At 51.7% G+C, this 115,343-nt stretch carries 106 protein-coding genes, 4 pseudogenes and 1 other annotated feature (2 of these 111 only partly in view); of the genes and pseudogenes, 33 read left to right on the plus strand and 77 right to left on the minus strand.

All coding sequences use genetic code 11. The features are described 5' to 3' along the window. Both NYE74_RS26015 and NYE74_RS26020 read right to left on the minus strand, forming a co-directional pair. Positions 1 to 404, minus strand: partial view of an RNA polymerase sigma factor gene (locus NYE74_RS26015; RefSeq protein WP_326045387.1) — the 5' portion only. The gene continues 175 nt to the left of window position 1, outside the view; the window shows 404 of its 579 coding nt (coding positions 1–404); its start codon is at positions 402 to 404; its stop codon lies off the left edge, out of view. 201 nt (positions 405 to 605) lie between these two features. Then, entirely contained in the window at positions 606 to 1,685 is a 1,080-nt protein-coding gene (locus NYE74_RS26020) for a GIY-YIG nuclease family protein (RefSeq protein WP_340926556.1), read from the minus strand. Positions 1,686 to 1,939: 254 nt separating this feature from the next. Here NYE74_RS26020 and fdhD point away from each other — a divergent pair, with 254 nt between their 5' ends. From fdhD to hydG, 3 genes are all read left to right on the plus strand, one after another. Continuing rightward, the gene (gene fdhD / locus NYE74_RS26025; RefSeq protein WP_326045385.1) at positions 1,940 to 2,758 is read left to right on the plus strand and encodes a formate dehydrogenase accessory sulfurtransferase FdhD; all 819 of its coding nucleotides are present in this window, start codon (positions 1,940 to 1,942) and stop codon (positions 2,756 to 2,758) included. 396 nt (positions 2,759 to 3,154) lie between these two features. After that, complete coding sequence (gene hydE, locus NYE74_RS26030; RefSeq protein ID WP_082208080.1) at positions 3,155 to 4,186, plus strand: [FeFe] hydrogenase H-cluster radical SAM maturase HydE; 1,032 nt, start codon at positions 3,155 to 3,157, stop codon at positions 4,184 to 4,186. A gap of 53 nt (positions 4,187 to 4,239) precedes the next feature. Next, positions 4,240 to 5,655 carry a [FeFe] hydrogenase H-cluster radical SAM maturase HydG gene (gene hydG / locus NYE74_RS26035; RefSeq protein WP_036624456.1) on the plus strand — a complete coding sequence of 472 codons (1,416 nt, stop codon included), beginning with the start codon at positions 4,240 to 4,242 and terminating at the stop codon, positions 5,653 to 5,655. A 615-nt stretch (positions 5,656 to 6,270) separates the two neighbouring features. Here the strand turns inward: hydG and NYE74_RS26040 are convergent. The 9 genes from NYE74_RS26040 to NYE74_RS26080 all read right to left on the minus strand — a co-directional run bounded on the left by NYE74_RS26040 (position 6,271) and on the right by NYE74_RS26080 (position 18,084). After that, positions 6,271 to 7,218 carry an IS110 family transposase gene (locus tag NYE74_RS26040; protein ID WP_249732660.1) on the minus strand — a complete coding sequence of 316 codons (948 nt, stop codon included), beginning with the start codon at positions 7,216 to 7,218 and terminating at the stop codon, positions 6,271 to 6,273. 559 nt (positions 7,219 to 7,777) lie between these two features. Next, positions 7,778 to 8,359, minus strand: a complete 582-nt coding sequence (locus NYE74_RS26045) for a 4Fe-4S dicluster domain-containing protein (RefSeq protein ID WP_341005279.1) — start codon at positions 8,357 to 8,359, stop codon at positions 7,778 to 7,780. Next, positions 8,356 to 9,840 (minus strand): [FeFe] hydrogenase, group A, encoded by a 1,485-nt coding sequence (locus NYE74_RS26050; RefSeq protein WP_082207872.1) that lies wholly within the window; start codon positions 9,838 to 9,840, stop codon positions 8,356 to 8,358. Before NYE74_RS26050 ends, NYE74_RS26045 begins: the two co-directional genes overlap by 4 nt. A 42-nt stretch (positions 9,841 to 9,882) precedes the next feature. Then, positions 9,883 to 10,581 (minus strand): 4Fe-4S dicluster domain-containing protein, encoded by a 699-nt coding sequence (locus NYE74_RS26055; protein ID WP_341005280.1) that lies wholly within the window; start codon positions 10,579 to 10,581, stop codon positions 9,883 to 9,885. An 80-nt stretch (positions 10,582 to 10,661) separates the two neighbouring features. Then, positions 10,662 to 12,797 carry a formate dehydrogenase subunit alpha gene (gene fdhF, locus NYE74_RS26060; RefSeq protein WP_036624461.1) on the minus strand — a complete coding sequence of 712 codons (2,136 nt, stop codon included), beginning with the start codon at positions 12,795 to 12,797 and terminating at the stop codon, positions 10,662 to 10,664. 147 nt (positions 12,798 to 12,944) lie between these two features. Continuing rightward, on the minus strand, positions 12,945 to 13,298 hold the full coding sequence (locus tag NYE74_RS26065; RefSeq protein WP_036624464.1) for a Na-translocating system protein MpsC family protein: 354 nt from the start codon (positions 13,296 to 13,298) through the stop codon (positions 12,945 to 12,947). 252 nt (positions 13,299 to 13,550) lie between these two features. Then, a complete protein-coding gene (locus NYE74_RS26070; RefSeq protein ID WP_082207874.1) occupies positions 13,551 to 15,848 on the minus strand; it encodes a glycosyl hydrolase family 18 protein in 2,298 nt (765 codons plus the stop codon). A 378-nt stretch (positions 15,849 to 16,226) separates the two neighbouring features. Next, positions 16,227 to 16,775 (minus strand): CueP family metal-binding protein, encoded by a 549-nt coding sequence (locus tag NYE74_RS26075; RefSeq protein WP_036624466.1) that lies wholly within the window; start codon positions 16,773 to 16,775, stop codon positions 16,227 to 16,229. A gap of 136 nt (positions 16,776 to 16,911) precedes the next feature. Continuing rightward, positions 16,912 to 18,084, minus strand: coding sequence for a hypothetical protein (locus NYE74_RS26080; RefSeq protein WP_174719586.1), 1,173 nt, complete (start codon positions 18,082 to 18,084; stop codon positions 16,912 to 16,914). 263 nt (positions 18,085 to 18,347) lie between these two features. On the opposite strand from NYE74_RS26080, the gene NYE74_RS26085 reads away from it, so the two are divergent. The 4 genes from NYE74_RS26085 to NYE74_RS26100 all read left to right on the plus strand — a co-directional run bounded on the left by NYE74_RS26085 (position 18,348) and on the right by NYE74_RS26100 (position 23,294). After that, positions 18,348 to 19,181 (plus strand): PRD domain-containing protein, encoded by an 834-nt coding sequence (locus NYE74_RS26085; RefSeq protein WP_036624468.1) that lies wholly within the window; start codon positions 18,348 to 18,350, stop codon positions 19,179 to 19,181. Positions 19,182 to 19,414: 233 nt separating this feature from the next. Continuing rightward, a complete protein-coding gene (locus NYE74_RS26090; RefSeq protein ID WP_341005281.1) occupies positions 19,415 to 21,307 on the plus strand; it encodes a beta-glucoside-specific PTS transporter subunit IIABC in 1,893 nt (630 codons plus the stop codon). A gap of 18 nt (positions 21,308 to 21,325) precedes the next feature. Next, complete coding sequence (locus tag NYE74_RS26095) at positions 21,326 to 22,798, plus strand: glycoside hydrolase family 1 protein (RefSeq protein WP_124331645.1); 1,473 nt, start codon at positions 21,326 to 21,328, stop codon at positions 22,796 to 22,798. A gap of 148 nt (positions 22,799 to 22,946) precedes the next feature. Continuing rightward, a complete protein-coding gene (locus tag NYE74_RS26100) occupies positions 22,947 to 23,294 on the plus strand; it encodes a helix-turn-helix domain-containing protein (RefSeq protein WP_036624470.1) in 348 nt (115 codons plus the stop codon). A gap of 83 nt (positions 23,295 to 23,377) precedes the next feature. Here NYE74_RS26100 and NYE74_RS26105 read toward each other — a convergent pair. Continuing rightward, a pseudogene (locus tag NYE74_RS26105) lies at positions 23,378 to 23,575 on the minus strand (ABC transporter substrate-binding protein); the annotation flags it as partial. Here NYE74_RS26105 and NYE74_RS26110 point away from each other — a divergent pair. Continuing rightward, positions 23,526 to 23,960 (plus strand): hypothetical protein, encoded by a 435-nt coding sequence (locus tag NYE74_RS26110; protein ID WP_174719585.1) that lies wholly within the window; start codon positions 23,526 to 23,528, stop codon positions 23,958 to 23,960. The pseudogene NYE74_RS26105 and the gene NYE74_RS26110 sit on opposite strands and share 50 nt — an antisense overlap. A 325-nt stretch (positions 23,961 to 24,285) precedes the next feature. Next, positions 24,286 to 25,200 (plus strand): transposase, encoded by a 915-nt coding sequence (locus tag NYE74_RS26115; RefSeq protein ID WP_051985601.1) that lies wholly within the window; start codon positions 24,286 to 24,288, stop codon positions 25,198 to 25,200. A 398-nt stretch (positions 25,201 to 25,598) separates the two neighbouring features. On the opposite strand, the gene NYE74_RS26120 is transcribed toward NYE74_RS26115, so the two are convergent. The 3 genes from NYE74_RS26120 to NYE74_RS26130 all read right to left on the minus strand — a co-directional run bounded on the left by NYE74_RS26120 (position 25,599) and on the right by NYE74_RS26130 (position 28,599). Beyond that, positions 25,599 to 26,588, minus strand: coding sequence for an AI-2E family transporter (locus NYE74_RS26120; RefSeq protein ID WP_115311295.1), 990 nt, complete (start codon positions 26,586 to 26,588; stop codon positions 25,599 to 25,601). A gap of 143 nt (positions 26,589 to 26,731) precedes the next feature. Next, a complete protein-coding gene (locus tag NYE74_RS26125; RefSeq protein WP_341005282.1) occupies positions 26,732 to 27,382 on the minus strand; it encodes a response regulator transcription factor in 651 nt (216 codons plus the stop codon). Then, positions 27,379 to 28,599 carry a sensor histidine kinase gene (locus tag NYE74_RS26130; RefSeq protein WP_051985602.1) on the minus strand — a complete coding sequence of 407 codons (1,221 nt, stop codon included), beginning with the start codon at positions 28,597 to 28,599 and terminating at the stop codon, positions 27,379 to 27,381. The genes NYE74_RS26125 and NYE74_RS26130 overlap by 4 nt, the downstream gene beginning before the upstream one ends. Positions 28,600 to 28,782: 183 nt before the next feature. Here NYE74_RS26130 and NYE74_RS26135 point away from each other — a divergent pair, with 183 nt between their 5' ends. Beyond that, positions 28,783 to 29,535 (plus strand): DeoR/GlpR family DNA-binding transcription regulator, encoded by a 753-nt coding sequence (locus tag NYE74_RS26135; RefSeq protein WP_341005283.1) that lies wholly within the window; start codon positions 28,783 to 28,785, stop codon positions 29,533 to 29,535. 88 nt (positions 29,536 to 29,623) lie between these two features. Here NYE74_RS26135 and iolD read toward each other — a convergent pair whose 3' ends face one another. Together iolD and iolB are read right to left on the minus strand one after the other, a co-directional pair. Then, positions 29,624 to 31,537, minus strand: coding sequence for a 3D-(3,5/4)-trihydroxycyclohexane-1,2-dione acylhydrolase (decyclizing) (gene iolD / locus NYE74_RS26140; RefSeq protein WP_036624481.1), 1,914 nt, complete (start codon positions 31,535 to 31,537; stop codon positions 29,624 to 29,626). A 32-nt stretch (positions 31,538 to 31,569) separates the two neighbouring features. Further along, a complete protein-coding gene (gene iolB, locus NYE74_RS26145; protein WP_036624484.1) occupies positions 31,570 to 32,388 on the minus strand; it encodes a 5-deoxy-glucuronate isomerase in 819 nt (272 codons plus the stop codon). A 113-nt stretch (positions 32,389 to 32,501) separates the two neighbouring features. On the opposite strand from iolB, the gene NYE74_RS26150 reads away from it, so the two are divergent. Continuing rightward, complete coding sequence (locus NYE74_RS26150) at positions 32,502 to 32,891, plus strand: tautomerase family protein (protein ID WP_036624486.1); 390 nt, start codon at positions 32,502 to 32,504, stop codon at positions 32,889 to 32,891. 115 nt (positions 32,892 to 33,006) lie between these two features. On the opposite strand, the gene NYE74_RS26155 is transcribed toward NYE74_RS26150, so the two are convergent. From NYE74_RS26155 to iolA, 14 genes and pseudogenes are all read right to left on the minus strand, one after another. Then, complete coding sequence (locus tag NYE74_RS26155) at positions 33,007 to 33,873, minus strand: sugar phosphate isomerase/epimerase family protein (protein ID WP_036624488.1); 867 nt, start codon at positions 33,871 to 33,873, stop codon at positions 33,007 to 33,009. Positions 33,874 to 33,933: 60 nt separating this feature from the next. Continuing rightward, a complete protein-coding gene (locus NYE74_RS26160; RefSeq protein ID WP_341005284.1) occupies positions 33,934 to 34,803 on the minus strand; it encodes a sugar phosphate isomerase/epimerase family protein in 870 nt (289 codons plus the stop codon). Positions 34,804 to 34,911: 108 nt separating this feature from the next. Next, entirely contained in the window at positions 34,912 to 35,805 is an 894-nt protein-coding gene (gene iolE / locus NYE74_RS26165) for a myo-inosose-2 dehydratase (protein ID WP_341005285.1), read from the minus strand. 166 nt (positions 35,806 to 35,971) lie between these two features. After that, positions 35,972 to 36,679: an AraC family transcriptional regulator gene (locus tag NYE74_RS26170; protein ID WP_164815258.1), complete on the minus strand. Its 708-nt coding sequence runs from the start codon at positions 36,677 to 36,679 to the stop codon at positions 35,972 to 35,974. 183 nt (positions 36,680 to 36,862) lie between these two features. Further along, the gene (locus tag NYE74_RS26175) at positions 36,863 to 37,885 is read right to left on the minus strand and encodes a Gfo/Idh/MocA family protein (RefSeq protein ID WP_036624492.1); all 1,023 of its coding nucleotides are present in this window, start codon (positions 37,883 to 37,885) and stop codon (positions 36,863 to 36,865) included. Between the two features lie 47 nt (positions 37,886 to 37,932). Further along, positions 37,933 to 39,261 (minus strand): MFS transporter, encoded by a 1,329-nt coding sequence (locus NYE74_RS26180; protein WP_213509883.1) that lies wholly within the window; start codon positions 39,259 to 39,261, stop codon positions 37,933 to 37,935. Between the two features lie 358 nt (positions 39,262 to 39,619). Beyond that, positions 39,620 to 40,450, minus strand: a complete 831-nt coding sequence (gene glpX, locus NYE74_RS26185) for a class II fructose-bisphosphatase (RefSeq protein ID WP_316560705.1) — start codon at positions 40,448 to 40,450, stop codon at positions 39,620 to 39,622. A gap of 37 nt (positions 40,451 to 40,487) precedes the next feature. After that, on the minus strand, positions 40,488 to 41,285 hold the full coding sequence (locus tag NYE74_RS26190) for a pyruvate, water dikinase regulatory protein (protein WP_316560704.1): 798 nt from the start codon (positions 41,283 to 41,285) through the stop codon (positions 40,488 to 40,490). Between the two features lie 27 nt (positions 41,286 to 41,312). After that, positions 41,313 to 41,954 carry a helix-turn-helix transcriptional regulator gene (locus tag NYE74_RS26195; RefSeq protein WP_036624503.1) on the minus strand — a complete coding sequence of 214 codons (642 nt, stop codon included), beginning with the start codon at positions 41,952 to 41,954 and terminating at the stop codon, positions 41,313 to 41,315. 191 nt (positions 41,955 to 42,145) lie between these two features. Then, complete coding sequence (locus NYE74_RS26200) at positions 42,146 to 42,916, minus strand: inositol monophosphatase family protein (RefSeq protein WP_036624506.1); 771 nt, start codon at positions 42,914 to 42,916, stop codon at positions 42,146 to 42,148. A 19-nt stretch (positions 42,917 to 42,935) separates the two neighbouring features. Next, positions 42,936 to 44,272: pseudogene (locus NYE74_RS26205) on the minus strand (gluconate:H+ symporter). A 59-nt stretch (positions 44,273 to 44,331) separates the two neighbouring features. Beyond that, on the minus strand, positions 44,332 to 45,309 hold the full coding sequence (gene iolC, locus NYE74_RS26210; protein ID WP_316560702.1) for a 5-dehydro-2-deoxygluconokinase: 978 nt from the start codon (positions 45,307 to 45,309) through the stop codon (positions 44,332 to 44,334). Positions 45,310 to 45,419: 110 nt separating this feature from the next. After that, complete coding sequence (gene fba / locus NYE74_RS26215) at positions 45,420 to 46,280, minus strand: class II fructose-1,6-bisphosphate aldolase (RefSeq protein ID WP_316560701.1); 861 nt, start codon at positions 46,278 to 46,280, stop codon at positions 45,420 to 45,422. A 36-nt stretch (positions 46,281 to 46,316) separates the two neighbouring features. Continuing rightward, complete coding sequence (iolA, locus tag NYE74_RS26220; protein ID WP_155620464.1) at positions 46,317 to 47,789, minus strand: methylmalonate-semialdehyde dehydrogenase; 1,473 nt, start codon at positions 47,787 to 47,789, stop codon at positions 46,317 to 46,319. 381 nt (positions 47,790 to 48,170) lie between these two features. On the opposite strand from iolA, the gene NYE74_RS26225 reads away from it, so the two are divergent. After that, positions 48,171 to 49,088 carry an Rpn family recombination-promoting nuclease/putative transposase gene (locus NYE74_RS26225; RefSeq protein ID WP_394373448.1) on the plus strand — a complete coding sequence of 306 codons (918 nt, stop codon included), beginning with the start codon at positions 48,171 to 48,173 and terminating at the stop codon, positions 49,086 to 49,088. A gap of 128 nt (positions 49,089 to 49,216) precedes the next feature. Here NYE74_RS26225 and NYE74_RS26230 read toward each other — a convergent pair whose 3' ends face one another. Beyond that, a complete protein-coding gene (locus tag NYE74_RS26230; RefSeq protein WP_036624514.1) occupies positions 49,217 to 49,435 on the minus strand; it encodes a hypothetical protein in 219 nt (72 codons plus the stop codon). A 467-nt stretch (positions 49,436 to 49,902) separates the two neighbouring features. Between NYE74_RS26230 and NYE74_RS26235 the strand changes: the two genes are divergently transcribed. From NYE74_RS26235 to rbsB, 3 genes are read left to right on the plus strand one after another with little or no spacing between them, the layout of a single operon-like run. Further along, entirely contained in the window at positions 49,903 to 51,390 is a 1,488-nt protein-coding gene (locus NYE74_RS26235) for a sugar ABC transporter ATP-binding protein (RefSeq protein WP_036624515.1), read from the plus strand. Next, the gene (locus NYE74_RS26240; RefSeq protein ID WP_036624518.1) at positions 51,387 to 52,313 is read left to right on the plus strand and encodes an ABC transporter permease subunit; all 927 of its coding nucleotides are present in this window, start codon (positions 51,387 to 51,389) and stop codon (positions 52,311 to 52,313) included. Before NYE74_RS26235 ends, NYE74_RS26240 begins: the two co-directional genes overlap by 4 nt. Positions 52,314 to 52,325: 12 nt before the next feature. Then, positions 52,326 to 53,252 (plus strand): ribose ABC transporter substrate-binding protein RbsB, encoded by a 927-nt coding sequence (gene rbsB / locus NYE74_RS26245; protein WP_124331652.1) that lies wholly within the window; start codon positions 52,326 to 52,328, stop codon positions 53,250 to 53,252. A gap of 341 nt (positions 53,253 to 53,593) precedes the next feature. On the opposite strand, the gene NYE74_RS26250 is transcribed toward rbsB, so the two are convergent. The 10 genes from NYE74_RS26250 to NYE74_RS26295 all read right to left on the minus strand — a co-directional run bounded on the left by NYE74_RS26250 (position 53,594) and on the right by NYE74_RS26295 (position 62,327). Then, positions 53,594 to 54,802 carry an MFS transporter gene (locus tag NYE74_RS26250; protein WP_341005286.1) on the minus strand — a complete coding sequence of 403 codons (1,209 nt, stop codon included), beginning with the start codon at positions 54,800 to 54,802 and terminating at the stop codon, positions 53,594 to 53,596. A 147-nt stretch (positions 54,803 to 54,949) separates the two neighbouring features. Continuing rightward, a complete protein-coding gene (locus NYE74_RS26255) occupies positions 54,950 to 55,534 on the minus strand; it encodes a TetR/AcrR family transcriptional regulator (protein ID WP_036624523.1) in 585 nt (194 codons plus the stop codon). 106 nt (positions 55,535 to 55,640) lie between these two features. Further along, entirely contained in the window at positions 55,641 to 56,054 is a 414-nt protein-coding gene (locus tag NYE74_RS26260; RefSeq protein WP_036624525.1) for a hypothetical protein, read from the minus strand. A gap of 36 nt (positions 56,055 to 56,090) precedes the next feature. Continuing rightward, entirely contained in the window at positions 56,091 to 56,921 is an 831-nt protein-coding gene (locus tag NYE74_RS26265; RefSeq protein ID WP_036624527.1) for a sugar phosphate isomerase/epimerase family protein, read from the minus strand. A 31-nt stretch (positions 56,922 to 56,952) separates the two neighbouring features. Continuing rightward, a complete protein-coding gene (locus tag NYE74_RS26270; RefSeq protein WP_036624528.1) occupies positions 56,953 to 57,381 on the minus strand; it encodes a secondary thiamine-phosphate synthase enzyme YjbQ in 429 nt (142 codons plus the stop codon). Then, complete coding sequence (locus NYE74_RS26275) at positions 57,369 to 58,250, minus strand: amidohydrolase family protein (RefSeq protein WP_255310158.1); 882 nt, start codon at positions 58,248 to 58,250, stop codon at positions 57,369 to 57,371. The genes NYE74_RS26270 and NYE74_RS26275 overlap by 13 nt, the downstream gene beginning before the upstream one ends. Positions 58,251 to 58,272: 22 nt before the next feature. Next, positions 58,273 to 59,055: a fructoselysine 6-kinase gene (gene frlD / locus NYE74_RS26280; protein WP_036628520.1), complete on the minus strand. Its 783-nt coding sequence runs from the start codon at positions 59,053 to 59,055 to the stop codon at positions 58,273 to 58,275. 29 nt (positions 59,056 to 59,084) lie between these two features. Further along, positions 59,085 to 60,401 carry an anaerobic C4-dicarboxylate transporter family protein gene (locus tag NYE74_RS26285; RefSeq protein ID WP_124331656.1) on the minus strand — a complete coding sequence of 439 codons (1,317 nt, stop codon included), beginning with the start codon at positions 60,399 to 60,401 and terminating at the stop codon, positions 59,085 to 59,087. Between the two features lie 82 nt (positions 60,402 to 60,483). After that, positions 60,484 to 61,353 (minus strand): fructoselysine 6-kinase, encoded by an 870-nt coding sequence (locus NYE74_RS26290; protein WP_240752526.1) that lies wholly within the window; start codon positions 61,351 to 61,353, stop codon positions 60,484 to 60,486. After that, positions 61,353 to 62,327, minus strand: coding sequence for an SIS domain-containing protein (locus NYE74_RS26295; protein ID WP_240752524.1), 975 nt, complete (start codon positions 62,325 to 62,327; stop codon positions 61,353 to 61,355). The genes NYE74_RS26290 and NYE74_RS26295 overlap by 1 nt, the downstream gene beginning before the upstream one ends. Before the next feature lie 275 nt (positions 62,328 to 62,602). Between NYE74_RS26295 and NYE74_RS26300 the strand changes: the two genes are divergently transcribed. Next, the gene (locus tag NYE74_RS26300; protein WP_036624540.1) at positions 62,603 to 63,313 is read left to right on the plus strand and encodes a GntR family transcriptional regulator; all 711 of its coding nucleotides are present in this window, start codon (positions 62,603 to 62,605) and stop codon (positions 63,311 to 63,313) included. A gap of 3 nt (positions 63,314 to 63,316) precedes the next feature. Here the strand turns inward: NYE74_RS26300 and NYE74_RS26305 are convergent, their stop codons facing one another. The 8 genes and pseudogenes from NYE74_RS26305 to NYE74_RS33410 all read right to left on the minus strand — a co-directional run. After that, complete coding sequence (locus NYE74_RS26305) at positions 63,317 to 64,315, minus strand: hypothetical protein (protein WP_124331657.1); 999 nt, start codon at positions 64,313 to 64,315, stop codon at positions 63,317 to 63,319. A gap of 18 nt (positions 64,316 to 64,333) precedes the next feature. After that, entirely contained in the window at positions 64,334 to 65,404 is a 1,071-nt protein-coding gene (locus NYE74_RS26310) for a hypothetical protein (RefSeq protein WP_155620469.1), read from the minus strand. Further along, entirely contained in the window at positions 65,379 to 65,969 is a 591-nt protein-coding gene (locus NYE74_RS26315) for an RNA polymerase sigma factor (protein ID WP_036624547.1), read from the minus strand. The genes NYE74_RS26310 and NYE74_RS26315 overlap by 26 nt, the downstream gene beginning before the upstream one ends. Before the next feature lie 120 nt (positions 65,970 to 66,089). Then, the gene (locus NYE74_RS26320; RefSeq protein ID WP_124331659.1) at positions 66,090 to 67,439 is read right to left on the minus strand and encodes an ABC transporter substrate-binding protein; all 1,350 of its coding nucleotides are present in this window, start codon (positions 67,437 to 67,439) and stop codon (positions 66,090 to 66,092) included. A gap of 37 nt (positions 67,440 to 67,476) precedes the next feature. Next, positions 67,477 to 69,114: a M56 family metallopeptidase gene (locus NYE74_RS26325; RefSeq protein WP_341005287.1), complete on the minus strand. Its 1,638-nt coding sequence runs from the start codon at positions 69,112 to 69,114 to the stop codon at positions 67,477 to 67,479. Positions 69,115 to 69,123: 9 nt separating this feature from the next. Further along, positions 69,124 to 69,495, minus strand: a complete 372-nt coding sequence (locus NYE74_RS26330; RefSeq protein WP_036624552.1) for a BlaI/MecI/CopY family transcriptional regulator — start codon at positions 69,493 to 69,495, stop codon at positions 69,124 to 69,126. A 181-nt stretch (positions 69,496 to 69,676) separates the two neighbouring features. Next, complete coding sequence (locus tag NYE74_RS26335) at positions 69,677 to 70,498, minus strand: hypothetical protein (protein WP_036624554.1); 822 nt, start codon at positions 70,496 to 70,498, stop codon at positions 69,677 to 69,679. A gap of 137 nt (positions 70,499 to 70,635) precedes the next feature. Further along, positions 70,636 to 70,865 (minus strand): annotated as a pseudogene (locus NYE74_RS33410) (IS4 family transposase); the annotation flags it as partial. Positions 70,866 to 71,116: 251 nt separating this feature from the next. Here NYE74_RS33410 and NYE74_RS26340 point away from each other — a divergent pair. Both NYE74_RS26340 and NYE74_RS26345 read left to right on the plus strand, forming a co-directional pair. Next, positions 71,117 to 72,031, plus strand: a complete 915-nt coding sequence (locus NYE74_RS26340) for a transposase (RefSeq protein WP_051985607.1) — start codon at positions 71,117 to 71,119, stop codon at positions 72,029 to 72,031. Between the two features lie 346 nt (positions 72,032 to 72,377). Next, positions 72,378 to 73,118, plus strand: coding sequence for a hypothetical protein (locus NYE74_RS26345; RefSeq protein WP_240752518.1), 741 nt, complete (start codon positions 72,378 to 72,380; stop codon positions 73,116 to 73,118). Between the two features lie 50 nt (positions 73,119 to 73,168). On the opposite strand, the pseudogene NYE74_RS26350 reads toward NYE74_RS26345, so the two are convergent. Further along, positions 73,169 to 73,649 (minus strand): annotated as a pseudogene (locus NYE74_RS26350) (MOSC domain-containing protein). Positions 73,650 to 73,739: 90 nt separating this feature from the next. Here NYE74_RS26350 and NYE74_RS26355 point away from each other — a divergent pair. Further along, positions 73,740 to 74,633, plus strand: a complete 894-nt coding sequence (locus NYE74_RS26355) for a LysR family transcriptional regulator (RefSeq protein ID WP_155620473.1) — start codon at positions 73,740 to 73,742, stop codon at positions 74,631 to 74,633. 202 nt (positions 74,634 to 74,835) lie between these two features. After that, positions 74,836 to 75,759, plus strand: coding sequence for a S66 peptidase family protein (locus tag NYE74_RS26360; RefSeq protein ID WP_036624563.1), 924 nt, complete (start codon positions 74,836 to 74,838; stop codon positions 75,757 to 75,759). Between the two features lie 828 nt (positions 75,760 to 76,587). On the opposite strand, the gene NYE74_RS26365 is transcribed toward NYE74_RS26360, so the two are convergent. Further along, positions 76,588 to 77,271, minus strand: a complete 684-nt coding sequence (locus NYE74_RS26365; RefSeq protein ID WP_036624564.1) for an MOSC domain-containing protein — start codon at positions 77,269 to 77,271, stop codon at positions 76,588 to 76,590. A 49-nt stretch (positions 77,272 to 77,320) separates the two neighbouring features. On the opposite strand from NYE74_RS26365, the gene NYE74_RS26370 reads away from it, so the two are divergent. Beyond that, a complete protein-coding gene (locus NYE74_RS26370) occupies positions 77,321 to 77,545 on the plus strand; it encodes a LysR family transcriptional regulator substrate-binding protein (RefSeq protein ID WP_371861062.1) in 225 nt (74 codons plus the stop codon). A gap of 35 nt (positions 77,546 to 77,580) precedes the next feature. Here the strand turns inward: NYE74_RS26370 and hemL are convergent, their stop codons facing one another. Continuing rightward, on the minus strand, positions 77,581 to 78,891 hold the full coding sequence (hemL, locus tag NYE74_RS26375) for a glutamate-1-semialdehyde 2,1-aminomutase (RefSeq protein ID WP_270620252.1): 1,311 nt from the start codon (positions 78,889 to 78,891) through the stop codon (positions 77,581 to 77,583). A gap of 175 nt (positions 78,892 to 79,066) precedes the next feature. Here hemL and NYE74_RS26380 point away from each other — a divergent pair, with 175 nt between their 5' ends. Continuing rightward, positions 79,067 to 79,702, plus strand: a complete 636-nt coding sequence (locus NYE74_RS26380) for an ATP-binding cassette domain-containing protein (RefSeq protein WP_270620253.1) — start codon at positions 79,067 to 79,069, stop codon at positions 79,700 to 79,702. Positions 79,703 to 79,937: 235 nt separating this feature from the next. Here NYE74_RS26380 and NYE74_RS26385 read toward each other — a convergent pair whose 3' ends face one another. Genes NYE74_RS26385 through NYE74_RS26400 form a run of 4 tightly spaced genes read right to left on the minus strand, consistent with a single transcriptional unit; the run spans position 79,938 to position 83,338 of the window. Continuing rightward, positions 79,938 to 80,381 (minus strand): nuclear transport factor 2 family protein, encoded by a 444-nt coding sequence (locus tag NYE74_RS26385; protein WP_036624569.1) that lies wholly within the window; start codon positions 80,379 to 80,381, stop codon positions 79,938 to 79,940. 11 nt (positions 80,382 to 80,392) lie between these two features. Then, positions 80,393 to 80,911, minus strand: a complete 519-nt coding sequence (locus NYE74_RS26390; RefSeq protein ID WP_051985608.1) for a hypothetical protein — start codon at positions 80,909 to 80,911, stop codon at positions 80,393 to 80,395. Next, the gene (locus tag NYE74_RS26395; RefSeq protein ID WP_316561603.1) at positions 80,901 to 82,661 is read right to left on the minus strand and encodes a sensor histidine kinase; all 1,761 of its coding nucleotides are present in this window, start codon (positions 82,659 to 82,661) and stop codon (positions 80,901 to 80,903) included. Before NYE74_RS26395 ends, NYE74_RS26390 begins: the two co-directional genes overlap by 11 nt. Then, positions 82,658 to 83,338, minus strand: a complete 681-nt coding sequence (locus NYE74_RS26400) for a response regulator transcription factor (RefSeq protein ID WP_124331664.1) — start codon at positions 83,336 to 83,338, stop codon at positions 82,658 to 82,660. Before NYE74_RS26400 ends, NYE74_RS26395 begins: the two co-directional genes overlap by 4 nt. Positions 83,339 to 83,600: 262 nt before the next feature. On the opposite strand from NYE74_RS26400, the gene NYE74_RS26405 reads away from it, so the two are divergent. Next, positions 83,601 to 84,173 carry a TetR/AcrR family transcriptional regulator gene (locus NYE74_RS26405; RefSeq protein WP_341005288.1) on the plus strand — a complete coding sequence of 191 codons (573 nt, stop codon included), beginning with the start codon at positions 83,601 to 83,603 and terminating at the stop codon, positions 84,171 to 84,173. A gap of 51 nt (positions 84,174 to 84,224) precedes the next feature. On the opposite strand, the gene tyrS is transcribed toward NYE74_RS26405, so the two are convergent. Together tyrS and NYE74_RS26415 are read right to left on the minus strand one after the other, a co-directional pair. After that, positions 84,225 to 85,484, minus strand: coding sequence for a tyrosine--tRNA ligase (tyrS, locus tag NYE74_RS26410; RefSeq protein ID WP_124331666.1), 1,260 nt, complete (start codon positions 85,482 to 85,484; stop codon positions 84,225 to 84,227). 48 nt (positions 85,485 to 85,532) lie between these two features. Further along, positions 85,533 to 85,742 (minus strand) — a binding site (T-box leader). A gap of 175 nt (positions 85,743 to 85,917) precedes the next feature. Continuing rightward, positions 85,918 to 86,433: an isoprenylcysteine carboxylmethyltransferase family protein gene (locus NYE74_RS26415; protein WP_316561602.1), complete on the minus strand. Its 516-nt coding sequence runs from the start codon at positions 86,431 to 86,433 to the stop codon at positions 85,918 to 85,920. 609 nt (positions 86,434 to 87,042) lie between these two features. Between NYE74_RS26415 and NYE74_RS26420 the strand changes: the two genes are divergently transcribed. From NYE74_RS26420 to NYE74_RS26435, 4 genes are all read left to right on the plus strand, one after another. Beyond that, complete coding sequence (locus tag NYE74_RS26420; protein ID WP_316561601.1) at positions 87,043 to 87,603, plus strand: glycerol-3-phosphate responsive antiterminator; 561 nt, start codon at positions 87,043 to 87,045, stop codon at positions 87,601 to 87,603. Positions 87,604 to 87,773: 170 nt separating this feature from the next. After that, on the plus strand, positions 87,774 to 88,586 hold the full coding sequence (locus NYE74_RS26425; protein ID WP_036624582.1) for an MIP/aquaporin family protein: 813 nt from the start codon (positions 87,774 to 87,776) through the stop codon (positions 88,584 to 88,586). 234 nt (positions 88,587 to 88,820) lie between these two features. Continuing rightward, positions 88,821 to 90,311, plus strand: a complete 1,491-nt coding sequence (gene glpK / locus NYE74_RS26430; protein WP_036624584.1) for a glycerol kinase GlpK — start codon at positions 88,821 to 88,823, stop codon at positions 90,309 to 90,311. A gap of 194 nt (positions 90,312 to 90,505) precedes the next feature. Further along, a complete protein-coding gene (locus NYE74_RS26435; RefSeq protein WP_036624586.1) occupies positions 90,506 to 92,182 on the plus strand; it encodes a glycerol-3-phosphate dehydrogenase/oxidase in 1,677 nt (558 codons plus the stop codon). Positions 92,183 to 92,246: 64 nt separating this feature from the next. Here the strand turns inward: NYE74_RS26435 and NYE74_RS26440 are convergent, their stop codons facing one another. From NYE74_RS26440 to NYE74_RS26480, 9 genes are all read right to left on the minus strand, one after another. After that, on the minus strand, positions 92,247 to 92,816 hold the full coding sequence (locus NYE74_RS26440; RefSeq protein WP_124331669.1) for a manganese catalase family protein: 570 nt from the start codon (positions 92,814 to 92,816) through the stop codon (positions 92,247 to 92,249). 329 nt (positions 92,817 to 93,145) lie between these two features. Further along, the gene (locus NYE74_RS26445) at positions 93,146 to 93,421 is read right to left on the minus strand and encodes a spore coat protein CotJB (RefSeq protein WP_278739992.1); all 276 of its coding nucleotides are present in this window, start codon (positions 93,419 to 93,421) and stop codon (positions 93,146 to 93,148) included. 4 nt (positions 93,422 to 93,425) lie between these two features. Continuing rightward, on the minus strand, positions 93,426 to 93,677 hold the full coding sequence (locus tag NYE74_RS26450; RefSeq protein ID WP_051985626.1) for a spore coat associated protein CotJA: 252 nt from the start codon (positions 93,675 to 93,677) through the stop codon (positions 93,426 to 93,428). 718 nt (positions 93,678 to 94,395) lie between these two features. Further along, positions 94,396 to 95,298, minus strand: a complete 903-nt coding sequence (locus NYE74_RS26455; protein WP_341005290.1) for an IS1595 family transposase — start codon at positions 95,296 to 95,298, stop codon at positions 94,396 to 94,398. Positions 95,299 to 95,760: 462 nt separating this feature from the next. Then, positions 95,761 to 97,119 carry a hemolysin family protein gene (locus NYE74_RS26460; protein WP_036624751.1) on the minus strand — a complete coding sequence of 453 codons (1,359 nt, stop codon included), beginning with the start codon at positions 97,117 to 97,119 and terminating at the stop codon, positions 95,761 to 95,763. Between the two features lie 16 nt (positions 97,120 to 97,135). Beyond that, the gene (yfkAB, locus tag NYE74_RS26465; RefSeq protein WP_172531721.1) at positions 97,136 to 98,272 is read right to left on the minus strand and encodes a radical SAM/CxCxxxxC motif protein YfkAB; all 1,137 of its coding nucleotides are present in this window, start codon (positions 98,270 to 98,272) and stop codon (positions 97,136 to 97,138) included. Beyond that, the gene (locus tag NYE74_RS26470) at positions 98,272 to 99,372 is read right to left on the minus strand and encodes an HD-GYP domain-containing protein (protein WP_036624754.1); all 1,101 of its coding nucleotides are present in this window, start codon (positions 99,370 to 99,372) and stop codon (positions 98,272 to 98,274) included. Before NYE74_RS26470 ends, yfkAB begins: the two co-directional genes overlap by 1 nt. 88 nt (positions 99,373 to 99,460) lie before the next feature. Then, a complete protein-coding gene (locus tag NYE74_RS26475) occupies positions 99,461 to 100,288 on the minus strand; it encodes an undecaprenyl-diphosphate phosphatase (protein WP_036624756.1) in 828 nt (275 codons plus the stop codon). A gap of 34 nt (positions 100,289 to 100,322) precedes the next feature. After that, entirely contained in the window at positions 100,323 to 101,762 is a 1,440-nt protein-coding gene (locus NYE74_RS26480) for a bifunctional metallophosphatase/5'-nucleotidase (RefSeq protein WP_036624759.1), read from the minus strand. 140 nt (positions 101,763 to 101,902) lie between these two features. On the opposite strand from NYE74_RS26480, the gene NYE74_RS26485 reads away from it, so the two are divergent. From NYE74_RS26485 to NYE74_RS26495, 3 genes are all read left to right on the plus strand, one after another. Beyond that, positions 101,903 to 102,655 (plus strand): molybdenum cofactor biosynthesis protein, encoded by a 753-nt coding sequence (locus NYE74_RS26485; protein WP_036624762.1) that lies wholly within the window; start codon positions 101,903 to 101,905, stop codon positions 102,653 to 102,655. 84 nt (positions 102,656 to 102,739) lie between these two features. Continuing rightward, a complete protein-coding gene (locus NYE74_RS26490; RefSeq protein ID WP_036624765.1) occupies positions 102,740 to 103,786 on the plus strand; it encodes an HD-GYP domain-containing protein in 1,047 nt (348 codons plus the stop codon). A 124-nt stretch (positions 103,787 to 103,910) separates the two neighbouring features. Further along, positions 103,911 to 104,249 carry a L,D-transpeptidase gene (locus NYE74_RS26495; RefSeq protein ID WP_036624767.1) on the plus strand — a complete coding sequence of 113 codons (339 nt, stop codon included), beginning with the start codon at positions 103,911 to 103,913 and terminating at the stop codon, positions 104,247 to 104,249. Positions 104,250 to 104,712: 463 nt separating this feature from the next. On the opposite strand, the gene sufB is transcribed toward NYE74_RS26495, so the two are convergent. The 6 genes from sufB to NYE74_RS26525 form a co-directional block, all read right to left on the minus strand. Continuing rightward, positions 104,713 to 106,110: a Fe-S cluster assembly protein SufB gene (gene sufB, locus NYE74_RS26500; RefSeq protein WP_036624770.1), complete on the minus strand. Its 1,398-nt coding sequence runs from the start codon at positions 106,108 to 106,110 to the stop codon at positions 104,713 to 104,715. A gap of 21 nt (positions 106,111 to 106,131) precedes the next feature. Continuing rightward, positions 106,132 to 106,554, minus strand: coding sequence for a Fe-S cluster assembly sulfur transfer protein SufU (gene sufU, locus NYE74_RS26505; RefSeq protein WP_036624774.1), 423 nt, complete (start codon positions 106,552 to 106,554; stop codon positions 106,132 to 106,134). After that, entirely contained in the window at positions 106,554 to 107,774 is a 1,221-nt protein-coding gene (locus tag NYE74_RS26510) for a cysteine desulfurase (RefSeq protein ID WP_036624776.1), read from the minus strand. Before NYE74_RS26510 ends, sufU begins: the two co-directional genes overlap by 1 nt. Further along, on the minus strand, positions 107,771 to 109,072 hold the full coding sequence (gene sufD, locus NYE74_RS26515; protein ID WP_124331672.1) for a Fe-S cluster assembly protein SufD: 1,302 nt from the start codon (positions 109,070 to 109,072) through the stop codon (positions 107,771 to 107,773). Before sufD ends, NYE74_RS26510 begins: the two co-directional genes overlap by 4 nt. A 20-nt stretch (positions 109,073 to 109,092) precedes the next feature. Beyond that, complete coding sequence (gene sufC, locus NYE74_RS26520; RefSeq protein WP_036624780.1) at positions 109,093 to 109,875, minus strand: Fe-S cluster assembly ATPase SufC; 783 nt, start codon at positions 109,873 to 109,875, stop codon at positions 109,093 to 109,095. 251 nt (positions 109,876 to 110,126) lie between these two features. Beyond that, positions 110,127 to 110,600: a Dps family protein gene (locus NYE74_RS26525; protein WP_036624782.1), complete on the minus strand. Its 474-nt coding sequence runs from the start codon at positions 110,598 to 110,600 to the stop codon at positions 110,127 to 110,129. A 215-nt stretch (positions 110,601 to 110,815) separates the two neighbouring features. Between NYE74_RS26525 and NYE74_RS26530 the strand changes: the two genes are divergently transcribed. Then, complete coding sequence (locus tag NYE74_RS26530) at positions 110,816 to 111,385, plus strand: hypothetical protein (RefSeq protein WP_341005291.1); 570 nt, start codon at positions 110,816 to 110,818, stop codon at positions 111,383 to 111,385. Positions 111,386 to 112,050: 665 nt separating this feature from the next. Here the strand turns inward: NYE74_RS26530 and NYE74_RS26535 are convergent. Next, on the minus strand, positions 112,051 to 112,428 hold the full coding sequence (locus NYE74_RS26535) for a DUF423 domain-containing protein (RefSeq protein WP_036624786.1): 378 nt from the start codon (positions 112,426 to 112,428) through the stop codon (positions 112,051 to 112,053). A 173-nt stretch (positions 112,429 to 112,601) separates the two neighbouring features. On the opposite strand from NYE74_RS26535, the gene NYE74_RS26540 reads away from it, so the two are divergent. Next, on the plus strand, positions 112,602 to 113,450 hold the full coding sequence (locus tag NYE74_RS26540) for a DegV family protein (protein WP_036624788.1): 849 nt from the start codon (positions 112,602 to 112,604) through the stop codon (positions 113,448 to 113,450). A gap of 55 nt (positions 113,451 to 113,505) precedes the next feature. Further along, positions 113,506 to 114,360, plus strand: coding sequence for a DegV family protein (locus NYE74_RS26545; protein ID WP_036624791.1), 855 nt, complete (start codon positions 113,506 to 113,508; stop codon positions 114,358 to 114,360). 68 nt (positions 114,361 to 114,428) lie between these two features. Here the strand turns inward: NYE74_RS26545 and narI are convergent, their stop codons facing one another. After that, complete coding sequence (narI, locus tag NYE74_RS26550; RefSeq protein ID WP_036624794.1) at positions 114,429 to 115,130, minus strand: respiratory nitrate reductase subunit gamma; 702 nt, start codon at positions 115,128 to 115,130, stop codon at positions 114,429 to 114,431. Between the two features lie 14 nt (positions 115,131 to 115,144). Beyond that, positions 115,145 to 115,343: the end of a nitrate reductase molybdenum cofactor assembly chaperone gene (gene narJ / locus NYE74_RS26555; protein WP_036624795.1), read on the minus strand. It continues 455 nt past the right edge of the window; 199 of the gene's 654 nt are visible here — the last part of the coding sequence; its start codon lies beyond the right edge, outside the window; the stop codon is at positions 115,145 to 115,147.

Below are 115,343 nucleotides of genomic sequence, written 5' to 3' on the forward strand. Positions count from 1 at the left end.
GAACGATGTTGAATGTCCAGCGACATCACCTGGGAGAGCAGGCTGTGCTGCTCCTCTTTTTTCAATAGGGCTTCGATCGGCTGCGCCCCCTGATCCACTGGCTCCAAATGCTCCAACCCCTCCGTCATCCTGTTCAGCCGCGAACGCTTCCGCGCCAGATCGATCGCTCTCATGGCGCACAGATGCTTGAACCAGCCGGTAAAATTGCGGATTTCCTTGCCGTTCATAATGGCCCTGTAAGCCTCAATCAAGGCGTTCTGGACGGCATCTTCCGCCAAATGCGACGAGCGCAATATCGCGGCGGACGCGCTGTATACCCGGTCCAACAGCGGTTCGACCAGCTTGTAAAACGCCTCCCGATCGCCGTTCCTGCAGCGCTCTATCCACTCTTGTTCCTCTTGCATCATTTATCACTTCCTAAAGTTGATCTCGATATATAGGCGAAGCCTGTTTGGCACCGGTTCATTTTTTTCCGGAGAAAAAAATAACGCCTCCTTTTGGATTTGCCCGGTTCCAAAGAAGGCGCTGTGCAGGAGTCTAAGACTAAAGCTTATCGTTCCCGGCCCAAACCGGGCATGGCGGACTCCCCCGATTCCAGGCGGTTCTCAAGGACGAGGGAGAATATTGTCCAATGCCGAGGCGATCCGCAAACGGTCCCGCGCTTCGATCCATTCCTCCGGAACGGTCAGATGCCGGCAGGCACTGCTCTGCAGATAGCTGTAAATGATCTGCGCTTCATCGATTTCGTCGCGGGCAAGCGCGCTGGAGGGCGGCGTCTTCTCCGCTCCGAAGCAGCCGAGCACCGCCTCCGTAATCTCGGCCCGCAGTTGCTCTACCGCCGTATCGGCAACATGATACTTTTCCCTGAAAAGCACGCGATTCCGCTTCACCAGAAACAGCTTGAACGTCTGACCGTCCAACGCTTCAACGATGGCGAGGCTGCGGTTTTGCACGGTGAATTGGATCATATTTTCCTTATTCAACAGCAGGCTTACCGCTTGCAGCGAATCCCTGTACCTGGCCGCGGCTTCAAAATCATACCGTTCGGCCGCCGCCGCCATCTCTTGTTCCATAACCTCGTATATACAGCGGTCGCTTCCCGCCAGCAGGGCGATGAAGCGGTCGACAATCCGCTCGTATTCCCGGACCGCTTCACCTCCGAGACACATGCCCCGGCATAACCCAAGCGAATAATTCAAACAGGGGGCTTGGCCGACGGAAGACCGGGCGCAGGCGATCTGCAGACACTCCTGAATCTCCCGGACCGCCTCCAAAACGGTGTTTTTGCTGGCCGCATAGGGGCCGAACCACACCTCCCCGGCCTCCCCGCTGCCCGGATGATGGGTGACTTCAATGCGGCGGAAGCCGTTTCCCGGCCGGATGGCGATATAAACATAAGCGAGCGGGTTTTTCATTTTTTTGTTGTATACCGGCTTCCATTCGCGAATTAACCGGCATTCCAGCATTAACGCTTCGAATTCGGTATCGGTCACCCGTATTTCCAGATCCTTGACGTTGTTGACCAGCCTTTTGATTTTATTGGAATGGGGCGCGGAAGGATAAAAATAAGACCGGACCCGCTGCTGCAAATTTTTCGACTTGCCGACGTACAAAATCCCCCCATTCCCGTCTTTCATCAAGTAGACTCCCGGCGATGACGGCAGATTTCCCAGCTTGTCCTTCATCTTGGCGCCTCCCCCTTTCTAATCAGCCTTGGCTCTTTGAAGTTACCATAAAAACCGGGCGGACGCATCATAGAGGCTGTCCACTGTTTTCCCGCTGCTTCATCATCGGTCCCCAAAGCTGATTTGTGCAAAATGTAACAAACTAGATTGACAATTTTGCTTCCAAAGTGGGAGCATGTAAGAAGCAATATTTTTCAATATTTTTCTATTGCATCCATAAACAAGATTCCTATCAAAACAAGGGTGATGTGAAAATGAACTGGAATCCCCAGCACACGGAAGTCATCATACGTTACCGCGACGGAACCGTCACCGCGGCGGAAGATACCGTCGTATCCGAACAGCCGGTTACGCTCAAAATCAATGGCGAGGAATTCGTGACCCTCGTCTGTACGCCGGAATACATCGAAGACTTGGCGATCGGTTATCTGGCATCGGAAGGCATTATCGAACGCATGGACGACATCATGGAATTGTGGGTTGAGGAGGCGGGCGGCTTCGTTCATGTGACGTTAAAAGAGTGGAACCCCTTGCACCGCCAGCTGTTCGCCAAGCGTTACGTCACTTCGTGCTGCGGGGCGAGCCGGCACGGGTTTGTGTACGTCAACGACGCGCGGACGGCCAAGGTTTTGCTGGACCGGCAGGTGCAGCTTAGTTTTGCCGACTGTTTTCGGCTTATGGACGAGCTGCAGCGGGGGGCCGAATTGTTTCACCGTACCGGCGGCGTACACAGCGCGGCCCTCTGCGATGCCGGCGGGATCCTGCTCGCCCGCAGCGACATCGGGCGCCATAACGCGCTCGATAAAATTTACGGCCACCGCCTGAGGCATGGCATGAGTCCGGACGGGCAAATCATCGCCTTCAGCGGCCGGATTTCCTCGGAAATCCTGCTCAAGGCGGCGAAGATCGGCTGCGCGGTCGTTTTATCCAAATCCGCCCCCACGGCGCTGGCCCTGGAGCTCGCCGAGCACCTCGGGATCACGACGGTCGGGTTTATCCGCGGTCATTCCTGCAACGTATATACCCATCCGGAGCGGATCAGCGGGTGCGGCCCGGAATCGCCGCTGCATTGATTGCATCTTTGGAATCGGGAAAAACGGAATACCTAAGTTGAACTAAAGAATAGAGCGGGAGCAGGCAGGAGGGTTCAATATTCTAAGGAGTAGCGCTTTAGAATATTGAACCTAGGGGAAATGATCCTGAAGAAACTAAAAGCTTTCCGTAAGAAAGCTGCATCGGAAGCATATGCCTGGTCGCCTTTGTGAGCGGATTTCTGCCTTGTATGAATCTACTTAAACCTAGAAATCCGGGAACAACAGCGATCGTAAGCACATTTCACCCGGCTACCCTAATCCGTACAATCTTTTATTCAGCTTATAACAAGCCGATCAAGTTATTCATTTTCAGGATTGGAGGAAACCGCAACGAAGCGAATCCATTCACCCCAAGTCGGAGCGTTATTGGACCGTCTGTATGCCGAGGCTTCTTTAAACCGTCAAGAGCTGCTCGTCGTTCTGCGCCATCTGAACCCGGAGACCCGGGAACAGCTGCGCGCGCTTGCGCACCGAAAACGGCTCGGCATGTACGGGACCAAAGTATATTTGCGCGGACTGATTGAATTTTCGAATATATGCAAACAAAACTGCCTGTATTGCGGACTGCGTTCCGCAAACCGGTCGCTTGAGCGCTATCGGCTGACCCCGGAAGAAATTGCGGATTGCTGCCGGGAAGGGTACGAACTTGGCTATCGGACATTTGTGCTGCAGAGCGGGGAAGACGACTGGTACACGGCGGAGCGGCTGGTTCGCCTCGTCAGCGGGATTAAACGGCGGTTCCCGGATACGGCGGTCACCCTGTCGATCGGGGAACGGGACGACGAGACCTACGCCCGCCTGTTTGCCGCCGGAGCCGACCGGTTTTTGCTGCGCCACGAAACCGCCTCTTCCCGCCTGTATCGGGCCCTGCATCCGACCATGTCGTTTGAGAACCGGCGGGATCGGCTGGCAGCGTTGCAGCGGATCGGCTACCAGGTGGGAGCCGGGTTCATGGTCGGCTTGCCCGGGCAGACGCCTGAGGATTTGGCCGAGGATCTGCTGTATCTCAAACGGCTTGACCCCGATATGGTCGGAATCGGCCCGTTCCTGCCCCATCATGCGACGCCGCTGAAGGATTACCCGGCCGGGACGCTGGAAGCGACGCTCGACATGATCGCCCTGACCCGGCTTTTGCTTCCGGCCGCCTTGCTTCCGGCCACGACCGCGATGGGAACGGCTCACCCTTACGGCCGGGAAATGGCGCTGCAGGCCGGGGCCAACGTGGTTATGCCGAATTTGTCGCCGCTGGCCGTACGCCCGAAATACGCCCTTTACGACAACAAAATTTGTCTGGGCGACGAATCCGCGCAGTGCCGTTTTTGCTTGGAACGGCGGATCGCCTCCGTTGGCCTGGAGGTCGACATGGGCCGCGGCGACAGCCTGAAATCGCTGTCCGGCGCGGTTTGAACTGATTTTTACTAGCTAACTCTATACAAATATTTCAAAAGGAGTGGATCAACATGAGTCGAGTTACCGAAAGCGAACCTGCCCGTTTTATTCAGGATGAGGAGATTGCCGCGGCATTGGACTACGGAAAGAAGGCGGCGAATGACCACGGCATGGTTGAGGCGATATTGGAAAAAGCGATGGACTGCAAGGGGCTGACCGCCCTGGAAGCGGCCGTTCTGTTATACGTTGACGACGACGGCATTATGCAGCGGTTGTTCGCGGCTTCCAGACAGATTAAGGAGCGGATTTACGGCAACCGGATCGTACTGTTTGCCCCGCTTTATGTCAGCGACTACTGCGTCAATCACTGCGTTTATTGCGGATACAAGCATTCCAACACCGAGTTTGAGCGCCATCGCCTGACTATGGAGGAGATCGCCAAGGAAGTGAGCGTGCTGGAGTCGCTGGGCCACAAGCGCATCGTGATCGAGGCCGGCGAAGATCCCCGCCACTGCGACATCGACTATATCCTCGATTGCATCAACACCGCCTACGCAACCAAAACGGGCAACGGCAGCATCCGCCGGATCAACGTCAACATCGCGGCCACGACGGTGGAGGAATACCGCCTGCTTGCGGGAGCCGGCATCGGCACTTATATTTTGTTTCAGGAAACCTACCATCGCCCCAGCTACCAGCATTACCATCCCCGCGGACCCAAAAGGGACTACGACTGGCACACCACCGCCATGGACAGAGCGATGCGCGCCGGAATCGACGATGTCGGCATCGGCGTGCTTTACGGTCTTTACGACTATCATTACGAAACGGTCGCCATGCTGAAGCATGCCGAGCATCTGGAGGAAACCTTCGGCTGCGGTCCGCACACCATTTCCGTTCCGCGTCTGCGCGCGGCGGAAAATGTCCACCTCGACAACTACCCTTACCTTGTCAGCGACCGGGATTTCATGAAAGTGGTCGCCGTATTGCGTCTGGCGGTGCCTTATACCGGCATGATCCTGTCCACGCGCGAGGACCCGGAGCTGCGGGATGAAATCATTAAACTCGGCATCTCCCAAATCAGTGCGGGTTCCGCCACCGGTGTCGGCGGATACGCGGTCAACAAGGACAAGGACGACAACCCGCAGTTTCAGGTCGGAGACCATCGTTCGCCGCAGGAAATCATCAAGTGCTTATGCCAGGACGGCTACGTGCCCAGCTACTGCACCGCCTGCTATCGCGAGGGCCGGACAGGCGACCGGTTTATGCAGCTCGCCAAGTCCGGGCAGATCCATAACATCTGCCAGCCCAACTCCCTGCTTACCTTCCAGGAATATTTGCTGGATTATGCGGACGAAGAAATGCGCGAGCTCGGAGAACGGACGATTGCGGAAAATCTCGAACGCATCCCCCGCGAATCGACGCGCAAGCTGACGGTGAAGCGGCTGGAGCGAGTTCGTAACGGCGAAAGGGATTTGAGATTTTGACGCATTGCAAAAACGCCTGCGGAAGTATCGCATTCCGCAGGCGTTTTGTTTTTTTACCGGCTCTGAGGGCGTTTTAGATCATGGGGAGGTTACTGCTAAACCCTGTTGTGGCTCTAACTATATACCTAGCTTTTTCTACGCTAACGGTTGCCACCCTCGCTTGTTCGGGCGAAAAAGCAGTGATTTCTTTTCTAACGGTTGTAGCAGCGCCTATTTTTCGAAAAAAGACCTTTTCTAAATTTATACGAAAAATAACTCAACGCGTTAAAGTGTGGAAGCGCGTCGAAACAAAAAGGGGGGGTGTTTGATTCTTTTTTTCCATAATATGGGTTTATACTGAATTCAGTTCATGAAGTTCAACTTCATAGCCCATCTGTTTGATTTTTCGAATCCAGTACTCGATGGTTTTTTCACGTTTACCCAAATAGTCTGCGCCCAGTTCCTCGTAAGGCACTTTATCTCGTAGGACGACGTAGATGATCCGTAAGAGTAAATGTGAAACCGCTATAATGGCTTTTTGTTTACCCATTCGTTTGACTAGCCTGTAATATAAAGCGGATATCCGGGAGTCTTTGACCCTTATGGCGGCCCAACCGCATTGACAAAGTACGGATTTTAGTCCCTTATTTCCGCGTTGGTTCTTTTTTCGTTTTTTTTACCGTTACTTTCATGGTTGGCTGGGCATACCCCGGCCCATGAAGAAAGGTGAGCATCGGATGGAAAATGTGACATATCTGTACCCAATTCGGCCACGATGCTCGCCGCTGCATCATGTTTGATCCCAGGAATAGTGTCCAGCAACTCCATTTCCAAGCGATAAGGCATAGTCAGTTGTTCAATTTCTGTTTCCAGTTCTTGAATCTCCTGTTCTAGATACGCAATATGCTCCAGATGTCTTCGAATCATTTTCCGATGATGAAGGCGTAAACGGCCGTTTAGCGCCTCAATAAGTTCGGGAACTTTGCGTTTCAGAGACGACTTCACCATGTCACGAACCTGCCGTTCATTAAGCACTTCACCGTTGACAATGGATTCAAGTAACAATCGGCCGGAAACCCCAAAGACGTCTGACATAAAGGTGGTGAGTTTCAGATTGGCATCTTGCAATATCTTGTGAATCCGGTTCTTCTCTTGGGTCACATTCTGCAGGAGTTTCCGGCGGTATCGAGTGAGGTCACGCAAGTCGCGAATATCTACGCTCGGGACAAAACTTTGCTCGATTAATCCGCTTCGGTGTAACCGGGCGATCCACTCGGCATCGCTATAGTCGGTTTTTTTGCCTGGAACATTCTTGATGCGGGCCGGATTGGCGAGGGTCAACTTACAAGAATCCTCCAGAATGTTCCATACCGGCTTCCAGTATACCCCGGTGCTTTCCATGGCCACATGGGTACATTGTTGATCTTCGAGCCAGTCTTTTAAACGAAGTAGTTCCTTGGTGGTCGTTCCGAATGTCTCGATTTCTTTTGACGGTCTCTTGTCGAGCGGACCGTACAGAAGGCAGGCCACGATATTATCCTGATGGACATCTATACCTGCACATCGTTCCAAAATCGCATCCAAAACGAACAACTCCTTTCTGGATGTTTTAAGCAGATCATGCAACCTTGTATAAAGATGACACTTTATACTCGTACTCGTGGTAACAATCGGCGATTCTCGTGGTTGCAATTGGTCCGATTCTAACACGGAGTGTTTCTCCAAAATGTAATCGACCTATGATCCACCTATAATTATTACCTCATAAAGTGAGTGCGTGTACAACCCATATTTTTCATATATGGCGGTGGCCGCCAGGCCATATTTGATTCTAACGGTTGTAAGCGTCGTTATTGCCTGAATCCAAGCCAAACAGCCGGATTTCAGTGTAATAAGCGCTATGGCAGCCGTTACAGTTTGAAATCCACGTTTTTGGCACAAATAACGCTTGTGGCAACCGTTAGAATATTGGTGTGACTAGATTTAATGCAACGATAGTGACATAAAACGGGAAATAGGCTCGCGGGCAACCGTTACATTTTGTATCCGCTCGTTTTTACCCGGATAGCGCCGTTCACAACCGTTTAGATTTTTTTTCACACTTTTCTGCCGCTATCCTGATACCGCTTCAACTGTTTTATGGCTAGCGGGCGACCCCGCCAAACAGCTGCAAGGCCTGAGCCGTGGCCGCGCGTTTTTCGGCGACGGATACCTGCACGCGGGCGGGAACGATAAGCTGCAGCGCATTGGTCGGACAGACGCTTACACAGGCCGGCCCGCCGGAGGTACCCTCGCACAGATCGCATTTGCTGGCCACGATTTTTTCCTTGGGAATCCAAGCTCCAGCCGCGTTATAGCGCAACCCCGCCTGCAGCTGTTTCTCTCCATCGCGATACAAAGGCACCATCTCGATCGCTCCGTACGGGCAAGCCAGCATGCAGGTTTTGCAGCCAATACAGGTGTCTTGATTGATGCAAATACCGTCGCCGCTGCTGGTGATCGAGCCGTTCGGGCACACATTGGCGCACGGCGCATCCTCGCAATGCCGGCATTGCACGGGAGCCGTTATATTTTCCGTCTTCACAACGGTAAGCCGGGGGTAGAACTCCGTCTCTCCGGGCGTTTGCCGAAAAAAATCCTGGTCCGAATGAGCCACCGCGCAGGCCGCTTCGCAAGTATGGCAGCCGATGCATTTATCGGGATCGGCAAGCACAAAGCTGTTCATAGTTTGACCTCCTCTTTAAGGCTTACTTCCTCGGGCTTTCGCCGGGACTTGAAATGGGTATGCAGCAAATGGTGCGAAACGCTGCCCAGCGGCTCGCCCAAAACATCTTCGTACAGTTTTTTGATCCCCGGGTTTTCATGCGCTTTGCGTACAGGCAGCCCGGCATCATGCCGGTAAACCGCGCTTTTCCGGGCCCGGATAGCAAGCTCGCGCATTTGCTCCGTCAACAGCTTCGGCTGTCCCCCGCCGCTGATGCAGCCCGCCGGACAAGCCATCACTTCGATGAAATGATACGGGCAAGTCCCGTCCGCCACCGCCCGCAGTACGGGACCGACATGCTGCAGTCCGGCGACCACCGCCACTTTGAGCTCCAGTTCGCCAACCTGCACGTCCGCGGTGCGAATGCCTTCCTCGCCGCGCACGAAATCGAGCTGCAGCCGGGGAATTTCCTGCTGCGTCAGCAGCTCGTACCCGGTGCGGATCGCGGCTTCCATGACGCCGCCGGTCACGCCGAAAATCGTCCCTGCGCCCGAATATTCCCCAAGCGGAGCGTCGAACGGTTCGTCGGGCAAAGCGGCAAAATCGATCCCCCGGTCTTTAATAAGATAGGCCAATTCACGGGTTGTAATGACCACGTCCACGTCGCGGTATCCGCTGGCCTGCATCTCCGGACGGGCACATTCAAATTTTTTGCAGGTGCAGGGCATGACCGCCACGCTGTAAATGTCCGCCGGGTTCACCCCGGCCAGCTCGGCGCCGTAGGTTTTAAACAATGCCCCGGCCATCTGCATCGGCGATTTGCAGCTGGACAAATGATCGAGCAGCTCCGGAGCCGCCGTCTCGGCGTGCTTCACCCAGGCCGGGCAGCAGGAGGTGAACATCGGCAGCCGTTCCCCGTCCAGCACCCGCCGGATCAGCTCCGTCCCTTCCTCCATCACCGTTAAATCGGCGCCAAAATTCGTGTCGTAAATTCTGTCGAACCCGATCCGCCGCAGCGCGGCCGCCATTTTGCCCGGCGTCAGCGTCCCCAGTGGAAGGCCGAACTCCTCTGCCAGCGACACGCGAATGGCCGGCGCGCACTGTACGACCTTGTGCAGCCCGGGACGGCCCAGCATTTGCCGGACCTCAAGCGCATGCCCGGTGGAATAAGCGGCAAACAGCGGCTCCCGCACACTGGCGGGCATTCCCCGGAGCGCCCGTTTCGCCGCCAGCCGCTCCCGCGCCTCGAACCCGCCGGCAAGCCCGCTTCCCGCCGATTCCCCGGCCGATTCGGCGGCGTAATCTTCGCTATAGTCTGCGGCAAAGGCGGTACACACCTGGACACATTGCCCGCAAATCACGCAGCGGTCGGCGTCGATCGTCTGGGGACTCCCGGCATCGCCGTGAATCGCGCCGACCGGACAAACGAAGGCGCACCGCTTGCAGCCGGTACACAATTGCTCATCGATATGAATTATCGGATCATAGCTAGGACTTGGCATAACTCTACCTTCTTTGCCATTCATATAGTTTGCTTATTAAAGCTAAAACGGCATTGCCTTTAAATCCGGAAACGGACGTACAGTCCGCTCCGGCTTCCCCGTTACCAGGGACAGCGCGCCGACCGGACAGGCGGCCACGCAGGCGGGAGACGCCGCGGCGTCCGCTGCCCCCGGCTCCAGCGTCCGGCCTGCAGGCCGCGATTCCACCGCTCCCGCCTCCATGGCGCCGCCTTGCGTTTGGCCCGCCACTTCGGCCCATGTGTGCAGCGGCGCACAGCTTTGGCACAGGTCGCATTTGCTGGCGACCAGCCGCGGCTTGGGCTCCGCGCCGCGTTCGGTATGCGCCGAAAGTCCGCTCTGCAGCACTTCCCGGCCGTGCGCATACGATTTGACCAGCGCGATCGCGCCAAACGGACAAGCCAGCGCACAAGCCTTGCAGCTGATGCAGCGCTCCTCGTCGATCAGAATGGCGCCGTTTTCCTGGCGGATCGCCCCTACCGGGCAAGCCGCCGCGCAGGGTGCGTTTTCGCAATGCCGGCACTGCACCGGCGCTGCGGAGCGCCCCGCCTTCGTTACGTACAACCGAGGAATTACCGGAATCGTAATCGTTCCGACGGCGGCGCTCACTCCGTTCTCCCGGTTATGCACCGCAAAGCAGGCCAGCTCGCAGGCTTTGCAGCCGATACATTTGCCGGCGTCCGCGATGACGAACGGATTCGCCTCCATTTTTCCGGTGCCCATATGCTCCTCTCCTTTCCAAAAGCGCAAGCGCCGGCCGCGTTTCATCGCCTCGCCCGCGCTTGCACGCTGAACTCGTACGCTTAAACCGTGACGTGCATCTGCTTGCGGAGCTCCTCATATTGCTGCCGGACCTCCTGTTCGGCCCGTTCCTGATCGGCGATCCGCTCCAGCTTAATGGCGCAGAATTTATACTCCGGCGTTTTGGATACCGGGTCCAGGAAATCGCCGGTCAGCTCATTGCAAGCTCCGATCCAGTAATGGTAGGTCATGTACGTGGCGCCGGGTTTAACCCGGTCGCTGATTTGCGCCCTCGACACGACCCGCCCCCGCCGGGACACCACCCGCACCAGTTCCCCGTCACGCACCTGCAGCGCCGCCCCGTCCTCCGGGCTGATTTGGATAAAGCCCGGTTCATCGGACAGGCGGCTGAGCGCGCGGCAGTTTCCGGTCATCGTGCGCACCGAATAATGCCCCACTTCGCGCACCGTGGACAAAGTGAGCGGGTAGTCCGCGTCCGGCAGCTCCTGCGGGGCCCGCCATTCACAGACGAACAGCCGCCCTTTGCCGCTGGGCGTGCTGAAGCGGTTGCCTTCGTACAGGAACGGCGTCCCCGGATGATCGTCGGACGGACAAGGCCACTGCACGCTTCCCTGCTCCTCCATCTTCCGGTAGCTGGCGCCGGCAAATTTCGGGCACAGGCTGCGCATTTCATCCCAAATTTCCTCCGTGTTGCGGTAGGACATCGGATAGCCCATCGCCGTGGCCACTTCGCAAATAATTTGCCAATCCGGCTTGGCTTCGCCCTGCGGCTCCACCGCTTTGCGAATCCGCTGAAAACCGCGGTCCGCCGAGGAATACACCCCGTCATGCTCGCCCCAGGAGGTGGCCGGCAGGACGACATCCGCGTGCAGCGCCGTCTTGTTCATGAAAATGTCCTGCACGATCACCAGTTCCATTTCGTCCAGCGCTTCGCGCAGTTCGGCCGCGTTCGGGTCGCTTTGCACCGGATCTTCGCCGAAAATATAATAAGCTTTCAGCTTCTTTTCCTTAAGCACCAGCCGGGGCACCTCCGTCAAATGGAAGCCGACTTTATCCGGCAGACTCACGCCCCATGCTTTCTCGAATTTCTGTCTGATCTTCTTGTCCGTCACCGGCTGATACCCCGGGTAAACATTCGGCAAAGCGCCCATATCGCACGACCCTTGGACATTGTTCTGTCCGCGCACCGGTCCGATCCCTACGCCGCGCCGCCCGAAATTTCCGGTCAGCAGGGCCAGGGAAGCCAGTCCTTTCACGACGTCCACCGCCTGCGAGAACTGGCAGACTCCCATCCCGTACAAAATGACCGCCTTATCCGCCCGCGCGTACTCCCGCATCGCCCGGCGAATGTCGGCGGGATCGACGCCGGCAATCGCCGCGGCGTATTCCGGGGTATATTTTTTGATCCCCTCCGCATACTCGGCGAAGCCCTCCACGTAATGGGAGACATAATCCCGGTCATACAAACCCTCGTGCACCAGCACATGCCCAAACGCGTTGACCAGGGCCATGTTGGTGCCGCCTTTAAGCGGCAGCCATAAATCGGCGATGCGCGCCGATTCCGTTTTGCGCGGGTCCACGACGATCACGGTCGCCCCTTTTTGCTTGGCGTTAACGATTCTTCTGGCGACGATCGGGTGAGTGTCGGCCGCGTTGTAGCCAAAAATCAGCACAAGGCTCGCTTCCTCAATCTCCGGAATCGAATTGGACATCGCCCCGTCGCCCAGCGAATAGCTCAGCCCCGCTACCGACGGGCCGTGGCACACCCTGGCGCAATGGTCGATGTTGTTGGTGCCGATGCAGGCGCGCATAAATTTTTGCATCACATAGTTCGCTTCATTGCCCGGCCCCCGGGCCGACCCGGTCCCCATAATCGCATCGGGTCCGTACTTCTCTTTAATGGCCGCAAGACGCTCGGCCGTAAACCGGATCGCCTCCTCCCAGGGCACTTCCCTTAGCTGCCCCTCCTTGCGGATCATCGGCTTGCGCAGCCGCGCCGTCAAAAGCTGCGGATCGTTCAAAAAATCCCAGCCATAATGCCCCTTCAGGCATAACTTGCCTTCGTTGGTTCTCCCGTTCGCGGGTTCGGCGCCGACCACCTGCCCGTCCTCCACCTTCAAATACAGCTGACAACCGCTCCCGCAATACGGGCAAACCGTAAGCACTTGGTTTCCCATCGCTCTAACGCCACCTCTTTTGTGAATTTTTGCACAAATGTTTGCAGAATGAATGACAGAAACAAAAAAGCCAATACAAAGGCATGCTTGTCACACCGTGTATTGGCTTATTAAACAGCGAAAAGGCAGGCGCCTCTTTCTCTTTAATCAAACCGTCTTATTCAGTTCGATGATAATGGTCCGCTCCCCTTGCCTGTCATGGCTTATGGACCATGAGTAGGTAAAGGGGCCGCCCACCGCATCCGCCGCTTCCTGCATAAACTCGCGTTCCAAATAAGGCTGCAACACTTTCCAGTATTGCTTGACGAGGTCGGTGGCACCTTCTTTCACTAAAATTTCCGATAAGTTGGATAAAACCCCTTTGATTTCGACGGTCGCCTTGCCCGCGCCGTCCAAGTTCACTTTGACGTTCTCCGGCCCTTTTCCCCGGTAGTGTTTGACGATTTTGACCGCAAGCCTTCTGATTCTCTCCTGAGCTTCAAACACCGTGGCAATAGACATACTGAGAACCTCGACAAACAAATGCCTTAATTTGGAAAATATTTCACGTTTTAAATGTTACCCCCGCTAGAAATATTTTGTCAATCCAAAAAAAGGGTGATATCTACCCGTTTCCATGAAATTTCCGCAACTTCTCTGCCAAAACGATGTTATTTCGGCAAAATAATCGCCATCGTGCGGACAGGAAAAATAGCGCAGAAAAGAAGCGGAGCTGCCCCCGCTTCCTCTCAATTTCCTATAAGCTTGTCCGGGTTACTGCAATTGCCACAAAGCAGGCACATTAGCCGGCTCCCAGCCGGCAAGCGAGGTGTGCGCCTGAAGGCACAGATAGATGCCGCCGTTGTAAGACACGAGATCATTAACCTTGTAGGCCGCTCCCGGTTCCCATGGACGAGCCTCGCCATCGCCCGGATTTTCCTCCGCCGTCGTCTTCCCTTGAACGGAGGCGGCCGCGGATACATTCCCGGCGGCGTCTCTTGCGGTTACCTTGAAGGTGTAAGCCGTATCCGGCGACAGACCGGTAATGGTTGCCGAAGTTCCGGTTACATTTATGCTGCCGGTGCCATAAGCAACGGTGTAGCCGGTCACGCCCACGTTATCCGTGGAGGCGTCCCAGGCGAGGTTGACGCTGGTCGGCGCGGTTCCCGTCACGCGCAGTTGTCCCGGAGCGGTCGGCGGCACGGTATCCTGTCCCGGTTCAGGCTCGGGCTGCGGATCGATCGGCCCGTTCGGGCAATCCTCAATATATTTCCACGCGCCATCCGCGCCGCTTTGATCGGGGCGATCCCCCTGGGTCCACCATTTGGCTTCGTAAATTTTGCCGTTGTAAACCACACGCTGGCCGCCGGTATATACTGCGTTGTTATCCCATGCTGCGTACGGACAATCGCTTCCCTCGGCAGTCTTCACCTTGATCGAGGCGGCTGCGGACAGGTTGCCGGCCGCATCCTTCGCCTTGACCGTAAAGGTGTATTCCGTATTCGGCGAAAGGCCGCCGACCGTAGCCGCGGTGCCTGTTACATTCAGGCTGCCCGCGCCATAAGCGACGGTGTAGCCGGTCACGCCCGCATTGTCCGTGGAGGCGTCCCAAGCCAGCGTCACGCTGGTGGCCGTTTGGGCCGTTGCCCGGAGATTGCCGGGAACGGTGGGCGGGGTTTGATCGTCGCTTCCGCCACCGCCGTCATCGCCACCGCCGCCGTCAACGGCCAAATCGCCGGCCAGCTTGTTCAGCAGCGTTTTGTTCCGGTCGCCGCTAAACTCCCAGAACATGGCTCCGCCCAAATGGTTCGCTTTAATAAAACCGCTCTTGTAGCCGATCGATTGTTGATCGTCATAGCTGATAAAGGTTCCGCTGCTCGGATTGAACAGGTAAGGCACCTTGGCGATATCGTTCCAATAACGGGTATAGCCGTTTTTGTTGATATAGTTGTTCTCCAGATCGCTATAGTCGAAAACGCCCTTTTCCCAGGTGCCCGTCGAAGGGCCGGCATTTTTTTGATATTGGCCGTTGCCGGCGGCCGCTGCCCCGGTCCAGCCTCGTCCGTAGAAAGGAACTCCCAGCACGAGCTTACCGGCCGGTACGCCCGCGTTCAGATGCCCGCGCACGCCCGCTTCCACATAAAAGCTTTCCGAGTCCGGAACACCGGCCGCCACCGCCGCCGGATCCAGGTACAGGGGAGCGTTGTGGGCGGTGATGTTCTGCCAGCCGCCATTGAAGTCATAGGTCATGATGTTGATCCAGTCAACGATATCGGAGATCTTGTCCAGCTCGGTGTTCTGAGCAAACGCGGGGGACGCGCCCGAGGCGATCGTCAGCAGATAACGCTTACCATCCTTGGCTCCCGCGGCGTCCAGCTTCTCCCGGGTTTTCTGCAGCAGCAGCGTGAAGTTTTGCTTATCCTCCGCCCGTCTGCTGTTGCCCTGAAGTCCTCCGCTGACCGGATACTCCCAGTCTAGGTCGACGCCGTCAAATTGATATTTGCGGAGAAAATCGACTGCGGAATTGGCGAAGTTTTCACGCAACGCCGGGTCGGCGGCCACGTCCGAAAACCGGTTGGACCACGACCAGCCGCCGACGGAAATAAGCGTTTTCAGATGCGGGTACCGCTGTTTCAGCTTGATCAGCTGATTGAAATTGCCGCGCAGCGGCTGGTCCCAGGTATCTCCGGGATAGCTTTTTTGCGCGTCGATCCAAGGGTCGCCCATCACGATCGTGCCGTTCGGCACGTTGATGACCCCAACCTCATCCTGCGTAGTCCAGGTCTGCGGATTGGGGCCGGTCGGGTCCGGATTGCCGTGAATGCCGTTCCAGGCGATATCGGCGAACGCGTAATTGATATGCGTAACTTTGGAGGCATCGATATCCGAGACCAGATAATTTCTCGCATAGGCCCCCCAGGATGGATAATAACCTACGATCTTATAATCTGCCGCGCCGGCGGCCTCCGCACGATTCTCACCAAACGGGGAAAGCGAAAACAACGGAACGATAAGCGCGGCAACGAGCAGCCATATCCCCGGCTTCTTGAATTCTTTTGCGTGCTTCAACATGATTCTCCTCCTCAATACTGTAAGATAAGATGCCAACGGCCTGCCGGCCGCAAAGCCGAAATGCTTGAAATCCGCCGATCACCTGCCCCCCTGAATATGGTTAATCTCCCAAAATAAAAAGAGATTACCAAGTAGATATTTTTACATATTTGCCATGAATCCTCCTATATTTTTAGAAATTCACTTTAATTTGATAGATTAAAGTGCGGAGTTGCCCTAATATTTATCGAAAATGCCCGATAGTTAAAGGGTTTGGGGGAATTATGACAAAAAAGGGAACTTTCAAAACGGCTCATAGATTCAAGGGAATCGTCCCCAAGATACAACAAGCCCGGCGCCGTTTCCGGCACCGGGCTTGTTTAGACGCTTCAGTGCGAACTAACTTAATTGGAGGGTTGTAATGCAAGTGTTGTCGCTGTCAAACGTGGAAATCTCCGACTCGGCCGTTTTTCCGTCGTGACCTACTGTGATACGGTACGTTTTGTCCCGCGGCAGCCACAGATCGATAAATCCGTTGGCCTGAGACTTCATTTTTTGATCCAATATGGTGTTCCCCTCCAGATCGGCGATGGATACATCAAACTCTTGATCCGCCAGTTCTCCCTGGCAGCTTGTCAAACTGTGGATTTCGCATGGATGCGTTTGCTCAAGATACGGCGCGATGGACACAAAAAACTCGTCTTCCGGCAGTTCATACGCCGTAGAACCTTTTCCCTCGTCAGTCACCACAAGCTGACGCGCCGTGATCGAAGCCGATTGGGCTTGCAGGTTGTCCGCGCTGTAATCGTGCACCAGTTGCTTCAAGCTTTGCGCATCCAGCCTAACGGTTGCAGCTTCTTTCTCAGCGCTTCCCGTAAAAATATAGTAGGTTCCTAACGCCGCAACCACAATAACTCCGGCCGCTAGCAAGACATTTCTCCGTTTCATTCCTTGCACCCTTTCTGTTTAACAGGTTATTTTATGTAAGTTGATTGCTTCCTCATCCTGCCTAATTATACCATACATACGTATAGTATTGAGCAAAAAGCGGACGTTCATCCTGAACATCCAATGATTGACCAGCCTAGTTTACCCGCTCTATTTTGATGGAAGAGGTCTTGTCATTAAAATCGTCGCCGACATAGGAAGTGTCCGCCAGCAATACCTTGCTTGCTCCCTGGAAATCCTTATGTTCGTAGAGTGTCACTTTGATGCCGGGAGTCACCTTCACCGAGGAGAGCTTATCGTTGGGAATGCCGGCCGCCAGCATGTCATTGTAGTTGTAAGTGTCCACCCCCAGCGCCACGGCAAATCCGCCATAGTTGGCGTCTCCATAAAAGACGGCCCCCTCTGAGATGGTTACGTCTCCCCCGTAAGTGATTTGCGGAAAATCCCGGCGCGCCGCCTGATATTGGTTTTCGTATTCGTTCATCCAACCGAAAGCGCCGGACGCCAGCGATTTCAGATCGGCTTTTGCCGCGCCGCTCATAAAATGGACATACTCGCCCATGTTCAGATCTCGTGTGAAATAACCGGCGGAATTTCTCGGGAAATATTGGGCAAGCAGCTGGAAGAAGCGTGTAAGCGTTTGATTTTTCCCATAGTTGTCATAAACCGGATAATACCAATTCTTAAACCAGTAGGTTCCTGCCTGCGGGAAGCTTTCCGACTTGCATACGAAGCTGTCATAAACTCGCTGCGCTTCGCTGTCGTACCCCAATGCCTTGTAAACATCATATTGGTAAATTTCCGCCCATTTGCTGTCGCCCCACAGCCGGAAAGCCGGGGAGCCCTTGGCCCCGTTTGCCGCAAACTCTACAATATGAGCGATTTCATGGACAAGGATATCCAGATTCCATCCGCTCCGGCTGCTAAAGTCGGAACCGCCGATATCGATTACGTTACGGTAGTCATGGTCGGCATTATAGTAATATCCGGGATGACCGCCGCTGTATTTTTTGTTATGGACCACAACGTAAAGTCTCCCGTCTCCTCCCATGGAGCCATAGGTTTGCTTCGTATATTTCCATACGTCGGCGGCCGTGGAGTAAATCCAGTTGGCCTGATTCGGGTTTATATCATCGTCAAAATACACGGCCACCTCATCGTCATAATAGGCGAGCTTGAGCAATTCCTTATGCTCGAACCAATGCTCTTGCCAGGTCGAAGGCGGAGCGCTCGCCGCATTTGCCGGAATTTGCGGAAGCAAACCGAAGACCATCACCAACGCCATCAGTAAAGCCACTGACTTTTTCATCATAAACCTCCTTAAAATTGGAATGACAATTTCGTTGCACGGACGTCCGTAAATTTTGATATTTTCCCATAATATTACAATATATGATATAAGTAGAATATTAAATTTTCATAGAAAAATCAATACGAAAATAGATTTTCTAATAACACTCCAATAATTGATATTGACAAAAAAATAAATCTCATGTAGCTTTTACAGTATTGATAACGTTGTCAATGAGAACTGCGTTTTTTTCTCATTTAGGTTATTGTTTGAGGTGCAGAATGATCATCGAGAAGAGAATTAATAACAACGTTGTACTTGCCAAGGATAACACTCAACAATTTATCTTAATGGGAAAAGGCATTGGATTTCAGGCATACCCGGGGAATAAAGTGAATGCGGAATTGATCGAGAAGAAATTTTTCTCGGCCGGGTCCTTATCCATTGAGCAAATGTCCGCATTAGTCACCGACGCTTCCCAGGAAGAGATCGAGGTCATTGATCAGGCAATCTCCAGGGGTGAAGAAATTTTAAAGGCCGAATTAAATCCGAATATTTTTTTCACCTTGTTGGATCACGTGCTCTTCGCTATTTCCAGGGTAAAGAAACAAATGGACATCGCCAATCCTTTGGAATGGGAAATCAAAAAGTTTTATCCTGCGGAATATAAAATCGGCAAAGAAACCGTCAGCTTGATCAATAAGCGATTAAATGTCGAGCTCCCCCCTATCGAAGCTGCATCTATTGCATTGCATTTCGTAAATGGGCAAATCGAATCGAAAGCGGTTCAAGAAGTCATTGAGTTGACCGAGATCATTAACCGTGTCGTTAAGCTGGTAAAGTATCACTTTCAAGTTGATTTTGATGATGAGTCCATTGCTTTTAACCGTTTTGTCACCCATCTGAGATATTATTTGATGCGGCAGAAAAGCGGAGAGGTTTTGGATTTTGAACCATCGTCGCTAACCCAAATCATCAGCGAAAAATTTCCTGAAGAAAAACAGTGTGCAGATAAGATCGCTCAACATATTCAAGATCAAATGGGCTTGCAAACATCGGATATCGAAAAAATGTATCTTACGATGCATATCGGAAATTTAGTGAGGAAAACATAATAACTTTCAAAAAGGATTCGTTACAGTTCGGCTGGCAAGACCTTAGTCACTTTCATCCAATTTGCGATGGAGGCGGTTAGGGTCTTTTTTATTGATTAAAACCTCATAAATTCAACAAGGATTCGTTACAGTTCGGCTGGCAAGACCTTAGTAGATTTCATCGTTGTACGGGTGAAGTTTATTAAGGTCTTTTTATATAGATGGATTGCATCCATTCAAAAGGAGGACGTTGTATGGACAACAAAGAAATGTCCAAGAAAATCATCGAATTCATCGGGGGAAAAGACAATATTTCGGATTTAACCCACTGTGTCACAAGGCTTAGATTTGTGCTGAAGGATGAGGCAAAGGCACAAACGGAAGAAATCGAAAAATTAAATGTTCTGGGCGTGCAAAAGCAAGGCGGCCAATATCAAATTATTGTCGGAGACAATGTCGGGAAGCTATATAACGAGATTATTGAGCAAATTCCCGGATTTGAGGATAGTTCCAATCAAGGACAAGCGCAGGCAGATACGAAAAAAGAGTCCACCTTTAACCGGCTGATCAGCACGCTTTCCAGCATTCTGGTCAAAGCTTTGCCTCCATTGGTAGGCGGCGGGATGCTGAAAGGTATTTTGTATTTTTTCACATCGAATGGTTGGCTTGATCCCGCCAGTTCATTAGGGACGATTTTGGATATCGCTTCAAACTGCATGTTTTATTTCTTCCCGTTCCTGCTTGCTGTAAGCGCGGCGCAAAAATTTAAAACCAACGAATACATGGCTTTATCATTGGCCGGCGCACTAATGTATCCAAGCATGATCAAGGCGGCCGCGGAAGGTGCCGAACCGATCAAGCTGTTTGGACTGCCTATTCCGATGATCGATTATAGTTCCTCGGTAATTCCGATTATTTTATCCGTTCTATTATTGAAATATGTTTACGGCTATATTCAAAAGATTATGCCGTCTATCGTCAACTCTATATTTACGCCGCTTTTAACGATTATCATTATGGTCCCTGTCTCCCTGTCGCTGCTTGCGCCGTTAGGTTATTACGGGGGGAACTATCTGGCTTACGGGATCGACTGGATCGTCAAAACCGTCCCGTGGCTGGCCGGATTTGTCATTGGCGCGATTCGCCCGTTCCTGGTATTAACCGGCATGCACCATGCCATCCGGCCGATTTTGCTGCAGCAAATCGCCACGTTTGGTTATACCAATATCAGCCCGGCCAATTTCTTAAGCACCATAGCGCAAGCGACATCCACATTGGCGGTCTACATGCTGATTAAGGAAAAAAGCAAGAAACAGCTCGCTTTATCATCGACGTTTTCCGGGTTTTTGGGCGTTACGGAACCGGCCCTTTACGGCATTATCATCAAATATAAAGCGGCGCTGATCGGTACGGTTTTAGGCGGCGGGATCGGTGGAATGGTCGCCACCATTATGGGAGCGAAGGCGTACGCTTCTTCCATGCCGAGTATTTTTAGCATTCCCGTTTATGCCGGCGGCGGTTTTGCCAGCATTTTGGTTGGTCTTCTGTTCACGCTGGCCGCCACTTTTGTGATCACCATAGTACTTGGAAAAGGGATTTTCCGCATCAATCCGGGAGAACCGGAGCATGCTTCGGAAACTGAAACAAACGCTCCGGCGGCTCCGGCTGCAAAAGCTTCGGCTTCCGATCAAGCGGGTAACTTGGAAATTTTCAGTCCGGTTTCGGGTAATTTCCTGGATCTGAAAGAGTTAAATGACCGCACTTTTTCCGAAAAATTACTGGGCGAAGGCCTGGCGATCATCGCTGATCAACATCAAATTGTCGCTCCAGCAGACGGTAAATTGACGGTTTACCGCACGAACCATGCCGTGGGCATTGAAACGGACGTCGGCGTCGAACTCCTGATCCATGTCGGGATTGACACCGTGAAATTAAAAGGAAAGCATTTTAAATCCTTCCGTAAAACCGGAGATGTCGTAAAGAAAGGCGATATTCTATTGGAATTTGATAAAGAGGCGATTGAAGCGGAAGGATACAATTCAGCAGTGGTGATCATCGTTACCAATCCGAATAACTATGCTTCCGTACAAACCGTTTTCAATAAACCATATGTAGGCCAAGAGGATGTTATTTTAACCCTTAAATAAATGAGAGGAGTCATGAAAATGTTCGAGCGATTCGCAGGATTTCCCGACCGGTTCTTATGGGGAGGCGCCATTTCGGCTCCCCAGGCTGAAGGGGCTTACCAAGAAGGCGGAAAAGGATTAACGGTAGCCGATATGGCTTTGCGATACGATAAGAGCGTTTCAAGGAAAGAACGCAAATACGTTGACAAACAAAGAATCGAAGACGCGATGAACTACGAGGGGACCGAAAAATATCCCAAAAGAATCGGTGTTGATTTTTATCATCGATATCAAGAGGATATCCGCTTATGCGCCGAAATGGGATTTAAAGTGTTTAGAATGTCCATTGCGTGGAGCCGGATTTTCCCAAAAGGAAACGAACAACACCCCAATCAAGCCGGGCTCGATTTTTATGATCAAGTGATTGGGGAGATTGTCGATCAGGGAATGGAACCGCTCATCACCATCAGCCATTTTGACTTACCGCTTCATTTAGTTACCGCATACGGCGGCTGGAAAAACCGCGAACTGATTGACTTCTATGTCCGGTACGCAGCGCTTCTATTTGATCGATACGGGGATAAGGTGAAGTATTGGATCGCGTTTAACGAGATTAACGGAGCGCGTTTTACCCCATTCAACTCACTCGGGATCTATGCGGAAGGAAGCGAACACTTTGTTCAGGATTGTTATCAGGCGGTGCACCATCAATTTGTTGCCTCTGCCCTGGCAACCAAGATGCTGCATGAACGATATCCGGAGGCAAAAATCGGCTGCATGATCGCGAAATTCACTACGTATCCGGCCACCTGCAACCCGGAAGACGCCATGTTATCCGTGATCGATGAGCAAATCGATAATTACTTCTTTACGGATGTATTATTAAGAGGGGCTTATCCCAGATATATCCATCGTTATTTTCATGAACACGATATTTCGATCCAAGCCCAGGATGAGGATTTCGAGCTGTTAAAAAAACATACTGCGGATTTTCTCGCCTTTAGCTATTATATGTCTTCCATATCCAGCAGCAAAAAAGAAGATCTGCAAAAAACGGACGGCAATCTTCGCGAGCAATTAAAAAATCCGTACCTGGAAACATCCGAATGGGGATGGCAAATTGACCCTATCGGCTTAAGATATACATTAAACACGCTGTATGATCGTTACCAGGCGCCATTATTTATCGTTGAAAATGGAATCGGCGCTAACGATACGCTTGATGAACAAGGAGAAATCCATGATGATTACCGGATTTCTTATCTTGCCAAACATATCGAACAAATCAGGGAAGCGGTTATCGATGGAGTTATAGTTATCGGTTATACCGCTTGGTCTTCCTTCGACATCGTCTCGTCAGGCACATCGGAAATGTCCAAAAGATACGGATTTATTTACGTCGATTTGGATAACCATGGCGAAGGAACATTAAACCGCATAAAAAAAGCTTCATTTTATTGGTACCAAAAAGTAATTGAAACCAACGGCGCTTCTTTATTCGAGGAAAAATGACTAATTATATGTCTCCCTTCCGCCAATATTTAAACCTCTACGTTAAATTCAAATTATTAGTTTATAAATCTTAACTTATAAGTTTAAATTAACTGTTGATGCATGTATTGCACAAAGGAGGGTTGTTACAATTTAGGCAGGTGATGACATGGGTTACGATTATTCGCTAATTGGCAAAAGAATCAAGCGGGCCAGAGAGGGACGAGGATTAACGCAGGAAGTGCTGGCCGAAAAATTGGATGTCTCCAACGCCTATATAAGCAAAATTGAACGGGGCAAAACGGCCATCAACCTGGACAGATTGTCCCAGATCTGCGTCGTTCTTGAGGAATCGCCCGAATATATTCTGAGCGGCACGAACATTCAGGGAAAGGACTATCTCCGGCATGAGATTATCGAGCTGCTGGAGGATTGTTCTCCCGAGAAGATCCAATTGATTATGCAAGTAATCAAGCCGATCGTGCACTTTAAGGAAAACGATTCGCCCGAGACCTGAAGGAGTTAAATCCGCAGCTTCTGTGCAGCAAAACGGAAGAAGCCTCAAAATCCGCCGGTAGCGCGGCTTTTGAGGTTTCTTTTTTTCCAGGTTGTGGCCCGGTAAGCGGCCAAAGCTTGCTTCTCGGCATCCGAGTAGCCGGCGACGATTTGTTCCGGGAAGTTCGCGGTGTAGTAGTTGCCCGTGGAATCTTTAACGCCGTCCCCGTAGCGGACCCCGAAAACGGCATACATGCCGATGCCGGTTTGCTTCGAAAAATTAGCCGCATCGTTCGTTGACTTTTTGGTCGAGGACCACGATGCATCTTTTATCAAGAAGGGAAATGTTTTTGTCATCAATGGGGAAAAACTGCATGCCTATAAAGATCCTTACGATTTTAAAATTTGCAACATTATGTTTAAACCCGAAATGCTCAAGTCAGCAGGTCCGGATCTCAGGGCATTAAACGGTTTCCAGGCGCTGTTCATTTTGGAACCGCTTTACCGCAGTATCCGTCCCTATAAAAGCAAGCTGAACACACCGATCCCAAGCCTTGAATACGTCTCTTCCCTTATTGCCGCCATGATTGACGAACACCATAGCAAGCTTCTGAAATTTGTGAACAGCTTGAGGTTTCCATTATCGTCAAAGCGAGCGGGCTATCGGAAGACGAAGTCAACTCCTTAAAGTCCAATCCATAGTTTTATAACTCGACTTTCGCAGTGTCACAAATCGACGCCGGGTGAGGGGGGGGCTGTAAAGGGACTATCTAAAGGCTTCGTGTCTTGGTGCTCCTGCCTGTAGCCTTTGCACGATTATTCCTTTCGTTCAGGGAGCAGGGGGTGGGGGCTAGAGCAAGGGTTCCAAAAAAGAGAGGAAAAAAACAAAAAAGATGAGGAAAAAATGAGGCGGTTCAGGTAAGATTTTCGGCTTGATTAGAGAACGTGTGTTTGGTATAATGAAATAAATGGAACTTATGTTCGTGTATTCTTGATTCGGGGGCGGAGCGGGCATGGAAGTCAATACGGGAACGGAACTTCAATCATTCAGCAGTCGTTTTAACAGCGAGCAGGACTGCATGGAGGCGCTAATCGCGATGAAGTGGCCCAGCGGCTTCGTCTGCCCGCGCTGCGCTCACACCCGGTGCAGCCGTCTGACTTCCCGGCATATCCCCTTGTTCGAGTGCGGAAAGTGCAAGCATCAAGCGTCGCCTTTGGTCGGCACAATTTTTGAAGGAACGCATCTGCCCTTGCTCAAGTGGTTCGAGGCCCTGGATTTGTTCCTGCTTGAGGGCGGCATCTCGGCGCTGCGGCTGCGCCAGGTGATCCGGGTTGCCTACAAGACCGCCTGGTCGATGCTGCACAAAATACGTCATGCCGTGGGGGAGTTCGATGCCCGGGAGCTGCTTTCCGGAGACGTGAAGGTGAACAGCGATCAGTACGGGCGTAATCCGTCCCGGTGTCAGCTTTCGCATCCGTACGCCTCGGCGGTCGTAGCCGGCTGCACGGTCACGGAGTCGGGCGAGCCGGAACAGGTCAAAATCCGCCTGGTGCCAAATAAGCGGGGAGGCGAAAAAAGGGCAAACCGTCACGATCTAACCGCGTTTATTAGCGGGCATGTGGATGTCCGTACATCGGCGGTACAATTGTTCCCTCAGGCCTTTCGGCTGTATGCGCCTTTGCGGAGAGTGGTGAGAGAGGCTTGGGAATCGCTGAAGAGTACGTATGGAGCCTTGGGACTGAAACATCTGCAGGCGTACCTGAACGAATACACCGGACGCCGCCGACTGCGCCTGCAAGGAGGACTGCCCGGAGCGGAAGAAACGATGCGGCCGAAGTTACTGCGCATGTGTGTGGCAATTCCGGCGATCCCTTACCGCCGGCTGATCGCGCGCCAACCGAACCAGCCCCTTGCGGTTGCGGCCTGATCGTGGCGCTTGAACGGGTAGGGGGTACCTGATGCAGATCAACTTAATGAGTCCTTGATCTCCTGTCTTGTTCTCTTGTCCGGTCTGTTTCACCTCCCCTAAACCTGATTCCTTCTCCTAAGCCCGTCTAAATTATCTCGAGCCTATCTGCTTTCCCACCAAATATTTTTTCTCTTGAGCTTGTCTTTCTCTCTGCTACCTGATCAAACGGGATAATCGTGTAAAGTCTCCTTACAGCAAGTGTTGATCTGTCGTTTCGCCCCACTTCCCTATCCTCAAGCTTTCAACGCCCTTCGCGTTTTCCCACGATTGGTTTTCGACTTGAGTTATAAATCATCGCCTTGCCGCTCTGACGACGGCAAGGCGATGATTTTTTGCCAGCAGTAGGAGCCCCCCTGCTATGTCTTCTCCACCGTCCCGGATTTTTTCCGATTCTGCTGCTTGATCAACAGCCGGAACAGTTTCTTCCATAATATTTTGAGGATCATATATATAGGTACGATCAGCAGCATGCCGATGATGCCAAATATTTTGCCGCTGCCCAGGATGAGCAGAATGGTCGTCACCGGATGGATATCCAGCGTTTTGCCGAACACGTAAGGCGAGATCAGGTTATCCTGAATTTGCTGCGCCGCCAGGATGATCACCAGCGACCAGATTCCGACGTACGGAGACTCGATCAAGCCGATAAGCACAATAGGAATGGCGGAGATGATGGCCCCGAAAATCGGGACGAAATTCATAATAACCGCGATGACCGTCAGCAACAAGGCATACGGAAGCCCCAAAATCCAAAATCCGATAAGCATCAAAATTCCCAGCGCTACGTTGACGATAACCCGGCCGACGATATAATTGTTTAGCACATTGTCGATTTCGCGGACCGTTCTCAACGCTTCTCCGCGATAGCGCCGCGGAAACATCTTCGCCAAAGTTACTCCGAAGCGCTGACCATCCTTGAGCAAGTAATACAGAATGATCGGAAACGTGAACAAGGCGATCGCAAAATTGGAAAGCAGCGAAACAAGGCCGGTAATGGAATTGGCCAGCAACGTGACGCCATTGCCCAGATATTCGGTCACTTTGGAGAAATCAATTTCTTCCAGATGCAAAAAGGATAGCTGCTGATTCTCCGCCAGCTCGTTCAGCTTGACATTCAGCATGTCGAGCAAGTTTGGAACGTTTTGCAGCAGATTAACCATTTGGGTTTGCAAAGGCGGCCATACCCCCACGATAAACGCGACGGCGACGATCAGCATAACCACATACAGCAGCAGAATAGCCAATGTCCGCTTGACCTTGCGCCGTTCCAGAAAATCCACCGCCGGCCGCAGCAAATAGTAAAAAAATCCGGCGAGCAGCAGCGGAACCAGGACCGCGCTTATCATGATTTGTATGGGACCATAAATAAAATCCAGCTTAGAGCCCAAATAAACGACGGCAATGATAATAAGCAACAAGGTGCCATAACGAATGGACCTATCTAACAGCTTTACCTCCCCCTCATTTGTTTGATTTTGACCGGGCGTACTTAAGGATGAAGAATTCCCCGTTCCAGAGCCGTTGCTACGGCTTGCGACCGAGAATCAACTCCCAGTTTATTATAGATGTTCGTTAAATACGCCTTAACCGTTCGCTCGGAAATGCCCATATCAAAAGCAATTTCTTTGCTTTTGTACCCGCGGGCGACGAACTGCAGGACCTGAACTTCTTTCTCGGTAAGCGAAGAAACCTGCTCCTTCCGCGGGGTGTCCTCCCGGTGCTCTTTCGCAGCCAGCGCTTTGGCCAAAATTTCGGCCTGCAGCAGCGTCTCTCCTCGCATCGCCGATTCGATCGTACGGAACAGATGATCCCGGCCCGTATCTTTGAGCAAATAACCTTTCGCCCCCAAAGCAAGGCCGTTAGCGATAAGATCATCTTCGTTATAAGTCGTCAAAATAATGACCGGAATGCGGCTGCCGCTGTTATTCAACAGCTTCATGGCTTCCAGCCCGCTCATGACGGGCATATTCAGGTCCATTAAAATCACATCCGGGTTGAGTTCATGAGCCAGCTGAACGGCAATCTCCCCGTTCTCCGCTTCACCGATGACCTCGAATCTCTCATCGGTTTCCAGAATCAGCTTGAGTCCTTCTCTCACGACGAAATGATCGTCGACAATCAGCACTTTATACCGGTTCATACTGTTTCTCCTTCAAGCATTGAAGCCTCCATTTGAACTTTTGTGCCTTCCGCACCGCTAAAAATATGAAATTCTCCCCCGATCAGCCTGGCGCGCTCCTGCATCCCCAATATGCCGTAGCGCCCCGGTTGCTTGCCGAGCATCTCCGTGTTAAAACCTGTCCCGTTATCTCTAATTTCAACAAACAACCGGTTATTCGCATCGGACACCGTTACCCATACTTTATCGGCCTTGGCATGTTTGGTCACATTGGTCAAGCACTCGCTAATGATCTGCAGACTATGTTCGGTCATTTTTCCCGACAAGCGCCGGGTGACTTTTATATCCAAAAATGTCTGAATCCCTGTAGCCTGGATAAAACGCCGGACCTCATCAGCCACCGCCTCTTTGAAATCGACGTCAGGGCCCGATTTGACCCGCAAGTCGTCGATCGCCCGGCGGGCATCGGCCAAAGTTCGCCGCGCCTGCTCCATCGCTTTCTTGACAATATCCCGCGACCGGTCCGTGTTTCCCTGGGCCATAAAAGCGTCGACGGCCTCCAACTGCATGATCAGGCCTGCCAAGCCCTGGGCCAGTGTATCGTGGAGATCGCGAGCCATACGCTGCCGTTCATTGGCAAGGGTCAATTCTTCAACTTTCCGATGTGCCTTCTCCAGGTCGCGCAAAAAATTTTGCGTCCTGAGGCGCGCATGAACTTGTCTAAAAAAGAGCAGCGCATACGCCATAACGATGATCATCATGAAGACAAACATTAGCGACAAACCGATGATTTCATCCAGACTGCCCGCACGCAGAACGCAATAAAAAAACAGCAGCATGCAGAACAGAGCCGTCAGGAGTATTTTTCGCTTTTGATTATACAAGCCCACGCTTTGCCCGATCAGCACGGGAAACAAACCTATTAAAACGGGAAAAGTGCCTTTTTGCGGCATCAAGTAGGCGCATATCGCAATCAACAACCCCTGCACTAAAAAATACAGCCAGGGATGTTTTTTGGTAATGCGGTACGAATTCCAGTGCAGGCAGATGTGAGCCACAATGCCCGCGCTAAATAACAAACTATTAACGATACGAGGTTCGCCCAGATTTTGTATTGTCAACGAGCTTATAAATACCATCAACACCCAAAGCAATACCGGGAACCTGGATACGAACAATTCATTAATCGAGTCTGTCAGAGGCGACTCTACATCTTCCGAATTTCTTTTACCGAACATCCGGCCCCCTCCTTTATCTCTATTATAAGGCCTAAACACTTCCTTTTAACCGTACTTTCGTACATGTACCTTTTTGTTCAAAAGAAACCGGCCTTTGTAGATTTTTGATCTCACCTCGATTACAATAAATTTAGCCACATATGATCAGGAGTTTAACCAAATTTGTCTTAGGGGAATCAGCATATGATCAAATCACAACGAATAAATCAAATTAAAGAATATGTCTTTGAGCATGAGTCGGTATCTTTGGAGGAACTGGTCAAGCACTTTAACGTTTCAAAGAACACGATCCGCAGGGATATCCAGACCCTTGTCGAAGCGGGGATTCTGAAGAAAGTTTACGGAGGAGTATCCGTCAACCACTCCGCACTCGTTGTCTTTAACGAACGAAGAGATCAAAACTTGACCAAAAAGCAGGAGATCGGGAAGCTGGCTTCCCAGTTTGTGGAGGATGGGGAGGTAATTTTTGTCGACTCGGGGACTACAACCCTCGAGCTTCTTCCTTACATTCATCACAAGCAGCTTACGATTATTTCCAACAACTTTGACTTTATTCACCAAGCCAAAGCGTATCCTTCCTTGGCCATCTTCTCCACAGGCGGCATGCTTGAACGCAAGACGAATTCTTTTGTCGGTTTTCAGAGCATTGAATTCCTTAAAAAATATAACATCAACAAAGCTTTCCTCGCTTCCACCGGCATCACCCTAACCAACGGAGTGACCAACTCGTCGCCGCTCGAGACCGAGGTAAAAAGTACAATCGTGGAGAAAAGCGCAAAAGTTTATTTGATGATTGACGACAGCAAATTTGACAAATACGGCATCACCACGTACTGCTCCTTAAGCGACATTGATTACCTGATCACCAACAGCATGCCGGTTGAGAGTTATCAACAATACGCTCTAGAACACGGCATTACGATTGTCACGCCATAAGAAAAAATTCCGGCTTTAAACATAAACGGCACGCCCCGGCCTGCTTCATGAATGAGCCGGGGCGTGCCGTTTTGCGGCCGCACGATGATTAATACTGCTTGGATTTCTTCAACATCTCCACCTTCCGCCGATACGCCCGCCGGATGCTCTCTTTGTCCGCTACCTCGGCAACCCCGACATGCCACCAGCTGTCATAGCCGTCCGTCATTGTCTTCGGCAACACCTTCATGTCGATCAGCGTAGAGGTCGTCTGCTTCTTGGCATCCTCCAGCGCCAGCTTGAGTTCTTGGGCGGTGTTCGCTCGATAAACCTTGGCGCCGTACGCTTCGGCTACTTTGGCGTAATCGATGTTCATGATCCGGTTGTCCTTCGTCCTGAACTCGCAGTAATAGCTGCCAGAGCCATGATCCATCTGTAAATTGTTGATACACCCGAAGCCCGAATTGTCAAACAGCAAGATGTTGATTTTGTGATCATATTGAATCGCTGTGACCAGCTCCGAGTGCAGCATCAGGAAACTGCCGTCGCCTACGATCGAGTAAACCTCCCGCTCGGGATGGGCCAGCTTGACGCCCAAGGCGCCGCAGATTTCGTATCCCATGCAAGAGTAGCCATACTCCAAGTGATACGTATTCGCCACTTCGGACGCCCAAAGCCGCTGCAGATCTCCCGGTAAAGAACCGGCGGAAGAAATGATAATGCTGTCCTTGTCAATCGTGTCATTGATGGCGATCAGCGCCGTGGTCTGCGCCAGCTCCGTGCCAAGCGCGTCCGCATATTCGTTCATCGTCTCCTGCGTAAAATGCCCCTTGATTTCCGGCTCGAAACCCGAACGTTTAAACTCAATCCGGCCCAAACGTTCACGCTCGGCATTCCATTCCTTTTTCAGTTCCGCAAGTATCGGCCCAAACTCGCTCACATATCCGCGCAAGCGCTCGTGAAGTTTGCTTAAAGCGGCTTTGGCATCCGCCACCATTTGCAAGCCATCCAACTTGTAAGCCTGCATACGGCTGACATTAATATTCAGAAACTTCGTATGCTCGAAGTCAAACGCCGTCTTGGACGAAGTGGCAAAGTCGGTGTACCGGGTACCGATACCGATTACCAAATCCGCCATTTTGGCCGCCTTGTTCGCGGCCAGTGTCCCCGTAATGCCCATGCCCCCCAGATTGTTGGCAAATGTGCTTTCCACGGCCGACTTGCCGGCCTGCGTCTCTACCAACGGAATCCCGTACTCCTTGGAGAAAGCGATAAGCTCTGCGCGCGCCTGCGAATATTTCACGCCTCCGCCCACAACAATCAACGGTTTACGGCTGCTGCGAATCAACCGCTCCGCCGCTTCCAGTTCCCGTTCGCTTGGCTGCAGGCGATCCACATAATGGACGCGTTTTTGGAAGAAGGCTTCATCATAATCGAAAGCTTCTCCCTCAACATCCTGGGCAATGCAGATGGTGACCGGTCCGCTCTTGGCCGGATCGGTCAGCGCTTCAAAGCCTCGTATCAGGCTGCTCATTAACTGTTCCGGGCGCGTCACCCGGTCCCAGTAGCGGGAAACGGGCAGCAGCGCATCGTTGGTCGTAACCGCGATGCTGTATTCATGCTCCAGCTGCTGCAGTACCGGGTCAGGTTGTCTGGTGGCGAAAGTATCCGCAGCCAGAAACAGAACGGGAAAGTTATTGGCCAGCGCCGTGGCGGCCGCGGTCACCAGATTGGCGGACCCCGGTCCGGACGAGGTAGACACCGCAAAAATTTTCCGCCGCAGCTTCTCTTTGGCATACGCTATGGCGGCATGAGCCATACCTTGTTCGTTTTTGCCTTGAAAAACTTTCAAATGGCCGGCATCCTGCTCCAGCGCCTGTCCGATGCCAAGCACATTGCCATGGCCGAAAACGGTGAATATGCCTTCAACAAACGGTGTTTCCCGGCCGTCAACATGAATATACTGCTGATTTAGAAACTTGACCAAGGCTTGCGCCGTGGTCAATCTGATCTTATTCCCCATGCTGCTGCTCCCCTTTATATTGAAGTTTCCGGTTATTTCCGTCCCAAAATCCACTCATGATCCGGGTCGTTGCGGAATTTCCAGATCCGCTTGGGCCCTGCCATGACGTTCAAGTAGTAGGATGTATATCCGTCCGGTACGCCCACCGGATGATACCCTGCAGGTACAAGCACCACATCCCGATGCTCTACGGACATCGTTTCATCCAAACTGCGGTCGTCCGTGTACACTCTTTGAAAAACAAATCCGGCACGGGGTTCCACTTCGTGATAATACGTTTCTTCCAGAAACGATTCCTCCGGAAGACGATCCTGGTCATGCTTGTGCGGGGGATAACTCGAGAAATTTCCACCCTCTGTGTACACCTCCACCACAAGCAAGCTGCTGGCTGAAGGATCGTTGTCAGGCAAAATGTTGTGCACCGTACGTTGGTTCTGGTATTTGCCCCGGCGCTCCACGCTTACGTCCCCGGCTTTAATCCAGCGGGTCGGAAGCTGCTGCAGGGAAGGAGCATAACACAGGGCGACGGTTGCAGCCGTCACCGCTTCAAGACTGAACCGCTTGCCGCCGGAGACAAACACGCTGTCGGTCGGCGTTTTCTCGAATACGCGCTCCCTTGTCCCGATCCCCGCAAAACGATGTTCGCCTTCAGTCACCGTAATCCGGCCCGACAGCGCGACGATGCAGCATTCCCGATCCGTCAGCGTTTCCTCGTAACGCGCCTTCGCCTTGAGATCAATCATTTTGAAGCCGACATATTTTAACATGGTGTCTTCGGTCAATAGCTGGTGGACGATGGCGACACCGCCTTCTTGAACTAAATTCGGTTTACGCAGTAAAGGACTGGTCACAGATGAATCCCTCCATGTTCATTAAAATCCAGAGACTCCCATAGGTCAACTATTGATAATATCTTGGTTATGTTTTATATTAAATGTATTCAAATTTACAGGAGGACAACAACATGCCGTTATTACGCTTTGACGTTATTGAAGGACGCAGCCCGGAGGAATTGAGAAAACTGCTGGACGCGGCTCATGATGCGATGGTCGAGGCCTTCCAGGTTCCGGTTACCGACCGGTATCAGATCGTGCATCAGCACCCTGCCCATGAGATGATCATTGAAGATACAGGCTTGGGTTTTAAGCGGACCGATCAGGTTGTCGTGATCAGCATCGTAAGCAAAGAGCGGACACCGGCTCAGAAAGAACGATTGTACAAGCTGCTGGCTGAACGTCTCAAGCAGGAATGCGGTATTGAGCCAACCGATGTGATCATCTCGCTGGTACAGAACGGACCGGCGGATTGGAGCTTCGGCATGGGGGAAGCCCAATTTCTAACCGGAAAGCTGTAAGCAAGCGTCTTTAAGGAAATGTACAGAACAGCCGCATTTTTAAAAGCAGCAAGGGCATGCATGAGAGCCGGTCAACTCCTATCGTTTGATGCAGGCACATGCATGCCCCTGTTTTTTAAAGCAATCCCAAGCCTTCCTTCATCGCCTTCAACGTAACCTCGCTGGACCACTCGGGTTTGTCCGGATAAGCAAACACCGCGTTGGTGGCAATGCCGTCAAATTTCATTTCCTTCAGCTTTTTGAAGATTGCCGCAAAGTCAACCTCTCCTTCGCCAATGTTTAAATGCTGATGAATGGTAATTTCGGCGTCCGGCGGATTTACGATATAGCGCAATCCGAAGGCCGCTTTATGATTAAACGTATCGGCGAACAACATATGGGCCAGCAAATCTCCGGCTTCGTCAAACATCTTCTCGATGTCTCCGATTCCGTCGTCATAGTAAAAAGTGTGGGCGGTGGAGTAGACCAGCTTGATCCAATCTTTATCCAAAGCGCGAATCATGTTGATCGCTTCCCTGTTCGTTTCGATAAAATCCAAGGGGTGGGCTTGCAGATTCAGCTTGATTCCTTCCCGTTCAAAGACCGGCAGCAGCTCTTCCATCGATTTAATAAATTTCTCTTCGCACACCCGTACGTTATATTTACTGCCGCTGAATTCACTGTTCATCAAATCGACATCAAGCTCTACGGCGATTTCAATGGCGCGCTTCCAGTTCCGCACCGCCGCCTGTCTTTGCTCCTCATCCGGACCGGCCCAATAATATAGCGGCAATAACGAGGAGATTTTCAGCCCCGTGTCGCGCAATCTTTTTTTCAGGGAAGCGATTTTGGCTTTATCGACCTTGGGATATTTATAAAACGGACAAAAATCTTCCCGCGGCGACAGCTCAATATATTCGTAGCCCAGTCTCGCCACCTTATCGACCATTTCCTCAATCGTTGTGTTGTCTCTGTAATGCGTCGGGTCATAAGCGATGATCATGTCAATATCTCTCCCTTATCGGTATCATAAGATGGACTAATGCTTTCCGCCGGAATACGGTCAGCCCCAGTACTTGGCTACATGTCTGCGGGTCACTTCGGCGGCTTTTTTTACGTTCTCTTCCTGGGATAGCTTGTAATAATCGGGGCGGAAGACTTCCACCGTGCAAACGTCCCCTTCAAACCCGATTTTCTTCAACGTATCGGCATAACGCCGGTGGTCCAGACAATCGCCGGGCTCGCCCGGCCACAGCCGCTTCTCGTCGGTATTGTACGGGGCTCCGCAAGGCATATTTTCCGAACCGTTTAAATGCCAGACAAAAATTTTACTGCCGTCCGCCTTTTCCAGCGCTTCAAAACTGGAGGCCATGGCATGGAAATGGTATTGATCCAGCGTGATGCCCACCAGCGGAGAATCAACCGCCTGCGCGATAGCGTAAGCGTCCTCGAAACGGTTGATCGACATGGAAGGCGCGCCGCAGAATTCGATCGACAGCTTGATGCCGTGCGGTTCAACCTTTTTCACCATTTCCTTGAGCACGGCAACCGCGTCCGCTTTGATTTCATCCACTGTGGCGTGAACCGGCAAATCCATCGACGGAATGACGACGATCATTTTGCAGTCCAGCATGTTGCAGCGGCGGATGATTTCGTCCAGTTCTTCCATAACCGCAGCCTTTTCCGCCTGCGTTTGCTTCATATTAAAGAAAATCAGCGTGTTGTACGACAGCATTTTCAGCTTGTGGGCAGGGTCTCTGAACCAGGCGCTCAAATCCTCAAGCGTGTATTTTCCGGCCTCCAGATCACGGTTCAAGCATTCGGACTGAATATCGATATAGTCGAACCCGTGTTTTTCGCAATATTCCAGATCCTTCAGCACCGAGTGATCCTGGCAAAACCGGTTGCAGCCTTCGTTGAAGCCTATTTTCATGGAATTTACCTCCCAATGTTCATCTCTCGTATTTCATAAAATCCCGGCAATCCGCTATTGATTTCTTCTCTATCGGCTCCTATCCAATCACCGCACGTCTGTGCTCATTTACGCTTTCAATACGTAGGAATCGAGATAATCCCGGGCGATTAAGGCGTATTCCAGCGGATTGGCAATCTCCGGATCCTGCTCGGCTTCAATCACAATCCAGCCTTGATAACCGCTCTGCATCAGAAAGGAGTATACTTCCGCAAAATCGATCAACCCGTCACCCGGAACGGTAAACATCCCCGCCAGAAAGGATTGCAGAAACGATTTTCCTTCCGCTCGGCATTTTTCCAATATTTCCGGCCGCACATCTTTGAAATGGACATGGGCAATCCGCTTTATATGCGCCTCCAGCAGTGACAGATAATCGCCATCCGAGACATAAATATGGCCCGTATCATAGAGCAAATGAACAAGCTTGGAATCGGTGCCGGCCATCAGCCGGTCCACCTCTGCTTTGGTTTGCACCCCGGTCCCCATATGATGGTGATAAACCAGCTTTAGTCCGTATTTATCGGCTGCTTCCCCCAGAGCGTTTAAGCCTTCGCAAAGCCGCGTCCATTCTGCGTCCGTAAATTCCGGCTTCTCTTTAAATACATTTTTGTCCGTTCCCTGCACACTGTACGTTTGCTCCGAGACGACGGCGACATCCGCGTTAACCGCTTTCAAATAGGCGCAATGTTCGGCGAAATCCCGCGCGGTCTGCTCAACACCGTCACGGATGATGAAACTGCTGAACCATTTTCCCGCAATGCGCAAATTCCGCAGCTTCAGCTCCTTGTTCAACACCTCGGGCTCGGGGAAAAAGCCTCCCGCTTCCGTTCCTTCGAATTTTGCCACAACGATGTCGCTTAAAATTTGCTGCAGATTGTTGTTCTTGCCGATTTCGGGAATATCGTCGTTTCTCCAACCGATGGGCGCTATGCCCCATTTGATTGCATTTTGGGCTGCCATGTTCATCCCCCCCGCCAAAAAAGTAAGAAACGGTTTTTTCCATCTTTCGAGGTCCATTCTAATGGGAAACAGGCTCAAAAACACTATCCGCACTTGCTTAGAAATTGACTTTTTTTGCTCAACCAAAGCGCCTAAAAAAGAAGCCGGCGCAGTGCACCGGGTCAGCTTAAAATCGCATCTTTCTGAATTTGCCGGGGGTCAGCCCGCCCGTGGATTTGGAGAACGTCCGAATGAAATGGGCGACATTATTAAACCCGCAGCGGGCGCTGATTTCTTCCACCGTGAGATTGGTCTCCACCAGCAGTTGCTTTGTTCTTTTCAGCCGCAAGTTCAGGATGTAATGGTGCGGAGTTACGCCGATCTCTTTTTTAAACAACCGCACAAAATGGTACAAACTCAGATTGGAAAGCTTGCTTAATTGCTCAACATAAAGTTTCTCGGCAAAGTGAGCATGAATGTAATCCAGAGCCGGTCTAAGATCCGGATTAAGCCTTTTTCCCGAAACCTGCTTTGGGCCTGCCGGATAACCCGCTTTAAAAAGAGAAACCAGTAATTGATAGATTTGCACGGACAGATCAAAATCGTCGGGATTGCCGGCGGCGATTTTATCAATGATCGCGGGGATCGCCGTATTGTCACGGCCCATTCCGGAGAACAGGCACCCGGCTTTTTTATACAACTCCTCGCACATCATCTCGGACTGCGGGCCCGAAAAGTGAAAGAAGTGAAACCTCACATCGTCCACCGCATAATAGTAATTGCGGTACCGGCAATCCAGCAAAACGATATCGCCCGCGGAAGCGGTAAATTGATCGTCCCGGTAATGAAAGGCAAGGCTTCCCTCCTGAATCGAAAATAGAATAAAGGAGCTCATATAATCTCGGTCCACTTTATACGGAAACCGGCAATAATACTCGCCGCCCCAAAAAACATAAAAGAACATTGATTTTGCTAAGTCTGAAGCCTCATGAAAATATACGCCTCGCTTCCACACAATTCCCGGTTCCGATTGAGGGATATACAGATCGATCAAGGGGTTCCTCCTTGTCGGGCAGGTTTATCGGTTTGTACGGTAAAACTCCGGTTTCTCCTTCAAGGTTACAGGTTCCCACTCGCCCGATGCTTGCGCTTTGACGCAAGCGTCGGCCGTCACCGCGGCGATGTAGCCGTCCCAGGACGTTGGCCCGCCCGGTTCGCCCGTTTTTTGAATGGAATCGATAAAATCCTGCAGCTCCACGTCGTAAGCCTCGATGAAACGCTGCTTCCAGTCCATAAGCAGGTTCACTCCGAGCTTGGCATCCTTACGGAATGTAACGCTTTGAACTTCAGGCAGCGCGACGATCCCCTCTTCCCCGATCACCTCGCACTGAATATCGTAACCGTATTGGCAATTGACAAATACTTCGGCGGTAATAATAATCCCGCTTGCGGTTTTTAGCGTGATGATTTGCGGGTCCTGCAAATGGCCCGAGGCATATTTGGTTTTCTTCGGATAAACCACCTGCACGGCTTTATAATCGTCATTGACAAGCCAATGCAACACGTCGATTTCGTGAATCAGCGTATCCGTAATCGCCATGTTGGTCAGATAGCTGTCGCCCACTTCCGGATTGCGGTGCGCGGCGCGGATCATCAGCGGTTCGCCGATCCATTTATTTTCGATCGCCTCTTTCAGTTTGATGTATCCGCTGTCATACCGGCGCATAAACCCGACTTGCACCAAACGTTTGCCGTGCTTCATCTCGGCCTCGACAATGCTCAAGCAATCCTCGGCGGTTGTAGCGAGCGGCTTTTCGCAAAAAACGTATTTTCCCGCTTCAATGCCGGCCAGCACGCTCGCCTTGTGGGCCGGCCCCCAGCTCGTAATCACGATCGCATCCACGTTACCTTCGGCCAGCAGGGTGCGGTCATCGGGAAATACCTGCGCATCCAGTCCCCAATTTGCCACCGCCTGTTTAGCCGCCTCCGGGTTTATATCCGTAACCGCCACAACCTCGCCGCCGTTTAACGTCTGCTGGATTCTTCTCATATGATCTACGCCAAGCGCTCCGGTTCCGATAACTCCAAACTTCATGGTCATGAGTATACTCCTCCAAATTTATTTATTTTGTTGATTGAAGATGTAAGTTAAAATTCATTTTTGGGTTCAACAAGGTCAGCCGAAGAGCCTTTATTCGAAAATAGGGGCGGTTTTGGTTCTCCGTAAAGCTCCAGCTGAATCTCTTCCAATGATTTGCCGGAGGTGCTCGGAGCGAACAAGGTGCCGATCAGGAAGCTGATAAACACAAAAACCACCAGGATCGCGGCGACCGCCCGTATGCCAAAATCCGTGAGCAGCATCGGCACGAACACGCTCCATATGCCGAGCGTTATTCTCACCGCGAAAAACATAAAGCCTTGCGCGGACGCCCGCAGCGAAGTGGGGAACAATTCGCTGGACCACAGCTGGTAATTGGCTTGCTGGCCGGAGCCGTTGTTGATGCCCATCAAAATGATAAACAGTACAAGAATGGGGATTCCATCCACCGGAAGCAATAGCAGCGACCAGCCGGCAACGGCAAGCAACGCTGAAAACGCATACACTTTGCGGCGATGTTTATCCGCGAACACCATAAAAATCAAGGCCACCGCCAGACCCGTGAAGGTAAAATACCCCATTTGCAACAGATTGGCGGCCGTTGCCGAGACCCCGCCGACTTTCTGATAGATATACGGCATAAAGAAACCCATAACGCCGGCGGCCAAATTCCAGACTAGATACACACCCATCAAAAAAAGAATGCTGCGCAAAAATTTGCGCTGGAACAAATGCCTATACGTTTTCCTTTCAATCATCCCCTGCTTCTGGTGGACCTGCCGGCTTTTCCAGGCTTCCGATTCCGGCAAGCGCAGGCGCAGGATTAAGGTAATCAAAGAAATGACCAGCAAATGGGCGAAAACGATCCGGTTGCCGAGCAAGCCCATCCCCCCGAGCAGCACCGATAGAAGCATAACGATAACCGCTCCCAGCGCCCAGGCTACCTGAGCCATTCCGGCATGCCTGGCCCGTTTCTCCTTAGGGGCATTCTCGGCGATAATGGTCCAGGAAGCGGTAATGTCCGCTCCGACCGCGATGCCGGCGATAATGTAGCCGACAAGCAGCATCGGAAAATTAACCCCAAAAACAATGAGCAGGGTTCCAAGCGCATAAGCCACCATACTGGTTGTATAAATTTTCTTTCTTCCCACCTTATCCGCCAAATACCCGCCGATCAGCGCGCCGATGGCGGCCGAAATCGCGTTGGCGCTCATGGCCCCCAGCAATCCGATTTGGCTGTCATTCAATCCAAGATAATCTACCCATAAAGACAATCCGGCCGAACCGGCCACAATCGAACCGGCATCGATGTAGTTAGCCAAGGCGGCAACAATCGTTTTCTTCTGCTTGGACGGTTCTCTGCTTGCCAACGTATTCATGCGCTTCCTCCTCTTTTGGTTCTCTTCGTAATTTGCTTGTTTATGCCGCCTCCTTTCCCGAAGTTTTTGCGGAGATAAATTGCGATGATATTATGATAAACTCTTGATGATAATGTGATTACATGATAATATTAAAAGCGCTTACAATCAACTTATATTTTACATTTTTTCTTTTTATTCCACCTTTTGGGCACGAAATTATCATAATACCTTGTGTATCTAGCTATAACTTTTTGTTTTGATCATCTTTTGGTTAAAAAGTTTTAGTTCAATAGAAATATGCGCAAACTTAAAACGGCATGCGTTTGTCCAAGGACGACGCATGCCGTTTTAAGTTTGCTAATACTCTATGGAAGTGTTACAAGGAAGAAACCTGTTCCCAGGCGGGAATTTCCGCCGGAAACTGCTTTTTGGGAAGAAAGTGCATGCTCTTTATATAGCGGATCGTGCGGCTCTGCGCGCGCATGATGACGGAATGCGTCTCCGCATGATCGGAACCGATAAAGCGGACCCCGTTCAGAAATTCTCCGGTCGTCACGCCGGTGGCGGCGAACAAGACATCGCCGGAGCCAAGGTAAAGGTCAACGTCGTTGTCCGGCAGCGCGGCCGCAATGGCGCCGGCGACATCGCCATGAAGCAGCAGTTTGATCCGGACGCCGGCTTTCCGCAATTCGGAAATCAGGCCCGCATGGCGTTCCCGGTCAAGAACCATGACGGTCAGTTCGGAAAGCGATTTGCCCGTAATTTGGGAGGCTTTGTTCAAGGTGATGCCGACCGGATCCGTAATGCTCAATTTACCGGCCAGTTGCGGGCCGCAGGCCAGCTTCTCCATGTAAATGTCAGGGGCGTGCAGCAGGCTGCCTTTGTCGGCGACGGCGATGACGGCTTGCGCGTTGCTGAGACCCGCGGCCACCACTTCCGTGCCTTCGAGCGGATCAACGGCAACGTCCGCGGACGGTCCCAGGCCATTGCCTACCTTTTCCCCGATATAGAGCATAGGCGCTTCATCCATTTCCCCTTCGCCAATGACCACGGTTCCGTCGATCGAAACGGAATCGAACATGGAGCGGATCGCCGCGGTAGCAGCCTCGTCGGCCGCATTTTTATCGCCTCTGCCGACCCAGCGGGCGGCGGCCAGGGCGCCAAGTTCCGTCACCCTTACAATTTCCAGCGTCAGTTCTCGTTCCATACAAACTCCCCCCAATAGCGTTATAATTGGAATTTTTTTAAATATAACCCATGATGATGCCGGCCGTCTCTTCGATCGCTTTATCGGTAATGTCGATAACCGGACATTTGAGCCGGGAATATAGCGCCAGGGCGTAATCCGTTTCTTCCTGGATACGGGCCAGACTCGTGTATTGCGTGTCCAGCGGCAGGCCCAGCATTTTCAGCCGCTCCGAACGGATTTTGAGCATATGCTCCGGCTCCATCGTCAGGCCGATGAGGCGGCTCGAAGGCAGGCTCAGCAGATGCGGCGGCGGCCCCACCTCGGGAACGAGCGGATAGTTTACGACTTTTTTGCCGCGATGGGCCAGGAAGATGCTTAAAGGCGTCTTGGAGGTGCGCGATATGCCCATCACCACGATATCCGCCTCGAACATGGCTTCAAGATTCCGTCCGCCGTCGCTGGCCACCGTAAAATCGATGGCTTCTATACGCCGAAAATAATTTTCATTAAGCTGATGCAGCAGGCCGGGCCGTGCTCGCGGGGCATCGTCGAAAGTATCGATGAACGCCTGCATCATAGGGCCCATAATATCGACGATGCGCAGGTCGAGCCTGACGGCTTCCTCGCGAATCACTTCGCGGAGCTCTGGCTGCACCAGCGTATAGGCCACGAACCCTTTGTGGCGCGCGGCTTCTTCCAGCAGCTTCCGCAGCTCATCTTCATGCCGGATGTTGCCGTACCGCTTGATCTTGACTCGTTGATTCTCAAATTGATGTATGACGGCCTGCACTACCGCCTCGGCCGTATCTCCCAATGAATCCGAGCAGATCGTGATCAAATGTGATGTTTCCATGCTCTCTCGATTCCTCCTGTTTCCCTATCAATGGTTCTCTTTGTCAAGAAGCAGCTTTAAGATCGAAGTTTTCGTCAAACGGCCAACCACCGTAAGCCTTGCGCCGCTCTCTTCCTCGTTAGCCGGAACGACAACCGGCAGGCTGTCTACCTCGTGCAAAATCATTTTTTGCGCCGCGTCGAGCACCGTATCTTCGGGAAATACCGTAACCACCTTGGGTTGGCGTGTCATGACCATGCTGACCGGCATGGACGCGGCGCCAGGGTTGCCGAGCGTAACCTTAAGAAAATCTTTGCGCGAGGCAACCCCGGCGAGCTTGCCGTCGTCATCGCAAACGAAAAGCGTGCCCACGTCCTGCAGAAAAAGCGTAACGACGGCATCTTGTATGGTGGTGATTTCCCGGATAATGATCGGCATGCCCTGAATATCTTTGACTTTGCTATTTTGCAGCAGGTAACCGTTGCGCAGATCGGAAGAAGCTTTGCCTCCCGGGAAGTAACCGACCTTTGGCTTTGCGTTGATATAATCGAGCATAACCAGCAGCGACAGGTCCGAGCGGATCGTAGGTTTGCTTAAGTGCAAGCTTTCAGCAATCTGTTCTCCGCTGATCGGTGCGTTTTTTTGGACGATATCGATAATTTGCAGTTGACGGGCTGTCAGTTCGATCACGGTTTACCTCCACTTCATAAGCGAACTTGCACACTTTTTTAAGCGTAAATCGGATATATAATCAGCATTTATGTTTGAATAATACACAATATTTCAAGCTAAATCAATATATAGAACGTACTATATTTAATTTTTTTTAAAATAAAAAGACCTCCTAGCCGAATAGGCCAACAGGTCTCCACCGGTGCAAATTATTGTTCATTCAACATTCGTATAGCGCTTTCATATGCGCGCGGTGTAGCGAATGCTCCCTGAATCGATTCCAGCCATCCCAGCGGTTCGCCTTTAATGGTAGAACAACGAATCCCCGCGGTTTCGCACAAAATTCTCCCGGCCGCGTAATCCCAAGGTGCCAGCTTGGAAACGTACACCGACTGTTTTCCCAATAAAAGCTGAATAAATTCCGTACCCGCACAGCTCTGTATCCGGACCCCGCAGCTTCCCCAGGCCAGCGCCTTGACGTTGGAAACATTGTCGGCAAACATCTGCCAGTTAATAGCTACCAAGCTGTCCTTTAATTCGTGATCCTGCAATGGCGGCAGTGGCTGACCGTTATAATATACGCCGGTTTCCGGCCCGCCCCAAACGAGCCGGCTGCGCATTACATCATAAATGAAACCGCATTTGCCGATGCCATCTTCCACAACAGCGATCATGACCGCAAAATTTTCTTTCTGTTTGATGAAGTTCATCGTTCCGTCAATGGGGTCCAGTATCCATACACGGCCGGCCAGATCCTCCACCCGGTCCCCCGTGCCTTCCTCGCCCAGGATACGGTCGCCGGGGTAGAACTCCCTGATATTGCGGACCAGAAACTGTTCGATCCGCCGGTCCATATCGGTCACCAAATCAAGGGCCCCGGTCTTCTGGGATATTTCTCTTTCTTCCTGAAGCGAGTCGCGCAGCATTTGCGCCGCCTCCTCGAGCCAGCCCAACACCCGTTCAACATCCAGGCCGTTCATCGTTTGCTCCTCCTTACCTTTACAAAATCGCGCCCAAGGCCAACACGCAGAGCAGTCCCGTCACCGAAAGCACCGTTGTCAGCGTAGTCCACGTACCAAAGGTCTCCTTCAGCGTTAGTCCAAAATACTCCTTGATCATCCAGAACCCGGCATCGTTCACATGGCAGGCGATTACGCTGCCCGCTCCCGTAGCCAGCACCATCAGCGCCGGATTCACATCTCCGCCTGCGATCAGCGGCGTCACCAGACCCGCTGTCGTCAGCGCGGCCACCGTGGCGGAGCCGAGGCACAATCGCAAAATCGCCGCGATCATCCAGGCGACAAGCAGCGGGGACAGATTCGTTGCCGAGAACAATTGGGATACGTAATCGCCGATCCCGCCGTCGACCAGCACCTGCTTAAAGGCTCCGCCGCCGCCGATTACGAGCAGCATCATGGAGATTTGCGAGATAGCGCTTACCAAAGTATTGCTGATTTGCTTCATCGCGATCCCTCTGGCTATACCCATAGTATACATGGCCACCAGCAAAGAGATAAGCATCGCGGTGCCGGGCGTTCCGATAAAATTCAGCACTTTGAGCACGGCCGAATCTTCGGGCATCACCATTTTGGCGGCCGCGGCAACACCCATAAAAATCACGGGAAGCATGGAAGTCAGCACGCTGATGCCGAAACCGGGGGTTTCGCTAAGCACAAAGCTTTTTTGATCGCCGCCGACAACGGAAGCGTCCGTTTCCCGCTCGTACACGCGGGGATACACTTTCATCAGCACTTTGTTGAACAAGGGTCCGGCCACAATCGTCGTCGGAATGGCGATGATCATGCCGTACAACAGAACCTGTCCCAAATCCGCTCCATAAGCTGCCGAGATAGCGGTCGGCGCCGGATGCGGCGGCAGAAAGCCGTGGGTTACGTTCAGCGCGGCGGCCATCGGAATGCCGAGATACAGGAACGGCATCTTTAATTCTTTCGCGATGACGAAAACAATCGGGATCAAGAGCACCAGACCCACTTCGAAGAACAGGCGATTCCGACGATAAATGAAGCCACCACGACCGCCCACTGAATCCGTTTACGGCCAAACTTGTCGATTAGCGTAATAGCGATTCGGTAACCGCCGCCAGCGTCGGATACCAGCCGGCCGAGCATGGCGCCGAAACCGAACACCAGCGCCAAATGCCCCAGCTGGCCGCCGATTCCGCTTTCAATGGTGGTTACGATGGTCGTCGGATCCATACCGAGCAGCAGTGCCACGACAAACGCGGTAATCGTAAGCGATACAAACGTATTCAGCTTTGCTTTCATAATCAGAACAAGCAGCAGCGCAACCCCAAAGCAAACAATCAATATCGGCATAAACTAACTTCCCCCGCTTCAATTATAAAGTAAACACTAGATGTTAATCTCCAGCAAATTTATTGGCTTTGCGCGGCAATGAGCTGCTCGATTTCGGCCACCGTCGGCATCGCTTCCGATGAACTGTGCTTGCTGACGACGATGGCAGCCGAAGCGCTTGCGTATTTCAAGGCTTCAGCAATCTCTTTTCCGCTCATTAAGGCATACAGGAAAGCGGCCGCATAGGAATCGCCGGCTCCGAACGTTTTGAGCACTTTGGATTTATAAGCTAATCCCCTGTGCACCTTGCCGTCCCGGGTATAAGCGTAGGAACCCTGCACGCCGTGTTTGATAACCACCAGCCCCGGGCGATAACGGAACAATCGCGCAACGGTCGCCTCGTTAGTTCCGCCTTCTTTTCCTTCAAGCACATCAAATTCGTCCCGGGTTCCGATCACGACATCCGATTGCTCGGCAATCGCCGAATAATAAATCGACGTTTCCTGCGGAGACTTCCAGGTGTAGCCCCGATAATCCAATTCGAAGATGACTTTGGTATCGTTGTCCCGGGCAATTGAAACCGCTTTAAAAACGGCTTCGCGCGATGGGCTGGCGGCCAGCGCCGTACCGGAGATCAGCAACGCCGAAGCGGCGGCAATATATTCTTCCTCGATCTCATCCGGCCGCAAAAACAGATCGGCGACATTTTCACGGTACATCAGAATGCTGCATTCCTCCGGACTTTTAATCTCCGTAAAAGCCAGGCCCGCCTTGCGTCCTTCCGTGTCGTCAATCATACAGGAGACATCGACGCCGCTCTTCTTCATGGAATGCCGGATAAAGCGGCCGTGCTGGTCGGCGGGAACTTTGCCGATAAATCCGACTTGCAAGCCGAGTTTGGCCGCGCCGATCGCGATGTTGGCGGGCGATCCGCCCACATATTTCGAGAAGGTCAACGTTTCTTCCATCGGCCGGTTATATTCTACCGCGTTTAAATCAATGCAAGCTCTCCCCAATGTGATGAGATCAAATTTTCGTTGTTTTTCGTTTTGCAGCATTGCTATCTCTCCCTACTTGAATCAGTTTGCCTGCACGCCTGGCCTCTCGGCGCAAAGGTCGCAGGCCAGGCGTACAGGAATTTATAATTTGGTAATCCGCTAGCCGATGCTTACCGCGATGCTTTTCCCGCGGAACCGAACTCCCGGATTTTGCCTCTGACAACTTCCTTGATCGCCTCTGTTCCCGGCGACAAAATCGCACGCGGATCGTACAGGCCGGCATCGGCGTCAAGCGTCCGGCGGAGCGCCGACGCCCAGGCCTGAAGGCATTCCGTGTTGACATTGATTTTGGCATGGCCCAAAGCGATAGCGCGCCGAATCTGATGTGCGGGAATGCCCGAAGCGCCGTGCAGTACCAGCGGAATCCCGACAAGCCCGGAGATCCGCTCCATTTCCGCGAAGCCCAGTACCGGCTCTCCCCGGTAAGGGCCATGGACGGAACCGAGCGCCGCGGCGAGCGCATCGATCCCCGTTTCCTTGACCAGCGCGGCGCATTCTCCAGGGTCCGCATACCGAATCCCGCCGATCAAACCGTCTTCCATCCCGCCGACCGTGCCGACCTCCGCTTCAACCGACACTCCGCGGGGGTGCGCGTAGTTCACGACCTCGCCGGTCATCGCTATATTCCGCTCGATCGGATCATGGGAACCGTCGATCATCACGGAGTTGAAGCCGGCGTCAACGGCCTTTTTGCAATTCTCCGGCGTTTTCCCGTGATCCAGATGAAGCGCCACCGGAACGGTGATCGCCATCGCTTTGACAAGCTCCTCCACCATCACCGCGATCACTTTATAGCCGCCCAAAAAGGGCACCAGCCGGTCCGAAGCGGCCAGGATGACGGGAGAACGCTCTTCTTCAGCGGCCTGCAAGATGGCCTGCGCCCACTGCAGGCCGTTCAGATTGAACTGTCCGACCGCATATTGCTCCGCCTTGGCTTTTTGAAGCATTTCTTTGAATGATACCAGCGTCAATGGCCCCTTACCTCCCAACTGTCCTGAACATGATGATTATTCAAAAGCCGGCGCTGCATATCGGGCGGTCACGACCTTCTTATGCGTGTAGAAGTCCACGCTGTCTTTGCCGTTGGCGTGCAGCGTGCCGAAGAAGGAGGATTTCCAGCCCGAGAACGGGAAGAAGGCCATCGGCGCAGGTACGCCCAGGTTTACGCCCAGCATTCCGGCATCGATGTTTTCCCGGAAATACCGGATGGCGGACGCATTGGAGGTAAAAATGCAGGCTCCATTGGCGAATTCCGACCGGTTGGCGATTTCCACCGCCTCCTTGAGGTTTTTCACGCGGATTACGGACAGCACCGGCGCAAAAATTTCCTCCTTCCAAATCGTCATCTCCGTCGTTACATTTTCAAAGATCGTCGGCCCGACAAAATAACCTTGATCCGGCGTGTTTTCCCGTCCGTCGCAGATGAGCGAAGCTCCCTCTTCCAGACCTTTTTCGATATATTGCAGGGTCCGCCGTTTATTCTCTTCCCGGATCACCGGGCCGAGAAACACCCCGTCGTCCAAACCGTTGCCGATTTTAACGCTCTGCGCCTTTTCCTTAAGAAGGGCGATGAACTCATCGGCGATCCCTTCTTCCACAGTGACCACGGCGCAGGCCATGCAGCGTTCTCCGGCCGAGCCGAAAGCGGCGCTGATTACATTGGTCACCGTGTCCTCCAGATTCGCATCGTTTAGGACAATGGTATGATTTTTGGCTCCGGTTAACGCCTGCACCCGCTTCAGGTTTTGGCTGCCGCGCTTGAACACGTATTCGCCGACCGGCTTCGAACCGACGAACGAAACCGCCTTGACCTCCGGATGATCGAGAATACCGTTTACGACATCGTGGGCTCCGTATACGACGTTGAACACACCTTTAGGCAATCCGGCCTCCTCGAACAGCTCCGCCAGCCGTCTGGTCAGCAGCGGCGTACGCTCCGACGGCTTCAATATAAAGGTGTTGCCGAGCGCGATCGCCATCGGAAACATCCAGCAGGGCACCATCATCGGAAAGTTGAAGGGCGCGATTCCTCCTACCACGCCAAGCGGATAGCGGTAATTTACAGCTTCTACATCCGTGGCGATGCTGGCCAGCGAATCGCCCATCATCAACGTCGGTGCTCCGGCGGCAAATTCTACGTTTTCGATGCCGCGCCCCACTTCGCCCAAAGCCTCGGTCAGGTTTTTGCCATTTTCAATCGTGATCAGCTTGGCCAGTTCCTCCTTGTGCCGGGTCAATAGTTGCTGATAATTGAACAGAATTCGAGCCCGGCGAGGTACGGCCACTTTCTGCCAACTTTTAAAAGCCTCGGCCGCGACTTCAACCGCATGATCAATTTCTTCTTTCGTCGATAAAGGGACACGGGCGATAACCTGGTTAGTCGCCGGGTTGTACACGTCTTCATAACGGTCGGTAGCGCTCTCCACCCATTCGCCATTAATATAATTTTTTAAGATCTCCACTTCTGACACTTGCGTCATCATAGCATCCTCCCAATTTCAAAAATTCCAATCTTCAATCAAGTTTTTGATAACAGTTGATCAACTTATGGTCATATATTATTATTTAAACCGTTTTCAGTCAATGGTAAATACAAAAATTTCGCTTATATTAAAAAAAATTAACATTCCTCTTGCCTTTATTATTTTATGTTTCAAATTATTGGGTGAGTGTTGGTAATGTTTAGGTGGATAAACTGTTTAGCTCTGTTTCAGGTTGCAGCATTCATAATAATCGGGTATACTCTAACCATAATTTAACTGGCGTGAAGCACATGCCGCTTTAATACGAGCCTTCGTTTGGCTGCCGTATTGGAGCGGCTTTTTGTTTGCATGAACTTAAAGTGTGATAAAATAAAAGAAATGGAGTTGAATGTCAAATTGACGACTGAACTTCTTGATCCACGGAATGATTTCGTTTTTAAGCGGATTTTTGGCAGTGAAGACAACAAAGATGTGCTGCTGGCTTTCTTAAATCGAACATTTATGGAATCTGGCGAGCCGCCGCTCACGGAGATCGTCCTTTTGAATCCCTATACGGATAAGGACGCTCCGCTCGACAAACAGTCGATCTTCGATATCTGGGCCAAAACTACGGAAGGCAAACTTATCAACGTGGAGATGCAGCTATTCAATAAATACGACATTGAGAAACGGACGCTCTATTATTGGAGCAAACGCTACTCCAGCCAGTTGCAGGAAGGACAATCCTACAAGCAACTGAAAAAATGCGTGACGATCAATATTTTGAATTTCACGGTCATTGCCAACGAGCGGTATCATAATGTCTATCATTTACGGGAAGATCATACGAGAGTTAAGCTATGTGATGACATTGAAATGCACGTCATAGAATTATCCAAGCTGGATGATCGATCGATTCCGGTGGAGGGCGGTTTGGTAAATTGGCTGCTTTTTTTGAAGAGTGCGGACAAAACGAACTGGGAGGCGCTGAAGATGAATGAACCAAGCTTGAAGAAAGCGATGGATACGCTGGAGTTTTTGAGTCTCGATCGGGAAGCCCGCCGCAAGTACGAGGAGCGCCAGAAATATTTGCATGACCAGGCGTCCATGATTGAGTGGGCAACGGAACAAGGTATGGCTAGAGGTATGGAGAAGGGAATCGAGAAGGGCATTGAGAAAGGCATGGCCCAGGGAGAACAAAAGAAAGCCATGGAAATTGCCAAGAACATGCTGGCCATGGGCATTGAGGTTTCCGTTATCGTGAAAGCGAGCGGACTAACGAAGGATGAGGTTGAATCTTTAAAGTCCGCTCAATAATTCGCAAAATCAGCGTCTTGCCTTTTTGAATAAAGGCAAGACGTTAGTTTTTTTAAATATCCAAAAGTATGAACCTCGGAGCGTTAGCTTCTTGATATTACAAAACTCGCTTCGGCAGCACCGCTATACTAAGCCCATTCATTCCGCGTGGCAATGGACACATAATCTTTCAATAAATTTTCAGGAACGGTTTTAATCAATTCCTCCACCGTCCAGGGACCCTCGTTTTTCTTGATCTCGCCAGCCGGTTCAGGATCCGAGTAAAGGGCTACTCGTCCGTTGGCCGTGATCGAAAACACCGCGCCGCTGATGAAGGCCGCCAACGAACACCATTGTAACGGCTGCATTTATGACGTCTTCATCCTCAATAAACCTCTTCGGTTCCACGTATTGGCAATGATCGATTTAATAGGCTCGATATCCTCGCTTCTAACGTCTCTGATATCCAGGTTCATTTTGACTCCTCCCTTTTAATTGATCAGCTTACACATGGAGTTTAATGTCTCCCCTAAAGGGGAGAGTCAAGTATTTTGGTCGAATCGCTTCCCATTCTTTAGAATATCGTCACCTTGTACCCATAATCATCTTCACAAGTGTTTAGTTCACGTTTATATATTATTTAATGTTATTCCACTCTAAAAATTCATTTTTTTAGCTAAAAAGGTTATAAACAACGCTTTTTTCTTGTTCTAGGACAGCATATAACAACATATTCATGGTTTCAGGAGGAGGAGAACAACACTTATGAATTAAGTTTTTTAAGTGCATCCAACTAAACTATCTTCAGAATGAAAGCGGCGAGAGGTGAACATGGTTGCATATTAGAATGAAAGACATTCATAAATCATTCGGAGCGAGTCGCGTGCTGGCCGGCGTGGATTTTGAGCTGCTCGAAGGTGAAGTTCATGCGCTGATGGGGGAAAACGGGGCCGGCAAATCCACGCTGATGAACATCTTAACCGGCATCCATACGCGGGACGATGGGGTTATCCTCATTGACGGAAAAGAAGTCTCCTTTACCCATCCGCGTGAAGCGGAGGATAACGGAATCGTGTTTATTCACCAGGAACTGAATATCTGGCCGGAAATGACCGTACTGGAAAACCTGTTTGTCGGCAAGGAGGAAACTAACGGTTGGGGATTTTTAAATCAGAAGAAAATGAAAGCGCTAGCAGAAGAGCAAATGAGCAAACTCTCCCTCTCGCTTCCTCTGGATCAGGCTGCCGTAAAGTGTTCGGTTGGACAGCAGCAAATGATCGAAATTTGCAAAGCGCTGATGACGAAAGCCAAGGTGATGATTATGGACGAACCGACGGCTGCGCTCACGGAAAAAGAAACCCGGAAATTATTCGAGATCATCGGAGCGCTCAAACGGGAAGGTGTGTCTATCGTCTACATATCGCACCGGATGGAAGAAATTTTTGAAATTGGCGACCGCATTACGGTAATGCGTGACGGCATCAGCGTCGACACGAAGCCAATTTCCGAGACCTGCTTTGACGAAGTCGTGCGAAAAATGGTTGGACGCGAATTGACCGACCGTTTTCCTAAACGCCGCACTACGCCCGGTCCGGTCGTCCTGGAAGTGAAAAACGCCTCCAGAAACGGGGTTTTTCATGGAGTCCATTTTGCCGTGCGATCCGGTGAAATCCTCGGCATCTCGGGTTTGATGGGCGCCGGGCGAACGGAAATCATGCGGGCTCTATACGGTCTTGACAGGCTCGACACCGGCGAAATCCTTCTGAAACATCAGGCTGTGCACATTAAAAATCCGTCCGACGCGGTCAAGCAGGGAATCGGATTTATTACCGAAAACCGTAAAGAAGAAGGCCTTGTTCTGGAGTTTTCCGTCAGGGAAAACATGGTTCTTCCCAGCCTGTCCAGCCTTAACCGCAACGGATTGATCGACAAGAACAAAGAGAAATCCTTTGTCGAGACGCTAATAACCCGGCTGCAAATCAAAACGGAATCGCTCGAAACCCCGGTAAGAAATCTCTCCGGAGGAAACCAGCAGAAGGTGGTTATTGCCAAATGGATCGGCATCGGCCCCGGGGTGCTGATCCTCGACGAGCCGACAAGAGGTGTGGACGTCGGGGCCAAACGCGAGATTTACCAGCTTATGAACGAGCTGACAGAGAGAGGCGTAGCCATTATTATGGTCTCTTCGGAACTCCCGGAAATCCTCGGGATGAGCGACAGAATCCTCGTGATCCATGAAGGGCGAATCGCCGGAGAATTGGCAGGTTCGGAGGCCACGCAGGAGAAAATTATGAGCTTGGCCACAGGGGGGAATGAAATATGAACATAGCCATGCAGAAGCTTGGTCCGATGCTGGGACTGATCATTCTTGTTATCGTTGTTGCCGTCTTGAACCCGGCTTTTTTAGAGCCGCTTAACATTTTAAATTTGCTGCGCCAGGTAGCCATCAATGCCTTGATCGCTTTCGGTATGACCCTCGTCATCCTGACGGGCGGCATCGATCTTTCGGTCGGCTCGACGCTGGCGCTTTCCAGCGCAATCATGGCCGGTATGATCGTCGGTGGCGTAAACCCTATAATCGCCATCGGAGCCTCCTGTTTACTCGGGGCCGGACTCGGAGCCGTGAACGGCGCGTTCATTACGAAAGGCAAAATGGCGCCGTTTATCGTCACCTTAGCCACCATGACGATTTACCGCGGGCTTACCATGGTCTTTACGGAAGGTAATCCGATCACGAGCCTCGGCGACAGTTTGACGTTTCAAATGTTCGGGCGCGGTTATTTTCTGGGGATCCCCGTTCCGGCCATCACCATGGCGATCATGTTCGCTTTGCTCTGGGTGCTGCTGAACAAAACGTCGTTCGGACGCAAAACCTATGCCATCGGCGGCAACGAAAAAGCGTCCATTATCTCTGGAATTAAGGTCCAGCGCATCAAAATCATGGTCTACTCTTTAACGGGCTTTTTGGCGGCGTTATCCGGAGCCATTCTTACCTCCAGGCTCGATTCGGCCCAGCCGACCGCCGGCAGCTCCTACGAACTTGATGCCATTGCAGCGGTTGTTCTCGGCGGCACCAGTTTGTCCGGCGGACGCGGCCGCATTGTCGGAACCCTGGTTGGCGCCCTGATTATCGGCACCCTGAATAACGGGTTAAATTTGCTTGGCGTCTCCTCGTTTTATCAAGCGGTCGTCAAAGGCATCGTCATTCTTGTCGCGGTTCTGATGGACCGAAAGAAATCCGTGTAGGGGGATACGAAATTGAGAAAAATTCCTTATCTTCTGATAACCGCCTTGATCACGCTGCTGCTCTCCGGCTGCTCGCTGGAGCCGCCCTCCTGGGCCAAAACTGGCGGCAAGAAGGACTTAAATCATGTCAAGCTCGGACTTTCCATGTCCACCTTGAACAACCCCTTCTTCGTCTACTTAAAGGATATGGTCGTGCAGGAGGCTGACAAACAAGGATTTGAAGTTATTGTTGTGGATGCCCAAAACGACCCGGCCAAACAAAACAACGACGTCGATGATCTGCTCCAAAAAGGCGTCAACGCTTTGCTGATCAATCCCACCGATTCCTCCGCCATTTCGGCGGCGGTCCAAAACGCCAACGCCATCGGCATTCCGGTGATCACCATCGACCGCTCGGCGGACAAGGGCGAGGTCGCCTCACTGATCGCTTCCGACAACGTAGGCGGAGGCAAAATGGCGGCACAGTACATCATCGATTCGCTGGGTGAGGGGGCGGTCGTCGCCGAGCTGGAAGGCATACCGGGAACATCGGCCGCCCGGGAACGCGGCGAAGGCTTTCATTCCCTCGCGGACAGCAAGCTTAATGTCGTTGTCAAGCAGGCAGCCGATTTTGACCGCACCAAAGGCCTTAACGTCATGGAAAATCTGCTTCAGGCTAACCCCAATATCCAGGCGGTATTCGCGCAAAACGACGAAATGGCACTAGGGGCGGTCGAAGCGGTTGCCAGCTCCGGTAAAAATATCGTGGTTATCGGCTTCGACGGAAGCGCGGACGCGCTTAGAGCGATCAAGGAGGGCAAACTTTCCGCTACAATCGCGCAGCAATTCGACCTGATCGGGCAGAAAGCGGTACAAACCGCAGCCGATATACTCCGCGGCAAGCCCGTGGAAAAATATGTACCGGTCGCGATCAAACTGGTAACGAAAGACAATCAGTAACTGAAAACCACCAGAGAATGTTAGCTTTGGCGGACATTTGAGGTGAAGGGAGTGTCCTGGGGCTCTTGCCGAATTAGCGGTAATTTATGTCGCTATATTGGCGGCTCTCCCCCTTGCCCGCCAAATAGCGGAACTTTTGGGTCCTATTTTGTTAGCAAGGTGGGAAAACGGCCCTTTTCGCCCCCGCTCGCCAGTAATAGCGGTAAAAAATTCCTCTATTGGGGCTGAATTCACTTCTTTTCCGGCAATAGGGCCCTTTTTTACCGCTATTTCCTAGCCTCCGCAGCCTCCGCACGAAGAACTCATCCAGCCGCGTTCAGCTCTGTTGTAAGAAAGAACGTTCAGCCGCGCACCCCCCTTTTTTCCGTGAAAAAATACAGCATCGCGAGGGCCGGAAACAGAACGCCCACCCACAGCGCCGCCTGCCAGCCGCCCATGGCGTAAGCCCATCCCCCGACCGCGGAACCGATGGCTCCGCCGGCAAAAAAGATCGCCATATAGAGACCGTTCAGCCGGCTGCGGACCTCCGCTCCCAAAGCGAAGATGGCGCGCTGTCCGAGTACCATGTTGGCGGACACGCCCATGTCTAGCAGAATGGCGGCAGCCACCAGGATAACAATAGAGAGAATCGAACCGCCGGCGAACAGCATCGGCAACAGTCCGGAAAGAATCACCAGCACGATGGACAATCCGGTGGCCGCACGGATCAGGCCCTTATCCGCCAGACGCCCCGCGATAGGCGCCGCCGCCGCGCCGGATACCCCCGCCAAAGCGAACAGGGCAACCCCTGTTGAAGAAAAGTGAAACACCGGACTCGTTAAAACGAGCGGAACCGTGGTCCAGAACAGGCTGAACATGCCGAACAAAAACGCGTGATAAAGTGCCCGGCGCCGCAGAATCGGCGTCGTCTTCAGCAACTGCAGCATCGATGAGAGGATCGCCGGATAGTTGACGGTGGTTTGCGGGCGTCTTGCCGGAAGTACCTTGGCCAGAACAAGAGACAGCACCAAAAGCATGGCAGAGGATAAAATAAAGATCGCGTGCCAGCCGAAGTAATTTTCCACCAAACTCGAAACCGGACGGGCCAGCATGATCCCCAATAGCAGACCGCTCATGACGTTGCCTACATTACGTCCCCTCGTTTCCTCGGGAGATAGATGAGCCGCGTAGGGAACCAGAACCTGGGCCGCCACGGACCCGACGCCGATCAACAGGGAAGCGGCCAGAAACAGGGCCGCGTTTCGGACTTCGGCGGCGATGATCAACACGATGGCTGTCAAAATCAGCAGCGTAACCACCAACTTGCGGTTCTCCAGCAGATCCCCCAAGGGAACGATAAATAACAAACCGATCCCGTAGCCGATTTGGGTCAGCGTGACGATCAAACCCGCGGCTCCCGAAGACAACCCTACGGCCGAACTGATCGATTCCACCAATGGTTGCGTGTAATAAAGATTGGCTGCGATCAGACCGCAGGCCACAGCAAGAATCAGCGTGATCCATGACGAAGCGGTATTTTCCTCCGGCTTACTTTTTGCGATGACATTCATGAAAAACACTCCTTTTTATTAGTTATAATGCAGAAATACTGGAATATTCGTTCCAATATGAGAACAAGTTGCCCATTCCCCTATGTACACGTAAATTGGCCCGATTTTCAGGAACAATCATTCCGGTATTCCGAAAAAAAAATAGCTTTACAGCATCTCCAAAACCGCGTTCATCATATCGCGGACTTTAGCGCTGTCGCTTTGGACCTTGGCCATCACGTTGATGCTGTGGTTGAGATTCAGCAGCAGGTACGCGAACATTTTAATATCTTTATCGGGGGCAATTTCTCCCGCCTCTTGCCCTTTCTTTAAGGTCTCGTAAAACAGCCGCTCCAATTCCGTAAATCTGTGGCGAATCGTATTCTGCAATGGCTCATCCAAGGCTTCCACACCAATCGATGCGTTCGTAATCAGACATCCGTTTGGATAAGCTTCGCCGTGCGCGGCAAATGCGTTCGTGATATGCAGCTCAAAATACTGGCGGATTCCGTCGATCGCAGAAGGGGCATGGATCATCAGATCGCGTTTTTTTTGCGACATCTTTTTGTAACATTGGATGGCCTCGTAATAAAGCGTTTGTTTATCCTGAAACGTTTCGTACAAACTGGATCGGCTTAGTCCCATAGATTCCAGCAAATCCGGGATGCTTGTTCCCTCATATCCCTTTTCCCAAAAAACGATCATCGCTTTGCGCAGCACTTGCTCCCGGTCAAATTCTTTAATCCGTCCCAAAGGTACTTCCTCCTTTCCAACACAAGTATAAATTAATCGGAACGAATAGTCCAGTATTTTTTGAAAAAAGCCAATTCCTTCCGCAGGAATCGGCTTTTTGCCTTTCTTACTTATTCAATATTTCAGACGCTCTTTTTCTCACAAAAGCCAGCTCGGACTCGCTCATTTCGCAGTATTCGCTGTTTTCATTCGTGGTGTTGGCGTCTTGAACATACGTCATTACCGTATCCTTTTGCATGATCGTGTAAAACCAGGTGTCCTGCGGAATATTGTAGACCTTCCCCGGTTCCATCTCGATCAATTCAATATCGAACTTGCCGTCCTTCCGGTCCGCCGCCAGCAGGATCGCTTTGCCCTTCACCAAGATGAATTGTTCATCGGTTTCGCGATGGACTTCCAGGCGATAAATGCCCTCGATATCGTTATCCGGTTTCCAGTTTTTGATGCACACCAGCCATTTCTCGTTTTTGTACACGCATTGGATGCCTTCGCCTTCATGAATGAATATATCCGCCTTCATCGGTTTACCATTCCTTTCGCATTTCGCAGATGGGTATTAGGATAAGTGCTTTTCGAACCACGCGAGCGAATCCCGCATCGCTTTTTCCGGGTCCAAAATATATCTTCGATCAAGCAATTCCAGCCCGAGATATCCCTTATAATCGATATCGTTCAGCGCCTTTAACGCCTCCGCCATATCCAGCCGGCCTTCTCCGGGAACCAGATGCCCTCCGGGATTACCGTCCACAAAATGGACATGGTTTAAATTATCTCCAAGTTCCTTGATGAAGTCGTGAATGGTGTCCTTGCCTGTCGTGGCCATCACATCCGTATCCGCCAACCCTTTCAAATACGGGCTTCCGACCTCTTTGATCATCTTGGAAATATGCTCGGCCCGGTTAAACACGTGCGTGGAAAAGCTGGTAAACGCCTCCACGGGAAGGTAAACTCCTTCTTTTTCCGCAGTTTTGCTGATTTCACTTAAGGATTCCCGGCACCATTTCCATGCTTCCGTCTCGTCGGCGTCCAGGTAGGCGATCCCCGTGGTCACCAGCACTCGGTCGCATTCCAAAAGCGAAGCGGCTTCAATATGGCGGCGAAAAAACTCCACGCTGTGCTTGCGGTACTCCGGATCGGGATGGCTGATGCTGACCGGATAGACGTACTGCTCGGGGGTCAGGCAGATGACCTTTAACCCGCGTGCTTTTATTTTTTGCTGCAAATTTTTGACGTCTTGAAGCGAAAAATAGTCCAAATGGAAATGCGGTCCCGATGCCCATAATTCAATATTGCGGAACCCCAACCGTGCGGCGGAACTCAAGAAATACTCCAGGGAATACCTTTTATAATGATAGTTTGCGGCAGCCACTTGCGAGATTTGTATCATATTAACCAGATTCCTCCTTTACTTGTGACAGCTACTCTCCGATAACCTGAATGTAAACTTTCCTGCTCTTCGGACCGTCGAATTCGGCCAAATACACATCCTGGGCGTCGCCCGCCACCAGCTTCCCATCCTGCACAACGAACATGCAGCTGTTGCCGGAAATCATCGACTTGAGATGCGAGGGAGAATTGCTGCCCGTTGCGCCGTACGACGGCAGGAAATGCGCATGAGCGTATGGCCAATCCTTGGGCGCCAAACGTTCCAGCAATTCCTCGATATCCGTCTCCACGCATTCCAGTCCTTCGTTGACCATAATGCCGGTAGTCGTATGCGCCGAGATAACAGCCGCCAGACCGTTGACTACGCCGCATTGTTCCACGAAACTTTGAATCTCGCTCGTAATTTTGATCATCTGAAATTCGGCCGTTGACCTGAGCACAAGCGTTTTTAATTTAACCAAGGCCGCTCATTCCTCCTCTCTCCCAGAAAAACCTCAGCGTTGCCGCTCAGAATCTTCTGCAATGTCTTTGGCCGGAACTCCAGCGCCTTAAGCGCCGGCAAAAGCCGCTTCGCCTTGAATCGGGGCGTGTTGGTGCCGAACATGACCTTGTCTCTCAGATTGCGCTCTATCCAGAGCGGACCCATGTTCACTTTGAAAATCTGCGTATAGAAGTCAAGGGCATTATCCATATGGAGCAATGACGTGTCCGTGAACACATTCGGATATTTCAGCAGCAGCATCACCGTCTCTTGAATCCATGGCCAGCCGAAATGCGCCAGGCATATGCGGAGCTCGGGATACGCGATCGCCACTTCCTCGAAACGCAGCGGGTGCGAATATACGGCCGGAGCGTCTGGCTCCCAGCTCATCCCCGCGTGGAACATGATCGGTTTGTCGTATTTCACGCAAATCTCGTAGAGCGGCTTCAGCCTGTCATCATCGGGGTAAAATTTCTGCTTTGAAGGATGAAGCTTCAGGCCGCTCAGCTTCAGATGGACAAACGCATACTCCAGCGCCTCTGCCGCATCCTCGCGATACGGATCCACGCTGGCAAAACCGATAAACCGGTCCGGCGCAAGATCGACCAGCGTTCGCACCTCTTCATTCGCGACAATCCAGCCGCCGCTTCTGGTCGTCAGATCTAGCGGGAGCAGCACGGAGCGCGTTACGCCAATGTAGTCCATCTCCTGAAGCACCGACTCGACCGGAGTTGGCGACTGTTTGAATATGCCGAACTCCCGTTTTCGATATTCCAACGTCTCTTTGTCCCCGCAAATTGCCTTGTGGAAAATTGGATGTGTGTGCACATCAATAATCAAAGAAAGCACCTCTTCTCTGGTCTGTACTGTTTCAGTAGGGTTCGAATTTGGTGACCACCCCGGCTGCCGTTCGAGCGCCATGATTCAACGATTCCGCAATCGACCAGCCTTGCAGTTCGCCGTACATGAAGCCGGCACAGAAGGAATCTCCCGCCCCGACCGTGTTGACAACCTCCACAGGCACGATCTGACCGCGATACAACGTCTTGCCGTCATAAGCCAGACTGCCGCGCTCCCCTAACGTCGCGATGACGATACGCGGCCCCAACGCCTGCGCCCATGCGATGAACTCCGTTATATACGCGTCCTCCTCCGTATAGGAGAAGAATGCGTAGTCCACATCCGGCAAAATCGGCCCGGCAATATCCTTCTTCGTTCGCGTGGAGAAATCAAACACAATGGAGACGCCCCGCTCCCGGAAATAAGGCAGTTCCCGCTCGATTCTGCCGGACAGGTTGGTGTGGAGCGCATCGTGCTCCGCAATAAATCGCCGGTCATCCTCATTCAAGGCGAAATGCGCCATCACGCCTTCGATTTTTTCCTTGTGCACGCGATCGTTCCCATTCAGCTCCATCTTGAAAACCGCCGTACTGCCCTGCCGCACGCTAAGATGGGATACATCGATCTTCTCTGTTTTCAGCATATCGATCATCATGTCGCCGTAAGCATCCGTCCCGACCACACTAACCAAGGAAGCCTGAACTCCCATTCTGCGCATATGAATAACAAAATCGACACTATTCCCGGTTGGATACATCCTGTTCAATTGATCATAAACATCCATGCAGCTGAATCCAACTCCCGCTATTCGCACGCCCTCGGTTCCCCTTTCTTTGTTCAAGGTTATAATAAAGCGCTTCCAAGCAAGGTAGCTACGATGACGGAGATCACGGTATTAATTAATCCCGGTATCATGAAACTGTGATTTAATACAAATTTACCGATTTTGGTCGTTCCCGCGGTATCGAAAGAAATAGCGGCAAGGCACTGCGACGCGACCGGCAAAAAGTAGTTGGCATTAACGGCCATCCACGCTCCGATGACGATATAAGGAGGCAAATCCAGCGCGATGGCGATCGGGACCATAATCAATGTCGTGGCCCCTTGGCTCGTCGTCAAAGCGGCGACGACAAACATGATCACCGCAAGCGTCCAGGGATGACTATTTACGATGGTGGCGACATGATCCTGAATGAAAGCGGTTTGTCCGTTGATGAAGGTGCTGCTCATCCAAGCCAGCCCAAAAGCGCACACCATCGCCAGCGCACCCGCCCTAAATATCGGGCCGTTAAGAATCGTTTCAATCGCCGGACGGCCAAAGATAATGATGAGCGTAGCGCAAACCAGCATAATGATTTCAATCGTATTCGGCAAGGACAAAAGCGTAGTTTCGCCACCCTGCACCCAGGACGGACGCAGGTTGGTAAACAGGCCCATGACGACAATCGCCAGAACGCCCAGCAAAAAGAGCACAACCGAGGCTTTCGCGCCCTTGGTAACTGCTTGTTTCTCAGCATTTTGCTCCGGTTTGGCGATTAATCCTTCCGCCAGCCTCCGCAAATATTCCGGATCCTCCTCCAGCTCTTTGCCCTTGCGCATCGTCAATACAGCGCTTGCAACAACCCCCAAAAGGGTAGCCGGTATGGCAATCGTCAAGATGGTTCCCAAACCGATGCCAAGCGGGGCCATAAATCCGATCATCGCGGCGGTGGCCGCCGATACCGGCGAGCAGGTGATCGCCTGCTGGGAGGCGATGATACTGTTTGAAATCGGTCTTTCCGGTCTGATTTTATTATCGATGGCCAGTTCATTGATAATCGGCAATAAACTATAGACGACATGTCCCGTCCCCGATAAAAACGTAAACAACCAGGAGATAATCGGAGCTATGATCGTAATATTTTTAGGCGACTTACTTAGCATTTTTTCCGCAAGATGAACAAGAAAATTAAGCCCGCCCGAAGACTGCAGCGCGGAGGCCGCCAAAACGACCGCTAAAATAATCAGCATGACATCGATGGGAGGAGCCGCCGGCTGGACGTGGAAGATAAAAACAAAGATCGCCACGCCCACGCCGCCGAGCAAGCCCATAAATACATCGCCTTTTCTGGCGCCAAAGAAGATGAGCAAAATGATGATGATCAGCTGAAACCAAAACATGAAGGTTCGCCCTCCTTATGGTAGTCTGAATACGCTTACAAATTGCCGATTTATGGTGTCTCTTTGTGAGTCGGAGGGCCCTTTATACGATTGCCGTGCCATGGCCAAATGCCCCGTTGATCCGGCAAATCTTCGCGGCAAATGCGGCTCCCTGCTCCATGCTTGCTTTGATTCTGCCCAGCATTTCCACATCCGGACCCGAGAAAATGTTGCCGTCTTTCGAGCTGCGGATCATCCCGATAAGAAAGGCGGTTAAATAAGAATCGCCCGCTCCCATCGTGTCCACCGTTTCCGTCAATACGGCCGGCTGGTATATCCACTGATCTTTATACAGCGCGTATGAGCCGTTTTCCCCCACCGTTCCGATCACTATTTTGGAGCCGAGCGTTTGGGCTTTGCGCATCTCTCTTTCTCGTTCGCTTTCCGTTAAATGGCTGCAGGAAAGAAAGGATATGTCCGCGTACCGGCATACTTGCTCCAAATATTCGTCATTCCAACGCACCGAAAAGTCAAAGGAGATCGGTACATGGCTTGTTTTTAAAATCGCCAGATCCTGCTCGATATAGCTGTTTAGACTGGTGTGAATCACGGAAAATTGTTTAATGTAATCCAGATCGTCTTCCGTAAAATCCCATGCCTTTTCCTTGGCGATCCCGCCTTTGTTCGAACCGAGAAATACACGGTCGCCGTTTTCCAGCGTAACCCGCGCATATCCGTTTTCCCCTTCAAAATTCCGGCAATGACTATGCTCGATCTTCAATTCGTCCATCACCCGCTGGATATAATGGGCGACTTGATCGTTGCCGAATTTACCCAAATAAGACGCTTCCATTTCACACATTCTGGCATAAGCGCAGAAGTTCAAGGCGTTTCCACCAGGGTACATCAAACCCTGGTGGACATACTTGTCTACTACGTTGTCGCCGATGCCGATAACCTTATATTTTTCCATTAGTATTCAACCTTCCACATATATCTGCGGGTTGTAAGCGGATGCTCTCTTTCCACCGCCAAAGCTTGATTGTAAACCGGATAAACGTTATTAAACAGGGAATGGTTGAAGTAATCAACCACGGAGCTGTCGATGGTGGACAAGCCCAGGTCCTTGGCGTCCAATACTTCCACTCGCTTGGCATAACGGTTCAGGAAGTTCAGCGCTCTTTCATCCAGCGGCCGGGTGCTTCCTTCGGAAATCTGGATGACGAACGGAATCTCCGCATCCGTAATCTCAAACGGTCCGTGGAAGAATTCGCCCGAATGGATGCTCGAGGAGTTGATCCACTGCATTTCCATAAAGATACATATGCTTTCCATATAAGCGGCCCCGTAACCGGCTCCGCTGGCCATGGTGTAAATGACGTTATCGTCCTTGTGATTTTTGGCGAACGCCAGGGCGCGTTTGGCCACGTGTTTGCAAGCGTTTTTAACAATGTGATCGATTTTGGCTACCCCATCGAGGAATTGATTATAATGCTCGTATCCCTCAGTCTGATTCAAGGCCTCTACCGCCGTCAACAGGGCTTTAATGGTTTTTTCTCCAGCGATATCCTTGCCTTCGCCAAAGGTGTATTTCACCACATAGTCGGCGTGCTCCGTAATCGGCGAATCCGTGATCCAGGTTAACGCAATGACCGGAACGCCCGCCTTTTTGCCGATCTCGGCCGCTTTCACCGTCTCCGGCGTATTGCCTTTATGCGAAGCTACGACCAGTACCGAATTTTCGCCAAATGCTTTAGGCGTGTTGTGCACAAACTCGTTGCTGTTATACAAGCCTACTTTAATGTCTTTGGCTTCTTTCTCCAGAAAAGTTTTGGCTGGATAAAAAGCGCCATAAGAACCGCCGCAAGCTACATAATAAACCTGCTTAATACCTCCGACTTCTTGTTTTCCCGCCACAATTTCTCCAATAATTTGTTTTATATCCATTGTCTTCTCCTTGTATGATACATTTAGTTTTTTTTCATTCCTCACCGGTGTTTTGTATTGGAATGTCTTGATGAAATAATAACACATGGTAATACATTAGGCAATAGCCATCGGTTAAATAAATTGAATTAAAAAGGGGCCAAATAAAGGCAGGCGGGTGAAATATTCCTACAAATACGCAGGTTTATAGGCTGTTCACAGCTTGTACATATTGTTATAATAGAGAGGTACAGAAATAAAACAATATAATACAAAGTTTTTTGGAGGGTAATACCATGGTCGATCATTCGGAAACCGCGCCATTATATAAACAGCTGCAAGATAAAATTTTGGACTCCATCCATAACGGCACGCTGAAGCCGGGGGACAAACTCCCGACGGAATTGGAACTCAGCGAAACCAACAACGTGAGCCGGGTCACGGTCCGCGCCGCTCTCGATTCGCTTACTTCTGACGGGTATTTGGTGCGAATCCCGGGGAAAGGCACCTTTATTACGAAAGAGAAGATCAAGAAAAACGTCACGGAGACGATAGGATTCAGCGATACTTGCAGACTGCAAAACAAAGTCCCTGGGGCAAAAGTGATCAAGTGCGTGATTGAAGAGGCTACCGCTGCGGACCAGGAGCATTTGGGTCTAAAACCCGGGGATAAAATCATTAACATCGAAAGAATCAGATATGCCGACGATGTCCCTGTATCTGTGGAATATACCCGGCTTCCTTCCTCCTTTTCGTTTTTGCTGCAGGAGGATTTGAATCATAAATCACTGTACGAAATTTTAAGAAACAAACACAAAATTACATTTGGCATATCCCGAAAATATATCGTGATGGAATACGCCTCCTTCGATGTGGCCACCTACTTAAATATCGAAGAAGGCCATCCTCTGCTGTGTATCCGAAGTACGGTCAGCAGCACGGACGGCCAGAAGATCCATCGTTCCAAACAATTGATCTTGGGGGATAGATTTGAGTTGATTGTTTGATGATTAATTATCGTATTTATTCACTTTAAAATAGTAAAAAGAGCCTTTGGAGTTGAACATGCCGGTTACGGTTGGGGCACCCTTTTTGGAAAAAATCAAGGTATCGATTCTATTTTCCGCTCTTTTGACGCTGTATCCGCTTAGGTCCAGATCCATAATCGCTTTCGCATCTTTGATGGCCGTTTTGAGCAGTGTATTCGTTTTAAAAGACTGCAGCTTTTTGTCGACGGCATCGCCTTTCGCTTTGCTTGTGACTTCGAAAAGCTTGTCCGACAATGCCTGTAGATTCACTTCCGTCCGTTGCAGGGTGCCCTCTTCAATATGGATCCATACGTTTCCTTTATTCGTGGTATACAAAAAATTGTAAACCGGCGGCTGCCCCGCTCTTAGGGTTACCCCCTCCAATGTGCGTGTCTTCTTGACAAGTCCGCCGCAACTTGCCAACGTTTGCTCCGCCGTTTTTAGGACGTTGGCGGGGATATCCTTATCCTGCACCTGCCGGAGCGCATGGTTCACCTTTCCGTCCACCATAAAAATCGTTGCCTTTGGATTGGACGCCCGAAGGGAAAGCTTACCGCCCATATAATGCAAATTGACGTTTTCCAACGGTTCGCCGGTTTCCGGGAAAATCTCGCTCCACGCTTGGTCCAACTGCTTTTTTAACTGCTCATTACGGAGTTCCTTGTACCTTATATCGATGTATAAAACATCAACCGTACCTTTCGAATTTACAATAATTTGATCGGTTTTGCTTTTTTGCAAAGTGAACATATACGATCCGTCATCGCCCTTGAGGGCGGTGCCGAAGGGGTAAGTATTTCCCGTATATTCTTGGAGTTTGGCTTGCGCAGCCTCGGCTGCCTTTGGGTCAACATCGGCCGGATCAATCGCTTGAACGCCCTCCGGTGGCGCGCTCGCAGCCTGCACGGTGACATTGGAGATTGGGCCGGTCATTAGACTCGCCAATAGCATTACACTTAGGATTTGAAATATTTTTTTCATTTTAACGTTTCCTTCTTTCTATTGCCTGCTCGTGGGAATTCCTTGAATCATAAAGTAATAGAAAGACCCTTGGGAGTTGAACATGGCGGTTACGTCCGGGGCACCTTCTTTTGTAAAAACAAGCTTGTCGATCCGTGCATGATCTCTCTTCGCACGATAATCCGATAAGTCCAGATTCATCCATTCACGCGCTTGCTCCACTGCCGTTTTCACAAGTTCATTCGTTTCCAGCGCCTTCGTTTTTGTGGAGATGGAAAGATCTCCTTCCAGACTTGAAGCTTTATAGAGTTGATCTGACAACGGATCGGCAAACACGCGGGTAATACGGTTGGTCTCTTGCTCAATATCGATCCAGACCTCTCCATCGCCCGTGTCATACACAAAATTGTAAATCGGCGGCTGCTGCTTTGGCCTTAAAGTCATTTCAACTATGCTCGAGCTGTTCTTGAAATTTCCCATGGATTTAAAGATCCGATCAGCGATTGTTTTAACGGAATCCGGAACCTCATTCGCTTGAATCTTTTGTACCGCGAAATCCAACTCGCCGTTAATAATGTATATGGTTTTCGTTTCATCCCCCGCTCTAAGAACACTATAATTTTCGGAGTACCAAATATTAAGATCCTTCAAATTATTGCTATCGCCCGGGAAAATTTCATTCCAAGCCGCAGTCAACTGATTCCGGAAATCTTCATCCTCAATCTCCGCATAGCTTAGATCTTGCGCAAGATGCGCCACTTTGCCCTTGTCATCAAAGAAGACCTTCTCGCCGCTGTCTGCGGATTTGGCTCCCAATTCATTTACAAACAGGATAATATGGTTAACCAAGGGGATTTTCTCCATCGTTTCGGCCATGACCGGAGACAGAAAACCGCCAACCAACATAATTGCGGCCAATGCCGCTGCAGATACAGCAGTTGTAATCCCTAGTTTTTTAAAAAACCGAGGTTTGTCCGGACGCTGTTTCATTCCTTCTATTCGGTTTATGATCTGTTCGCTGAAGCTGTGCTCCGGCGTTTCCGTATCCCGAATCATTTGTTCCGCTTGGTTTAGACCCAGCTTTTTAGGTTGATTTTGCAATCGCCGCATTCGCTTCTCCTCCTTCATTCATATCCTCTTCCGATAGCTTTCTACGAAGACGTTCGTATTTCTTACGAACGGTTGCCGATTTGATGCTCATGATCTCGCTAATTTCGTTGAAGCTGTACCGATGAATCGCCCGCAGCAGTAAAATATGTTTTTCCTCCTCAGTCAGCGAACTCAACAAATCCTTTAGTAATACTAGACTTTCTGTATTCTGACACGAGGGACGCTCGTGCTTGTACCGTGTCAAAAACCGGTACCATCGCTTTTTGCCTCGGATTTGATTTAAACTGTAGTTATAAGCGATCTTGTATAGCCAGGCTGAAAAAGAAACGGCAGGACGATACTGATGGATCTGTTCGTAGGCTTTAATAAATATTTCCTGGAGAGCATCTTCCGCTTCCTCCTTGCTTTTGAGCATGTGATAACAATAAATATAAATCGGTTTCTCAAAACGTTGAATAATTTCAGCAAAAGCCCCCTTATCCCCACATTTCGTTCGCCTGACCAGCATTTCGATCTGTTCCGGATCCACTTTGAATGCAAGGTGCGGCCTGTCCAATAAGTTCATAAGTTCACCTCCTCAATTTTTCGCTTCTATAACACCGGTCAAGTTCTTTTTGTGACAAGCGGCTGTGTAAACGCACGAACCCCCCTTTAAAAACGATTGACTTAAAGGGGGGCTGCATCGTTATCGATTATTTTGTTTGGCTAACGCTTTATCCAGCAGCGCTTGCCCGGTCTTGGAGACGTTGTCCAGCGCCTCTTCCAAGGAAATTTCTTTCCGCGCCGCTTTGCTCATCTCCGTGCTGGTCAAGGCATTGAACCTTTCCGTAAACGTATCGGGAATATCGGCTTTCCTACTATAATCGACCATCAAAGGATCCAGTTTGTAAAAAGCCTGTAAGCGGCTTTCGCTATAATGGTCCATCCGCGTTAATAAATTGCTGTTAAATACACGCGCTTTTATCGCGGCATAATCGTCGCTGTTGACATACTTCACGAAATCCCAAGCAGCCTCCAGGTTGGGCGTGCCCGCGCGAATGGCGAAAATTTGCCCCACTTCCATATCCCTTGAAGATGACCGATCCAGCGGGTCGACCGGACCCGTTACGGTATCGAACTGAAAGGCTTTGAAGTCCGGAAGCGTTTTGGTCAGGCCCGCCAAGACTTGCATGATACCCGCATCATCCAGCTTCATCGCCACGCGGCCTTGCACAAATAAATCGTTGTCCAGAAAATCCTGCAGCGAGCCGCCGTAAAACGGAGTTTCCGGCAAATCTAAAGCGCCGGATTGAGTTGCGTTTATCGCCATGTTCCATACGTTCTTCCAGGAGTCCGTATTTAAGGTCACTTGCATCGTTTTCGGATTGACGGCGGATAATCCCTGGGTATTGGCGATCCTCGCCGCCAAGTCATCGGCCGTTTGCACGAACGGAACGCTTAACCCGTAAATGCGCTGCTGCTCATCCCCATCCGCAGGAAAGCGCGCCGCCAGCTCCAGTATTTCCTGCCAAGTCATATTATCATGCGGAGGGGTAATTCCGTATTGCTTAAAAAGATCCGCGTTATAGTAGAGGGCCGTATTATAAAACGTCGGACTAAGCCCATAAAGTTGTCCGCCCCCCAATTCCTTCAAAAAGTCAATGATGGAGCTTTGCATGCCGGACAGCCCATCATGATCCGCTTGAATGTAAGGTTCCAGGCTGGCCAGCATTCCTTTCTGGACGTAACGCGCATATTCGTCCGCCGATAAATAGAGCACATCCGGTTTTTCAAGCTGAATAAAGTCATCCAACGCTTCACGATAACTTTTCTCCGGCGGAAGAGTACTCTGGTCCAGGACCGCGACATCCAAATCAACATCCCCGTATCTGCTCAAAAATAAATCGCCGTAGTCTTCAAAAAAACTGCTGTCCCCAAAATACATCACTTTTAAAGATCGCTGCTGCGCCGCTTTTTCCGGCGTTGCGTAACAGCCTGCAACACCCAGGCATAAAACGATGGAGCACAGGAGCGACCATTCTTTTCGTCGAAACATTTCTCCGCTTGCCTCCTTAACGGAATGAACTACAAGATTAAATCCGGGAAATTTCCACCGTCAACAGGTCGGCCGGCAACTCCAGGCGATCCGCCAGCGTATCGATTATTTCATCGCGAATGGCGGCGGGGTCGCTGTCGTTTTTGTTTAGAGTCTCAAGCACCAATTTGTCAATATCGGTCCGTTTATCCTCCAACTGATCGTAAGACGCAAGGTCCAGTATCGAGCTGGAAGCGTACACTTTGGCCATGTAAGAGCTTATTTCGCTCCCGCAACGACTGCTCAGCGGAATATTCTCCTGGCCGGTGAAAGTAAAAGCGCCGTCCGCCAGTTCAAAATAAACCGTATCCGTGTACGGGATGCCTTGTTGTTTGTAAATGCCATAAATGACGGCATCGCTGAACTCGTTGAGCTTGCGGTCGAGCTTTACAAGGTGCGGGTTGCCCGCCTCCTTCACCTTCGGCCCCTTCCCCGGCATTGAAGTTTCGCCCGCCGCAGAAGAAGTCTCGTCAACGCCATAGGAAGTGCCTTCCATGCTGCCGATGCCGGTGAAAAACACCACGGAGGACGCCGTACCGGTGGAAATTTCAAGCTTGGGCTCGGGACCGATTGCGGAAGCAGGACCCATCTCGGCGTGTACGGCAGTGGCTATCACAACCCCGGACACCATGACCATAACCGCTAAAATTGCCGAGAGGACAGCCGATCGCCGGTTTTTCCGCGTTGCCTTCAAAATATGTATCAACCTGCTTTTCATCCATGCGGCATTATCGCTAAAGCCGGTAAAGATTCCCGCCCGTTGGTTGGCCGCCCGCTCCAGTACATTTAAGATGGTTTCCCCATAGAAACGCCTTTCGCTTTCGGACATCCCGCCGACAACCCGTTCGTCGCAGGAGATTTCCATGTAACGGTCGAGGTCTTTCCGCAAACCATAAACTGCGGGATTAAACCAATGTATCGCATTTGCCAGCAGAGCCAGCGCTTTGATGAATAAATCATGCCGTTTGTAATGAATCAGCTCGTGGCGGAAGATCAGCCGCAGTTCTCGTTCGTCCAGGTCAATTTCCGGTAAAATCAAGACCGTTCGCGGCATTCCGACCAACATCGGCGTATGCACCCCATCATTCGATTGAAGCAAAACGCTTCCTTTGATCCCCATTTCCCGCTTGACGGACGCAAAGATCTCCAGCGCCCTTCCCTCCACTGGGAGATTGGTGCGGCAAAGTCTGGCGCGAAACCGCCAGTAAGCCGCGGCCCATCGGCCGCCGGCCGCCGCAAACCCGAGCAGCCATGCGGTCGTCACCCATAAACCTGCTTCTTGAAACCAGACCCTAAAATCCGAAGAACCATCATCATCCGTAAGCGTTGGCGCGGAACCGGGCGCCGCTGTCCAAATCCGGCTTTCCGTATCGGCATCCGCCGAGGATATCGCGGGCGGTTGCCGAGGAACGCCGGCCGCGGCCGGTCCATTGGGTTCAATGAAGCGCAAGTACACCGATCCGCCAAGCACTCCGATGGGCAGGAGCAAAAACAAGAGTACGACCTTCCTGACGCGGTAGTGCCACCTTCCATCGAACATTTTTTCGGTCAGCGGCTCCATTAGCCGTAGAGCGCCAAACAGAACCGTTCCGGTAACCGAAAGGACCGCTATCGTTAAAATCAACGCATTTCCCATCTTTACTTCCTACCTTTCGGAAAACCATTTTTTCAATTCTTCGATCTCCTGCGGCTTAATATCATCGGCATCGTATAAAGCCGCGATAAAATTTTTGACGGAACCTTTGTGTACCGAATCAAGAAAAGCCCGGGTTTCCAGATGCTTATATTCTTCCTCGCTAAGCGCCGGGGTGTAGAAATTGACCTTCTTTCGCTTTTCTGTCCGCAGCAATCCTTTTTCCGTCAACCGGCTCAAAAACGTCAAGACGGTTGTCGGCTTCCAATCCTTCCGCTTGTTGAGTTCGGCAAGAACCGCTTGGGACGTTACCGGTCCTTCCGCCGCCCATATAACACGCATCACTTCCGCTTCCGCATCCGACATTTTTTGTATGGAATTCATGAAACCTCTCCTTTTATTCTCCAGTTTGATTTTCTACAAGTTGTAGTTTAATTAAATTCTACATCTTGTAGAATTTAAAGTCAATTTAATGCCATAAAAAAAGACGCTCCTGAAAAGGAGCGACTTATATCGCGGCCATTTATTCCTGAGTTTAAATCCTCATTTAGGGAGGAACGGCATTTTATTTCAAATACGCTTCGGCCAGTTTGGTCAACTGGTTTTTGCTGATCGGATTTATGGCCTCGATATGGTAATGAACCGCTGCTTTGCTGCTTGGAACATCATAGATCCATTGAATGTTTTTGCCGCTGCCGAAATCCGTGTAGATCATTTCCACGCCTTTTACTTTAATTTTTTCACGTTTGCTGTCATCGTCTTCAGGTATCCAAATCGTTTGTTTCTCGGGGGTCTTGGAAATAGTAACCCGAATATCGTGTTTTCCTTTTTTATAGGTGCTGTTGATTCTCCAATAATCATTGGATACCTTGATCGGCATCATAGCGTAATCTTGGCCCGCTTCCTCCGCCTGCTTCAGCAGTTTCTCCGCCGTCGCCGCCTCTTCTTTCGGAGTCAGCGGCTTCTGGTACAATACCGGGAAGAAGGAGACGTCGGCATGCTGAAATTTATAATTTCCGGACAATTGATCCAAAATTTTAACCGGCTGCTTCGCCATCTTTTTTCGGAATTGGCTTAGATTCGTATAGTTGATCGATTTATATTCAATATCGATTTTTTTGTCCGGGTTGTTCTCGACAACGTAGAAAATCGCCGCCGTTCCTTCCTTCAACTGTTTGTCCGCTAGACTCTCGACCGTTAAAGAGCGGATCTGTTCGTCCATAGAAGGCGCTTTGTAGTCGGGGCTGCTTTTATCCAGCGTTTTTGCTTCCACGACCACTTCGCCGGCCTTGTTCTTTAATGTATAGCTGGTCTTAGGCGCAGCCGCCGCCGCCGACACCGTTAACAGCATTCCGGCCAATACCAGCAGGCCAATTTTCCGTTTCAAGATGAATCGCTCCTTTGTTTTTGTTTTACTTGCGGATTCTTCACCGCGCTTCCAACCTATCCGAACTGACTGCTTCCCCCCTCCCTTTCACTACAAACAACGAACCAGGCACAAGTTAATGTGACAGGAATAATAACTCAACTTTCGCAGCAAAAATTCGGCAGACAAGCCTTGATGTAGCTGGGTAAAACAGCAATCCATTGTCGAAGTTGACGCTGAATTAGAGGGGGACAGTGTCTTCACGGCTTTTTGGGCTGCTTCGTTGATCAAGTCGAGCAAGCAACTGCTGTAAGGCAACCGGCCAATCGAGTGTGCCGACTTCGTCGCACAGCAAATAAAACAAGCCGCTGAAGGAGCGTGCGTTGGACTTTACCGGGTTCTTGTCTTGGTGTTCCTGCCTGCTGCCTGCCTTTGCACGATTATCCCCTTCATTCAGGAGCAGGGACCAGGGGGTGGGGGCTAGAGCAAGGGTTCCAAAAAAAGAGAAGAACAAAAAAGATGAGGAAAAAATGAGGCAGTTCAGATGAGATTTTCGGCTTGATAAAGGAACGTATGTTTGCTATAATGAAATAAATGGAATTTATGTTCGTGCATTCTTGATTCGGGAGGTAAGCGGATATGGAAGCCAATGCGGGAACGGAACTTCAGCCATTCAGCAGCCGTTTTAACAGCGAGCAGGCCTGCATGGAGGCGCTGATCGCGATGAAGTGGCCAAGCGGCTTCGTCTGCCCGCGCTGCGCTCACACCCGGTGCAGCCGTCTGACCTCCCGGCATATCCCCTTGTTCGAGTGCGGAAAGTGCAAGCATCAAACATCGCCTTTGGTCGGCACGATTTTTGAAGGAGCCAAGGTGTCCTTGCTCAAGTGGTTCGAAGCTCTGGATTTGTTCCTGCTGGAGGACGGCATCTCGGCGTTGCGGCTGCGCCAGGTGATCCGGGTCACCTATAAGACCGCCTGGTCGATGCTGCACAAAATACGCCATGCCGTGGAGGAGTTCGATGCCCGGGAACTGCTCTCCGGAGACGTGAAGGTGAACAGCGATCAGTATGGGCGTAATCCGTCCCGGTGTCAGCTTTCGTATCCGTACTCCTCGGCGGTCGTAGCCGGCTGCACGGTCACGGAGTCGGGCGAGCCGGAGCAGGTCAAAATCCGCCTGGTGCCGCATAAGCGGGGAGGCGAAAAGAGGGCAAACTGTCACGATCTAACCGCGTTTATTAGCGGGCATGTGGATGTCCATACATCGGCGGTGCAGTCGTTCCCTCAGGCCTTTCGGCTGTATGCGCCCTTGCGGAAAGTGGTGAGAGAGGCGTGGGAATCGCTGAAGAGTACGTATGGAGCCTTGGGACTGAAGCATCTGCAGGCGTACCTGAACGAGTACACCGTACGCCGCCGGTTGCGCCTGTCCGGAGGACGGCCCGGAGCGGAAGAAACGATGCGGCAGAAGTTGCTGCAAATGTGTGTGGCGATTCCGGCGATCCCTTACCGTAAGCTGATCGAACGCCAACCGAACCAGCCCCTTGCGGCTGCGGCCTGATCGGGACGCTGGAAACGATGGGGGGAGTTTGATGCAGGTCAACTTGATTGGTGTGGGTAAGTATGAACGGTAGGGGCATTGCTGCAGATGGAAGGGTTCAGGCTACAGCAAAATCACGGTCTTTTCGTTTCCCTCGCGTCCTATCCTTGATCTCCTGTCTTGATCTCTTGTCCGGTCTGTTTCACCTTCTCTAAACCTGATTTCTTCTCCTATGCCTGTCTAAATTATCTCGAACCTATCTGCTTCTCCACCAAATGTTTTCTTCTCCAGAGTTTGTCTGTTTCTCTGCTACCTGATCAACTCTCTGCTACCTGATCAAACGGGATAATCGTGCAAAGCCTCCGGCTTGAACGAACAAACATTAAACGCTTTTCTGCCTGATATCATCAAGGCGCGATTTGCTATTTACTTGCTGGAACATTTAAGTATTGCAGCTTCATCTGAAAACGCAGCTAAATCCATAAGTTTCAATATTTGGGATGGAGCGATCTTGCAGCGGCTTTTATTCAGGAGAGCTTTTGAAAGAAAACCCGTTTCCATGGGTTTGTTCCGGCTTTTTTGGAGATTCGTCATACATAAGAAAATATTAATGCCCCTGGTCAACAAAAAAGGCATTTATTGCTTTTATTCGAAAGAATTGATTTCACAGCTTTCAAAAATCATTGGAGATAAAAAATGCCTTGAAATTGCCGCCGGTGACGGTACATTAACGAAGTTCATGAACGAAAAAGGCGTCGACTGCAAAGCAACCGACGACTATAGCTGGGGGCATTATATTGCTTACCCCGACTTTGTAGAGAAAGCCGACGCCCGAACCGCCCTGCGCAAATACAGCCCTCAAGCCGTTCTCTGTTCCTGGCCAGTTCCCCAAAACACTTATGAAAAGCATGTTTTCAAAACTAGCTCGGTTGAGCTTTATATCGTAATCGGCACCAACAACCCGAAACGCACAGGAGATTTCGAGTCGTATTATAGAGCCGATGACTTTACTATGGAATTAAGTGAAGAGTTAACCTCTCTCCTCTTACCTCCGTCAGATGAAAATGCGGTTTATATTTTTCGGAGGCGGTATAAGGCTCAAAACTGAAATCGGTACTTGGATAATCTCAATTGCCGCTTTAAGAGCGGTCTGTTTCTTCACCTCATAACATCGCCGGCCAATCTTTCCTGCGGATTTGCCTCGATTCCTTCTAAACGCTTTACAAATGTGGCTCTCCAGTTAACCGACAATTCTTCCACCTCGAGTATCTTTTTAATGCCTGCAAGACCGTCTTTCTCGTGATGCATGATCCGGTTTGCGTAAGAAACCGTGATTGATACGTCCGTTCCAATAACCCCGAATCGTTAAGTTTTCTCAGAATGCACCATAATCCAACGTTTTCTGCAGTTCATTTTCCCAAAATGGATAGTGATCATAGGGGTAGACGCAAACGGCCTTTTCCCTGCCGCCGTGATGAACAAGGTCCCCCTGGCCATCCCCCTCAAAGTTCAACCAGGATAAAAATAGAGATTCACTTGCAGGAAACTTGTTGATGCCGGTGGAAATTTCCTTGTTATTGAACTGTACCTGTACGGGGATGCCTACATTGAGCGAAAGTATTTCATAATGAACCCTCATGTTGTTTCTCCTCTCATCTATTAGATATTTCCTTATGGTTAAGATTATAATCATAGTAATTTCCTATCGAAAAGATCAGGAGGCTGACCTATGGAATTGAAGCAATTAGAGTATTTTATGGCCGTATGCCAGGAATTGCATTTTACCCGCGCCGCCGAGAAGCTGGGGATTGCCCAACCCTCGTTAAGCCAGCAAATTCGTTTGCTCGAGCACGAAATCGGCACACCCTTGTTTGATCGCGTCGGCAAACGAACCCTGATTACCGAAGCCGGCAAAACGCTGCTGCATCACTGTTACAATATTTTTCACGAGTTATCCCAGGCACGCGCCGCGATCAGCGAACTGCAAAGCCTGAATAGAGGAACCTTAAAAATCGGCACCCTGCTGACGGTAGTCAATTATTTGCTTCCGCCAACCGTGATCGGTTTTCACCGCAAATATCCCAATATCGAGCTGTCCGTTCTCGGTTTGCGAACCGGGGATATTTTCGAAGGGCTGCTGAAAAACGAACTCGATTTGGGCATCGTCTATTTGCCGATGGAGCATGAAGAACTGGAAAAAATCCCGTTATATAAGGAAAATCTTGCTCTTGCGGCGCCAGCCGATCATCCGGTCGCCAAGGAACCGTTCGTTACGCTTGATATATTAAAAGAAACCCCCAGTGTTCTGTTGCCAAGCTCCTATTTTTTACGACAACTGATCAATGAGCAGTGCCGTGCCCTTGATATAAAGCCGCAACAGGTCTTGGAAATGACAACCATGGAATCGATCATCAATATGGTCGTTCAAGGCGTCGGCGTCACCATTTTGCCGAAAGGCTACCTTGATTATATCGACAATCAGCAGATTCGGACGATCCCGATTAAAAGCCCGGTGCTTACTACCGAAATCGGCCTTGTTTACCGAAAAAACAAATATTTGTGCGCGGCAAGCCGAGTGTTTAAGGAACAATTGCTGGCGACGCTCCCCCTCATTCAAACATGATCGCTCTAACGTTAGTACTCCGATTCAGTGTAAATCGCGGGAAACGCATCGTTCACTTCTATTGTTTATATCATTAAGATAGGTTTTCCCTATGAATGTCTCCTGGCTCCTTTTCGGTACTGTGCAGCCGATTTCGCCAATATAATTTAATGACATGATATTACGATGGCTTCTTCTATTCTCGGGGAAGGAAGATAAGCATATGCCGATACGTCCGCCAATTTTGCAGCGAGGAGATACCGTTGGAATCGTTACCTTGGGCAGCCCGCTTAATGCAAACCTCATTAATGAACGAATCGGAGTTTTGAGAGCAATGGGGTTCAATATTGTATTGGGCCAATTCGTTTATGCGCAAAACGGGTTTTTAGCCGGCACAGACGAGCAGCGGGCTTCCGATTTGATGATGATGTTTGAAAACGAGCAGGTTAAAATGATACTGCCCACCCGAGGCGGCACCGGAGTAGCCGGAATTCTTCCGTACCTTGATTACAATGTGATCCGGAATAATCCCAAAATCGTTACAGGCTACAGCGATATCACGGTATTGTTAAATGCACTGCATCAAATTGTGGATTTAATCACATTTCATAGTCTGCTGCTGATTGACTTCAAATCCGAAACGCCCGCCTATAATTTCGACCAGTTTTTTTCCGCGACATCCCTGTACTCGTTGACCCGGCCGATCCAGAATCCGCCGGGATTTCCGCTGATCAGCCGGGTACCGGGCAACGTTACGGGCCCGCTTGTCGGCGGGAATCTGACCTCTTTTGTCGATACGTTGGGCACGCCTTTTGAAATCGATACACGAGGGAAAATTCTCGTTCTTGAAGAAACGCACGAACCCACCAATACCGTCTACAGGTATTTGAATCATCTGAAGCTGGCCGGAAAATTGAATGACTGCATCGGCATTATTATGGGGGAATGCACGGGCTGTCAGGCGGCTTACGGCATATCCTATGAGGATTTAATCGAAGAATTCGTCGTTCCGCTCGGTAAACCGCTGATCACGAACCTGGCCACAGGCCACGGCCTTTATAAAGCGGCTTTGCCGATCGGCGCCATGGTTAACCTTAATTCGGTCAATAATACAATAACCGTGGTTGAACCGACCATCAGCGTATAACGTTGCCCTTTTTAAAACCGACTCTGCGAATAATCCCTGCAACGGATTTATTGTTAAACCATTTGGTTGCGTACTCCAGAAAAACACTACAATAATTGAAAATAAATACGCTGGTAAAGCGATTTTAATGGCATTAAGATAGATTTTAGCAGTCGAATTTTTTATGCCTAAATACTCTATAAACCTTTCCCTTCTCCTGTGAAACTACCCACTTCGGGCGGTTGAATCCTATTTCCTGGAGACGCCATCTGGACGTTTTCCTATAGGCGATAAAATAAAGACAAAAAATGGCGTTATTTCGGCGGTATTCCTCATTCTGAATGAAATAGAGGTCCAATTTTACCGCTATTTTCTTAAATCACCGGGAAATAGACGCTTCTCGCCCCGTTCACGGGAAAATAAGGACATAAAATTCCGCTATTGGTGATAAGCCTGCTTCATCCCGGAAAATAAGCGCATAAAATTCCCCTATATTTATGAGGGGGGCGACAGCAGGATTCCCTGTAAAATCGAATAAATGTCACCGGACCGCCCTTTGCCACAGCGTCAGTAATTTCGCCAAATAACCGCCATTTAAAAGAATCCCGATAAAAAACAACCGGCTATAGCAAAAGCGATGTTCTTATTGAAGGGGACATACCCTAAATCTTCAGTAAATTTTCCGCTTCTAAAATCGGTACAGAAAACGCTGAATCACTAGGGAAAATGCCGCAACAATAAAAATACACACTATGGCATATAACAAAAAAATACTTAATACACTTCTTGCTTTCCCGCTGTCCATGGATTGTCATTACTTCTTAGGTTCTATTGATGACAAGGCCGCCCTCATAAATTACCGGTCAATCGTTCCTGCGGATTAACCTCGATTCCGTCTAATCGCTTTACGAATGTGGCTCTCCAGTTCACCGACAATTCTTTGACTTCAAGGATCTTTTTAATACCGGCTATATCCTCTTTCGCATGATGCATGATCCGGTTTGCGTAAGAAACCGTGATCGCTCGGGGATGGCGGGAAATCCTGGTGAGGCCGTCCGCCTTGGAGACAAGCCCTTCTTCCAACACACGCAAATAAAAGCCGGTAAATCCGGTTTTCTGCATGGTTAGCGGCATGTCCGGGGCGTCGTATTTGATCGACAATTTATAGCAGGGCTGCCGCGGTTGACTAACCTGAACAAGGGCTTCTCCAAACTTAAAGATATCGCCGATGCACACATCCGTTTCCGCCAATCCCCGAATCGTTAAATTTTCCCCGAACGCTCCAAAGTCCAATGTTTTCTGCAGCTCTTTTTCCCAAAACGGATAGTGTTCATAGGGATAGACGCATACGGCCTTTTCCTTGCCGCCGTGATGAACAAGGTCCCCCTGGCCATCCCCCTCCAGGTTCAACCAGGATAAAAAAAGCGATTCATTTGCGGGAAGTTTGAGTATGCCGGTAGACACTTCCTTATTTTTAAACTGTATCTGTTTGGGTTTGCCTATATTAATCGAAAGGATTTCTGCATAACTCATAAGGGATCACCTCAACGATGATTTTTTTTCAGGGCCAAGCTCCTGTTTTTTGCGACAACGGATCAATGAGCATTGCCGCGCCCTAGATATAAAACCGCAGCGGGTTGCGGAAATGACTACGATGGAATCCATCATCAACATGGTCGCTCAGGGTGTCGGCGTCATCATTTTGCCGATAGGCTACCTCGATTATATCAACACCTCGTTTACCGAAAAAACAAATATTTATGCGCGTCCAGCCGAGTGTTTAAGGAGCAATTGCTTATGGCAGTAAAAAGCGATAACTAAAGCTAATACGATGTTCAGCCCCTATTCCTCCATGATCTCTCTTAATGCCTGGCTATGGGCGGCTAGCGTCGTTTCGATGTCCTCGTCCGAATGGGCTGCCGAAACGAACATCGCTTCAAATGGAGTGGGGGCCGTCAATATGCCAAACTCCAGCATGGCTGCATAATACGTTTTAAATAACCGCGTATTCGATAATTTGGCCGTTTCGTAATCGATGACATCATGCTCCGTAAAATATGGGCACAGCAACGAGCCTGCCCGGTTCACCTTTAGCGGCACGCCTAACTTTATAGCATTTTGCAAAAAGCCTTCGGCCAACCTGGCCGCTTTTCTCTCCAATTCGTCATAAATTCCGGGTAACGCAAGCTCCCGCAAGGTTGCATATCCGGCCGCCATGGCGAGCGGATTGCCGGATAACGTTCCCGCTTGGTAGATCGGCCCGGCCGGGGCGATCTGCTCCATGATTTCACGTTTGCCGCCGTAAGCTCCCACTGGAAGCCCGCCGCCGATCACTTTGCCGAGACATGTGAGATCCGGCCGGATTCCATATAGCCCCTGCGCCCCATGGTAGCCTAGGCGGAATCCCGTGATCACTTCATCAAAGATCAGCAGGCTTCCGTAACGCAACGTAATCTCCCGCAATCCTTGGAGAAATCCAGACAAAGGCGGTACAACTCCCATATTCCCGGCGACCGGCTCGACAATGACGGCGGCGATTTGTTCGCCGAACCGCTCAAAGGCAGCGTGTACGCTGTCCAAATTGTTATAAGCCGCAGTCAGGGTATTCGCCGCAATGCCTTCCGGTACCCCCGGGCTATCCGGCAAGCCCAATGTGGCCACGCCGGACCCGGATTTGATCAGCATCCCGTCGGAATGGCCGTGATAGCCTCCTTGAAACTTCAATATTTTTTGCCGTTTCGTATATCCTCTTGCCAAACGCAACGCGCTCATGACGGCTTCCGTACCGGAATTCACCATGCGTACCATGTCGACGGATGGAACGGCTGCGCAGATCAACTCGGCCATCCGGGTTTCCAGCTCCGTCGCCAATCCGAAGCTCGTCCCCCGTTCCGCCGCTTCCCGTATGGCATCAACTACCCTTGGGTGGGCATGCCCCAGGATCAACGGCCCCCATGAGCCGATATAGTCGATGAATTCATTTCCGTCGATATCATACACGCGCGATCCCTTGCCGCCCGCGGCAAACACAGGGGACAAACCAACGGAAGCAAATGCGCGGACCGGGCTGTTTACCCCGCCGGGGATCACGCGTTTTGCTTCATCGAACGCTACTTTGGATAACAAGTCCTTCCTTCCGGGGTTCACCTTCATATCCGTCCCCTCTTATTCATTCTCTTGCAGATTTTGCTTCAATTTCAGGATTCCGCTTCAGTATAAATCGCCGGAAACACATTGTTCAATACTATTGTTTTTATCATTACAATAGGATTATCCTATGAATTGAAAATGAAATTATAGGTAACGCTTTTTTTAAGGTGGTAGGGGAATGACATCTGATATTCTTGTGACTTTAACAGAAGTTACGAAGAAATACGGTAATCGGGATGTTTTAACGGATATTTCGCTTACTATTAGGCAGGGGGACTGTATTATATTAAGAGGAAGCAACGGATCGGGAAAAAGTACGCTGCTTCGAATTGTGTGCGGATTAATTCCGTTAACTTCGGGCCAAAGGTCACTGAAGCATCCCAAATTAGTGATCGGTTATACACCTGACCGGCTATCAAAATTAAGAATGACATCAACCGAGTATCTGACCCACATGGGGAAAATATCCAATATGCCTAAAAAGGGTCTTCCGGCCCGTATTAAGGAGCTGCATGCGTTTTTTAACCTTGAGCAAAGCCATAGTTTAAAGATGACGCATTTCTCCAAAGGGATGCTGCAAAAAGTCAATTTAATGCAAGCTATGATCAAAACGCCGGATTTGCTTGTTATGGATGAGCCGTTTTCGGGGCTGGATAAAGAATCAACCAAGCATTTGCTTGCCTCCTTGAAAAAAATAAAAGCCGACGGGACGTCCATTTTGGCTGCTGTCCATGAATCCTGTGATGGAGAGCTATGCATTTTCCGCAGCATATCTATTTATTGTTGCAGCTGTCCTTTGTTATATACTCGTTGATATTGAAACATCCAACCAGGAACCCGTGACCGTGCTGCATAGCGGCAGTATATTTAAACTATATTCAGCTAAACTGCTATATAGCTGGATCTTTACGGTTCCGCTGGCTTTGTATGCAGTCCTGTTTCCGGCCATATTTTGGCTATGTTATTCTTGTTTATGCTCCTCCATAAACGAAGGCTGGATTCACCACAGTCTTAAATCATTATATTTTGTCAAGATGCTCGGGAGCTCGCTACGCTTGGTACGGAGGAAGCTCCATCACCTTCAGCGCGCCGTCCGTTTTTTTCACCGTATACGTGAATTGGTTCGTAACCGTATCGAATTCCCTGGTCTCGAACAAGGTTCCGTCCTCGAGCTGGAACGTTACCGTAAACTTATACGAATCTGCGCTTTCCCCGGTCCCGGCGGTAATTTCCTTCAGCGAAATATCCGGGAGCAGCTTTAAATATTGCTCAAATAAATGCTGTTTGTCGTCAGGGTCGGCATCGGGGAACAAATTGATGAGCCCCTCGTAGCTGCCGCCGTATAACGCGGCCAATTGTTCGGCGTCCTTTTCGGCGATGGCCTGCATATAACGTTCCAATGTTTGGCGCGGACTCTCGTCGGCCTTCATGCCGCTGCATCCCGCGAGCAGCATGACACAGATGATGAAACAAGCGAATGCGATCTTTCTCATCGTTCTCCCCCTTACTTCAAGGTGATCTCTTTTTCCCAGGTCAACTCGTTGTTCTCGTCATTCGCAAATATAAAGATGACCCAGCCTTTCTCGCCCTTCATCGAATCCGGATAGAAGAAGCCGGAAAACTGGCCGTTGCCGCTAATGTAGAATCCGTCCTCCCCGGTCTGGCCATGTTCAATCGCTTCTTCGAGCGTATTGGCGATCTCGTTTTGATCCGAAACCCACTTCATTTCCTTCAAAGCGTATCCTTCCGGAGCTTGCTTCACGGTGAAATCAAAGCTGTTGCCTTCGATCGGTTTGGCCGTCTGGTCGATGACGATTAATATTTTCTCTTCCGGGCCGGCTGCATTTTCGGCCTGCGGGGCAGCGTTGCCGGCTTGCGTGCCGGACTCGGATACCGCAGGCTTTTCGTTTGCGGTGTTAGGGTTCGACCCGGCGCCCGGTTGATTGCCGCATGCGGACACAAGTATCAGCAGCAGAACGAACAGCGCTGGTACAAGATAGATTCGTTTGTTATTATTCTTCATCATAATTTCCTCCGTTTTCCTTCAGGGTAAAATAAACCGCGACGCCCTGATGTGTATTTCTGGACCCATACTCGCTATGATGGAGCTCCAGTATATGCTTGACGATGGCAAGCCCCAGCCCCGTTCCGCCATGAAGGCGATCCCTGGAACGCTCCGCCCGGTAGAAGTGATCCCAGATCCGGCCCAAATCCTCCTCAGCCAGCGGCGCTCCGATATTTTCGAGAACCACGGTTATTGTCCCTACAGCCGTCCGCCGGATGTCGATTGTAATGACGGTGCGCTCCACGGCATGCCGAATCGCGTTGCTCAGCAAATTCAATACGACCTGTTCGAGCCGCCGGGGGTCTGCCGTTACGAAGACTTCTTCCCCTGCCAAGCCGTCCAGCTTCATTTGAAGATGCTTGTTCTCCAGCTGCCGGGTAAATGAATCGGCCGCCTTTTGAATCAGGCGAGGCAGGGATACGCTTCTTGGATGCAAGCGTATGGCCTTGGCTTCGTATTTGGACAGCTCCAGCATATCCATGATGAGGTCGTTCATCCGGTCCGTTTCCTTGACGATGAGGGCAAGGTAACGTTCCCGCTTGTCGCCGGCCACACCGTCCTGCAGCCCTTCCGCGAAGCCTTTCACAATACCCAGCGGCGTTTTCAATTCATGGGAGAGATTCGCGATCAGCTCTTTCCGAAGCTGTTCGGAACGCTCCTTCTCGCTCATATCCGTCCGCAGCTGCTCGTTCGCCGCGGTCAGCTGCTTTAACGTAGCGTCCAGATTACGGGATAATGCGGTCAGACTGCGGGACAGCTCCCCGAATTCATCCTTTGCCCGGATTTCCGGCTGCACGGTAAAATCCAGATCGGCCAGACGAGCTGCCGTGCGGCTTAGCGCAACTAACGGGCGGGAGATGATCCGGGAATAGAAAAACGACAGCAGCAGCACAAGCACAAGGATGACCGGCGCCGCATAAACGAAATATTGCCGGAGAATGCCAACCGCTTCCCCAACCGGCTGCAAGGAAGCCATGACGAATAAATACCGGATCCCGCTTCCGTCAACCGGCAGCGGCTGAATGATCACCGCGTAGCCGAGACCGCTCCATTGATCCTTCCATTCCTTGCGGACGCTGCGCCCTTCCTGCAGGAGCGCGGTGCTCTGCTCCGCATCCGGCGCCCATTCCTTCAGCGCTTCGTCCGCCAAGGTGTCCTGGTATAGCGGATTGTACGACCGGTTCTCGGGAAGCAGCAAATCCGTTACTTTCCCGTGCACGCGAACCAAGCCATCCTCCAAAGCGGCGTCTTCCCGCCGAATGTACGCAGGCTGCATAATGGTGTCCTCTTCATCCATGAAAATACCGTCAACGACGATGCGGTCCCCGACTTGAATGCCGTGGGGAATGTCGTCTAACGTCATGCCTTCCGGCGTAATGGGAAGCGTGACGGTCGTGCTGTCCGACAGCAGTTCCAGAAAATAAGGATTTACGGCCTTTCTTTCAAATTGCCCGTTCAGGAAGAAGGCGCTGGCATCGTTATCGTTCATAAAAGCGCCGAGCAGCCGTGCTGCACGCTGTTCATTGAATGGCGCCTCATTGATTTGCTGCGCGAGTTGGTTCATATTCCGTTCCAGCGCGCCGATTTTGGACATGCGGTAAAACCGTTCGAAATACAAGCTCTCCGCGAGCATAACCAGGGAAAAAATAATCAGAATCAACAGCGACGTGACGGCAAAAAGCTTATATACTACGCTGTTCCTTCTCAAGGTATCATCTCAAACTTATAGCCGGAACGGATGACGGTGCCAATATAGCGGCCCTCGTCTCCGAGCTTGGCTCGCAGTTTTTTGATATGGGTATCGACCGTCCGTGCATCTCCCAAATAATCGTACCCCCATACCCCATCCAAAATATACTCCCTAGGCAGCACCTTGCCATAGTGCTTTATAAGAAAAAGCAGCAAGTCGTATTCCTTCGGCGACAGGTTGACCGGATTTCCCGCCACCGCTGCCGTATGCGCCTTTCTGTTAACCGTTAAATCGCCGTAAACTAGCAATTCCCCTTCGCGCCCCACGGTTCCTTCCGTTCTTTTCATTAACGCGACCGCTCGCGCGACCAATACCCTGGGGCTGAAGGGCTTAACGACATACTCATCGGCGCCGAGTTCGTAGCCCATAATTTGATCATCGTCTTCGGACTTTGCCGTGATCATGATGATCGGTACGTCCGACTTCTTGCGGATGCTCCGGCATACCGCCCATCCGTCCAGCTCCGGCATCATGATGTCCAGGACAACCAGGTCGACGGATGTCCGCTCGAACGTATCAAGGGCGATCCTGCCATTGCTTGCCTCGTATACTTCCCACTGCTCTCTTACAAAATAATCCGTTATAAATTCACGCATCAGCGCATCGTCTTCGACCAGCAAGATCCTTCGTTTCATCGCCGCGCACGCTCCGTATGCTTAATTACCGCCATGCTGCCAAACCCTTTCCTAATCGTCTTGAAATGCATGCTCGTTCATGTACGCTTTCACCTCCGACTGCCCCCAAAAAGCAGTCTAGAAGAATCTTGTGTCCTTCGTGTGTACTTTACTGTACAACATAAAAATGCATCCTTACATTGTATTTGCTATAACGGCGTATTACAATGTAAAAACAACCACCCTGACGAACGTTCGTATCAATATGGGAAGGAGCATGGATTTGACAGCCGATGCGATTAAGAAAGTAGCCCGCCGGCATTTTGCTTTAAAAGGCTACGAAGCCACTTCATTGGATGCTATTGCTAAAGAAATCGGAATTAAAAAGCAGTCTCTCTATACGCACATCCAAAGCAAAAGCGAGCTGTTCAGCACGGTATTTAAAGAATCCGTCGACGGCGAACTCGCTTTTGTAAGCCAATACTTTGCCAATTTAGCTGAAGATGCGTCATTACAGGATCAGTTATACCGGTTTATTGCCCAGTATAAAACGAGATATAGCCGGGAGCTGAATTTAAGGCTGATTCTTTATCTGGGTTTTCTTGTTCCCGAGCAACAAGGCGATGAAATACAAAAGACCGTAATGCAATACTTTCAATTCACGCAGGATAAAATATTATCCGCTTTGAAAATAAGTTCCTTGAAGTTGCGGGTCAGTCACGAGAAATTCGCCATCGCTTTTATGAATCTTCTGGAAGGGATGCTTGTCGAGCTCATTTACTCCGGTCCGGATTCGTTTGACTTGCGACTGGAGGCTTCATGGGATGTATTTTGGCATGGGGTATCCCGGGAATAAGTTTAGTTAAAAGGCCGCCCGGTATCTGAAATCGGGCGGCCTTTTCATGGCCTACTGGAACTTAACGAGGTGATAGCTTTTTTTCCCGCGGCGAATGACGGCGTAGGCTTGATGCAATCGTTGGCCTTCCCCCACGACAAGGTCGGGATCCGTTGCTTTAAACCCGTTCAGATAAACGGCTCCGGCTTGAAAATCTTCCCTAGCTTGTCTTTTGGACGGCGCGGCCCCCGACAAAATCAATAATTCCAACAACGTCATTTTCTCACGCTTATCGACATGAATCGTTGAAACTCCGCAGGATACGGCTTCCAAATCGTCCGGAGCTAAAAGATGCAACTCTCCCCGAAACAAGATCTCCGATGCTTTTTCGCATGTTGAAGCTTCCTGTCCTCCATGGACCAAAGCGGTAACTTCTTTGGCAAGTGCGCGCTGTGCCGCTCTTTCTTCAGGCTTGTTCGTTAAAGCCTCTTCATATTCCAAAATTTCCTCGCATTCCAGGAACGTAAAGTACTTCAGAAACGGAACAACGTCAGCGTCGTCCGTATTAAGCCAGAACTGATAAAACTCGTAAGGAGAGGTCAACTGCGGATCAAGCCAAACCGCTCCGCCTGCGGTTTTTCCGAATTTCGTTCCATCTTTTTTCATAACCAGCGGCATGGTCAGACCATAGGCTTTCTTGTGCAAAACTTTATCGATCATTTCCAGGCCTGCGGTGATATTTCCCCATTGATCGCTTCCTCCTATTTGCAGAGCGCAATCGTATTCCTTATGGAGAAACGCAAAATCGTAGGCCTGAAGCAGCATATAGCTCAATTCCGCAAATGAAACGCCTTGGTTTAAACGGGATTGAACGGTTTCTTTGGCCAGCATGTAATTTATCGTGAAGCAGGTTCCGCAATCCCTGAGAAATTCAATGATATTTATGGAAGCAAACCAATCGTAGTTGTTAAACACCCTTGCCGCATTAGGAGCATGGTCAAATTCCAGGAAACGCGAAAGCTGGAGCTTAATGCTTTCGGTCCATGCCTCCACCGTTTCTTTGGTGTTGATCGGCCTTTCCACCGATCTGCCCGTAGGATCGCCGATCAGCCCCGTGGATCCTCCAACTAAAGCGTAAGGCGAATGACCTGCCAGCTGAAATCTTCGCAAGGTTAAAATCGGAAGCAAATGGCCAATGTGCAGACTGTTGGCCGTCGGATCAAACCCCGCATACAGGCGGATCGATCCTTCCGCAAGTTTCTTTGCCAATCCCTCCAAATCCGTACATTGATGAATCAATCCGCGAAATTTCAAATCCTCCAGCAAGTTCATGTTCCAATCCTCCTGTAGTTAAAAAATGGATAAAAAAAGCCGCTCCTGAAAAGGAGCGACTCTTGCATCGCGGTACCATCCTTCTTTAAAGATCCATTTGATCTTCATCTCTAGCCTATAACGGGGGACCGTTCGCTATCCTGGCGAAAGCGAAAAGCTCAGGGGTGTAATTCACAGATGATATTCGCTGATTCTCACCGGCCACCAGCTCTCTGAAGAAGGGATAACCTGCTTAATGAAACCCGTCATCGCTTGAATGATATTCAGTTTTCCTTCCGAACGTTCGTAAGGACAGTATTTCATATCTATTCTGTTTTGTCAACCGCACGATAATTATAACTAAAATACCCGGCAAACCTCTTGCCGTGACGTCGCCACAAAAAATAGCCACTCTTTAAGAATGGCCGTCAGGAACCGCTTGGTTTTATTCCATCTAATACTGCCGGAACTTCTGCTTCATCATTTTTTCCTCCAGCCGGATGCGGTTGAACAGGGTGAGAAGATGCAGGGTGAACAGCGGCGCAAACACGATCCAGGCCTTCGAAATAATTGCAAAACTCAATACCTCCGGGATAATGTTCAAAAAATAATTCGGATGCCGGACATATTTAAACAGCGGGCTTTCGATCAACTCATGGTCCTTGGCAATATACAATTTGAAGGTCCAAAAGCGACCGAGCGTGCGGATCACATATACGAGGAACGCCATTGCAACCGCGTAAATCAACAGCCCGATATACGTATGCGCACCGATCGGCACATCCATTACGAAAGCGTAAACGATCGTGCTTATGTAGATGAGGAATTGCACCACGATCAGCAACTTGCTGTTGGTTTGCCCGTATTCCACCCCCCCGCCCGCAATGATCTTTGCTTCGTTCCGCCCGGAAATAATGGCCGAAGGCACGCGGAACAGGGTGAGCACGATCAGTATGATGCCGGTAATCATTTCTAATTGTTCCCTCCTCTTACAATTTCATTTGTGCTCGCTTATTGATAAATTATTGATTCATTATGTTGGTTTTACTTTATAATGATTCAGTGAATTTGATTATTACTACTCCTCAATAAAATTTTCTCCTTCCCTTGCTCCTCCTTCAAAATCTCCACCGCCTCGCCTTTGGCCTGGATGTACGCGGCCGCGGCCCCTACGCAGCGTTCGATAGTCGAATAGGCATTTTTTCAAAATATAGTCCATCTTTTTATTTCCCCTACGTGTCAGTCTGCAAAGTTATGATAACTTACAACATCTTGCCAGCCAATACATAAAACATATCTCCTATATATGCGTGAGAATACAAGGATTCGGTTGCAGGGATTTTCGGAGGGTGTTCACGAACATATAAAAGGCGATCATTAGTGAACGCCTAGAGCATATATTTACTTGCTGCCTTTAATGATAACGTTATCCAGCGGACGACCTGGCTTCAGCATATGAGAAAGGCGCGGAATCTATGTGCTTGCATAGGATTAAAAACGCATTTATCATGGGATGTACAGTTAAGCATGGCTTTCATGCAAAATAGGGTTGGACTGTTTGAGCAAAGGGGCCTGAAATATGAATTTCTATGAACAGCGAATTTTACCTGCGTCGCGGCAGATGAAAGATTTGGAGAAGGCCGTGGCATCATCGTATGAGTATCTGGTGCTGCTGGATGTCCATATCGCCCAGCTCAAGCACGCCTGCGGCATGGTGCATCAAGCGAACAAGAAGCTGTTTTTGCACATGGACCTGATTCAAGGCCTGCAAAGCGACGGGCACGCGACCGAGTATCTTTGCCAGGAGTACCGGCCGTACGGGATATTGTCCACCAAGTCCAGCGTCATTCAAAAGGCGAAGCAAAAAGGCGTCGTCGCCGTGCAGCGCATCTTCTTGATCGACAACAGCGCCTTGGAGAAAAGCTGCAAGCTGCTGGAGAGCACGCAGCCGGATGCCATCGAAGTTTTGCCCGGCGGCATGCCGAGCGTGATCCGCAAGGTGAAAGACAGAACGAACCTGCCGATCCTGGCGGGCGGATTCATCTCTTCAAGGGAGGATGTAGAACTGGCTCTGCAAGCGGGCGCCGAAGCGGTGACCACCTCGAACAAAAATTTGTGGCGAGAATTTGAAAAAAAGTGATTGACAACGTTTACAAATTTAAATAAAATTTGAATCAAGTTAATAATGTTACGGAGACTTGGAGATCTACATGGAACGTGCCCTCATCCCCGCATGGGCGGTTTAGGCGCACACTTGATGTAGGTCTTTTTGCGTTCTCTGAACATTCATAATCATTGGGAGGGGTTATCATGTCAGCGTTTTGGGGAGAGTTGATTGGAACCATGATTCTGATTGCACTGGGCGGAGGCGTATGTGCGGGCGTATCGCTTAAAAAATCTTTTGCGGCAAATTCGGGTTGGATCGTCATTGCGATGGGGTGGGGGCTGGCGGTCGCGATGGGGGCGTATGCGGTAGGTTCGATCAGCGGCGCCCATCTCAACCCGGCGCTCACCTTGGGCCTGTCGCTGATCGGGAAATTCCCCTGGGCCGACGTCCCCTCGTACATCGCGGCGCAAATGCTTGGGGCTATCCTCGGGGCCGTCATCGTGTATCTGCATTATTTGCCGCATTGGATGGCAACGGAGGATCCGGGCACCAAGTTGGGCGTATTCGCAACCGGTCCGGCCGTGTACCATCCTTTCTCCAACTTGATGAGCGAAATGATCGGAACGTTCATCCTGGTGCTGGGAATTTTGGCCATCGGCGCCAACAAGTTTACGGATGGGCTAAACCCGCTGATCGTCGGCTTTCTCATCGTCAGCATCGGCTTGTCGCTGGGCGGAACGACCGGGTATGCGATCAATCCGGCGCGCGACTTGGGGCCGAGAATCGCGCATGCGCTGCTGCCGATCGCGGGCAAAGGCGGCTCCAACTGGAAGTACGCCTGGATCCCCGTCGTAGGGCCGCTGCTGGGCGGGGCGCTGGGGGCGTTATTTTACAAGAACGTATTTTTGGGCCAACCGGACCCGGCCATTTGGGTCGTCGTGGGCATCGCGGCCGTCCTCTTCGGCATCGTGCTCATTTTCTCCGGCAAAAGCGCCAAGTACAGCGTGTCAATATAGGCGCCATCATCTGCTCGATCATACTCAAATTTTTAAAGAGGTTGTTCAAAAAGTCATCTTTTGATCACGAAGCAGGTCAAGAAGCGAAATCGACGTCGAATCTTGAATTCAGCCGGCCTTCCGGTGCTCACGTACCCAAATCGTACGCTACGCTCCTCAGTCCCTAGCTTCATCCAACCTTCTCGGTGCTGAAAACCTGACTTTTTGAACACGCAATTAAAGGGGGAACTTCACATGGAAAAATACATTTTGTCGCTTGATCAAGGTACAACGAGCTCCAGAGCCATTTTATTCAACAAAGCGGGCCAAATCGTCCACGTCGCGCAGAAGGAGTTCACGCAAATTTTTCCCGAGCCGGGTTGGGTGGAGCATAATGCCCTGGAAATCTGGGGAACGGTGCTCGCCGTCATCGCGACTTGCCTGATCGAATCCGGCGTAAAGCCAAGCCAAATCGCCGGCATCGGCATTACGAACCAACGCGAGACGGTGGTCGTATGGGATAAGGAATCCGGCCGGCCGGTCTACAATGCGATCGTATGGCAATCCAGACAGACGAAATCGATTTGCGACGAGCTGCAAGCCGCGGGTCACGGCGAATTGTTCCGCTCCAAAACAGGGCTGCTGATCGACTCTTATTTTTCGGGCACAAAGGTCAAATGGATTCTGGATCATGTTCCGGGAGCCCGGGAGAGAGCGGAGAACGGCGAGCTTTTGTTCGGCACGATCGATACGTGGCTGATATGGAAGCTGACCGGAGGCGAGGTGCACGTTACCGACTACAGCAACGCTTCGCGCACGCTCATGTACAATATTCATGAATTAAAATGGGATGATGAGCTGTTGGAGCTGCTGACGATTCCGAAGCAGATGCTGCCTGAAGTGCGTTCCTCTTCCGAAATTTACGGCAAGACGGTCAATTACCATTTCTTCGGTGAGGAAGTTCCGATTGCCGGCGCCGCCGGCGACCAGCAGGCCGCCTTGTTCGGGCAAGCTTGCTTTAAAAAAGGCATGGCCAAAAACACCTACGGCACCGGATGCTTCATGCTGATGAACACCGGCGACCAGCCCGTTCATTCTTCGCATGGTCTGCTGACGACGATCGCCTGGGGCATCGACGGCAAGGTCGAATATGCGCTCGAGGGCAGCGTTTTCGTGGCGGGCTCCGCGATCCAATGGCTCCGCGACGGCCTGCGCATGATTAAGGAGTCGAAGGACAGCGAGCTGTACGCCAGCAAAGTGGATACGACAGACGGCGTGTATGTCGTTCCGGCGTTTGTCGGACTGGGGACGCCCTATTGGGACAGCGAAGTGAAAGGAGCCATCTTCGGCCTGACGCGCGGCACTTCCAAAGAACATTTTATCCGCGCCACCCTGGAATCGCTCGCTTACCAGTCCAAAGATGTGCTCAGCGCCATGGAGGCCGACTCTTCGATTGAGCTTACGAAACTGCGCGTGGACGGCGGAGCGGTGCAGAACAATTTCCTGATGCAGTTCCAGAGCGATATGCTCGGCGTACCTGTGGAATGCCCGCAAATTTATGAGACGACAGCGCTCGGCGCCGCTTATCTGGCCGGTCTGGCCGTCGGATACTGGGAGAGCCGGGATGAGATTGCGGCGCAGTGGAGCATCGACCGCATCTTTACGCCGACGATGCCGGAAACGCAGCGCAATGAATTGTACGCTGGCTGGGGCAAAGCGATTGAGGCCACAATGGTATTCAAATAAGGCCGGAAATATGCTACAATTTTTAATAAGTTAATATTTAAATTCGGTTGGAGAAGCTTGAAACCGCAATTACACTTTAGCCCAGGGCCGAGGTGTTGTTGCGGTTTTTTTGTTCACTTCTATTTGTTCACTTCTACTAGTGGTTGTTGAACACGCACTATTACGCCGTCTTTATGGCGAGGGAGGTTATTGGGATGACAGTAAGATTTTCCGCAGCAAACCGCAAAGCGATGGTGGAAGCCATGAGGCAGCAGCCGCTGGATATCATTGTGATCGGCGGAGGGATTACCGGGGCCGGCATCGCCCTGGATGCGGCGACGAGGGGGCTGCAAACGGCGCTGTTCGAAATGCAGGACTTTGCCGCAGGCACCTCCAGCCGCTCGACCAAGCTGGTGCATGGCGGTCTTCGCTACCTGAAGCAATTTGATATCAAAACGGTGTCCGAGGTCGGCAAAGAACGCGCCATCGTTTACGAAAACGGCCCGCATGTGACAACGCCGGAATGGATGCTGCTGCCCCTGCACCGCGGCGGCACGTTCGGCAAATTCAGCACGGGCATCGGCTTGCGTGTCTACGACTTCCTGGCCGGAGTCAAGCGCAGCGAACGGCGCCGGATGCTGCCGCTGCAGGAGACGCTGGCCCGCGAGCCGCTGCTGAAACAGGAGGGGCTGCTGGGCGGCGGTTATTATGTGGAATACCGGACGGACGACGCCCGCTTAACGATAGAAGTGATGAAGGAAGCCGTTCGCTACGGCGCAAAGGCTATGAATTATATGAAGGTCGAATCTTTTTTATATGAAGACAACAAGATCGCCGGCGTGCGCGTGGTCGATCAATTGGACGGCTCGGCGTATGAGTTCCGGGCAAAGAAAATCATCAACGCCTCGGGCCCCTGGGTCGACGAGCTTCGCGACAAAGACGGGTCCAAGACCGGGAAGCACCTTCAATTGTCCAAAGGGGTCCATCTGGTTATCGATCAGTCGAAGTTTCCCTTGAAGCAGGCGATTTACTTCGATACGCCGGACGGGCGGATGGTCTTCGCCATCCCGCGCGACGGCAAGACGTATGTAGGCACGACGGATACGTTCTACAAGGCCGATCCTGTTCAGCCGGTCATGACGAAGGAAGACCGCGATTATATTATGGCGGCAATTCGCTACATGTTTCCGACGGTTCAGCTTGCCGAGGCGGACATCGAATCCAGTTGGGCCGGCGTGCGGCCGCTTATTTATGAGGAGGGAAAAAGCGCCTCCGAAATTTCCCGCCGGGATGAAATCTGGCAATCTTCGTCGGGACTTATTACGATCGCGGGCGGCAAGCTTACCGGATACCGCAAAATGGCCGAAACGATCGTCGATCTGGTCATGCGGCTATTAAGCCAGGAGGAAGGGCTCAGGTTCGTGGCGGCGAAGACGAAAAACATGCCGATTTCCGGCGGCCATGTGGGCGGCTCCGACGCCTTTCCGCAGTTTGTTCGGCAAAAAAGCGAGGAAGGCGTTCGCCGCGGTTTGGATGCTGCGCTTGCCGAGCGCTGGACGCGTCTGTACGGCTCCAACGTCGACCGGCTATTCGAACTCGCGGAGCGCCGGCGGGAAGACGCGGAGCGGAGCGGACTGCCGCCGGAAGTGCTCGTCCCGCTCCTGTACGCTATAGACGAAGAAATGACCGTCAAGCCGGTTGATTTCTTCATTCGCCGCACGGGCGCGCTGTTCTTCAACATCCGTTGGGTGCGCGAATGGAAGCAGCCTGTGATTGAATTTATGTCCTCCGCCCTCGGCTGGACCCTTAAGCAGCGCGACGCATATACGCAAGAGCTGGACACCGCCCTGCATCAAGCGGTCGTTCCGCAGGTGGAGCAAGGAAGGGAATAAAGCTCTCCCTAGGAAAAAAATAAGCCCCGCAGTTTCCAGCGGGGCCATCTTCTAGCTTATCACCTCAAAACACCTTCTTATGCTCCCGGTCCTCCTTCAAAATCTCCACCGCCTCGCGGAACCGCAAGCTGTGCACGATTTCGCGCTCGCGCAGAAACTTCAGACCGTCTTGGATGTCGACGTCGTCGGTCATGTCGATCAGCCACTGGTATGTAGCCCGCGCCTTCTCCTCGGCGGCGATATCCTCGTACAGGTCGGCGATCGGGTCGCCTTTGGCCTGGATGTATGTGGCGGTCCAAGGAACGCCCGCCGCGTTCTCGTAGAACAGCGCCTTGTCGTGGTTCACGTAATACGGGTCCATCCCGGCGGCCTTCAGCATCTCCGGCGTCGCGTCTTTGGTCAGCTTGTAGACCATCGTTGCGATCATTTCGAGATGCGCGAATTCCTCCGTGCCGATATCGTTCAGGAGCCCGATAACCTTGTCGGGGATCGTGTACCTTTGGTTCAAATAACGCAACGCGGCCGCCAGTTCCCCATCGGCTCCGCCGTACTGCTCGATCAGTAGTTTGGCCATCCGAGGGTCGCATTTGCCTACGCGAACAGGATATTGCAGCTTTTTCTCATATATCCACATATCGCCTAATTAACCTCCTTTAGCTTCAATCACAGGAAGAGGTAGTTCAAAAAGTCATCTTTTGAAGATATAAGAAAGAGTTGACAACTAAGTATCGCCTTCCTTATATCGCAAGAAAAACTACCGCTAATCGCGTGGTCTGTCTTCCTTGAATTACGTCGATAGACGTTTTTCTTATCACGAAGCAGATCATGGAGTGGTTTCGACGTCGAATCTTGAATTCAGCCGGGCCTTCCGGTGCTCACGAACCCAAAACGTACGCTCCGCCCCTAGCCCCTAGCTTCATCAAACCTTCTCGGTCCTGAAAACCCGACTTTTTGAACACACACTTAAACCTGCCAAGGCCACGGGCTTTGCGACCATTCCCAGGGGAATTTCGAATAGGCTCGCCCAAAGTTTTGCAGCGGTCCGTAAAGCTGCTGAAAATGATTGGCAAGCTGTGTCCGTTCCCGGGTCACTTGGTTAAACTGCTGAATGGCGGCCAGGTCATCGGGGTGCGTGTCAAGGTACAGGTTTAGCTCGACCAGCACGAAATCCAGCGCCTGCAGCTTTTCAAGCAGTTCATAATATTGCGAATCGAACGGCTTGTTTGCATTCTCACTCATGGGATCACCGTCCTTTTCCCCATTTGGATTCATAAGGGCTGTACAAAGCGGGCCACAACGTACCGTGTCTCAAAGCCTCCATCGGGCTGAACTGCGGCAAATTCGGCGGTTGAAAATGTATAAATAACTGCGGAGGGGTGCTGTATGTTTTGTGGGTGATCGGCGGACAAGGATCAAATGGGCCAATGAAGGGGGTATACACGCGCTCTTGGGGATGGTTCAAAGAAATTTCCTCCTTTTTCGGGACAAATTTCATGCTGTCAGGAAACCATCATTTCCCTGCATCTTACCAATAACATATGACGTTCGCCCAGATAATGAACCGAAAATCCGCAAAAATCGCAAAAAAACATCGCCGCTGGCGGGGCTTATGCCCGCGCAAACTTCTCCTCCCCTCTCTACCAGCGCTTCGTCTTTTCCCCCGCCGAAATTTATAACTCAACTTTCGGGGAGCAAAAATCAGCTTTAGTCCTTGAATTGAAGGTGTTCAAAGAATTAAGATATTCGGACGGAAGAGGTGTCTGGCTTAACCTTTATAATCCTTGCTTGCCAGTCAAGTCGAAAACCGATCGTGGCAAAAACCACGGAAGTGCGCTGAAAGCTTGAGAATAGGGAAGTGGGGTAGGCGGCAGATTAACACTCGATGTCCGGGAGACTTCGCACAATTATCCCGTTTGATCAGGTAGCAGAGAAACAGACAAACTCTGGAGAAGAAAACATTTGGTGGAGAAGCAGATAGGTTCGAGATAATTTAGAAAGGCATAGGAGAAGAAATCAGGTTTAGAGGAGGTGAAACAGACCGGACAAGAGATCAAGACAGAAGATTAAGGACAAGACGCGAAGGAACCGAAAGGACCGTGATTTTGCTGTAGCCCGAACCCTTCCGTCTGCAGCAACGCCCGCATAGTTCATGCTAACCCCTACCCATTAAGTTGATCTGCATCAAACTCCCCCCATCGTTTCCAGCGTCTCGATCAGGCCGCAGCCGCAAGGGGCTGGTTCGGTTGGCGTGCGATCAGCCGGCGGTAAGGGATCGCTGGAATCGCCACACACATTTGCAGCAACTTCTGCCGCATCGTTTCTTCCGCTTCGGACAGGCGCAGCCGGCGGCGTACGGTGTATTCGTTCAGGTACGCCTGCAGATGTTTCAGTCCCAAGGCTCCATACGTACCCTTCAGCGATTCCCACGCCTCTCTCACCACTTTCCGCAAGGGCGCATACAGCCGAAAGGCCTGAGGGAACGACTGTACCGCCGATGTACGGACATCCACATGCCCGCTAATAAAAACGGTTAGATCTTGACGGTTTGCCCTCTTTTCGCCTCCCCGCTTATTTGGCACCAGGCGGATTTTGACCTGCTCCGGCTCGCCCGAATCCTTGACCGTGCAGCCGGCCACGACCGCCGAGGCGTACGGATGCGAAAGCTGACACCGGGACGGATTACGCCCATACTGATCGCTGTTCACCTTCACGTCTCCAGAGAGCAGCTCCCGGGCATCGAACTCTCCCACGGCATGACGTATTTTGTGCAGCATCGACCAGGCGGTTTTGTAGGCGACCCGGATCACCTGGCGCAGCCGCAACGCTGAGATGCCGCCCTCAAGCAGGAACAAATCCAGAGCCTCGAACCACTTGAGCAAGGGCACCTTGGCTCCTTCAAAAATCGTACCGACCAAAGGCGATGTTTGATGCTTGCATTTTCCGCACTCAAATAAGGGGATATGCCGGGAGGTCAGACGGCTGCACCGGGTGTGAGCGCAGCGCGGGCAGACGAAGCCGTTTGGCCACTTCATCGCGATTAGCGCTTCCATGCAGTCCTGCTCGCTGTTAAAACGGCTGCTGAATGGCTGAAGTTCCGTTCCCGTATTGATCTCCATGTTTGCTCGCCCCCGAATCAAGAATATACGAACATAAGTTCCATTTATTTCATTATACCAAACGCATGTTCTCTAATCAAGCCAAACATCTCACCTGAACCGCCTCATTTTTTCCTCATCTTTTTTGTTTTTTTCTTCTCTCTTTTTTTGGAATCCTTACTCAAGCCCCCATCCCCTGCTCCCTGAACGTAAGGGATAATTGTGTAAAGGCAGGCTGCAGGCAGGGACACCAAGACACAAACCCGGTAAAGTCCAACGCACGCCCCTTCAGCGGCTTGTTTTATTTGCTGTGCGACGAAGTCGGCACACTCGATTGGCCGGTTGCCTTACAGCAGTTGCTTGCTGCCGATTTTTTTGCTGCGAAAGTTGAGTGATAAATTTTAGTATTTTCAAAAAAAAGCCCAGGTTTGTCAACCTGGACTTCCTTATTTTTATTTACTCGGCAATAATCAACAAACCGTACTATTCATCCTCCAACTCAGCTTCATCCGGCTCCAAAATTTGCAGTTTCGTAATTTTCACCCGGGTGATGCGAAGGCGGCCCGATTCGGCCACTTCAAACAGGGTGTCGTCGACCTGTATTTTTTTCCCTTTGGCCGGAGCCCCTTCCAGCTCCTTGAACAGCCACCCCCCGATGGAGTCGACCTCTTCATCCTCGATGTCGCTGCCGACCAGGTCGTTGACTTCCTCGATCAGCATCCGGCCGTCTACCGAATAGACGCCTTCCGCCAAAATTTCCACTTCCGGTCGTTCGTCCTCGAACTCGTCATGCAGGTCGCCGACGATCTCTTCTAGAATTTCCTCCGCGGTCAGCAGCCCGGCCGTGCCTCCGTATTCGTCCACCACCAGCGTCAGCTGGGAATGCTTCTTCTGCATCAGGCGCAGCACATGGCTGACTTCCATCGACTCCGGCACGTTCAGAATCGGCCGCACCATTTGCGCCAAATCCAGCGGGCGGTCCGCTTCCGGCAGCAGCAGGTCGGTAATATGGACAAAACCGATGATTTGGTCTTTATCCTCAACCGCAACCGGATACCTAGAATGCTTCGTTTCGGCCACGATCTTCATGTTTTCTTCCCAGCTCAGGTTCGTGTACAAGCAGTCCATGTCCGTGCGCGGCAGCATAACCTCGCGGGCGAGCATGTCCGAGAAATCGAAAATATTGTCCACCAGCTTCATTTCGTCCTGATCGAAAACCCCGCTTTTGGCGCTTTGATTCATCAAAATGCGGATCTCCTCTTCAGAGTGCGCCGCTTCCGCCTCGCCGGCCGGCTCGATGCCGATCAGGCGCAGCGCCCCGTTGGCCGCCGAATTCAAAAGCCAGATGACCGGCAGGAACACCCGGTAAAACATCAGCAGCGGCCACGACAGCCACAGCGACGTCTCCTCCGATTTCTGGATCGCCAGCGATTTGGGGGCAAGCTCGCCCATGACGATATGCAAAAAAGTAATGATCGCAAAGCCGACGGCCACGGAAACCGTCGAAATCAGCGTCGGATCCGTGGCGCCCATTTTATGCATGAGCGGCTCGACCAGCAGTTCCGACACGGCGGGTTCGCCGACCCAGCCCAAACCGAGCGAGGCCAGCGTGATGCCCAGCTGCGTTGCCGACAAATACGTGTCAAGCCGTTTATTTACCTTCAGCGCATAATTCGCGCGCCGGTTTCCTTCTTTAACCAGTTGGGTGAGCCGGGACTGCCGTACTTTGACAAGCGAAAATTCGGCCGCCACGAAGAAACCGTTCAGAAAAACGAGAATAAATACGATAAGCAGGTTTAAAATCAGCTTCCCTACTTCAAATTCGGTATGACCATCAGGCAATGGAAACGCCTCTTTCCTATAGAGTTATCGCTTGGCGGGCTTTAAAGTCGATATTTTTGTAGTACATATCGGCGACAAGCAGATTGGGACCGCAGCAGCCGGCGGCATCGCAATGGCAATTCACCGTCTGGTTTAGCGGATGCTCCGTTTGCCATTTGGCGAAAATGTCGTCCAAACGGCCTTCCTTCACATTGCCGAACGCCGGAATGGCCGCAAAATCCGTGACGTAAACATCGCCCGTAAACATGTTCACATTCACGCGATTCCGGCCGTCCGGGTCGTTGCGGACCGTGACGTTGGGTTCTTTCCGCAAGCGCCGCAATAGCTCAAGATCATCTTCACCATCGCTGCACGCAAAAAACGGCAAAGTCCCGAACAGCATCCAAACCGACGGGTCCCGCTCATCCAGCAGCTTATGTATCGCCTTGCGCATTTCCGTGAGCGCCAACACCGGCAGACCTTCGGCAAAATCGGCCGCATACATCGGGTGAACCTCATGCCTCCGGCAGCCCATCTCCACGATCATCCGGTGGATTTGCGGCAGCTTCTCGTGCGTCCGGTAATTGATCATCGACTCCGCGGAAATGAACATCCCCGCTTCGCTTAGTTTGCGCGTATTTTCGATCATTGTATCATACAGCTTATACGCCGCTTCCGCCGGAACGGAATGCCCGCTTCGCGCAAACCCCACCTCGTGAAAATCGCGCTCGCTCGTATAGTTGAAGGAAATGTGCATCACGTCCAAAAACGGCAGCAGCGGCTCGTACCGGTCATAATTCAAGGTCAGGTTTGAGTTGATCTGGGAGCGCACTCCGCGCGCCTTGGCGTATTTGAGCAGTGGGATGATTTTCTCCTCCACGGTCTGCCGCCGGAACGTCGGCTCTCCTCCCGTGATGCTGATCGTTTGCAAATACTCCACTTCATCCAGCCTTTTCAGAATAAGCGGCAGCGGCAGCTGTTCGGGCTCCTTCAGCACCAGGCTGTCGCCGACCGCGCAATGCTCGCAGCGCATATTGCATAAATTCGTAACCGTCAATTCCACGCTGGTCAGCACATGCCGGCCGTATTTGCGCAGCGAACCGATCGGGTCCCACGGGTCGTTCTGCGGACTGATCGCCTGACTCCAAGCTCCCGCCATATTATTCGTTTCCATCATGATTTTATCACCATTCCCATCCCGTCAATCTCCGTAATCACCACGGCGAATTGAACGGACAAATCAATTTCAAAGGGCGATTTCAATTCCGCGCCCAGCGGATCGGTTAAAACCCGCACCACCGGACGCTGCGGCATATGCCCGTTAATTTTCACCACAACGCCGCTTTCGCCCGTACTTAACTTCACGGTCATGCCTAACGGATAAATCGCCACCCGGTCGCGGAAAACCTCCAGCTTCGATTTTTCGTACCAATCCCCGCATCCGGCGTACAGTACCTCGAGCGCCTGATGCGGCAGCATCGCCTTGCGGTAGACGCGGTGCGTCGTCATGGCGTCGTAAGCGTCCGTAATCGCAATCCAGCGGGCAAACTCATGGATCTCCTCGCCCCGCAGCCCCCGCGGATAACCGCTGCCGTCTATCTTCTCATGGTGCTGATAAGCGCAATGCGCCGAAATCAAAGGAATGCCCGGCTCATCCTTAAGCATTTTAAAGCCCAGCTCCGGGTGCAGCTGAATCTGCTTGAACTCCTCGTCGGTCAGCCGGGAGGGCTTGTTCAGCAGCGACAACGGCAGCTTTGTTTTGCCCACGTCATGCAGCATCGCCCCCAGGCCAAGCATCGTCAGCTCGTCTTTGCTGTACCCGTGAATTTGTCCGAGCAGCAGCGTATACACGCATACGTTCAAGGAATGACGATACAGGTAATGATCCATGCTGTTGATGTTCATCATCATAATCATGGCGTCGTTTCTGGCGCTGAGATCGTCGAGAATCGACTCGATGACGCCGGTAAACTTTTTTCCCAAATAGGGATATACCACACCTTTGACGGCCGGGGTCGCCCAATTGCGAAACTGGGTCCGGATCTCCGAGAGCGCATGCCGCCGCGTTTCATCCTCGATCATGTCATTGACAACGACATCATCCGTACGCGGATCCGCAATGTAGACGAAATCCAGCCCGTGGGACTTAAGACGCCGAATAATCGCATCGGTAAGCTCAGCATTTTCGGAGAGAAGAACGACCCCGTCCTCATTATAAATCTTTTTGCCTAATTTCATTCCGGCCTGCAGCGAGCCGACGGGTATCAACCGCATGTTATCCACTTCCGTCTCTGTAATTTCTTAATGTCCCTATGGAACAGCGGCTTATTTTGGATCGTTAAACTTCCAGCCATATGCGGTATTAGCGCATAATAAAAATCCAGAATAGCGCGGCAAGAATAAAGCGATAGTAAGCGAAGTGGCGAAGCCGGATTTTTTGGATCAGCTTAAAAAAGGCCACGATCACCACATACGCAACGATAAAAGCCACGATAAACCCGACCAAAAAATAGCCCAGCGTATCTGAAGTTAAATATCGGTAAGAATCGAGCATTTCGTAACCCGAAACCGCGCACATGATCGGAATGGCGATCAGGAACGAAAAATCCGACGCCGCCCGGTAGCTCAGCCCGCTGAGCATGCCGCCCGCAATCGTGGAGCCGGAACGCGAGAAGCCCGGCCACAGTACGGAGATGCATTGGTACACGCCGATCAGTAAAGCCTGCTTGTACGTAAGCCGATCGATATCCGGCGCCGTAATCTTCGCCTTGCGTTTGGAGAACCATTCGGCAAACAGCATAAAAACGCCGCCTGCGACCAAGGCCCACAATACCGTGGAAGAGCTGAACAGGCTTTTGATGAAGTCCCGGAACACATATCCGACGAGAAGCGCCGGCAAAATCCCCAAAAAGACATGCAGCAAATTCAGCCTCCGTGACGGAGCGTCCGGGTCGACGGTCTTTACCTTTTGGCTCAGGCCAAGCAAATCCAGAATCCGCTCCCGGTAAACCCAGGCCATCGCCAAAATGGCCCCAAGCTGGATGACGATCTCGAATGTTTTCATCTCCGGCGACTGATCGTCGTAGCCGAACAGCTTGGCCGTCAGGATCATATGTCCGGTCGACGATACGGGAATAAACTCCGTCAGGCCTTCCACAATAGCTAAAACAATCGCGACGATAAAACTCATCCCATCCTCCTGATCAGGTGTGACGTCTATTCTTTTATTCTACTTTTTTCCATCGCTTCTGAAAACAATTTTCCGCCGCGCCGTCCGTTTGCAGCTCCAGCCGCAGCAAATCGCGGAGGAAATCGGGGAGCATGAACCGCATATCGCTTCCGTTTTTCAGCCGCTCGTAGCCGACGCCGAACGAAAACATATCCAGCGTTCCGACATCGTAGGTTCTCCGGGCTTCCACGGGCTTTCCCGCCACGCGGGCCTCTACGATCCGCCGGAAGGGAGGGGCGTCCGGATTATAGAGGATTTCCATGCCGTCGACGCAAATGCTCCCCAGCACTTTCCCCCGGAAACCATATCCGAAAATGACCTTTTCCTTCATTTCATCCAATAGCGATTGCTCCAGGCTGTAAAGGATGTCCTCCCCGCTCAGCTTCATTCTGCAGGGGTTAATGGGCGACGGGCACCGTTCATGCAGCATCCCCGCGCTAATTTCGCCCGCGGGAAGGCCGGACAGCAGCTGTCCGCTGTTCACGATCGACAGCTCGCTGCCCGTATACCTCCGGACCGCTTGCGCGAGCAGATTCCCGAACGGAGATTCCGCGCCGTATTCTATAGGCAGGCTTCGCTCCGCGACGGCCACCGTGCGGCTTAACCGTTCTTTGGCTGCGGCCAGGTTGCGGGCAATCGCCGCTTGCACCCGCCCTTGCTTGGGCCCGTCCCCCACTTCGAGGCAAACGCCGCCGATTTGCAAAGGCCGGCCCTGGCCCGGCGGATTTTTGCGGACGACGATCTTTCCCAAATAACGGCCGAATTTACCCGCCGCCGTAATCATCGCCGAGCCGATGGGCTCGGGCGTCTCCAGCAAGTGATGCGTATGTCCGCCCAAAATCAGGTCGATCCCCGGTACCGTCGCCGCCAGTTCGCGGTCCAGCGTCACCCCCAGGTGGGACATGACGATAACGAGGTCCACTTGGCCGCGAAGCTGCCGCACGTCCTCGGCAATCGTCTCCCGCGGATCGAGTGCGCCTAGGCCCAGCAGGTCATAAAACTCGGCAAAAGCGGCCGTCGCCGCAACAAGGCCGATCGTAAACCCGCCTTTTTGCACAATCAGCCGTCTGTGCATCCAGGCCGGCGGACGTCCGGTCGCTTTATCCAGAATGTTGCCGCACACGACAGGGCTTTTCAATTCCGCATATGCTTGTTCAAGCTGGCCGGGGGTAAACGTCAGCCCTTCATTGTTGCCGATCGTCACGGCATCGTAGCCCGTCAGGTTCAGCACGTCGACGTTGGCCCGCCCCATCGTCCCTTCGGTTTCCACGGCGGAACGGTCCATATGATCGCCGATATCGAGAAGGAGCGTAGGGCCGGGCGCATGGGCCCGCAATTCATCGATCATGGCGGCGATGCGCTCCATGGCGTCGAAATGGCTATGTATATCGTTCGTATAAAGTATCGTTAATGTGTCCTGGTCCATCTCCGGCATCACATCTTGCCCCCTTGCCTTCTCCTTTAAATCGGCCTATTCTAAATTTTAGAGTTCAAAGAGTATTATATACCTTTAAATTGAACATTGTCTTCCGATAATGATATATTACAATCAAACCAAGCCGAGGAGATTTACTTATGAAAATTAAAATTGCCTTATTCGCCGGACTGGCGGACCGGATCGGCACGTCCAGCCTCGATTTCGCATTTCCGCATCCCGAACATCAGCAAGTGACCGCAGCTCAATTGAAAGAAGCCTTGACCGCGGCTTACCCTGCCGCCTCAACGTTGATTGACGCTTCGTTCGTGGCGGTTAACCAGGAATATGCCGCCGGGAACGCCGTCATCACCGAGCGTGACGAAGTCGCCTTGATTCCGCCGGTATCGGGCGGGGAAAACGCCGCGGACGATAACGCCCCCCCGCGGGAGAGCGAGCTTTACGTCATTACCGAAGAACCGGTTTCCGTCGAGGAAGTCACCCGTAAAGTCATCACTTCCGCGCATGGCGCAACGCTCACTTTTACCGGCACGACCCGGGAATGGACCGAGGGGCGCCGCACGGTGCACCTGGAATATGAAGCTTACGTCCCGATGGCCTTGGCCAAACTGCAGCAAATCGGCGCCGAGCTCGGCGAGAAATGGCCGGGCGCGCGGTGCGCCATCAGCCACCGGATCGGCCGCGTCGGCCTGTCCGAAATCAGCGTGGTCATCGCCGTATCGGCCCCGCACCGGGATAGCTGCTACGAAGCGAGCCGTTACGCCATCGAACGCTTGAAACAAATCGTGCCCATTTGGAAGAAGGAAATCTGGGAAGACGGTTCCGAATGGAAAGGGCACGGCCTGGGACCGTGGGACCCCTCCGTTCCCGGGACTTACAGCTCCGTACGGTGACTGGCGCCCCATAATTCTCATTGTCAATCCAATTATTACCTGTTATTATGAAGGAAAACTGGTGATTATGAGGTGTCATCGTCCTTGAAAGTGCATATCATGGAACTCAGGTCCGGCGACCGTCTTCAAACCGACATATTCAATAATTATGGTGTTTTTGTTATGCAAAAAGGCACCCGGTTGACAAGCGATGCCATCGTAAGATTGATGCAGCACGGGGTCGACTATGTGGATATTGAACCGCAAAGCCTGGATGCGGATGTTCCTTCGGAAGAAGGACCTTCCCATCCGGGGCAAAAAGTCAAACCGATTTTGGACGACGCCGTAGACGGTTTTGAACAGATTTTTTTGGAAGCGCTAACCGGCGGTACCTTTGACAATGCCAAAGTGGACAAGCTGCTTAAGCCGATGGTCGATCAACTCGTTGACCATAAAGACGTCGTATCCTTGCTCCTGCTCATTGGAGGCGATGACAACTATACCTACCATCACTCCATGCAGGTCGGCATGCTCTCCTATTATATCGCTTCATGGCTCGGCTATTCCAAGGAGGAAGCCTATCAGGCCGGCAAGGCCGGCTATTTGATCGACATCGGCAACTGCAAGGTGCCGCAGGAAATTTTGTCCAAGCCGGGCAAGCTGACGCCGGAGGAATTTGAACAAGTCAAAGGACATCCCGCCTACGGATATGAAATTATCCGAAACTCAACCGGGGACGAAATCGCCGCTCAAGTAGCGCTGCAGCACCATGAACGCGAGGACGGGAGCGGGTATCCAAACGGTTTGCGCGCCAAAGACATCCACCCTTTCGCCAAAATCGCCGCCGTCGCCGACGTTTATTCCGCGATGACCACCAATCGCGTGTACCGGTCCAAGCAGGAGCTGCTGACCGTACTGCGCGAGCTGAACAGCCTCAGCTTCGGCAAGCTCAGCCCCGAGCCGACGCAGGCGCTGATCCGCCATTTGCTGCCGAACTTCATCGGCAAGAAGGTGCTGCTCAGCACCGGCGAAGTCGGTTCGATCGTGATGACGAACCAGACCGATTTTTTCCGCCCGCTCGTCCAAACCGATGCCCGCTTCGTCGATCTCTCCAAAGAACGGGAAACCATCATCGAAGATGTGTATCTGTAATGTGTATCTGTAAGCTATGCAAGGCCGCTCCATGGGGCCAACCGGCCCGGGGCGGCTTTGCGTGCGCCCAATCCACTAAAGCCTAAAGAGCATACACTATGGCAAAAACGTGGAGGCGCACAATATGCCGAACTACCGCATCATCGTCGATCTTTCGGAAAGAAAATTGTATTTGCTGGACAACAACACCGTTGTCCGCGCGTTTCCGGTCGGGATCGGGAAAATGCTCACGCAAACACCGCAAGGCACCTATACGATCGTCAATAAAGCCCCAAATCCCGGCGGCCCGTTTGGCGCCTATTGGCTGGGGTTATCCAAACCCCATTACGGGATTCACGGCACCAATGATCCTTCTTCTATCGGCAAAGAAGTTTCCCACGGCTGCATCCGCATGTACAATCCGGATGTAATCGAATTGGCAAGAATCCTCCCGATCGGGACGCGCGTCACGATCAGGCGGTAGCCGTAACTTGTGCTGAATTGGAGACAATAAAATCTCCTCAGGCCCCCTCCTGAGTCCGTTACGATGACGAAATGCAAAAGCCTAAAGAGCATGCGATATTCGTCGAAATCCCCCGAAATAGGCGGCTCAACTGCAAAAGTGCATTTCATTTCCGGACAAAAGATACTTTTTGATCCGATAGCCCCAAATCAAATGTATTATTGCACTTCATCCGCTCAAAAGCAGAAATTTGCGGAAAATCAAATGTACTTTTGCATCTGATCCCAGCGAGCTTTCCTTCTTCCCATGAAAAACGAGCAGCTGCCGGACCCGATTCATGAAGCCGTTGTCAAAGCCGGGAGGCTTTCCGCTCTATTCAGCGAATACCCTACCGGTAGATGGTGGTTTTCCCCGCTATGTAAAAAAAATCCGCAGAGCAAATCTGCGGATTTTTCAACCTAAATAGTGGATAGCTTAACTTTCCTTAACCGATCGAACCTTCCATCTCGAACTTGATCAACCGGTTCATCTCTACCGCGTATTCCATCGGCAGCTCCTTGGTGAACGGTTCGATGAAGCCCATGATGATCATTTGCGTCGCTTCTTCTTCGGAGAGGCCGCGGCTCATCAAGTAGAAGAGCTGCTCTTCCGACACCTTCGAGACGGTCGCTTCGTGCTCCAGCACGATGTTGTCGTTCATGATTTCGTTGTACGGAATCGTATCCGACGTCGACTCGTTGTCGAGGATCAGCGTGTCGCATTTGATGTTGGCTTTCGCGCCCTCCGCCTGACGGCCGAAGGAAGCAAGGCCGCGGTACGTCACTTTGCCGCCTTGTTTACTGATCGATTTGGACACGATCGTGGACGTCGTATCCGGTGCCAGGTGGATCATTTTCGCGCCGGCGTCCTGAAGCTGGCCTTTGCCCGCTACCGCGATGGACAGCACGCTGCCTTTCGCTCCGCGGCCTTTGAGCACGACCGCCGGATATTTCATCGTCAGCTTGGAGCCGATGTTGCCGTCGACCCATTCCATCGTCGCGTTCTCTTCGGCCACCGCCCGTTTCGTAACAAGGTTGTAAATGTTCGGCGCCCAGTTTTGAATCGTCGTGTAACGCACGCGGGCGTCCTTTTTCACGATGATTTCCACGACCGCGCTATGCAGCGAATTCGTGCTGTAGATCGGCGCCGTGCAGCCTTCCGTGTAGTGCACGAAGCTGCCTTCGTCGGCGATGATCAGCGTGCGTTCGAACTGGCCCATATTTTCCGAGTTGATGCGGAAATAAGCCTGCAGCGGAATTTCGCATTTTACGCCTTTCGGCACGTAGATGAAGCTGCCCCCGGACCAAACGGCGCTGTTCAAAGCGGCAAACTTGTTGTCCGCCGCCGGAACGACGGTGCCGAAGTATTCGCGGAACAGTTCCGGATACTCGCGCAGCGCGGAGTCCGTGTCCATAAAGATAACGCCTTGGTCTTCCAGGTCCTTCTGAATGCTGTGGTAAACGACCTCGGATTCGTATTGCGCGGATACCCCGGCGAGGAACTTCTGCTCCGCTTCCGGAATCCCCAGTTTATCGAACGTTTCCTTGATCTCGGCAGGAACTTCCTCCCACGTCTTCCCTTGCTTTTCCGAAGGTCTTACATAATATTGAATATCGTTAAAATCAAGCTCGCTCAGATCTCCGCCCCAACGAGGCAGCGGCATCTTCTCGAATTGTTCCAGCGACTTCAGCCGGAAATTCAGCATCCATTCCGGTTCGTTCTTAATCCGGGAGATCTCCGTCACGATTTCGCGGGTCAAGCCTTTACCCGATTGGAATACCGCCTTGTGTTCGTCCCGGAAGCCATATTTGTACTCTTCCAATTCCGGTGCTTTTTTGGCCATGAGTCAGGTCCCTCCTTAAGTTTAAGATTCGGTTTGAATCCCTTTTTTCAAAGCGTTCCAAGCCAATGTGGCGCATTTGATCCGGGCGGGAAATTTATTAACGCCGGATAAGGCCTCGAGATCCTCGTAATCGTCAAAATCCACGGATTCGCCCATCATCAGCTTGGAGAAACGTCCGGCCAAATCCAACGCTTCCGTCAGCGTCCGGCCCTTGACGGCTTCCGTCATCATCGAGGCCGAGGACATGCTGATCGAACAGCCCTCCCCGGTAAACCGGGCGTCCTTGACGATGTCGCCCTCGATGATCAGCTGCAGGGAAATCCGGTCGCCGCAGGTCGGATTGTTCAGGTCGACCGTAACGGCATCTCCGTCAAATTTTCCGCGGTTGCGCGGATTTTTATAATGATCCATAATGACGCGGCGGTACAAATCGTCCAGTTGCATTACCCAAAATACTCCTTTGTTTGGATTAAAGCTTCCGCCAGTCGGTCGATATCCTGTTCCGTATTGTATAAATACAGGCTGGCTCTGGCCGTTGCGCTCGCTTCCAGCCAGCGCATCAGCGGCTGGCAGCAGTGATGACCGGCCCGGATCGCGATGCCGGAAGCGTCGAGCACGGTGGCCACGTCATGCGGATGAATGTCCTCCAAATTGAAGGTCAGCAGTCCAACCTCGCGCTCGCGCGGGCCGTATAGCGTCAAACCTTCAATCTCCGACAAGCGGTTCATCGCGTAAGCCGCCAGCTTGGCCTCGTGCCGATGGATTTCCTCCAGCCCGATTCCTTCCAGAAAATCGATGGCCGCCGCTAGTCCGACGGCACCGGCGATAATTGGCGTCCCGCCTTCGAACTTCCATGGGAGCTCCTTCCAGCTCGACTCGTACAAACCGACATCGTCGATCATTTCGCCGCCGTATTCGATCGGTTCCATCGATTCCAGCAGATGCTTCTTCCCATATAGTACCCCAATCCCGGTCGGAGCGCACATTTTATGGCCGGAAAAAGCATAGAAATCACAATCGAGGTCCTGTACGTTCACTTTCATATGCGGCGTGCTTTGCGCCCCGTCAACGACCATGACGGCCCCGTGCCGGTGCGCGATGGCGGCCAGCTCCTTCACCGGGTTGACCACGCCAAGCACGTTGGATACATAAGAAGTGGCCACGATTTTCGTTTTGCCGGTGATCGTTTTCTCCGCATCCTCCAGCGCGATATGACCGTCCGGCTGAAGCGGAATATATTTCAGCACCGCCTTCTTCTTCAGCGCCAGCTGCTGCCACGGAATCAGGTTGCTGTGATGCTCCATCGGGGTGATGACAATTTCGTCGCCCTCGTTCACGGACGCCGCCCCGTAAGAGGATGCGACCAGATTCAGCGACGTCGTCGTTCCCCGGGTAAAAATAATTTCCTCGCGGCGCGCCGCGCCGATAAAGCGGGCTACCTTCTCGCGGGCTCCCTCGTAAGCGTCGGTCGCCCGGCTGCCCAGCGTGTGAACGCCGCGGTGCACATTGGCGTTATCCCATTCGTAGTAGTGCTTCAGCGCCTCCAATACTTGGACCGGCTTCTGGGAAGAAGCCGCGCTGTCCAGGTAAACGAGCGGATGCCCGTTTACCTCCTGCTGCAAAATCGGGAACTGTTTTTTGAGCTCTTCGGCGTTTATGCTCATTGTCCCAACTTCCTTTCCACCAGAGCCTGCAATTGCTTTTGCAGCGGCTCCAGCGGGATATCCGACACGACCGGAGCCAAGAACCCGTAGATGATCAAGCGTTCGGCCTCGGCGCGGGAAATGCCGCGCGACATCAGATAGTAGATTTGCTCAGGGTTGACCTGGCCGACGGATGCGGCGTGCCCGGCCGTAACGTCATCCTCGTCGATCAGCAGGATCGGATTGGCGTCCCCGCGCGCTTTCGGGCTCAGCATCAGCACTTTTTCCGTTTGCTGGCCGTCCGCTTTGGTCGCGCCCTTTTCGATCTTCGTGATCCCGTTGATGATCGCCGTTGCCGATTCGCGCATCACCGCGCGGGTGATCATTTGGCTGCTTGAGCTTTTGCCGTAGTGAACGGCCTTCGTCGTGTAGTTCAAACGCTGCGACCCGGAACCGACCGCGATCGCTTTGACGTCGGAGCTCGAGCCGTTGCCTTTCAGAATCGACAGCGTTTCGCTGGCCGCGTCGCCGCCGTTCATTTCGCCGACGATCCACTCGATGCTGCCGTCGTTTTCGACGATGGCGCGCCGGAACGTCAAGTCGGTCGCGTGCTCGCCCAAATGATGCACCGTAGCGAACTGCACCTTGGCCCCTTGGTTTACGAACACTTCCGCGGAACCGTTGTGCACGATTTTGCCGCCCAGGTTTACGGAAATATAATTATCCGCGTATGTGACCTTGCTGTTCGCTTCAGCCACGATCAACACATGCGGCGCAAAAACAGCTTCGGCCTCATCCAGCAGGAAAATGCTTTGCAGCGGCGCCTCGATTTCCACGTTTTTCGGCACGTACAGGAATACCCCGCCGTTCCACAATGCCGCATGCAGCGCGGTAAGCTGGTTTTCCTCCGGCTTCACCGCCGCGTGCAAATATTTCTGGACAAGGTCGCCGTGCTCGCGGGCCGCGGTTTCCAGATCCGTAAAAATAACGCCCTTCGCCGCCAACTCAGGCGCAAGCCGGGTAAATACGGTGTCGGAGTTGCGTTGCACAAGCAGATTGCTGTGCTCCGTCAAATCAACAAGCGAAGTTATGCTTTCCGGAAGCTGCTGCGTTTTTTCCTGGCGAACCTCGCTTAATCCTCCGTAATTGTTCAGATCCCAGCGGTCGAGCCGCGTTTTCTCCAATTTAGGCAATTCCAGTTCCGCCGCCAGCTGCAGCGCCCGCGACCGGTTTTCGGTCAGCCACGCCGGTTCGCCGCGCTTAGCGGAAATTTTCTTCAGCTGCTCCGCTTCCACCGGAAGAACGGTTTGTGTCGTCATCTTTTGGTTCCTCCTTCCGCTTAGGCTTCTTGACCGACCGTCTCGTCCACGATGCCAAGCTCTTCTTTAACCCAATCGTAACCGTCCTGCTCCAGACGTTCCGCCAGCTCGGGGCCGCCGGATTTGACGATGCGCCCTTGCATCATGACGTGCACGAAGTCCGGTTTGATGTAGTTCAGCAGGCGCTGATAGTGGGTGATGATCAGGAAGCCGCGATCCTCGCTGCGGATCGAGTTGACGCCGTTCGCCACGATGCGCAGCGCGTCGATGTCAAGGCCGGAGTCGATTTCGTCGAGAATGACAAGTTTCGGATCCAGCAGCAGCATTTGCAAAATTTCGTTCCGCTTCTTCTCCCCGCCGGAGAAACCTTCGTTCAAATAGCGGTGGGCGAATTCCGGATTCATTTCCAGCACCTTCATTTGCGCTTCCATTTGACGGATGAATTTGATCAGAGAGATTTCGTCGCCTTCCTCGCGGCGGGCGTTGATCGCGCTGCGCAAAAAGTCGGAATTCGTCACCCCGGCGATTTCGCTCGGATACTGCATGGCCAGGAACATGCCGGCGCGGGCGCGCTCGTCCACTTCCATCTCCAGCACGTCTTCGCCGTTCAGCGTAACTTTACCGTCCGTCACTTCGTATTTCGGATGTCCCATGAGCGCCGATGCGAGCGTACTTTTCCCGGTTCCGTTCGGGCCCATAATGGCGTGGATTTCTCCGCCTTTTATCTCAAGATCGATCCCTTTCAGGATCTCCTTCCCTTCAATCGTCGCTTTAAGACCTTCCACAACAAAATGTGTAGCCATTTTTCCTGCTCCTTCCATCGTACGAGAGTTTAGCCAGGGACGCTGCCCTTTGTTTTTGCCATTATAGCATAACAATTCTCACATTAGAATAATTCTAAGTGATTCTCATTGATTCTCATTTCATTCTAACCTACTTTGTATGCATAATCAACGTACGCCGGCGGATTGCCGTCATACGAAAAAGGCTCGGCCCTCTTCATGACGGCCAAGCCTGTTCAAACTAAGGGGGGACCGACTTAAGCTTTCCTAAATCAGCCCAAGTAAGAACGCAGCATCCACATGTGTTTTTCCCAATCTCTTTTATACCCCGTCAACAAGTCGCTGGTGGCATCATCGCCGGCCTGATCGGCCAAATCGATCGCTTCATGATAAGACTCCGCCATGGAGGCAAGATCCTCGACCAAGCTCTGCACCATGGCCTGAGGCTCTTCCTGCCCCGCCGCTTCCTGAATGGTGGCCAAATCGAGATATTCCTTTAACGTTGCCGCAGGCTTCCACTTCAGGGCTAGCATCCGTTCGGCGATGGCGTCCATCTGCTCCGTGGCTTCATTATATAGCTGTTCGAATTTGGCATGCAGGGTAAAGAAATTGCCGCCTTGAACGTACCAATGAAAATGATGGAGCTTGACGTATAACACGTTCAAATTGGCCACCTGTACGTTAAGCATCCGCTCCAGGGCCGTCTTGTTCGACTTGCCCGTCGGTTTGGCATCCGATTGCGCCATGATTCATCCCCTACCTTCATCCTGGAATAGAGTATGCTCCCTTATTTATTACCCACAACCAGTGTTTGCGAAACGGGTTCGATTCATTCGGATAATTGTAAATTCTTTACATATTCTGTTCCGTGTTTTTTTTTGGGAATTTGGGGCTATGATTGTTTATTGAGCGGTGCTATTATTAATGAAGTCAAACCGAACACGACTTTTATGGGGGAACTATGGACAAGCAAAATGAACAGCATCATGAAGATGAATCCGGTTACTTATTTAACGTGGAAGTGTTGATTCGGAGCAAAACGAACGGGCAAGCGCTGCAGAACCTGCTGCAATTGTTGAACAACGGGCCCGACATCATGGATTTCCGAATTAATTCGGGAATAGAACTGGGTGAAATCATCGATTCGCTGCTTGCCAACCGGAAGCAGTCCTTTATTTCCAAGACCTATAAGCATAAGCGCTTGGGAAAAACGGAGGCGAACAACAATGCTCCCGATGACGGCAAACAAAGCAAACCCCAGCCCAAAGCGGAAGCGCCTGTCCCGGATCAAGCCGCCAGCGGCTTTAAGGACTTTGCTTCCAGCGAGGAATTTCAGAAGTGGATTCAAAGTTACATTACGGGAAACAAACTGGTACGGTTATATATCAACCGGAACGGGGAACGGATGAGCATCCCGTGCCGGATTTTAAACTTCCTGCCGGAAACGTACGCCTTAAACGTGTATCATGTGGACGAGAAGCAGGTCTATAATCTGAAGCTGAGCGAAATTATCGACTTCCTGGATACTTAATCCGGGAATTGGACGATTCATGTCATTCAGCCGAGCATATCGTTTTTCATGGAAAGAAGGGCGGCCTGCTGAGCACTAGCATTGCATTAGCCACACCAATATTCTAACGGTTGCCACAAGCGTTATTTGTTCCAAAAACGTTGATTTTAAATTGTAACGGTTGCCATAGCGCTTATTTCACTGAAATCCGGCTTAGTTTGCTTAGATTCAGGCAAATAACGGCGCTCACAACCGTTAGAGTTTTGAAAAAGGCTTTGTTCGCAAATTAGCCGCTGCTGCAACCGTTAGATTTCCGGCGGGCGCATGATCGGCTTGAAAACATGATCATTTCCCAGTTAATGCAACGCTAGTGCCCGCTGAGATGAGATCAACTGCAAAAGTGCATTCTATTTTCCGTAAATCACCATTTTAGAGCGATTGAAATGCAAAAGCATCTCTTTAGGGGCTGTTCGATAAATAAGGAACTTTTGCCCGGAGCGGAAATGCACTTTTGCAGTTGAACCACCCTTTTCGAGGAATTTCGACGAAATTCGCCTGCACTTTTGCAGTTCATTGGATTTCGTTCTGGTCGCACCGAAAGTCGAGTTATAAATTTTCATAAAAGACGGCTGAATCCGCTCCGCCGCGGAGCCCTTCAGCCGTCTTTTTCGTTGTTGCCGAGTCTGTCAGGCCTTCCTGTTCCAAGCCTCCAGCGCAAGCAGCAGCCAACCGGCGATAAAAGAAACGCCGCCGAGCGGCGTAACCGGCCCGAGCCAGGTCCAATGGAGTGCCGCCAATCCGTACAGGCTGCCGGAGAACAGGATGACGCCGAGCAGAAACAGCCGGCCCGCCCAGCGAAGCCGCCCGGATTCCCCCCACTGCCCGGCAAAAAACGCCGTCAGCAGGATCGCGATCCCGTGAATCATCTGGTAATGTACTCCGGTCTCATAGGTGCCAATGGCCGTTTCGCCGATTTTCGCCTTCAACATATGCGCCCCGAATGCGCCAAGCGCAACGGCGAGCAGCATGATGACCGCGCCGATTCCGGCATAGGTGCGCCGCATTTTTTCCGCCTCCCCTTATTTGTCCATTTCGCCAAAATTCATTCATGTTCATTCTACCTCAACCATCCGTCCGATATCTACAGCAAGCGGAAATAAAGCTTATGACCGATGCCTTTCCCTTGTCTTTCGCTTTTTGCTAAAATAGAATAACCGAACTATGTAAGGAGATGCTTATGGCAAACGTGAAAATTTTCGCAGACAGTACCTCGGACCTGCCCGCAGAATGGATTCCCCGCTATGATATCGGAATTATTCCTTTATATGTCGTGTTTGGCGGCGAGACGTTCCAGGACGGGGTGGATATCACGCCGGTCGATATTTACCGGAGGGTCGAGGCTGCCGGGAGTTTGCCGAAAACAACCGCTCCGTCGCCCAAAGATTTTATGGACGCCTTCGGCCCCCATATCGAACGCGGGCAGGACATCGTTTATATCAGCCTTTCTTCCCAGCTCTCATCGACCTATCAAAATGCCCTGATCGCCGCCGCGGAGTTCCCGGAAGGGCGGATTCACGTTGTGGATTCCCTTACTTTATGCAGCGGCATCGGCCTGTTGGTCATGAAAGCGGTCAAAGCCGCCGCGGAGGGCCGCACCGCCGGCGAAATCGCCGCGCTGGTCAGCGCTATCCGGCCGCGGGTGGAAACGCAATTCGTCATCGACACGCTGGAATATTTGTATAAAGGCGGACGCTGCTCCGGCATGCAGAACTTTATCGGCAGCCTGCTCCAGATCCGGCCCGTGCTTAAGCTGGTGGACGGGAACATTATTCCCGCGTACAAGGTCCGCGGCCGCAAGGAGAAGGCGGTCCAGCAGATGCTCGACAACGCTTTGGCCGACCGGGACAACATGGACAACGATCTGATCATCGTCGCCCACACGCTGGCCGAAGAGGAGGCGCTGCGTTTGGCCGCGATTTTGCGGGAGCAGACGGGAGCGCGGGAGGTCGCCGTGGCCGAAGCGGGCTGCGTCATTTCCAGCCACTGCGGGCCCGGCACCGTCGCCATTATGTACACGAGACAATAATCGGCCGCCTAGGCCAGGCTGTTGCAGAAAGGCCACAACTTTTAGGAGGATCACTATGGCATCGATCAAAATTTTCGCGGACAGCACCTGCGATTTGCCGGTGGATTGGATTCAGCGGTACGAAATTGGCATCGTTCCCCTGTACGTCACTTTTTCCGACCAAACGTACAAGGACGGCGTCGATTTGAGCGTGCCCGATCTTTACCGCAAAGTCAGCGAGACGGGCAAACTGCCGAAGACGGCGGCGCCGTCGCCGGCCGATTTCATTCAGGCGTTCACCCCTTATGCCCGGCAAGGGCAGCAAATATTATGCATCAGCTTGTCTTCGGAGCTGTCCTCTACATACCAAAACGCCCTGATTGCGGCGGAGGAGTTCCCGGAAGGGACGGTCACCGTCTTCGACTCGCTTAATTTATCGACCGGCATCGGCCTTCAGGTGATGAAGGCGGTGCAAGCCGCGGCGGAAGGCAAAACCGTCGCCGAAATCGTCGGCCTGCTCACGGCGGTTCGGCCTAAGGTCGAAACGGAGTTTGTCATCGATACGCTGGAGTACCTGTACAAAGGCGGGCGCTGCTCCGGCATGCAAAACCTGATCGGCAGCCTGCTCAAAATCCGCCCGGTCATCAAAGTGGTGGACGGCAAAATGACCCCGGCCTACAAAATCCGCGGCAGCCGGGAAAAAGCGCTCGACCAGCTGCTGAACAACGCGCTTAGCCGCTTGAACGATATGGATAACGACATTATTTTTGTCACCCATTCCCTGGCGGATGAGGACGCGGCCAAGCTGAAGCAAGAGCTTGAGGCCAGAACCGGGGCCAAGACCGTCGCCGTCTCCAATGCCGGCTGCGTCATTTCCAGCCATTGCGGCGCCAAAACGATCGGCATCCTGTATACGAAAAAGACAAGCTGACGTACAGATAGAGTCATGTCCTTTTAACCCCGTGGGGCAACCAGGATATGACTCTATTGGTTTTCCGCCTAAGTTTGCGGCTTGCCGCGTTTGTAGCCGACCCGCGAGCGGTATTGCTGCGGCGCCCGGGCCGGATAGCGGACCGGCAGCGAAAACATGTGCACGAGCATCGTAAACGGGATCGAGGCGAACAACAGGAACGCCGAAAGGACGTGCAGTTGGAAGATGAACGGAACCGTATCCATCAGGCGATAATCCGGCCGAAGCGCCAGCAAACTGCGGAACCAGGGACCGATGGTAGTGCGGTATTCGTAAGCGGCCACCGTCGTGTTGTATACGAGCGTCATAAAGGTGCCGTTGGCGGCGACGATCAGCAGCAGGATCACCGTAAAATAATCGGCAAATCCGGCATGGGCGCGCACGCGCCGGTTCGTCATTTTGCGAATCAGCAAAATAATCAGCCCCAGCACCACCATGATTCCCGCCAGCCCGCCTCCGGCAATCGCAAAGATGTGGTACGTTTCATCGCTCACGCCCAACGCGTGATAAACGCTTCGCGGAATCAACACCCCCATCACGTGGCCGATAAAGGCAAAGACGATGCCGTAATGGAAAATCGTGGAGCCGAGCCGCAGCCATTTTTTCTCAAACATTTCCGTCGAAGGAGCGGTCCAGCTCACTTGGCGGAAGGCAAACCGGTACAACAATCCGCCGATCATCACCGTTAGGGCGATGTACGGATAAACGACCCACCAAAACAATCCGGTCATGAAGCTACCCCCATTCATTCAGTTGCGTATTTGCAAAACGATAGATCCGTTCCCGTTCGGGCAGTTCCGTCCATCCCATACAGAATCGGGTAAGGAAGCTCGTCCAGATCGGCCTGCTCCCGCTTCTCCGTAAGCCGGCGGACATCCTCCTCCGAGGGTTCGCCAAAAACGTCCGCCACGAGATGGCGAAGCAGTTCCCGGTAGGGGTTGTCC

This window comes from Paenibacillus sp. FSL P4-0127 (assembly GCF_038007325.1).
Classification (GTDB): Bacteria; Bacillota; Bacilli; order Paenibacillales; family Paenibacillaceae; genus Fontibacillus; species Fontibacillus macerans.

What these genes read in the sequence shown, in the direction of transcription:
- NYE74_RS26020 (WP_340926556.1), bottom strand. Translation starts at nt 1,685, where the DNA reads ATGAAGGACAAGCTGGGAAATCTGCCGTCATCGCCGGGAGTCTACTTG.
- fdhD (WP_326045385.1), top strand. Translation starts at nt 1,940, where the DNA reads ATGAACTGGAATCCCCAGCACACGGAAGTCATCATACGTTACCGCGAC.
- hydG (WP_036624456.1), top strand. Translation starts at nt 4,240, where the DNA reads ATGAGTCGAGTTACCGAAAGCGAACCTGCCCGTTTTATTCAGGATGAG.
- NYE74_RS26045 (WP_341005279.1), bottom strand. Translation starts at nt 8,359, where the DNA reads ATGAACAGCTTTGTGCTTGCCGATCCCGATAAATGCATCGGCTGCCAT.
- NYE74_RS26050 (WP_082207872.1), bottom strand. Translation starts at nt 9,840, where the DNA reads ATGCCAAGTCCTAGCTATGATCCGATAATTCATATCGATGAGCAATTG.
- NYE74_RS26055 (WP_341005280.1), bottom strand. Translation starts at nt 10,581, where the DNA reads ATGGGCACCGGAAAAATGGAGGCGAATCCGTTCGTCATCGCGGACGCC.
- fdhF (WP_036624461.1), bottom strand. Translation starts at nt 12,797, where the DNA reads ATGGGAAACCAAGTGCTTACGGTTTGCCCGTATTGCGGGAGCGGTTGT.
- NYE74_RS26065 (WP_036624464.1), bottom strand. Translation starts at nt 13,298, where the DNA reads ATGTCTATTGCCACGGTGTTTGAAGCTCAGGAGAGAATCAGAAGGCTT.
- NYE74_RS26070 (WP_082207874.1), bottom strand. Translation starts at nt 15,848, where the DNA reads ATGTTGAAGCACGCAAAAGAATTCAAGAAGCCGGGGATATGGCTGCTC.
- NYE74_RS26075 (WP_036624466.1), bottom strand. Translation starts at nt 16,775, where the DNA reads ATGAAACGGAGAAATGTCTTGCTAGCGGCCGGAGTTATTGTGGTTGCG.
- NYE74_RS26080 (WP_174719586.1), bottom strand. Translation starts at nt 18,084, where the DNA reads ATGAAAAAGTCAGTGGCTTTACTGATGGCGTTGGTGATGGTCTTCGGT.
- NYE74_RS26085 (WP_036624468.1), top strand. Translation starts at nt 18,348, where the DNA reads ATGATCATCGAGAAGAGAATTAATAACAACGTTGTACTTGCCAAGGAT.
- NYE74_RS26090 (WP_341005281.1), top strand. Translation starts at nt 19,415, where the DNA reads ATGGACAACAAAGAAATGTCCAAGAAAATCATCGAATTCATCGGGGGA.
- NYE74_RS26095 (WP_124331645.1), top strand. Translation starts at nt 21,326, where the DNA reads ATGTTCGAGCGATTCGCAGGATTTCCCGACCGGTTCTTATGGGGAGGC.
- NYE74_RS26100 (WP_036624470.1), top strand. Translation starts at nt 22,947, where the DNA reads ATGGGTTACGATTATTCGCTAATTGGCAAAAGAATCAAGCGGGCCAGA.
- NYE74_RS26110 (WP_174719585.1), top strand. Translation starts at nt 23,526, where the DNA reads ATGCCGATGCCGGTTTGCTTCGAAAAATTAGCCGCATCGTTCGTTGAC.
- NYE74_RS26115 (WP_051985601.1), top strand. Translation starts at nt 24,286, where the DNA reads ATGGAAGTCAATACGGGAACGGAACTTCAATCATTCAGCAGTCGTTTT.
- NYE74_RS26120 (WP_115311295.1), bottom strand. Translation starts at nt 26,588, where the DNA reads ATGATAAGCGCGGTCCTGGTTCCGCTGCTGCTCGCCGGATTTTTTTAC.
- NYE74_RS26125 (WP_341005282.1), bottom strand. Translation starts at nt 27,382, where the DNA reads ATGAACCGGTATAAAGTGCTGATTGTCGACGATCATTTCGTCGTGAGA.
- NYE74_RS26130 (WP_051985602.1), bottom strand. Translation starts at nt 28,599, where the DNA reads ATGTTCGGTAAAAGAAATTCGGAAGATGTAGAGTCGCCTCTGACAGAC.
- NYE74_RS26135 (WP_341005283.1), top strand. Translation starts at nt 28,783, where the DNA reads ATGATCAAATCACAACGAATAAATCAAATTAAAGAATATGTCTTTGAG.
- iolD (WP_036624481.1), bottom strand. Translation starts at nt 31,537, where the DNA reads ATGGGGAATAAGATCAGATTGACCACGGCGCAAGCCTTGGTCAAGTTT.
- NYE74_RS26150 (WP_036624486.1), top strand. Translation starts at nt 32,502, where the DNA reads ATGCCGTTATTACGCTTTGACGTTATTGAAGGACGCAGCCCGGAGGAA.
- NYE74_RS26155 (WP_036624488.1), bottom strand. Translation starts at nt 33,873, where the DNA reads ATGATCATCGCTTATGACCCGACGCATTACAGAGACAACACAACGATT.
- NYE74_RS26160 (WP_341005284.1), bottom strand. Translation starts at nt 34,803, where the DNA reads ATGAAAATAGGCTTCAACGAAGGCTGCAACCGGTTTTGCCAGGATCAC.
- iolE (WP_341005285.1), bottom strand. Translation starts at nt 35,805, where the DNA reads ATGGCAGCCCAAAATGCAATCAAATGGGGCATAGCGCCCATCGGTTGG.
- NYE74_RS26170 (WP_164815258.1), bottom strand. Translation starts at nt 36,679, where the DNA reads ATGAGCTCCTTTATTCTATTTTCGATTCAGGAGGGAAGCCTTGCCTTT.
- NYE74_RS26175 (WP_036624492.1), bottom strand. Translation starts at nt 37,885, where the DNA reads ATGACCATGAAGTTTGGAGTTATCGGAACCGGAGCGCTTGGCGTAGAT.
- NYE74_RS26180 (WP_213509883.1), bottom strand. Translation starts at nt 39,261, where the DNA reads ATGAATACGTTGGCAAGCAGAGAACCGTCCAAGCAGAAGAAAACGATT.
- glpX (WP_316560705.1), bottom strand. Translation starts at nt 40,450, where the DNA reads ATGGAACGAGAACTGACGCTGGAAATTGTAAGGGTGACGGAACTTGGC.
- NYE74_RS26190 (WP_316560704.1), bottom strand. Translation starts at nt 41,285, where the DNA reads ATGGAAACATCACATTTGATCACGATCTGCTCGGATTCATTGGGAGAT.
- NYE74_RS26200 (WP_036624506.1), bottom strand. Translation starts at nt 42,916, where the DNA reads ATGAACGGCCTGGATGTTGAACGGGTGTTGGGCTGGCTCGAGGAGGCG.
- iolC (WP_316560702.1), bottom strand. Translation starts at nt 45,309, where the DNA reads ATGCTGCAAAACGAAAAACAACGAAAATTTGATCTCATCACATTGGGG.
- iolA (WP_155620464.1), bottom strand. Translation starts at nt 47,789, where the DNA reads ATGACGCAAGTGTCAGAAGTGGAGATCTTAAAAAATTATATTAATGGC.
- NYE74_RS26225 (WP_394373448.1), top strand. Translation starts at nt 48,171, where the DNA reads ATGGAGTTGAATGTCAAATTGACGACTGAACTTCTTGATCCACGGAAT.
- NYE74_RS26230 (WP_036624514.1), bottom strand. Translation starts at nt 49,435, where the DNA reads ATGCAGCCGTTACAATGGTGTTCGTTGGCGGCCTTCATCAGCGGCGCG.
- NYE74_RS26240 (WP_036624518.1), top strand. Translation starts at nt 51,387, where the DNA reads ATGAACATAGCCATGCAGAAGCTTGGTCCGATGCTGGGACTGATCATT.
- NYE74_RS26250 (WP_341005286.1), bottom strand. Translation starts at nt 54,802, where the DNA reads ATGAATGTCATCGCAAAAAGTAAGCCGGAGGAAAATACCGCTTCGTCA.
- NYE74_RS26260 (WP_036624525.1), bottom strand. Translation starts at nt 56,054, where the DNA reads ATGAAGGCGGATATATTCATTCATGAAGGCGAAGGCATCCAATGCGTG.
- NYE74_RS26265 (WP_036624527.1), bottom strand. Translation starts at nt 56,921, where the DNA reads ATGATACAAATCTCGCAAGTGGCTGCCGCAAACTATCATTATAAAAGG.
- NYE74_RS26285 (WP_124331656.1), bottom strand. Translation starts at nt 60,401, where the DNA reads ATGTTTTGGTTTCAGCTGATCATCATCATTTTGCTCATCTTCTTTGGC.
- NYE74_RS26290 (WP_240752526.1), bottom strand. Translation starts at nt 61,353, where the DNA reads ATGGAAAAATATAAGGTTATCGGCATCGGCGACAACGTAGTAGACAAG.
- NYE74_RS26295 (WP_240752524.1), bottom strand. Translation starts at nt 62,327, where the DNA reads ATGGATATAAAACAAATTATTGGAGAAATTGTGGCGGGAAAACAAGAA.
- NYE74_RS26300 (WP_036624540.1), top strand. Translation starts at nt 62,603, where the DNA reads ATGGTCGATCATTCGGAAACCGCGCCATTATATAAACAGCTGCAAGAT.
- NYE74_RS26305 (WP_124331657.1), bottom strand. Translation starts at nt 64,315, where the DNA reads ATGAAAAAAATATTTCAAATCCTAAGTGTAATGCTATTGGCGAGTCTA.
- NYE74_RS26310 (WP_155620469.1), bottom strand. Translation starts at nt 65,404, where the DNA reads ATGCGGCGATTGCAAAATCAACCTAAAAAGCTGGGTCTAAACCAAGCG.
- NYE74_RS26315 (WP_036624547.1), bottom strand. Translation starts at nt 65,969, where the DNA reads ATGAACTTATTGGACAGGCCGCACCTTGCATTCAAAGTGGATCCGGAA.
- NYE74_RS26320 (WP_124331659.1), bottom strand. Translation starts at nt 67,439, where the DNA reads ATGTTTCGACGAAAAGAATGGTCGCTCCTGTGCTCCATCGTTTTATGC.
- NYE74_RS26325 (WP_341005287.1), bottom strand. Translation starts at nt 69,114, where the DNA reads ATGGGAAATGCGTTGATTTTAACGATAGCGGTCCTTTCGGTTACCGGA.
- NYE74_RS26330 (WP_036624552.1), bottom strand. Translation starts at nt 69,495, where the DNA reads ATGAATTCCATACAAAAAATGTCGGATGCGGAAGCGGAAGTGATGCGT.
- NYE74_RS26340 (WP_051985607.1), top strand. Translation starts at nt 71,117, where the DNA reads ATGGAAGCCAATGCGGGAACGGAACTTCAGCCATTCAGCAGCCGTTTT.
- NYE74_RS26355 (WP_155620473.1), top strand. Translation starts at nt 73,740, where the DNA reads ATGGAATTGAAGCAATTAGAGTATTTTATGGCCGTATGCCAGGAATTG.
- NYE74_RS26360 (WP_036624563.1), top strand. Translation starts at nt 74,836, where the DNA reads ATGCCGATACGTCCGCCAATTTTGCAGCGAGGAGATACCGTTGGAATC.
- NYE74_RS26365 (WP_036624564.1), bottom strand. Translation starts at nt 77,271, where the DNA reads ATGAGTTATGCAGAAATCCTTTCGATTAATATAGGCAAACCCAAACAG.
- hemL (WP_270620252.1), bottom strand. Translation starts at nt 78,891, where the DNA reads ATGAAGGTGAACCCCGGAAGGAAGGACTTGTTATCCAAAGTAGCGTTC.
- NYE74_RS26380 (WP_270620253.1), top strand. Translation starts at nt 79,067, where the DNA reads ATGACATCTGATATTCTTGTGACTTTAACAGAAGTTACGAAGAAATAC.
- NYE74_RS26385 (WP_036624569.1), bottom strand. Translation starts at nt 80,381, where the DNA reads ATGAGAAAGATCGCATTCGCTTGTTTCATCATCTGTGTCATGCTGCTC.
- NYE74_RS26390 (WP_051985608.1), bottom strand. Translation starts at nt 80,911, where the DNA reads ATGAAGAATAATAACAAACGAATCTATCTTGTACCAGCGCTGTTCGTT.
- NYE74_RS26400 (WP_124331664.1), bottom strand. Translation starts at nt 83,338, where the DNA reads ATGAAACGAAGGATCTTGCTGGTCGAAGACGATGCGCTGATGCGTGAA.
- tyrS (WP_124331666.1), bottom strand. Translation starts at nt 85,484, where the DNA reads ATGAACTTGCTGGAGGATTTGAAATTTCGCGGATTGATTCATCAATGT.
- NYE74_RS26415 (WP_316561602.1), bottom strand. Translation starts at nt 86,433, where the DNA reads ATGATTACCGGCATCATACTGATCGTGCTCACCCTGTTCCGCGTGCCT.
- NYE74_RS26420 (WP_316561601.1), top strand. Translation starts at nt 87,043, where the DNA reads ATGAATTTCTATGAACAGCGAATTTTACCTGCGTCGCGGCAGATGAAA.
- NYE74_RS26425 (WP_036624582.1), top strand. Translation starts at nt 87,774, where the DNA reads ATGTCAGCGTTTTGGGGAGAGTTGATTGGAACCATGATTCTGATTGCA.
- glpK (WP_036624584.1), top strand. Translation starts at nt 88,821, where the DNA reads ATGGAAAAATACATTTTGTCGCTTGATCAAGGTACAACGAGCTCCAGA.
- NYE74_RS26435 (WP_036624586.1), top strand. Translation starts at nt 90,506, where the DNA reads ATGACAGTAAGATTTTCCGCAGCAAACCGCAAAGCGATGGTGGAAGCC.
- NYE74_RS26440 (WP_124331669.1), bottom strand. Translation starts at nt 92,816, where the DNA reads ATGTGGATATATGAGAAAAAGCTGCAATATCCTGTTCGCGTAGGCAAA.
- NYE74_RS26445 (WP_278739992.1), bottom strand. Translation starts at nt 93,421, where the DNA reads ATGAGTGAGAATGCAAACAAGCCGTTCGATTCGCAATATTATGAACTG.
- NYE74_RS26450 (WP_051985626.1), bottom strand. Translation starts at nt 93,677, where the DNA reads ATGAAATTTGTCCCGAAAAAGGAGGAAATTTCTTTGAACCATCCCCAA.
- NYE74_RS26455 (WP_341005290.1), bottom strand. Translation starts at nt 95,298, where the DNA reads ATGGAGATCAATACGGGAACGGAACTTCAGCCATTCAGCAGCCGTTTT.
- yfkAB (WP_172531721.1), bottom strand. Translation starts at nt 98,272, where the DNA reads ATGGAAACGAATAATATGGCGGGAGCTTGGAGTCAGGCGATCAGTCCG.
- NYE74_RS26470 (WP_036624754.1), bottom strand. Translation starts at nt 99,372, where the DNA reads ATGCGGTTGATACCCGTCGGCTCGCTGCAGGCCGGAATGAAATTAGGC.
- NYE74_RS26475 (WP_036624756.1), bottom strand. Translation starts at nt 100,288, where the DNA reads ATGAGTTTTATCGTCGCGATTGTTTTAGCTATTGTGGAAGGCCTGACG.
- NYE74_RS26480 (WP_036624759.1), bottom strand. Translation starts at nt 101,762, where the DNA reads ATGCCGGAGATGGACCAGGACACATTAACGATACTTTATACGAACGAT.
- NYE74_RS26485 (WP_036624762.1), top strand. Translation starts at nt 101,903, where the DNA reads ATGAAAATTAAAATTGCCTTATTCGCCGGACTGGCGGACCGGATCGGC.
- NYE74_RS26495 (WP_036624767.1), top strand. Translation starts at nt 103,911, where the DNA reads ATGCCGAACTACCGCATCATCGTCGATCTTTCGGAAAGAAAATTGTAT.
- sufB (WP_036624770.1), bottom strand. Translation starts at nt 106,110, where the DNA reads ATGGCCAAAAAAGCACCGGAATTGGAAGAGTACAAATATGGCTTCCGG.
- sufU (WP_036624774.1), bottom strand. Translation starts at nt 106,554, where the DNA reads ATGCAACTGGACGATTTGTACCGCCGCGTCATTATGGATCATTATAAA.
- NYE74_RS26510 (WP_036624776.1), bottom strand. Translation starts at nt 107,774, where the DNA reads ATGAGCATAAACGCCGAAGAGCTCAAAAAACAGTTCCCGATTTTGCAG.
- sufD (WP_124331672.1), bottom strand. Translation starts at nt 109,072, where the DNA reads ATGACGACACAAACCGTTCTTCCGGTGGAAGCGGAGCAGCTGAAGAAA.
- sufC (WP_036624780.1), bottom strand. Translation starts at nt 109,875, where the DNA reads ATGGCTACACATTTTGTTGTGGAAGGTCTTAAAGCGACGATTGAAGGG.
- NYE74_RS26525 (WP_036624782.1), bottom strand. Translation starts at nt 110,600, where the DNA reads ATGGCGCAATCGGATGCCAAACCGACGGGCAAGTCGAACAAGACGGCC.
- NYE74_RS26530 (WP_341005291.1), top strand. Translation starts at nt 110,816, where the DNA reads ATGGACAAGCAAAATGAACAGCATCATGAAGATGAATCCGGTTACTTA.
- NYE74_RS26535 (WP_036624786.1), bottom strand. Translation starts at nt 112,428, where the DNA reads ATGCGGCGCACCTATGCCGGAATCGGCGCGGTCATCATGCTGCTCGCC.
- NYE74_RS26540 (WP_036624788.1), top strand. Translation starts at nt 112,602, where the DNA reads ATGGCAAACGTGAAAATTTTCGCAGACAGTACCTCGGACCTGCCCGCA.
- NYE74_RS26545 (WP_036624791.1), top strand. Translation starts at nt 113,506, where the DNA reads ATGGCATCGATCAAAATTTTCGCGGACAGCACCTGCGATTTGCCGGTG.
- narI (WP_036624794.1), bottom strand. Translation starts at nt 115,130, where the DNA reads ATGACCGGATTGTTTTGGTGGGTCGTTTATCCGTACATCGCCCTAACG.